Source organism: Halanaerobium sp. DL-01, from assembly GCF_003338615.1.
In the GTDB taxonomy this organism is placed as follows: Bacteria; Bacillota; Halanaerobiia; order Halanaerobiales; family Halanaerobiaceae; genus QPJE01.
The window spans coordinates 1-83,955 of sequence record NZ_QPJN01000007.1; the positions used below are offsets into that span (position 1 = coordinate 1).

The window sequence follows — 83,955 nt, forward strand, 5'->3', positions numbered from 1 at the left end:
TAACTACTTCATAAGCTCTTTTAGCTTTCCTTTTTGATTTCGTCATTACCACAAAATCATCAGCAAATCGCACCAGTTTATACCCTCTTTCTGTCATTACTTTATCGAACTCATGCAGAAAGATATTTGCCAGCAGTGGCGATATTACGCCACCCTATATTATCAGCCACGTTTTAGGTTATCACCAATCGCCCCCTCTGACATATTACTACTGAGGTTATGGTGTTTCTGACCTATCACCTTTGAGATTAGATTTCTCCCTCCGGCTATCAGCCTGACCCACTACTTTAAGCAGTGTTTAAACCATTAAAATCTGTCTACCACTCCTGTATTATCTTCAACTTCGACTGCGCTGGCTGTCCTTTGCTAAACTGGCTTTATCCTCCTGCAGGTCACCCTGTTATCTAAGGACCAGTCATCATAGCTACTATTGACGCCATCTGAACTCTGTATCTACTTTATCCTGGTTTTCCCGTTCAGGTTATGCCTCGACTTACTAAAACTAGTTTTAGTTTTAGACAAATACAGAACTCCTCCGGCCAATTATTCCATCTTGCTGTCATTCCAACCCTAATCACATCTGCAAATCCAGCCTAGATTGCATGGTTTTTATGCCGGCATTGAGCTTCTTCGATTTTTTGGCGAATCGCCATTTACAGATGCCACCTCTGGTTCACATAATGTTTTGGACTAACAGCACGTCTCAGACTCTTCAGATTCCACCTCACGGTGAACACCCTGTCACTGTTGACTTCTACATGATACATGCCACAACATAGATAGGACTTTCACCTATTATCAGAATAATTTACGGAGCACACAAAAAATTAGCCCGGCGGTAATGCCGGGCAATAAAACATCCTTAAAATTGTCCTTTTCGTCAATATTTATTTTTTAAATCTAAATTATTCAATATCTATTGTGCGGGATTTAACTGATGTTTTTTCTTTTTTAGGAAGATGAACTTTCAAAATTCCATCATCATATTCGGCTTTTATCTCATCTTCATTTACATTATCCAGATAGAAACTGCGGGAATAAGTTCCTCTTCTTCTTTCGCGCCGGATATATTTATCTCCTTTTTCTTCTTTACTTTCTTCATTGCTTGCAGTAATTGTCAGATAATCTTCATTTATTTCTAAATTGATATTATCTTTCTTTATACCAGGCATTTCTGCTTCAATTAAAAATTCATCATCGTTTTCCTTGATATCTGCTCTAAATCCGCGATCCGCAAAATCCATCACATCACCAAAAAAGTCAGAGACAATACGATTAAATGGATCATCCTCGCGATCGATTAAATCTCTTCGATTGCGGTTTCTAAAAGGTACAAGATCAAACATAAAACCACCTCCGAATTTTTCTTTTAAATTATTTTTCTTTTAACTTTCTATTATTATTATAGTCAAATAGTCAGAAAAGGTCAAATTATTAAAAATGCCGAAAATGACATTTATCTCTCTTTAAATCAAATTATCTCTCAAATACTCCTTTATTTTTATAAAATATTCCCTATTTAATTTATAAGGTTTTCCCCCGTATAAAAGTTTTTAGAACCTCAAATTTTTTATTTAGAAGAATTAGATCTGAAAAATAGTTTTTTTCTATTCTACCTGTTTGATGATCAATTCCAAGTTTTTTGGCAGGATTTAAAGTCACCATTCTAAAAATTTCAGGAATACTTAAATCGGTTATACTCATAACATTTCTGACAGCCTTATCCAGAGTGAGCACACTTCCTGCCAGCTGACCACTTTTTAGCCTGGCTGCTCCCTCCTTTACAAATACTTCCTGTCCACCAAGCTCATATTTTCCATCTTCCAGCCCTGCTGCTTCCATAGAATCTGAAACCAGAATAACTCTATCAGCACCTTTATATTTTATAGTAAGTCTATCAACTGCTTCATGATGGTGTATCAAATCGGCTATCAATTCTACTGTCAAATCTGAATCCAGTGCAGCCCCCACAAGACCAGGTCGGCGGTGGTGCAGTCCTGACATAGCATTATATAGATGTGTAAAATGATCCATTCCTGCCTCTCTGGCTGCCTGGAAATCTTCATAATTAGCTGCAGAATGCCCGGCTGCAGCAGTAATATTATTCTTTTTTAATTCCTTTATTAAAGTTAATGCTCCCTTTTTTTCTGGAGCCAGTGTAACTATCTTTATTACATCATAATAATCTCTAAGCAGATCAGGATCTGGATCAAGAATATAGCGGCTGTTTTGAGCACCAATATATTCTTCACTTATAAATGGACCTTCTACATGGGAACCTGCTATTACTGCTCCATCAGTACCTCTATCTGCTGCCTCTCTGACAGCAGATAATGCCCTTTTTATTTGGTCAGGGCTCATAGTCATTGTTGTCGGCAAAAATGCAGTAACACCATGTTTGGCAAGTGTTTTACTAATAGAATTTAATGCATTATAATCAGCTTCCATAGTATCTCGACCTGAAGCTCCGTGTGTGTGAATATCTATAAATCCTGCTGAAAGATATGCACCTTTACCATCAATAACTTCCAGATCAGAACTGTCCTCTAAAATATATGGGACAATTTTTTCTATTTTTTCTCCAAAAACAATTGATCCACCACAGATAATTTTATCGTTAGTTATAATATTTATATTTTTAATTAATTTTTTCCTCATTTTTTCAGCTCCTAAAGTTGATCCTTCTTAAGACAGACCCGTGATGTTTGTCAGCAGACTTTAACTTCTATCATTCTCTTCTAAAGATTCCTCAACTTCTGCATATTCTTTTAATACTGCTTTTACTTTTTTGTGCACTTCATCTGCCGGTGTATCCAGCATGATTTCCAGTGCCTGGTCTATCTTTTCAACACTGTACAGATGGAATTGATTATTTTTTACCGCATCTAAAACTTCATCATTTAACATCAGATTATCTATATTTCTCTCAGGAATCACAACACCCTGACTTCCGCTCAATCCCTTTGCCCTACATACTGCAAAAAAGCCTTCTACCTTTTCGTTGACTCCACCTATCGGCTGTACTACTCCCTTCTGGTTCATAGAACCTGTAATAGCAATATCCTGTCTAATAGGTATATCTGATAGTGAAGAAAGAAGTGCCACAACTTCAGCACAGGTAGCACTGTCACCATCAATACCACCATAGCTCTGTTCAAATGCTATGGATGCAGTTAAACTAAGTGGGTTTTCTTGAGCATATTGACCACCAAGATAGCCAGTTAAAATTAATACACCCTTACTGTGTATCTGCCCACTCATTTTAACCTCACGCTCTATATTTATAACACCTTCTTTTCCAAGGTATGTTCTGGCAGTTATTCTGGAAGGCCGTCCAAAAGCATAATTTCCCGCCTGATAGACGGAAAGTCCATTTATCTGACCAACTTCCCAGCCGCTTACATCTACCAGCAGTATATCTCTATCTATTCTTTCCTGCACTTTCTCCTCAAGCAGGTTGGAGCGCTTTTCTTTTTCTTCTATAGCTTTTAGTACAAACTCATCTGTCACATATGTGGAATTACTTCTTTCTGCCCATGCATCAGCCTCATAAAGAATATCTATCAGCTCATTAAATTTAGTAGATAATTTTTGTCTGTCCCCTGTTAGACGGGAACTAAAATCGACCATCTTTGCCACAGCTGAGGCTGTAAATGGTTTTAAATCATCTCTATCAATAACTGTAGAAATAAAAACAGAAAATCTATCTATATTATCAGAATTTCTGTCCATTTCAGTATCAAAATCTGCTTTAATTTTAAAAAGCTCAGAAAATTCTTCATCATAATTATATAATAAATAATAAATATAGGGGGAACCAATCATTATTATTTTTAAATCCAGCTCTACTGCCTCAGGCTTCAGTGTAATAATGGGAACACTTCTGTACTGCTCACCAATGTTTTCTACTGTAATTTCCCCATTGATCAGACTTCTTTTTAAAGTCTCCCAGGAAAATGGGTTTGTGAGCAGATCATGTGCATGTACAATTAAAAAGCCACCATTAGCTCTGTGAAGAGATCCGCTTCTTATCATTGTAAAATCTGTCGTAATAGTACCAAACTGACTTTTACCTTCTATCTTTCCAAACAAGTTATAATAAGTTGGATTAGTTTCGTAAACCACAGGAGCACCTTTTGTATCACTGTGATTAACAAACAAATTTATATGATAACGTTTAAAAAAACTGCCGTCTTCATCTATTTCAAACGGAAACATCTGTTTCTGATTATCATCACTGCTGCGAAAGCGGTTTATATTTTCCGCAATATCATCCTGAACTTTCTGCAGATAATTAACTATTTCAGGAACATCACCATATTTATCCTGGAGATGACAAATAATAGGCTGTACTACAGAAATACCTATTTTCTTTTCCAAACTTCCCAGCTCTTCCTGTGCTTCTTCTTTGATAGATCTTACCTGGCGCATAATCTGAGAGATTTCTGTCTGAATCTCCTGAATTTCTTCTCTAATTTCACTTTTTTCTTCTTCAGACAGCTGCTGATAATCTTCACGTGAAAGTGGTTCTCCATCTTCATCTAATGGAATAGGAACAAGTCCCTGAGGGGTATTCTGCAAAAGGAATCCCCGTTCTTTTACTTCTTTTTCAAATTCTTCCATCAATTTAGTGGATTTTGGCTGATACTGGTTTATTATTTCTTTTCTCTCTTCATCATATTCTTCTCCTTCAAAAGCACGCGGTATCTCTTCTTTGAGTTCTTCTATTATTTTTTCCATATCATTTTTTAAAGAAGCTCCCGTACCTGCCGGTACATACATTACCTTTGGTTTTTCGTATTCCGAAAAATTAAAAACATAAAGGATATCTTTTGGGCATTCCATATTTTCTGCTTTTTTTTCTGCCATTTTTTCAGCATAAGTTGATTTTCCTGTACCGGACTGTCCTGCCATAAATATATTATAGCCTGGTTTTTTTACATGCATGACAAAATCAACTGCTCTGGCAGCCCTATCCTGTCCTATTATCTCTCCTTCCATAGAATCAAGCTCATCTGTATTCTTAAAAGAAAAATTTTCGAAATCATATTTAAATTCAAGTTTTTCATCTGTTATTTTATATTTATCCATCAATATTCCTCCTCGATTATGTTATTCTTAAACAAAATTTTTTGCCTTAAATAGGCAGGTAACCCTCCCCATCTAAAACTTCAGAGTTCATTCCTTAATTATTATTTCTGTAAATCTTCTTTTTATCCTGCTTGATATAATTATTATAGTAAGATAAAATATAATTGAAGATTGTTATATTTTTTACAAACTATTAATTAAGGAGAATCTGTTATGGGAAAATCAACTGAAAAAATACCCGAAATTATTATAAACAGACTGCCTTTATATTATAATCACCTTAAAATGCTCCAGGATTCCAGCAAAGAATATATATCTTCAGAAGAACTCTCAGAACTCACCGGACTCAGCAGTTCTTTAATAAGAAAGGATTTAAGTTATTTTGGCACATTTGGCCGCAAAAGTTATGGATATGATATTGACTGTCTGTTTCAGCAGATAAGCATTATAATGGGGTTTAATTACACAAAAAAAATTATAATTGTTGGTGCAGGGTATCTGGGCCAGGCACTGGCTTACAATCGAGGTTATGAAGAAAGAGGTTATAAACTAACTGCAATTTTTGACAAAAATCCAAAATTGATTGACCTATATATTAATAATATAAAAACTCAGCCGATGGAAAATCTAGAAAAAGTTATTAAAAAAGAAAAAGTTGCTATTGCAGCACTCACAGTTCCAGAAGGAGCTGCCCAAAATATAACCGACCGCCTTGTCGCGGCCGGAATTAAAGGCATCTGGAATTTTGCTGAAATTCCTCTTAAAGTACCAGATAACGTATTTTTACAGGAACAGCATATCAATCAGGGACTGTGCAAATTATCCTGTTTTTTAAATCAGGAGATCAGTGATCCTCGCGAAAAAAATCTGAAGTGCTGGCAGGAATAAATTTTCCACTTCCTTTTTCTGCTGTTTTATTTTCAGCAAATATTATCTGACCTCTTCGCAGTGTCATATATACCGAGCCTTTTACCTCAAAATTTTTATATGGACTGTAACCAGCTGCAGAATGAAGATTTTCTGCAGTTAATTTTATGTTTTTTTCTGGATCAAAAACTGTTATATCAGCATCTGTTCCTTCCTGCAGTGACCCCTTTTGAGGATATAAACCAAAAATCCTGGCAGGATTATAAGCAAGCATTTTTATCATTTCATTTAAAGAAAACTTTCCACTTCTAACTCCAAAATGATGTATCAAAGCCAGCAGAGTCTCTGTACCTGGTATCCCGGGCAGGATATCAAGAGCTGATTGAGACCTAAATTTTTGACTGGGAGTAAATGAACAGTGGTCTGTAGCAATCACCTGAAAATCACCTTCTGCTGCACCGTTCCAGAGTATTTCATTATCATATTTTGTTCTAAGAGGGGGAGTCATTAAATAAAGCTGTGCTTCTTCCTGTCGAAGATAAGACTGATCCAGCAGAAGATAATGGGGTGCTGTCTCTGCTATAATTTCCGCACCTTTTTTCCTCAGTTTTTTAATTTCCTTTAGCCCATATTCGGAAGAAACATGAACAATATAGAGGGGAATATCTGCCCGCAATGCTTCTTCACCCATATCTTTAACTGCCAGTCCTTCTGCAACTGCAGGCCGAATGGAAGGATGCATGTCAGCAGATATTAAATTATGCTTTGAATATATTTTCTCTAAATCTTCAATAAGCTTATCTTCCTCAGCATGTACAGTAGGAAGCAGTTTGAGTTCTTTCAGTCTTTTTAGTACATCCCTCCATCTGCCGCGCTCTATCACATAGCCTTCTCGTCTATATGTTGTAAATAACTTAACACTTGCAATTCCAATTTCTTTTAAAATTTTTAATTTTTTAGATATTTCCTGATTAAAATCCTCAATTACCTGATGAAAATTGTAATCGATAATAGAATCAGCTGCTTTAAGACATCTTTTTTCAAAAGCACTTTTAAAATCAGCATCTGGAGGAAAATCAATATAATCAATTACAGTTGTTACCCCACCTGCTGCAGCAGAAATACTGCCTGAATAAAAATCATCTGCAGTAATTGTATTTCTGGATTTTAAATAATAATGTGTATGTGCATCTATAATACCGGGAAATATGTATTTACCATTCAGATTAATATTTTTTAAATTTTCAGCTTTTTCTACCTGAGAAAAACTGCCTGGTTTCCCGATAGAAGCAATTTTTTCTCCTTTTATAAGCACATCAGCTTTCTGAGATCTTTTTTCATCTATCAGCAGAGCATTTTTCAAAAGCAAATTTTCCATAGAAGAACCACTCCTCTTTTTATTAAGGGAAGTTTCCAAAAAATTATTTTTAGAGTTGAAAATGGGGAAACTCCTTATTATTAGTTCTTCATTATTAGTTCTTCATTAAAAGTCGATAATCCTGCTTTGAACTGTAATAATTATTATCATTCTGATAGTGCAGACCTTTAATCGGGCCGCTGTACTGTACAGATCCTTTTTTGAGTACAGTTATTTTTTCAGCCAGACTTCTTATCTGGTTTTTGTCATGTGTCACCATAACCACAGTCATTTCCTCTGTTACAAGTTCTGCAAAATGTGAATTAAAAAATTCTATACTTTCTTCATCAAGGTTGGTAGTTGGTTCATCAACAAAGACAATTTCCGGTTCAGTTATTAATGCTCTCGCTATAGATACTTTTTGCTTTTCTCCTCCTGAAAGGGTTGCAGCTGACTGTTCAAGCAGATTTTCTATTTCAAGTCTTTTAGCTATTTCTTCCGTTTTTTTGAGATATTGATTTTTATTTAGACCACGCAGTCTGAGGGGAAGGCTTATATTATAAATTACACTACCTCGGTAAAAATATGGATTCTGCCAGATTACAGAAAATCTTCTTCTGAGCTTAACTTTATCAGTTTTAGGACCAATAGTCTGATTTTTATATATCAGATCACCACTAAAATCATCATCTACAAGAGATAATATATTTAATAATGTTGTCTTTCCACTTCCATTATGCCCGATAATAAAATTAAACTGACCCTCATAAACATTAAACTCCCGCAGATTCAGTATATTTTTCCCTTTTATATTTTTTTTTATATTTAAAGCCTTTAAAATAATTTTATCGCTGCTCATATTCTTTCCCCTCCTGCAGAGAATATACACCAATATTGATTATAAAAGCAAGAAGAAGCAGTATCAGCCCCAGGGCAAGCCCAAATCCAAAACGACCTTTATTTGTTTCAAGAGCCATTGCAGTAGTAATTGTTCTGGTAACTCCTTTAATATTTCCACCCAGCATCATAGAAATTCCGACCTCACCTAATACACGGCCAAAACCTGTAATAACAGCCCCCATAATTCCATATCGGGCTTCCAGTAATAAAAGTTTAAACTGCTGAATTTTTGTTGCTCCAAGAGAAAGAGCTGTTTTGTAGAGCTTTTCATCAAGTGAATAAATAGCATTTCTTATTAAAGCAGTTATCAGTGGGACAATTAAAATTATCTGACCAATAATGATACCTCTAAAAGAAAATAGCATCTCATATTCTCCCAGAATTCCTCTTCTAGAAATAAGGGAATACACAAATATTCCCACAACCACAGTCGGCAGGCCCAGAAGAGTATTTAATATTATATTTACTATTTTTTTACGTCCAAAATTAGTCCTGCCGATAAATATACCGGCAGGAATTCCTATAATAGAGGCAAAGAAAGTTGATGTAATAGAAAGACGCAGTGATGTTGAAACCACATTAAAAAGTTCTCTATCAAATCCAATGATTAAATACCATGCTTCCTGAAATGCTTCTATTATATAGTTCATCTTTCTTCACCTCTATCTATAATAACATAATACTACTATATTATTTATTTTGGAGAAAATATCTTTAGTTAAAATTTTCCGGTGTTATTGCAGATGGATTAAACAATCTTTCACCATATTTAGTATAATTATAAATCATCTGCTGACCTTCCTGAGAAGTTATATATCCTACTAAGGCCATTGCTTTCTGATAATTAACATGTGTATGGTAGGCTGGATTTACAGGAATTATTCCATATGGGTTAAACAGCAGCGGATCCCCACTTACAAGTAGTTCAAGATCTATATCTCCACTGTAAGCTAAAAATGTACCTCGATCGGCCAGAATATATCCTTCTTTTTCATTGGCTACATTGATGCTTGCCCCCATACCCTGTCCTGTTTCCATATACCAGCTGCCAGATGGTTTAACTGATGCTTTTTCCCAGAGGCTTAACTCTTTTTTGTGTGTTCCTGAGTCATCACCACGAGAAATAAAATTACTTTCCGAATTAGCAATTTTTTCAAGTGCTGCTACAGCTGATTCCATACCCTTAACTCCTGCAGGATCATCTGCTGGACCTAAAATAACAAAATCATTATACATAACATCTCTTCTGTTAACACCATAACCAGCTTCTACAAAAGCATCTTCTGCTGCTCTTGCATGTACAAGTATAATATCTGCATCTCCATTTTCTGCAAGACTAATGGCTCTACCTGTACCAACTGCAATAACATCTACTCTAACATCAAATTTTTCTTCAAATGTAGGCAGTATTTCATCGAGAAGTCCGGAATTTTCTGTGCTTGTTGTTGTTGCCAGAATTAATCTGTCCTGAGCCAGCGCCATACCACTAAACACCAGAGTAATCATTAAAATAATTAGAAAAATTGATAATTTTTTGTTCATAAGAAACCCCCCTTTATATTCTGAATATTGTTAAAAATATAAATAATCTTAACAATAAAAAAAACAATAAAAAAACCTTCCGTATAAATAATTTACCGGAAGGTAAAAGGTGGGTCTACACCATTAAATTCAAACAAAATCATCACTCCTTTCCAATCCGGGAGGTCAGAATGTTTCCCTACTGACCCTATCGGTATTTTCTCCATAGATATATATTCTATACATCCTTAGGAACAAAATACTCGGAGTTATATAATTTTTATCTCATAATTATTTTACCTAATTTTTTATTTAATGTCAAATAAAAACCGGAGCCTTACAGCTCCGGTAAATAAAACATCATTTTACAATTGATTCTTTTTTAATAACCACCATTCATGTAATAATCAACTAAAGCTTTGCTTTTAAGTTTATCATATCCTCTGGCGTCAATTTCTTTTGTCTTAACATCATTTTGAAGTTGCTTATACTTAAAGATTGTCATTTTAAATGCCCCTCCCTTTAATTTTGGATTTTGGTAAGGGAACATTCTCGCTACACGTCTACTTTGTTCCTTTTTAGTAAACAAAACGACCACATAAACAAACTAAGTTTCTCTCTCTGTTGGTTCAATTATATTATACTATATGAGTCTTAATTTAACAAGAAAATATATTATAGAGTTTTCAGAAAATTATTTTTAGAGCTGCAAAAAAAAGATTTTGTCATAAATAAATTTTTTACATTAGCAGTTTAACTGAATAAATTTTATCCTATTCGATTTTTCTGACAATTCCACTTCCGTCAACTTGGAAATATTCTGTTCCTGCACATGATCTGCACAAAATTCTACCACCATTTTTCACTGATTTGGAAGCCATAATTTTTTCTCCACATTTTTCACAAAATTGATCTTCAAAAATGGGTGCATATTCTGGAATATCTATTTCTATATTCTGATAAATGTTAAAAACATTTTCTGCTTCTTTTTCTATAATCTCAAAAGCTATAGTTTTCCATACCTCTTTGAGCCTTTCTGCTTCAGTATCTGTACCATCTCTGCGGGTAATTACCTTATTGAAAAGTTCTTTTGCCTCTGGATAATTATCCTTTATAAAATCTTTCTCATCTTTTAAAATATATCTGATATTACCTCCATTTCTTTTTGCAAATGTAACAGCAGTTTTACCCAGATCCCTATATATAAGCCCATTGTTTCCAAAAGTTGAACCACTGATATACTGGATTCCATCACTAAAACAGCTGTTGGTCTCAACCACTGCCAGCATTTTTTCCATACCATCATTTGTTACATCTAATTTACGCACTCCATCAACAGCTGCCACAACTCCTAAAGCAAGATAGGGGCAGAAATGTCCATGAAGTTCTCCTGCCTTAAGCAGCAGCTCATTCATATTTTTATATTTAATCATCTTATCAATTTCATAGCGTGGGTTTTCTTTCTGCATTGACAGTGCCGGGGTATCCATAAATGGTGTATAGGGCTTAATATCTATTACAGGTGTCATATCTATTGCATCAAGTCCATAAACATGAATTTTATTGTCCTCTATTTTTAATATTTCTACTGTAGTCATTCCTATTGAATTGGGGCGGCGCGGACTCCGAGACGCAAAAACACCCCGTTTGGGCCCCATTCTTCTTCTGCTTACCAGATCAAAACCTTCTGACTTATGGAGGTAAAATAAAACCTGAATATAATCATATTCATCCAGCTTATCAAGCCCCTGTTGATACTCCTCTTTTACTTCAATTATACTTCTTGCTTTTTTCATTTTATCAGGTCCAACCGGTTTTTTATATTTGCTTTTTACATATCCTATCTCTATTAATTCCAATAATATCACTCTCTCTATTATTATTCTCTATCCTCCAAAGCCTTTATGTTGACAACAGTCAATTCCCCATGTTTAACTCCCTTGAGTGCAATAAGTCTTCTTGTAACCTCATTCAGCTTTTTCATCTTACCTTCAACAACAATTACTTCCAGACAGTAATCATAATTTAAATGAATATGAAGATTGCTCTTAAACATACAGTGATAATCATGCTGCAGCTGATTCATTTTATCGGTTAAAGCGAATTTATGGTGGTCATAAATAAGTGTTAAAGTTCCCACTACGATTGATTCATCTGTCTTATTTTCTTCTTCTATTATTTTTTCTCTAATCAGATCTCTTATTGCTTCAGACCTGTTATTATATACTCCTTCATTAATTTTATCAAAATGCTCAAGAAGTTCCTCATCTATTGAAACGCCAAAACGCTTTAAACTGGACACAAAAACACCTCCTCCTTTATATAGTAGCACGAAAATGCAATTCGTGCTACTATATAATACTATTCTGTATTTAATTAAAAAAACCTTTTAAAAAAGAAAAAAGTGCCTGTTAGATGAAAAAACCAGGCACTCAGCACTTATTTTGTTTTTATATGCTTTGATGTGTCCACAAAAAGGGTATTTGCGGAACATTAGGCATTTTTCGTTAATCAATCTTAATGAGTTAGAGACGCAAATATCCTTTTTGTGGGAGAACCATGCTTTTTATTTGTTAAAACCATTATTCAGCTTCTCTTTTAATCAAATCATAAACATCTTTAAGTGGAATATCATTTTCTTGTGCCAGCTTTCTGCAGTCTTCATATTCTGGAGCAGATTTAATTTTCTCCCCATCCAGATAAGCAGATTTAATTTTTACTTTTCCGAGAGAAGAATCAAATATAAACTGTTCTCTCTTCAGAGAGCTTCTTTCAACAAAATATCTCCTTATACCTAAAGTTGTTGTTTCATTAAAGATAATTTTTTCCAGTTTTTCTCGTTTTTCTTCTGTACAGAGAACACTAAGTTTCTGGGCAGGACGATTTTTCTTCATATATATATTTGTTAAATAAACATCCAGAGCTCCGGCGGTAAACAATTCTGGAAATAAATAAGAATAAATCTCCCCACTCATATCGTCAATATTTGTTTCTAGAATCAGCAGTTTTTCACTTTTTTTTTAGATTTTTCAGCCAGATAAAGCCTCAGCATATTTGTTATTTCCAGATCTTTTTTTCCTGCACCATAGGCAATTTTCTTAATCTTGACCTCAGGCAGAGGGCAGAACTCTTCTGCCAGAGTTTTTATAATAGCAGCACCGGTTGGAGTTACAAGTTCACTTTTAATACCAGACGCATATACAGGTACATCCTTAAGAATTTCTATAGTTGCCGGAGCCGGTACTGGTATATTCCCATGGGCCACATTTACAAAACCAGAACCAATTGGAACTGCTGAAGAATAAATATAGTCAGCATCAAGCATATCTATCAGTATTGCAGTACCTACAATATCTACAATAGAATCAACTGCTCCGACTTCATGAAAGTGAACTTCATTTAAAGGCTTACTGTGCACTTTTGCCTCTGCTTCGGCTACATAGCTAAAAATCTTTTTGCTCAATTCTTTTATGTTTTCATTTAACTCACTTTCATCGATCAGTTTCTCTATATCACCGAGATTGCGGTGATGATGTTCTCCACTGCCCGGATGATGATGGCCTTTATCTTCTTTATGAACATGATTGTGATTTTTTTTATCATAATTATGGCTGTGCTGGTCATCATTGTGATTATGGTCATGATAGTGTTCGTGATCATGATGACTGTGCTCATGATCACGACTATCTTCATAAATATGGTCAGGATGTGCTGTGTTGTTCAAAAGCACTTTAAAATCAGTTCCTGTAATTCCATTTTTCTGTGTTTTCTTTATCTCTATTTTATAACCGGATAAATTAAGTTTTTTAAGCTTATTTAAAAATTCCTCCTGATCCAGACCTAAATCCAGCAGTGCAGCAATTGTCATATCACCACTAATTCCTGAACTGCATTCAAAATATAGTATTTTTTCCATTTTACCTTCCCTCTTTTCCTGCATTTTCTATCTGCATATTAATTGTAGCCGCCAGATAGGCAGCTCCAAATCCATTATCAATATTTACAACCCCAACACCACTTGCACAGCTGTTGAGCATAGTAAGCAGAGCCGAAACACCACCAAAATTGGTCCCATAACCAACACTTGTAGGTACAGCTATTACCGGTTTATCCACCAGACCTCCAACAACACTGGCAAGTGCCCCTTCCATTCCAGCAACTGTTATAATCACACTGGCTTCATTAAGCTTATCCATATTTAATAAAAGACGGTGGATTCCAGCCACTCCAACATCATAAAGTCTTTCCACACTGTTGCCGAGCACTTCTGCTGTAATTGCTGCTTCTTCAGCAACTGCTAAATCTGATGTGCCACCTGTAACTACAATAATTTTATTCTCTGTTTTTTTCAATTCTCTTTTCTTAATAAATATAATTTTTGCTCTTTCATAATATTCTGCTTCCGGCTCAATATCTTTTATTCGGTTGTAGACTTCTCGGTTTGCCCTTGTTGCAAGAATATTATTTCTTTTTTTCATCATTTCCTTAATAATACCTTCTACCTCATCAAGTGATTTGTTCTCACAGTAAATAACTTCCGGAAATCCATTGCGAAGACTTCTGTGATTATCAATTTTGGCATAACCCAGATCCTTGAAGGGAAGATCTTTAAGTTCATCCATTGCAGCATCAATTTCTATTTCTCCACTTTTTACCTTTGTTAAAACAGATTTTATATCTTCTTTATTCATCAGTACCTCCTTTAAGCATCCGATTCATACTGCCCGATCTATATCCAGCTAAATCAAATGTGACATATTCAAATCCCAGTTTCTTAAAATATGCCTCAACAGCATCTATTAGTTCTATATCCATAAATTTCTCTCTTTCATCAGCACCAACTTCAATTCTGGCCAGATTATTATGATCTCTCACTCTAAGCTGTTCAAAACCCCTTTCCATAAGAAATCCTTCTGCCGCTTCTATTTTATTCAATTTTTCTTTGGAAATTTTGTCTCCATAGATAATTCGGGTGGCCAGACAGGAAAGTGAAGGTTTATCCCAGGTAGGAAGTCCCAGGCTGTATGACAATTCTCTAATTTCTTTTTTACTGAGATCTACCTCTAATAGTGGACTCCTAATTTTAAGTTCTTTTAAAGCTTTCAACCCGGGTCTATAATCACCTATATCATCAGTATTGGAGCCTTCAACAATAATTCTTCCCCCGGCAAATTTTTTAATCTCTCCAAATATTTTTTTCTTACAGTAATAACATCTTTCCGGCGAGTTTTCCACAGCCTCCCCCAGTTCCTCCAGCTTTAACTCAATTTCTTTATGATTTAATGATAGTTTTTCTACAAGTTCTTCAAGCTCCTCGATTTCCTTTTGGGGAACAAATGGTGTTTTTACTGTAAGTGCAGTAAAATCAGCACCTGCATCCTGAGCTGCTGCTGCAAGAAATGTACTGTCCACACCACCCGAAAAAGCAACTACAAAATTGCCCAGTTCACTCAGTATATTTTTTAGTTTTTCGTATTTTTTTTCAGTCTTCATAGATACACACTCCTGTATTTAAATTTTTTTTATATCTTTTTTGTATTAATTTATATACTTAAATTAGCACATAAAGTACTGCAGCTTATTTCCCATCCCCAGTCTGTTTTAAAAAATTATACCTTTTTGTGGGAGAACCATACCTTATTTAAAAAATAAAAATATTTTAAGAACTGGAGCTGGGTTTTATAAGAGCTTTTTTATCATAGCCGATCAAATCTTCCCTGCCGGCTCTTTTTAACGCCTTTTTTACAGTCTGATAATTGCTTTTTTTATGATACTGCAGCAGTGCTCTCTGCATTTTTTTCTCTTTTTGACTTTTTGCCACATATATTTTTTCCATTGTTCTTGGATCATAACCACTATAATACATAGCAGTTGACATAGTACCAGGTGTAGGATAAAAGTCCTGAACCTGTTCTGGATGATGATTAATATCCCGCAGATATTCTGCCAGACTGACAGCATCTTCAAGTCTGCTGCCTGGATGACTTGATATAAAATAGGGAATAATATACTGTTCTTTATCGATTTCATCATTTATCTCATAAAATCTTTTTCTAAATTTTTCGAATACATCTATTTTTGGTTTACCCATTCTGTAGAGCACTTCTTCTGAAACATGTTCTGGAGCTACTTTCAGCTGACCGCTTACATGATGTCTGCACATTTCTCTAAAAAATTCCTCATTATTATCTTCCAGCAGATAATCAAATCTAATCCCTGATCTTATAAATACTTTTTTTACACCTTTAAGATTCCTCAGCTCCTTTAAAAGCTCCAAATATTCAGCATGATCAACCTCCAGTTTACTGCAGGGTTTAGGAAACAGACATTCTTTTCCTTTACACATACCTCGCGAAAGTTGATCTGTACAGGAAGGCTGTCTGAAGTTAGCAGTAGGTCCACCTACATCATGTATATACCCCTTAAAATCCGGCATATTAATAAGTTTTTGAGCTTCTTCTACCAGTGAATCTCTGCTGCGTGAGGTTATCATCTTTCCCTGATGAAATGCAAGTGCACAAAATGAACATGATCCAAAACAACCACGTGAACTAATAAGACTAAATTTCACTTCTTTTATGGCAGGAACACCACCCAGATCCTCATATACAGGGTGATAATCTCTCTGATATGGCAGTGAATAAATGTGATCCAGCTCTTCCCTGTTTAAGGGGTCTACCGGTGGATTCTGCACAAGAAATTTATCTTTATGCTGCTGGACAAGAACTTCTCCTCTAATAGGATCCTGTTCTTCATATTGAAGTTTAAATGAATAAGCATATTTCTTTTTATCTGTTCTTACCTCATCATAAGTCGGAAGCAGCTTATAATTATAAAGATTATCCAAACTGTCAGCAATAAACACAGTTCCAGGAATATGAGTTATATATTTAATATCAAGTCCTGAAGCCATATTTTCGGCAATTTCCAGAATCTGATGTTCTCCCATTCCATAAACAAGCAGATCTGCACGTGTATCAAACAGTATTGATCTCCGCACTTTGTTATCCCAGTAATCATAATAGGCAAATCTGCGCAGACTGGCTTCAATACCTCCTAATATGACAGGTATACTTCCATACACTTCTCTAATTTTATTTGTATATACTATTGTAGCTCTATCTGGACGCAAATTACTTTTTCCACCTGGTGAATAATTATCATACCTGCGCCTATTGCGACCTACAGTGTAATGATTAACCATGGAATCCATATTCCCTGCAGTCACTAAAAAAGCATATTTAGGTTTCCCCAGTTTTTTAAAATCCGATGTATCTCTCCAGTCTGGCTGGGCAATAATCCCGACTCTAAAACCTGCATCTTCCAGTACTCTGGCAATTATTGCAGTTCCAAAAGATGGATGATCTACATAAGCATCTCCACTTACAATAATATAATCAAGCTTTTCCCAGCCCCGTTTTTCCATATCATCCCGACATATCACCATAAACTGATCTCGAGAATTATCAACTTTCTGCTCACTATTTTTATTAGAATTCTGTTTTGAACTTTCCATTTAATTTATCAGTAACTCCTTTTTTTGTTCTGTTTACAATTCCATATTTGTTTCTTTAAATTTATTAATCTATTCATTATTATAGCAGAAAAACCTCACTAAATCGAATCTAAGCACAAATCATTATTTTCACAACCTTTAAAATCGAAAAAACCCCTATCACTTCAGCAGAAATCACTCTCTGCTGAAGTTTACAGGGGTTAAAGCAGTACAAAAGCTTTATCTAAGATGCTAGATTGGCAAAGAGAAAAATACTTGCCATATAAAAAAGATAAAAAGCAGAAGCCGCTACTGCTATTTTGTTAAAGGTCTTTATTTTGCTGCCTTCTGTATTTCCTGCCTCAATTTCTTCTACTGTAGGCATTACTTCCGGAAGACCTTTTCTACCTGCATCATATTTATTAAACAGAACTGACATAACAATTGTCAGCCCAAAAGCAGTAATAAGTAAAATAACTACAGAATCTATTCCCAGAGCATATAAGATTAATGTCATCACTGTAGCTCCAGCTGCTGTTAATGCATAAGGAATCTGTGAACTTACATGATCAATATGATCAGACCCAGCAAAAATTGATGACATTACTGTCGTATCAGAAATAGGTGAAACATGATCTCCAAAAATAGCTCCGCCAAATAAAATACCCATTAAAACAGGTACAATACTGAATCCAACCAGCTCATAACCTGTAGAAACAGCAATTGGAGTTAGAATTGCCATCGTACCCCAGGAAGTACCTGTGGTAAAGGAAATAAACATAGCAGCCAGAAAAATAATTATCGGCAGTGCTCTACCCGGCAGACCCATATTCATCAGAATATTTACTACATATTCTGCTGTACCAACCTGATCAGTTGCATGACCAATTGTCCAGGCTAAAATAATAATCGCAGCAGCAATAATCATTGTTTTAAATCCATCAATAATTGCATCACTGGCTTCACTTAAGGACATCGTTTTATAAGCCAGAGCTCCGACAAGAGCAAAAAAGACAAAGGCAAAGGAACCATAAAGCAGTGCCAGTGCTATATCAGTCTCCTGAAAAGCCTGAGCAATACTAACTCCGGCCTGATAGCCGTCACCAAGCCACCACATAGAAAAAACACTTACAGCAAGCAGAGAGAATATAGGCAAAAAGAAATTGATCAGCTTCGGATTTTTACTGCTCTGTTCACCTACATCAGTACTTATATCTGACAGTGCCTCTGCTCCATCCCTCATTAACTTACCTTCCTTACGAGATCTCCATTCTGCATCAAGCATCGGACCATAATACCGCTGACTTATTGTTATAAAACCAACTGTAAAAAATGCCAGCAGGCAGTAAAAATTCCATGGAATAGAGCGCAAAAATACTGCATATGGAGTAACTCCAATCTGTTCTGCAGTGATTCCTGCTGCAGCAAATCCAGCAGCAATCATCGAAACCTGATAACCAATCCAGTTTGAAACCGGGCCAAAGGTTGTCACCGGAGCTGTTGTGGAGTCTAATATATAGGAATGTGCTTCTCTGGATGTTTTATTTTTGATACTCACATCCCGGGTTGCATTTCCAGTTACAATTGTACTGGTATAAGAGTCGATAAAGATAAACATCCCAATCATCCAGGTTAAAATCTGTGAATCCCTTGAAGTTCTAACGGCACTGCCCATCCAATTTTCCAGGGCCAGCACACTTCCCGATTTGTAAATTAAGGCAGCTCCAGCTCCCATCAACATAATCAAAATTAAAAATTTAGCATTCCAGGGATCATTAACAGTATTAACGATCCAGCGCAGAGATAATGAAGTCGCAGAAATTGGATTCCAGCGACTAATAATTAATGCAGCAGACCAGACACCTGCAAATAATGATATAAGAACTTCTCTTGTGTACATGGCAAGCAAAATAGCCAGTATCGGCGGTATAATAGATAAAAATCCAACAGTTTCTCCAGTAATTTTAATTACCTCCTTTTAGTAATTTAACTAATTAAATTATAAATTAATTTTATCCAATTTTTTTGATATTGTAAAGTATACCCCTTACAAAAGAAGTTTCCTCAAATTCTTTTTAGAATTTACTCGACTGTTATTCTGCCTTCCAGTTTAGGTGCTACCGGTGATCTATTTTCTAAATACTCCATAACTACTTCTTCCAGTCCACCGGCTTCTTTTACTATTGGAGCATCAGTAAACATAGTATATCCATCTCCACCTGCAGCCATAAAGTCATTTGTAGCAATAACGTAATCTCTGGCTGGGTCCAGCTTTTCACCTTTAACCCATACTTCCTGAATTCTTTCTCCAGGATTTTTATCAGGTTCAAAGGTAAACTTTATTCCAGAGACCTGTGGAAAAAGACCTTCTTCAGCAGGGTATTTGGAAACACCATGTTCTAAAGCAGCCCTCAGATCAGAACCTTTAACTCTAATCGCCATTGCTGTATTTCCAAAAGGAAGAACTGTAATCACCTCTCCTTTTGTTATTTCTCCTTTATTAATTGAAGCTCTGATACCACCTCCATTTGTAACAGCAGCATCTGCATCAAGTTTAATTTTTATTGCATCAGCAATCATATTACCGAGATTGCTCTCTCCAGTACGCACAACTGCTCGGTCACCCTCAAGTTCTATCAGAGCAGCACCTACAACCTGAGAAGTAATCTTCTCATTGGCTGCATTCATACTATCAACGACCATTGAGATTATTTTATCGGGTTTAACATCTTCTGCCATCTCTTTACTTATCAGAGATGCTTTTTTGGATTTTAGATTACCATTCTCAACCACCAGATCAATCACACCCAGATATTTATCATATTCACCTGCCATTGTAATCAATGTGTCATTAACCATCATACCTTTTTCCAGTGTGTGGTGGCTGTGTCCATCAACTATTACATCTATCCCATCAACCTGTTGTGCTACCATTTTACTTGTATAATTACTTTCCTCACTTAATCCCAAATGAAAAAGGCCAATAATTACATCAGTTTTTCCTTCCAATTCTTCAACCATATCTCTAGCTGATTTAACCGGATCTGCAAATACAAGTCCTTCTATATTTTTAGGATGAGTTTTATAAGCTGTTTCTGGAGTTGCAAGGCCAAAGATTCCAACTTTAACTCCATCATATTCTTTAATAACATAATCATCTGCCAATGGAGAATCTGTTCCATCTTCTTCTTTTAGATTGGCAGCCAGCAGTGGAAAGTCACTTATTTCTTTCAGCTCTCTGAGGCGCTGCTGTCCATAATTAAAATCATGATTTCCAAGTGTCATTACATCAAGGTCCATGATGTTAAATATATAGGCTATTGCTTCCCCTTCATTCACATTTGCTATCACCTGGCCGTGAAATGCATCACCAGCATCAAGATAAAGAACATTATCCATTTTTTTTCTGCCTTCTTTAACCAGAGCGGCAATTTTAGCAAAACCCATACCTGCATAACTGCCTTCTTCTACTCTCGCATGTGTGTCATTATGGTGATAAATACGAATATTGACCTCTTCAGCAGCTGCCACCACAGTTAATCCCATTACCAGCACTAAAATCAGAAAACCAGCAAATAATCTTTTAGTTATCAATAAATCCACCTCCATATTTTTTATATATAACCATATATATTAAATATTAAATATATATTATTATTTTCCTTCCTATCAGACAAAAAAGCCTTTCCTTATTTTTCAAATTAAGCTGTAAAAATTATTTTGGGGAAACTCTATTCAGATAAAAATATTTGAGGTTTACTTTACCTGCTGGTAAATAATTGCGAAAAATATGTATCAGGAAGGAACAGGCAGTTTGAAAAAGAAGTAAAATACAATAGAAATTAAATAAAGTATAAAACTTAAGCAAAATGAAGGGGAGATAATATGAATAATGATATTACAGCTGTAGATGGAATAAAGGTAGGAAATGCAGAAAACATAGAAGGAGGAACTGGCTGTACAGTTATCATCTGCGGCAATAATTTTTCTGCTGGCGCTGAAGTAAGAGGTGGTGCCCCAGGCACACGAGAAAGTGCTCTTCTAGCTTCAGAAGCAGTAATACAGAATATAAATGCAGTTTTGCTGACAGGTGGAAGTGCTTTTGGACTTGATGCTGCTGCAGGTGTTATGGATTATCTGGAAGAACAGGGTACAGGTTTCCAGACCGGTAGTGGATATGTGCCAATAGTTCCTGCTGCAGTGATATATGATCTGGAATATAAAAGTTCTAAAATCAGACCTGATAAAAAAATGGCCTATCAAGCCTGCAGAAATGCTGATAATTCCCCACTTGAAAATAAAAGCATTGGTGCTGCTGCCGGAGCAACCTGTGGAAAAATAAATGGCATGAAATATGCCCACAAAACAAAATTAGGCCATGCAGCCATAAAAATAGGAAAACTGATAGTTGCAGCTCTGGTGGTGGTAAATGCATTTGGAGATATCAAAGATTATAAAACAGGAAAAATAGCTGCAGGGGCTAAAGATGAAAATGGAAATTTTATTGATACTGAATCAATTTTTTTAAATAAACCTGAGCTTAATACTGGTCTTAAAAGAGAAAACACAACTTTAGCAGTGATAGCTACCAATGCCCGTTTAAACAAAAGTGAAGCAAATCGTGTATCAATAATGGCACAGGATGGACTTGCCCGCACTATTTATCCTGTCCATACAATGCTTGATGGGGATACTGTTTTTACTCTTGCTTCAAATAAAATAAATGCAGACATAAATCAGGTAGGTACTGCAGCTGCAGCTGTGGCTGCAGAAGCTGTCTGTTCTTCTGTGTAAATCTCCTCCCTCTATAAATTACAATCAGGATTTACACAAAATTTAAAAAACTTTAAACATTAACAAAACTCTATATCAAAAACTAAACTATAAACAATAAAAGGGCCGGCTGGCCCTTTTATCTTCTATAAGTGAGCATCTCCCGTAAATCAAAATAAAAATTTAGGGAAATTTTTTTAACATTTTTAATAAAATTATTTTTAATATTTAACTCTTTTACCAGTGATTAAAAAAATAGTTTCTTCACCAATATTTGTGGCGTGATCTCCTACTCTTTCCAGGGATTTGGCAAGATTTAAATATTTAACAACCTGCTGAATATTTAGCTGTTTTTCATTCTTACTCAAAAGTTTTATACCTTTATCATAAACCTGATCATACATGTTGTCCGCTTTTTCGTCCATTCTACAGGCTGCCTCAGCAAGGTCTGCATTTTTTGTTGCAAAAGATTCCAGTACAACATCCAGCATGTCGGTAACAATATCTGCAAGTTCCGGTATCATCACGATAGGAGTAAGTCTTTTTTCATTTTTTAATTCAAGCAAAATCTCCGCAATATTAGTTGCATGGTCTCCTATTCTTTCTAAATCGGAAGCTATCTTTACCATTGCAATGGCAAACCATGTATCACTTGTTAACGGCTGTTCCATGGTAAGTAAACGTGAAACTTCTTCTTCTATTGTTATCTTATAATTATCAAGTACATCATCTCTGTTAATAATATCTCTGGCTGTATCTACATCCATTTTATCCAGGGCTTTAATAATTTTTTGCAGCATATCTTCTGCAACTTCACTCATATCACTGAGATCATTCAGCAGCTGTTCACGTTTTTCCACATACACTTGTTCCATTTGGAATTTCACTCTCCCTTTTTGATTTTAAACTCACATAAAGTTATAATAAATATTCTTGACATACCTCCAAAATCCTGCCTTAATTTAAAATATTTGTGATTCTACAGTCCAGTTGGCTAGTCCTGTTATTGATAATTCTTCATAACCCGGCAGATATGTTTTTAGTTTTCCTGAAAATGGATCTATCCATTTTTTTGTTATTGTTTTTGGATCCATAACAGCAATTATAGATCCAACCTCACCGGCATTGCAGTCCACATCCAGACCACAGCCTGCCAGTATTCGCACAGCCCTATCAAAGCTATTATCACAATAATACAGGGCTGTCACCACTGCTGCCATATTTGGATATGTATGAATCCAGTTATACTTTTTAAACTCATGCTTGATTTTGTTCCAGCTTTCTTTTGCACTATTATTATTTTCACAGGCTTTTAAAACTAGTTTAAAATAGTGGTAAAACTCACTTCCTACAGGAATATAATCTTTGGACCTGTAAATTATTTCTCTGGTATTATTATAATTGAAGGCAAGTGATGTCATTACAGCACTGTGTATACCCCCATAAATTCCATTTTTCTCATGAGAAACACTGCTGTCCAAATATGCATAATAAGCTGCCTTTAATGGATCAGCAGGAGCAGTAAAACCACAAATCATTGTCCTCATTTGAGCACCTATCCATTCAGAGAAAAAATTATTAAAGCTGCCTGATAACGGAGGATATAAACCTCTTTTTAAATTTTCAAGGGCAAAATATTCGGCAGACCAGCCAAAAGGAATTAATTCCAACCATTTATCTGCTATATGATCTGATTCCAGTTTTGAACCATTTTCTGAAAGTGCTTTTAAAAAAGCAATTTGAAATGTAATATCATCATTATAAGTATCAGGTTCACTTACATAATAGTTGAGCTTATCTCCATAATGTTTTTCCAGAGTTTCCCCTGTATATCCTTCCAGAGCAGTTCCATATGCACCTCCGGCAATCTGGCCCTGCCAGCCGGCAAGTATTTTTTCCTCCAGCTTTTCTCCTGCAATTTCAATTTTTTCCGGATCACCTTCAGCCTTCATAGCTTCTCTGATTCCAGCCCAGCTGGTAGGATTTTCATAACGCCAGTAAGAATGATCATCATCAACTGGAGCTTCACACAGTTCTTTCATAATTCTGGCAGAAATAATTTCCAGTTCCCTCATTCTGCCTTCAGCAAGTGCATTAAGACCATCTTCAATATATTTTTCAGCTTCTGATACGTCATAACCTCTATTGGACCACGCCTGTATCATTTCTATAAAAAGCGCTTCTGGAGCCTTCGACCCAGGAACCTGACTCTGCCAGAACATTGCCAGCAAATTTTCCCTCTGCTCCATCATTTCTGCAAATCCAAACCAGCTTTCTTCAGCATCAGTTAATGGCACAGGCTCAGCTTCTTTTCTTTTTTCAAACTCATACTGCCATGCTTTCATTTTTACTTTCCCCCTTAGACTTCTTTTTTTCTCGTGAGTAAAAAAACAGTGCAGCCAGTGTGGCCAGATATGGAACCATCTGAGTAAACTGTGAAGGAATAAAAGTATTTTGAAGTGCTAGACCTAATCCATCAAAAAAGCCGAATAAAAGCGCCATAAAAAGCAGTCCCAGAGGTCTACCTCTTGTCAAAATAATAACTGCAAGTGAAATCCATCCTCTACCATTTGACATGTTTTCTGCAAATAAATTAACATAACCTAAAGATAAAAACACACCGGCCAGACCACAGTAAAATCCGGAAAGCAAAATAGCTTTGCTTTTTATTATATCCGATTTGATACCAACAGAATCTACTGCTGCATCATCTTCCCCTGTAGCCCGAAGCCTGAGTCCAAACTTTGTTTTAAAAATATGTATTTCAACCAGAACAGCGATTAGAAATGTTATATAAACTAAGAAAGGATAACCACTTAATAGTTCACCCAGTACAGGTATGTTTTCTATAATAGGTATATTCCAGTCAGGTAGTGGAATTATTTTGGAAGAAGTAAAAGCTCCTTTGACAGAAAATATCTGCCTTAAAAAATATGTGGTTCCTCCCAGAGCAAATAAATTGAGTGCAATTCCGGTTACAAATTCATCTGTTTTGAGATAAACAGCAAATACTGTAAAAATTAAAGCAGTAAACAAACCACCTGCAATACCACTTAAAATACCAATCACCCAGGAACCGCTGAAAAAACTTCCCAGCACAGCAGTAAATGCACCAATAAGCATCATACCCTCCATAGCTATATTAAAAATATCAGCATAATAAGTATAGGTTCCACCCAGACTGGCAAGTAATATTGGAACAGCGGCCAGAAAAGTTGAACGAATTAGTTCAATCAATAAATTCATCTTCTTTTATTCCACCCCCTGATTTAATATTCTTCATCCTTAATAAAATATTAATTCTATTTAACAGCAGATGTGCAGATTTCCTGCTGGCAACCACAAATAAAACTGTTATTGACTGTAAAATTAAAACAAATTCTGATGGAACAGAAGTTTCAAGTTCCATCCCCATGGCTCCAGTTTGAATCATAGCAAAAAAGAAGCTGTAAAAAGCAGTCCCAATAATACTGCTGTCTGCAACTACTGCTATCATTACCCCATCCCAGCCATAATTTGCACCAATACCTTTAAGAAAACGGTGCTGTACTCCACCCATAACAAGCATAGCACCTGCCATGCCTGCCAGTGCACCACTTATTAGCATAATTTTAAGATAATTCTTGTCTATATTTGCTCCACCAGCTTTTGCAAACATCTCATTACTTCCCATAACCTTCCACTCATAACCAGCTTTGGTATGATGCCAGATAAAATAAATTATTATTAACAGTATGATGCTTATAATAATTGTACTATCAAGACCGCCGAGATCAGGTAGCCACCCACTTTTATTTATAGGTCTGGTCATCGGTGAAAACAATTCTTTATCAAGCAGTGGACCACTAATAAGATACATTGTAAAATACTGGGCTACAAAATTAAGCATTAAAGTAGTGATAAATTCATCCATATTAAATTTAAGTCTTAACCAGGCAGCAATTCCAGAATATAATGCCCCTGATAATAAAGCAATAAATATAAGCAGTGGAATCATAACTACAGGTGGAAGATCTATATATAATCCTGCTGCAGTAACACTAATACCACCAATTAAAAATTGACCAACCTGACCTAAATTAACAGCATTACTGCCAAAAGCTACTGCTGCTGATAATCCTGTTAGAATTAAAGGAGCTGTTTTGGCAAGTGTGCTGAAAAAAGAAAACTTTGAAAAAAGGCTGTAATTAAAAAGCTGATAATAGCTATCAAAAGCAGGATATCCCTGAACAGCCATAATTATTAATCCAACCAGCAGAGCAGTTATGATACCAACTGCGGATGTTAAAATTTGCCTTTTCATCTGTAATCACCTGCCTCTGCTCCGAGCATATATGCCCCTATTTCTTCTTTGTTTGTTTTTGTGGGATCTTTATCAGCTATAATTTTACCTTCATGTATTACCAGCAGACGGTCAGAAAGTCCAAACAGCTCATCTAAATCAGCTGAAATCAGCAAAACTGCTGCACCCTGATCACGTTTTTTTATGATCTCCAGCTGGATAAATTCTATAGAACCAACATCCAGACCTCTTGTTGGATTATCCAGCAAAATAAAATTATCTGACAGCATAAATTCCCTTCCTACAATAAGGCGCTGCTGATTACCACCTGATAGTGATTTTATAGGCTGACTTTTACTTTCTGATATTACTTCAAATTTATTTATCAGTTTATCTGTTAAATCTCTGGCACCTCTGCGGGACAAAATATAATCTCTTGCACCACTCAGATTCTTATTTATTCTGTGGTGTGTCATGATACTATTGTCTACCAGACTGAGTTCCTGTGCACTCCCTGTATTTTTTCTATCCTGTGGTACATAAGCCATTTCTTTTCTTCTGTCTAGAATATTCAATTTATCTATTCGCTTATCATTAATTTTAATTTCCCCACTGTCTGGAGTTAAAAGACCGATGATCGATCTTACTAATTCATATTGACCATTACCTTCTATACCAGCAACTCCCACTATTTCACCTGCTCTGACTTCCAGACTGATATTATCCAGTAATTTTATACCCTGCTCATTTTTATATTTTAAATTTGAAACAGAAAAAACCACATCTTTTGGTGAAGCTTTATCTTTTTTAACAGTAAACACAACATCGCGTCCTATCATGGCACGTGCCAGATCTGCCTTTGACAAATTTTTGTTTTCTAAAGTTGTAATTTTTTTACCCTTTCTCATAACCGTTATAATATCAGATAAATCCAGAACTTCATCAAGCTTATGGCTGATAAAAATAATAGTTCTACCTTCATCTCTCAATTTCTTTAGACGCATAAATAGGTCCTCTATTTCCTGAGGAGTTAATACAGCTGTTGGTTCATCTAAAATTAATACATTAACATCTCTATACAGGAGTTTCAGTATCTCTACTTTCTGCTGAGCTGCAACAGATATATTATTTATAATTGAATCAAGCTGTAAATTTAAATTATACTCCTCAATAAGCTGTCTGACCTTTTTTCTTGACTGTTCTTTTTTCAGTATATTAAATCTGCCTACTGGTTCAGTGCCAAGTATTACATTTTCATATACAGTGTAGTTCGGTATCAACATAAACTCCTGATGAACCATTCCTATACCTGCATTTACAGCTTCCTGAGGGTTACTGAAATGAGTTTTTTTGTTATTTATATAAATCTCTCCATCAGTTTTGGCAGTAAGTCCATATATTACTTTCATTAAAGTTGATTTGCCGGCTCCATTTTCTCCAATAACTGCATGAATTTGACCGGAATTAATAACTAAATCAACCCCATCAACAGCTACTGTTGATGGTGGATATATTTTCAAAAGAGATTTTATAGAAATAATTGGATCTGCCAACAGTTACACCTCTTTTCGTTAAATTTATAAAAGAAGAGAGGGTTTATCCCTCTCCTTAACCTTTTCTCTGTTTAAATAAATTTCAGCAGTTAAGCTAAATTATATATTTACTGATATCTCTCAATAACAATTTCTCCTGCAGATACTTTTTCATTAATAGACTTTATCCTCTCAATCTGTTCTGCAGATAGAATATCCTCAGTATATTTGTCTATTGCCAGTCCAACTCCACCTTCTTTTAATCCATATTCCAGAACTTCACCCTGTTCAAACTCATCATTAACAATAGTTTCGAAAACAGAGTAAATAGCATCTCCAACATTTTTTAAATCAGATGTAACCACATGGCCTGGCTGAATTCCATTTTGATTTGAGTCAACACCTATTGCATATTTTCCATTTTCAGCTGCCGCTTCCAGTACTCCACTTCCAGTTAAAGAAGCAATCTGGAACACAATATCTGCTCCTTGAGAATACAGCTGATTAGCAGCCTGTTTACCTTTAACAGGATCTGTCCATGTGCCTGCATACACCGTTTTAACCTCTATTTCCTCATCAATATAGTGAGCTCCCTGCTCATATCCAAAAATAAATGAATTTACAACCGGATCTTCATCACCACCAACAGCGCCAATTATTTTTTCTTCATTTACTCCTTCTAATGAAGTATCTTTTGTTACAATTCCAGCAGTAACTCCTGCCATAAATGCACCTTCTTCTTCAATAAAATCAATACTGGTAATTGTATTTTTATCATTTTGAACAACTGTATCAATATTAACAAAAATTTTATTCGGATATCTATCTGCATACTGTTTCAATAGATCTTCAAATCCATAAGAAATGATAAAAATTACATCTGCATTCCACTGTACTGCTGACTGAAGTGACTGCTGATATTTTGCTGTGTCAAAATTACATTCAATTGTAGTGGTCTTGATCCCATACTCTTCTTCAATTCTGTCAATACCTCTCTGCCCAGAATCATAAAAAGACTGATCACCAAGTCCACCGTTGATAATATAAGCTACTCTCTGTGGAGTAACTGCTCCTGCAGAAAACGCCAGCAAAAATATCAAACCAACAGTTAAAAATAAAATGAATCCCTTTTTCATGAACCTAACCCCTCCTTTTTTATTTTCATAATCCTAAACTTTTCTGACTTACAATCTTCAATTGCAATATCTGCATCATCTTAAATCTATTTATGCAGTCGAGGATCCAGTGCATCTCTTAATCCATCACCAACTAAATTAAATCCAAGTACCAGCAGTGCAATTGCTACCCCCGGAAAAGTTGCAATCCAGGGTGCATTACGCAGAAAATCCTGCCCATTACTCAGCATTGCACCCCATTCTGGTGTTGGAGGCTGGGCACCCAGACCGAGGAAACTTAATCCTGCTGCATTAATTATTGCACGACCTATACTTAGTGTAGTCTGAATAATAATAGGAGCCATTGAATTTAAAAGTACATGTTTTAAGATAATTCGGCTGTCATTTGCACCTAACGCTCTTGCTGCAATTACATATTCTTTCTTTTTAATAGAAAGAACAGAACTGCGAACTATGCGAGCATATTGAGGTACATATACAATCCCAATAGCAATCATAGCATTATATATACCCGGCCCCAAAATAGACATTATTACCAGGGCCAGCAGTATGTACGGAAAAGAAAGCATCAAATCCATAATCCGCATAATCCCCATATCTATCCAGCCGCCATAATAACCGGCAATAAGTCCCAAAGCAACACCAACAATTAAAGCTATAAACACAGCAATAAATCCAATCTGAAGTGATATCCTGGCCCCATAAATAATGCGGCTGAAAATATCTCTTCCAAATTCATCAGTTCCTAAAAAGTGCTCAGATGAAGGTGCGCGAAATGATTTGATAAAATTCTGATTAAATGGATCATATGGTGCAATATAGGGAGCCAGTACAGCAATTAAAGTAAAAACTATAATTATTATTATTCCTGCAATTGCAGTTTTATTTTTACGGAGTCTTTTAAAAGAAATACTCCATAAACTTTCACTTTTTACTTCATTTTCTTCTGGATTTTTTTCCAAATTATTCAAATTTCACACCTCCATTTTAAGAATAATGTATGCGTGGATCCAGATAGGAATATAATAAATCCACTATTAAATTAATAAATACAAAAAATGTTGCAATAAAGAGCACTGCTCCCTGTATTACCGGAAAATCTCGCCCTAAAATACCATTAATCAGCAGCCGGCCAACACCGGCTCTGGCAAAAACAGTTTCTGTTAAAACTGCACCACCAAGAAAACTTCCAAACTGAAGGCCGATAATTGTCACCACAGGAATAAGTGAATTTTTCAGAACATGTTTTGTAATTACAATTTTTTCTGGTAAACCTTTTGCACGAGCAGTTCGTATATAATCCTGATTCAAAACCTCTAATGTGGTAGATCTTGTCATTCTTGCAATCATAGCCACCGGTATTGTTGCAAGTGTAAGTGCCGGCAGAATAAGATGTGATATAGTGCTTTTAAAAGCTGCCCAATTACTTGTAATTATACTATCTATAATATAAAAATTAGTTATTACATTAAGATCTGCCATTCTGGATATTCGTCCTGAAATAGGCAGCCAGCCCAGCCTCGAAGCAAAAATCAGCATCAGCATCATCCCAACCCAGAAAACTGGCATAGAAATACCCAGCAGAGCTGCAACCATAGTGACATTATCTATTAAGGAGTACTGTTTTATGGCAGATATTATTCCGGCTATAACACCAATAACGCTGGCAACAATCATACTCAGTATTGTTAATTCAATTGTTGCTGGAAAAGAAGTCCCGATTTCATTAATAACCGGATTTCTATTTCTAATAGATCTTCCTAAATCTCCTTTTAGCAGATTAGATAAAAACTTAAAATACTGTACATGTAGAGGTTTGTCAAGTCCCAGTTCTGTTCTCAATCTGGCAGCATCTTCTGCTGTTCCTTTATCTCCAAGCATAATCTGCACAGGGTCACCTGGTATTAAATGAATCATAAAAAAAACTACAATTGAAATTGCCAGTAATAATGGAATTAAAAATAGTAGTCTTCTAAGAATATAATTTAGCATATTTATTCACCTCAAAGCATTTTAAAGGGGCGGTGAAATACCACCCCTGATTACTGTTTGTATTATTGATCCAGCCATACTTTATGGAAATATTTGTTGTTAGTTGGATATAAAACATAATTTTTTACATTACTTCTTATCGGAATCTGCATTTTCATATGATTTAAGAATACAAATGGGGCATCATCAACAATAATACCCTGTACCTCTTTATATATTCTTTCTCTCTTATCTTCATCAGTAATCTGCTGTGCCTGTTTTAATAATTTATCTACTTTTGGATTGCTATAAAAAGCCCGGTTTGTTGAACCCTGATTGGCAGAGTTAAAAAATACATTTAAGAAGTTATCCGGGTCACCATTGTCAGCAATCCAGCCAAAAAATGCAGCTGTATGTTTACCTGCTTTACCTTCTTCTATATAGGTACCCCATTCCAGCTGTTCTATATTTGCCTTAATTCCTACTTCACTTAGATACTGCTGTACAGCTGTAGCAAGTCTTGATCCAACTGGATTATAGGCTCTTGGTGCCGAATAGGTGCGGAGAGTAAATTCAAAACCATCACCATATCCTGCTCCTTTCAGCAGAGTCTTTGCTTTTTCTGGATTATATGGATAACCTTCAAGGCTGTCATCATAGGCCCAGATTGTTGGCGGTAGAGGTCCTTTTGCAGGTGTAGCCTGACCACCCATCAGATACTTACATATTTCCTCTTTGTTTATTGCATAGTTCATAGCTTTTCTGACCATTTTATTATCAAATGGTTTTTTTTCATTATGAAGAGCTATATAACCAATATTAAGGCCTGGGGCTTCCAGCAGATCCAGATTGTCATTTTCTATTACCCTCTCAACATCGGTAGGATTTAAACCTTCCATAACATGAATATTACCCTCTTCAAGTTCAAGTAAACGTGTCTGGTTATTTGGAATTACCGTAAAGATCAGTTCATCCAGATAAGGACGTCCATCCCAGTAATCTTCATTTGCTTCCAGAGTAATATGGTCATCTCTTACCCATTCCACAAACTTAAATGGTCCGGTTCCTACAGGGTGCTTAAAGATATCCTCACCGTATTTTTTTACTGCTTCTGGACTGGCTATCATAGTAGCAAACATGGCCAGATTTTTTAGAAATGGCGCATATGGATTTTCCAGAGTGAATTTAACAGTATATTCGTCCACTGCTTCCACTTTCTCAATCATTCCAAGTGAAAATCCAGCATATGGATAAGCACCTTCCAGATAATATGGATGGTCTGAATTAAGCTGTCTTTCAATATCAAATACTACAGCCTCTGCATTAAACGGAGTTCCATCATGAAATTTTACCCCTTTGCGTAAATGGAAAACATACTCTAAACCATCATCAGATACTTCCCAGTCAGTAGCCAGGGCAGGTTCGATTTCTGTAGTGCCGGGCTTAAAGCGGACCAGGCCATCAAAAACATTGACTATTACATCTGCAGAGTTACCTAAAGTTGTCATATGTGGATCCAGTGCATCGGCATCTGCTCCCTGTGCATATATAAGAGTACCTCCATATTCAGGATCCCCGTCTTGAGCCAGTACTAAACCTGCAGTTCCTAAAACCAATGTCACAACCAATAAAACTGTTAAAAATCTTCTCAAAATTATCCCTCCTCTTATTTTGTATCAAATATACCTACTATTAAGTACACTCTTCTTAAAAAATCCTAATAATATACATAACCTAATAATATACATAATTAGGGAGCTATATTATATTATATTCTTTATAAAAGACTTAAATCCTGCCTGCACAATATTATTGTTTGAATATTAAGCAAACATTTGTGAAGCAGTTTTTTCTATAGTTTTAACTGCATATCTGATCTGATCCCTATCAACATCAAGATGTGTTACTGCCCTCAGCAGTCCCTCCATCCTGCTCACCCTGACACCTTCTTCTAAAAGTCGATCTGCAAACTCATCTGCTCTACCATCTGCCACAGAAAATAATACAATATTTGTATCTACACCTTCCAGATCAATATCAAGACCGGGTTGTTCCTTAATGGTTTCTGCAAGCATTCTGGCATGTTCATGATCTTCTGCAAGTCTTTCTATATTATTTTCGAGAGCATAAATTCCACCTGCAGCTATAATTCCTGCCTGCCTCATTGCTCCACCCAGGCGCTGTTTCCAGAATCTTGCTTTTTCAATAAATTCTGCTGAACCTGCCAGAACAGAGCCAACCGGGGCTCCAAGGCCTTTACTCAGATCAATCCATATTGAATCAAAATACTGTCCATAATCAGCCGGATCAACTCCTGCAGCTACTGCAGCATTAAGCATCCGGGCTCCATCCATATGCATTTTTATACCGTGTTGTGCTGCCACTTCAGCAATCTCTTTAATTCTCTCTAAAGGCCAGATTCTGCCTCCACCAAGATTAGTTGTCTGCTCAATAGAAACAACACTAGTCTGAGGGCTGTGATAATCGTTATCTCTAATGGCACCTTCAAAATCTTCTGCAGTAAATATTCCACCTTCTCCGTCCAGCATTTTTATAGATGCTCCGGCAATAACTGCCGCAGCACCACTTTCAAAATGAATAGGATGTGCAGTTTTGTGCATCACAATCTCGTCACCTTTCTGACAGTGTACTGCATAAGAAATCTGATTTGCCATCAAACCAGAAGGCAGATAAACTGCATCATCTTTATCCAGTATTTCTGCAACCATTCTGCAGAGTCTATTTACACTTGGATCTTCTCCTAACTGCTCATCTCCTACTTCTGCTTCAGCCATAAATTTACGCATTTCTCTTGAAGGTCTTGTACCTGTATCACTAAAAAGATCAACTTTCAATTCCATTTTCTCTCACTCCTTGTATTGTGTTATTTTATAATTTAAAATTGATTAAAATTAATTTTCCCCTTAAATGTGAACCTCTCCACCTGAAGCAAAAATAAGATTTAGATGGAGTTTCCTTGGCTGTTTTAGATAAATTAAAGAAATTTTTTAATATACTTTTTTATATAATTATAGAGTTAATAGACAGCAGATTATATTAAACTTTGAAAAAATAAATAAGAAAAAAATCCACCTATAACTGTTAAAAAAATATTTTTCGTTTTTACGGCAATAAAAATTGTCGGAAAAAAGGCCAGCAGAGAAATATTTTTAACAGATAAAAATAATTCTCCATCCTTAAGTAAAATACCTGGAGCCAGCAGTGCTGAAAGTACAGCTACAGGTATATAGCTTAGCCAGCGCACAATTCCTGAAGAAAGGTCCCTACGGCTGAGAAGAATAAGAGGCAAAAAACGCGGCAAATATGTAACAAAAACCATCCCAGCTATTAATATAAAGTAATTATTCTCCTCCATCCATATACACCCCCAGCAGAGCAGCTAATCCAGCTGCCAGGATTATATTCCAGCTTCCACCAATACCAACAGCAAAAAATAGTGAAAGTACTGCTGCGGTAAATGCTACAAAAAGATCTTTTCTGCCCGATATCTGAATTAAAAGCAGTACTATAAACATTGCCGGCAAAACAAAATCTAGTGCTCCTCCAGATTTAAAATTTATAAATTCACTTAAAAAAGCACCAAATGCTGAACTAAATACCCAGCCCAGGTAAGAAAATATTCCCAGAGCCAGATAATATTCCTTTTTGTGGTCAACATTATCAAATTCTGCCATGGCAACAGCAAATGCTTCATCCGTTATAAAAAAGCCAAGTATCGGATACCAAAAAGAAGGTAAATTTTTCAGATGAAGACTCAAAGAAGCTGATAGCAGAACATGGCGCAAATTGACCAGAAAAGTCATTGCAACTATTGCCAGAATTGCTGCATTTGATGCAATCATTTCGAGAGCAACAAGCTGAGATGAGCCAGCAAATACAAAAACCGACATAAATACAGCATATACAGGCTTAATTCCCTTGTTTACTGCAAGTATTCCATATGCAGTACCAATCGGCAAATATCCCAGTATTATCGGAAGAGCACTTTTTATACCAAATTTGAAGTCTTTAATTCTACTTTCTCGGCTGCTTTCAAACATCAAATTATCATCCTTTTCTTTTTTAATCAAGCTGTCTGGGATCAAGCGCATCTCTCAGAGCATCCCCCAGCAGGTTAAAACTTAACACTGTAATAATAATTGCCAGACCTGGAAAAATAGACATCCAGGGTGCTGAAGTTAAAAATTCCTGTCCCCGATTTAACATTGTTCCCCAGCTTGGAGTAGGCGGCTGTATCCCAAGCCCAAGAAAACTCAAACCTGCCACAACTAATATAGAGATACCTATCCTGAGAGTTCCCAGTACAATTAGTGAAGAAATTGAATTGGGAAGAATATGTTTATATAGAATTCTTATATCAGAACTCCCAAGTGCTTTAGCAGCAGCAATATATTCTTTTTCTTTTATCTGAAGAACAATCGACCTGGTCAGTCGAGAAAAATTAATCAGACCGGTTACACCAACTGCTATAATTAAGTTTAACATCCCTTTGCCAAGTGCCGCAATAATAGCCAGAGCCAGCAAAATAAAGGGAATAGAATTCCATATTTCTACTAATCTCATAATTATCATATCTGTTTTCCCACCATAATAACCTGCTAGAAGTCCAAGTGTAATACCAAGTAGCGCATTTAAAAAAACTGCTGAAAAACCTATTCCTAAAGCTATTCTGGTTCCATAAAGCACCCGCGAAAATATATCTCTACCAAAATCATCAGTGCCAAACCAGTGGGCAGCAGATGGTGGAGAATAGTTCATATTGCTGTAATCAATCTCAAGAGGAGAATATGGTGCAATAAATGGAGCCATAAATGCTGCATAAAAAATACATAACAGCATCACTGCAGCAATCTTTCCACCCAGATTTTTATTAAATTCCTTCCAGGTTTTTTGAAAAAGATCATTCTCTTTTACTGAGGAGAATAGGTCTGATTTAAATATTATTAACATCAGCAGTAATATAACAAATACTGAAAATAAAGTAGCTGCTTTTAGCTCAAGACTGTTCCAAATCTTATTTTTGACTATCCAGTTCTGATAGTTTATATACAGCTGTATAATTAAAAAAATAGAAGATATAACTTTCTTTTTCATTCTCACACCTCAATTCCTTAATCTACCTGTCTAATTATATGTTATTTTGGGATTTATAAATCCATAAAGAAGATCAACCAGTAAATTTACTAAAACATATATAAAAGATAGTATTAAAATCGAACCAAATACAAGCGGCTGATCTCTAAATTCGACTGCTTTTACTGCTAGTCTTCCCACTCCAGGCCATGCAAAAACAGATTCGATCAAAATAGCTCCTCCAAACATCATGGCAAGCTGGTTCCCTATATTTGTTATAATTGGAATCAGAGCATTTCTAAAAGCATGTTTTAAAATTACTGTTTTCTCTTTTACCCCTTTAGATCGAGCTGTGACCAGATAGTCTTCTTTCATTATATCAAGCATCGCTGAACGAGTTAAGCGGCTGGTGCTGGCTATCATAACAGTACTTAAGGCAAAAGCCGGCAGTATAAGATGCGATATACCCTCTGCTGTCCAGAATGGACCTCCATAACCTGAGGATGGAAAAATTTTAAAATATACAGAAAATAAATAAATGAATATAATACCAGTAAAAAAGGCAGGCACAGAAATTCCTATTGTTGCAATAAACATACTTATTAAGTCAAACACAGAATTTTTCTTTACTGCGGCAATAACTCCTGTCGGGATTGCAATAATTACAGCAATTATAAGTGAAAGTGTGCCCAGCTCAATTGTTGCATAAAGTCTATTACCTATAATATTAATCACCTGATCTTTATAATAAATCGATTCTAATTCACCATTCAAAAAATTCTTGAGCATTAAAAAATACCTTATATGAAATGGTTCATTAAAACCAAATTTCGCATTTAATGCTTTAACCGCTTCAGGTGTAATATTTGTTCCCAGCATTATAGACGCTGGATCACCCGGAACAAGCTGCATAATTCCAAATAAAATTAAAGAAACTCCAATCAAAACTGGAATTATCCAGAGTAATCTTTTAATAATATATGCAAACAATAAATTCACCTCTTTCTAAAAAGAGTATGCAAGCAGACTTTTCTGCTTGCATACCATAATCTAAATTTTTAGTAATAACTAAAGTTATTTAGAATTCATCTTTATTTTAGAAGACCATATTTTAATCTTCAAAATATGATCATTTTATTTTTTATAAACATTTGCAGTTGGAGTAACAAGAGGAATTAATAGAGAGTTTCCTGGCTCCAGTTCCATAACATTATCCTTCATTACATAAATCTGATTAGAATGTGCAAATGGATAAAATACAATATCTTTAGTTAAAACCTTTCTCAGTACATTTACATAAAGTTCTGCTCTTTTTTCCTGATCAGAAACAACTCTTGCCTCTTCCAGCCACTGATCTACCTCTTCATCTTCATAAAAAGCTCTGTTTAGAGAACCATCAGATTTAAAGAATCTATATAACCAGTAATCAGGATCGGGATCAGAAACAAATCTCAAGAAGAACATTCCGATTTCACCCCGGCCCAGCATATCCCACATTGTGCCAAATTCCATAGCATTAACTTCTGCAGTTAAACCCGCCTGGTTTAATGCAGTTACCATTGCTTCTGCTGTCTTAACCTGAGAAGGCCGGCTATTGGAAACATATATTTCGGCAGTAAAATCTTTAGGGATAACTCCATTTTCTTTTAGTTCAGCAAATTTCTTTCTGGCTGCTGCGGGATTAAATTTAACTGTATTTTCTTTTAAGTATTCTCTATCATCTGGCCATAAAGTTGGTGGCAGCATAGAATAAGCATTTTGACCCAACATTCCAAATATTTGTGGAACCATTTCTTTAAATGGTACTGCCTGTATAACAGCCTTTCTAAATTCCAGATTATTATATGGAGCTATATCAAAGTTAAAACCCATAAAGTTTATTCCGGCACCTGGTGCTGACTTAACTTTAAAGTTCTCATTATCAGCAAAGGACTGCAGTTGTCCAACATCAAGGTTAACAGCAAAGTCTATTCCTCCACTGCGGAGTTCCATAGCTTGAGTGGAAGATTCTGCTATAGGCCTGATAATAACAGTCTTTAATTTAGGAACCTTATTCCAGTGATCTTCAAAAGCTGATAACTCTATTTCATTTCCAACTTCCCAGTTTTCCAGTTTAAAAGGGCCAGCTCCGATCGGATTTCTCGAAAGAACATCTTCTCCATTTTCTTTTACATAATCTTCTGGAACAATGCCAAATGTCATTGCCAGTATAAAAGGAGAATATGGTTTTTTTAACTTAAATTTAATCTTATAATCATTTAAAACTTCTATGCTTTCTATACTTTCTATCTTGGCTCTTAAACCAGAACCTGCTTCAGGATCAAGAATCCTTTCATATGTGAATTTAACGTCATCTGCTGTTAATTCACTTCCATCATGAAATTTTACACCTTTACTGATTGTAAATGTGTATTCTGTTCCATCTTCGCTAATAGTCCATTCTTTTGCTATACCAGGAACTATTTTATTTTTTTCTCCATATTCCACAAGTCCATCAAAAATAAGTGAGGCAACTCTCTCATTAACAGATATTGTAGTAAACCCGGGATCAAGATTGCTTACTTCATCTTCAATTCCCATAACAAAAGTTTCTTTATCCTGGGCCTGTACAGAACCCAACAGAGAAATAGTCAAAATTGAAGTTAAAATCAAAATAAATAGTGTTCTCTTCATAATTTTTCCTCCTCTTTATTTCTTATTTTTATTACTATCAGCAAAGTTAATAAAATCTTCAAATATTCTGAGCTGCAGCGAATCACGAGCAGACATCATCTCAGGATGCCACTGTACACCAAAAAGGTAAGGATAGTTTTGATCTTCCACAGCTTCCACAATACCATCAGGAGCAACTGCATTAACAGTAAGACCTTTTCCTACTTTTTCTATTGCCTGGTGATGATAACTATTAACAGCAATTTTTTCCTCTTTTTCTATTATTTTTGCCAATCTTGTGTTTTTCCTGATTTCAATAGAATGTGTCTTATAATATTTGGGAACCATCAAGGCCATATGTGGTATCTCACTATCAACATTATTTCCACATACATCAACTTTAAGTCTTCCACCATAATATATATTTATTAATTGAAATCCGCGACAGATTCCCAAAATAGGTTTTTTCAATTTTTTTGCTATTTCTAAAATTTTAAGTTCCCATCTATCTCTTTCTGGGTAAATCTGGCCCAGATTTTTTTGCGGATAAGAATTGTATAAAGCCGGATCAATATCACTCCCACCAGGAAGAATTATTCCATCAAATCCACTGATAAGTTCCTCAATATATTCTTCATCACTCTCTTTTGCTGCAATATAGGGAAGAATAAAAGGATAACCACCTGCTGCAGTTACAGAATCAGAATAATCCTGAGTTAAAAGACTAAAGTCTACTCCACCTAATCTGTACTGTTCACTCATCTTTTCTGTCGGCATCTTAAATGATGCAATCAGAATTTTAGGTCCCATTTTCACCCTCCAACTGTTCTAAAATTTTGTTAATTATATCAGAAAATTTGTTTAAAGTCAAAACTAACATATATCTGACATCACTGCCAGATAGTCTAAAACGTTAAATTAATTGAATAAAAATTTCAACATTACCCCCACAGACCCAGCCTATTTCTGCGGCTTCTTTTCTTGTTAAAGAAATCTCTACCTTGCTGGATTTTCTGCAGTCTTCCGAAAAAAGCTGAAGTGCTTTATCTATAATAATTTTTTCGTCTTTCCCTCCACCTATTGTTGAAAATGTTTTTCCATCAGAAAAAATCAGCATTTCATTACCTACATTTCTTGGTGAAGAGCTTTTGGAATCTATTACAAAAGCTCTGGCTATTTTATTTTTATCATCTTTTACTTCTAATATCTTTTCTACAATTGATTTACGCACTCTTATCCCTCCTGACAGAAATTAGTTCAGCAGCAATTGCTACAGCTATTTCCTCCGGTGTTTCACTATTAATTTTTAAGCCAATAGGAGAATGTACTCTGGACAACTCCTTATCAGAAACCTTATCCTTTTCTCTCAATTTTGTGTAAACTTCATTTATTTTTTTGGAACTTCCTATCATACCAATGTATTTTACATCTTCTCTGATTAATTCTTTTAAAACTTCATAATCAAACTGATGACCCCTTGTTACTATTACTATATAATCATTTTGTCTGGCCTTAAAGTTTTCGAAGTAATCTTTATAAGGCAGACAGATTAAACTATCAGCACTGGGAAAATTATCATAATTTAAAAACTCCTCCCGGTCATCAATTACAGTAATCTCAAAATCCATCAAACTTGATATTTTTACAAGTGGTGATGCGATATGACCAGCACCAAAAACCAAAAGCCTCGGATTGTCTAACACAGGTTCTATAAATAGTTCTATCTTATTATCTTTATTAAGCTCAATGCTTTTTAATTCAGCTTCTTTTGTGTTAGTTAAATTCAAAATCTCCCTTTTCATCTCTTCTTCCAAAATATATTTTCTAATCTCTTTTTCCATTTTCTCAGATGAATATTCAATTCCACCATCTTCATCAACCATCATCATCTCACCAATTAAATTTTCATCTATTTCGCTGGATTCAAGATCAGTTAATACCGCAGTTATTACTTTATTAGAACTATTAAACTGCTCAGAAATTTTTCTAAAAAAGTTTTTCAACCTTATCACTCTCCCCATATATATAGTTGTAGTTGCGTCAAATTTTATAAATTAGCGTTATGTGTAACCTCATATAACCCTGATATTATATTAGAAAATAATATATTGGAAAATTTTGATAAAAAAAAGCGCTAAACATTATTTTACCCCTTTGGAACCCAGATGGAATAACCTTCTCCTGCACTCCCTTTAACCATAAATTCTCCACTGCCATTTTCATCAGTTTTAACTGTATCTTTAATATTTCCACTAAAATCATAATATTCTGTACTGGCTTTAGCAGAATTAATTATTTTCCTTATTATTTCTCCACTATCATGTTGAGTTATCATCATAATAAGACCACTTCCGGGATGTTCTTTATCACCTGTCCTTATATAAGAATAGGTGTTTTCATCATTTGAATCACTTTCTAATCCATCTCCATAGGCAAATTTCTTTCGGGCTTCAATTATCTTGTCCAGCTTATCTTTCATTCCTCTGTTATAATAATCTTTCCAGAAAATAACTGGAATACCCTCTCTGCGCATTAAAATATATGTATATGCCTGATATTTCCTGCTGCTAATTGAGCTTGTTCCATATTCATTATCAGCATCTCTATCTGTATCATGATTGTCCACAAAGGTAACTGCATAAGAACTATAATCATCTGTATTGACAAGACCTCTGTCACCAAACCAGCGCATATCTAAATTTCCATGCATCATTTCCACAAAAGCCTGCCTTAATGGAAAATCAAAAACATGAAGCTTTTTATTGTCAATTTTAGTTATATAATTTTTTAAAGATTCAGTATCATTTACCCATGACTCCCCAATAAAAAAAAGTTCTTTATTAGAAGCTTCATCAGTTTCATTTATAAAGTTCGCTAAAAATTTATCATCAACATGTTTGCTTGCATCAAATCTAAAACCATCAAATCCAATTTCATTAATAATCCAGATTCCCCAGTTGATTATGTCTTCTCTTACAGCCTGGTTTTCATAATCCAGGTCTGCACCCATAAGGTAATCATCTTCAAAAGAATTGTCCCAGTTTTTATGTTTAAAAAGAAATTCTCCTTCTTCATCACTTCTTTCATTCCAATCCACACCATCAAAATTGGTCCAGTCAAGGCGCAGACTGCTGTATTTACCCTTTCTGCCGGGAAAATTAAACTTTGTCCAGACCTCTGCTTTTTTTCCATCTTTTAAAATAACACTTTCTTTTTCGTCAGCACCCATACGGTGATTTAATACTGCATCATAAAGAGTTCTAATACCATTATCATGCAATTTTTTTAAGGCATTTTCCAGTTCTTCCTTTTTCCCATATTTTGTTCTGATATTACCTTTTTGTTCAAATTCTCCTAAATCCCAGAGGTCATATGTTCCATAACCTACATCCAGTGCTCCGGCAGCTCCTTTGTTAGCAGGTGGAAACCATAAAAAATCAAAACCCGTTTCTTTAAATTCTGCTGCTCGGTCTGCAAGCAGATTCCACAGCCCTGATTCTTCGGGAAATTCATCTGCATATCTGCCTGTATTCATTTCCCAGTAAAATGCCTGCATTATTATTGGATTTTCCATACTGATCCCTCAACTTTTCTATTTCATTATTTTTAGCCTGTTGTGCAAAACTATTAAACAATATGAACCATTCTCTCAACACAGCAGCTTTTAAAACTTCTGTCTGTTTCAAAGAGCAGAGACAATAATTTAAAAAAATTCCCAAATCGACACAAATAGACAGACATTTTAGCTGAATAAACTACCTACTTTGAACGTATTAGATTTGTTTTAGGAGTTTCCCCATTTTTTAATTATACTGCAGCGAAAAATTTACGGGAAACTCCCTATTGTTTTTTAATTTAAGAAAAAGTATAAAACAAACACAATACCGAGAACATATACCAGCCAGTGTACATCTTTACCTTTTCCGGTAAATAGTTTAACCAGTGGATATACTATAAAACCCAGTGCAATACCATTTGATATTGAATAGGTAAGCGGCATGGTGATCATTGTTACAAAGGCAGGCAGTATCTCTGTAAAATCATCCCAATTCAGATTTGTAATATTTGTCATCATCATCGTACCTACTATAATAAGTGCAGGTGCAGTTGCAGCTGCCGGCACTATACCAATTAGTGGCTTAAAAAATAACGATAAGAAAAACAGTATTGAAACAACTACACCTGTTAATCCTGTACGTCCACCTTCAGCAACACCAGAAGCAGACTCTACATATGTTGTAACAGTGGTAGTACCAAACAGTGCTCCTCCTGTTGTACCAATGGCATCTGCTAAAAGTGCCCTGCTGGCTTTGGGCAGATCTCCATTTTCATCTAAATATCCGGCCTGCTGGCTAACTCCTACTAAAGTGCCTGCTGTATCAAACATATCTACAAATAGGAATGAAAGCAGTACTCCAACCATACCAAAACTTAAGGCAGAACCAATATCAAGCTGTAGTAATACTTCTGACCAGTCAGACATATGTGGTACTGCAATTACTCCTTCAAGTTTGGGAGTAACCCCATTAATCCAGCCAAATGCTGTCGAAGCTAAAATCCCCCACAGGAGGGAACCTTTTATATTCTTAGCATGTAAAATACCTGTAACAACTAATCCAAATATCGCAACAAGTCCTGTTCCTTTGAACACAGAACCCATGGCAACCAGAGTAGCCTGATCAGCTACAACTATACCGGCATTCTGCAGTCCAATAAAAGCAATAAATAAACCAATACCAGTACTGATACCAGTTTTTAATGCCATTGGAATACTATTAACTATCATTTCTCTAACAGGTGTTACACTTAAAATAATAAATAATATACCTTCAATAAAAACTATCCCTAATGCTGTCTGCCAGGGAACCCCCATTCCAATAACAACAGAATAGGCAAAAAATGCATTAAGACCCATTCCAGATGCAAGTGCAAATGGGTAATTGGAAAGTAACGCCATCGTAAGTGTACCTAAAATTGCACCAGCAATAGTAGCAATAAATACTCCATCAAATGGCATCCCGGCTGCTTCCAGTATTGATGGATTAACAAAAATAATATATGCCATAGTCATAAATGTTGTTATCCCTGCAATTGTTTCTGTCTTCACATTAGTATTATTCTGCTTTAATTTAAATACATTATCCAGAAATCCCTGTTCTTCCATTATAATTTTACCTCCTTTTGTATTAAACGCTTAACAACAGCACAACTTATCTCTTATCCCCACCTCCTATTTTTAAATATTTTTAACCAGAGGGACATTTTCAAATTTAGAAACTGAAAAAAGTCCCTGATCTGTTAATTTAAGTTCTGGTATTACTGAAAGTGCCATAAAAGATAAAGTCATAAATGGCCCATCTCTTGTAATACCTAAAGAAGATGCCAATTTGCGCAGTTTTGTCAGCTTTTCCGCAACATCTTTTAGAGATCGGACAGCCATTAAACCTGCAACAGGCAGAGGAAGACTATCAACCAATTTCCCATTAGCTACAATAACTATTCCTCCCTTTATTTTTTGCAGTTCTTTAACAGCAGTATACATGTCATTTTTTTTAAGACCAGCCACAATAATATTATGGGCATCATGACCAATAGAAGTTGCAACAGCTCCTTCTCTGAGTCCAAAACCTCTTAAAAGCCCTATTCCAACATTACCACTTTTATGATGTCTTTCTACTACAGCTAACTTAACAAGATTATGACCAATCAATTCTGTTATTGGAGGTTCTCCATTATAGTCTGCTTCAGTTATATATTCACCTTCACGAGTTACGATCTTATCTTTTAATAATTCTATAACCCGGTAAATTTTACCTGCAGGAAGCGCAAAATCTTCTTCTTTTAAATCAGCTATCTTGATAGAATTAAAAATTTTATCTTCAATTTCTGGATTAATATCTTTTTTGTAATCTAAATTTTTATCATGATTTTCTTCTTTGTTTTTTATTAATGTACCATTTTCAGCAATTAAACACCCGTCTTTGTAAACAGCTTTTATATTAAAATCAATTAAATTATCTATTAGCAGTAAATCAGCCTTATAACCTGGAGCAATTGCACCAAGATCTTTAAAACCCAGAGCCTGAGCAGCATTAATTGTAGCCATCCTTATAGAACGCAGTGGAGACAATCCATACTGAACTGCTTTTTTTACGGCGAAATTTATATGTCCCTCTTCTATTAAATCACCTGGGTGACGGTCATCTGTAGCAAAAAAGAAGCGGCTGCAGTTGCTGTCATTTACTGCAGGAAGTAAGTTAACTAAATCTCTAGTTACAGAACCTTCCCGAATCATAATGTACATACCTTTAGAAACTTTCTCTAAAGCTTCTTCAGCAGTAGTTGCTTCATGATCTGCTTTTATACCAGCCAGCAAATAAGCATTTAGATCTTTCCCCAGTAAACCAGGAGCATGTCCATCGATAAAGCGGTCTTCCGATATTTTTATCTTTTCCCATATTTTTTTATCTCCATTAATTACTGAAGGATAATCCATTACTTCTCCCAGACCAAAAATTCCTTTTTCTTTATAAAGAGGAGATAAATCTTCAGCAGATAATTCTGCACCAGAATTTTCGAACTTACTTGCCGGTACACATGAGGGTAACATCAAATTAAAGTTCCATGGCTGTTTTAATCCCTGTTTTAACATATATTTAATACCTGGAACTCCAGCTACATTGGCAATTTCATGTGGATCTGCAACAACTGTGGTTGTCCCTCTAGGTATGACTACACGGGCAAATTCTCCTACATCTGTCATAGCACTTTCAAGATGAAGGTGGGCATCAATAAAACCAGGTGTTACTATCTTTCCTCCGAGATCTATCTCTTTAACCCCTTCATATTCACCTGTACCTATAATTATACCAGAGGAAATTGCCAGATCACTTCTAATTAATCTTTCATTAAAAACATCCAGTATCAGGCCGTTCTTTAAAACAACTTCTGCCCTGATGTCTCCTCTAGCCTGTTTTAATAATTCACGCTTATGCAAAAAATTCCCCCCTCTCCTTAAAATTTTTATTTTGTATATTTTTAGTCAACAACTGGATATCTATTTCGATTTAGTAAATTTTATTTTAAAGAAAAGCTATTAAAGCTTTAATGCATCAAAATTACATCTTGTAACACAAAGACCACACCCTGCACACCTGTCTTTTTCGATAACAATAACATTTTCATCATCAAGATAATTTGCATCATAGACACAGCTTGTAATACAGAGTCTGCAGCCAGTACATTTTTCTCTAATTATTTGTGGAACTTTTGTTTCGAAATTTGCCTTATTAGTTATTTTTTCCTGGGCCAGCCCTCTTATTTCTTCCAGACTGTTATACCCATGTTTATCAAGATATTCTTCAATCTCAGCAGCAATCTTTCCATACACACCAGGCCCTCTTATAATAGCAGCAGTACAAACCTGAACAGCCTCTGCACCAGCCATAATCATTTTGACTGCATCTTCTCCTTTAGATATACCTCCAACAGCCAGAACAGGAATATCCACAGCATTAACTGCTTCATAAACAGCTCTTAAAGCTAGAGGAAAGATTGCTTCTCCGGAAAGCCAGCCATATCCGTTTTCACTTCCCATAAGAGGTCTGCCTGTTTCAATATCAAAATCCATAGTTGGCCCAAATGAGTTGATCAGCACAAGACCATCAGCTCCTGCCTTTTCGGCAGCTTTTGCAAATTTTGGAATATCAATCTGTGGGCTTAATTTAACCATTACAGGCAGATCGGTAGCTCCCTTTGCCGCTTTTATACTTTCTATAACTGGAGAAGTGTCACTACCTAAATAATGTGTAGAAAGCTCCAGAGCATCAGCATATTCTTCAACTTCTACAGATAATTTTTCTATCTCATCTGCTGTATAACCAAGACCAACAATAACAGGTAGTTTTGTCTTTCTAACTGCAGGATATTCATCTTTAAGCCATTTTTCAGGTGGAAGTTCGGACCAGAGTTCTGTATTCATAAACCCACCTCTTACCTGCGCCATATTAGGACGTGGTACCTGAGCCGCTTTTGTCGAAATTGTTTTAGTTACAATAGCACCAGCACCACCTTCTGCAGCTGCAGCAGCAGCCTTACCATCTTTGACCGGTGGCCCAGCAGCAGGCATAACTGGATTTTTCATCTCCATTCCAAATAATTTAACACTAATATCAGCCATAATTTAACACCTCTTTTAGTTTTTTTAAGAATTTTGTAAAAACTTCATCTCTATTTTCTTTTTCAACTCTTAATATTTTAATATTATCTAATTGTCTTATTTTATTTAAAAATCCATTTTCCTCATTTTTAATTACCCCAATAGTAACTTTTTCACTTTTTAGAATCTTAATTATTCTGTTTCTGAATTTTTTTGCTTTTAATTCAAACCTGCCCAGCTCATCCATTAAAACAGGTTCTTTACAGTTTTCCAGCAGTTCTAATCCATATGTTTCGAAAATTTCTGGTCTGATTATAAAATTAGAATCTGCATCTTTTCTAAAAGCAAAAGTATTATTTTCATTTTTATTTTTTATATCAATTTCTACAAACTTTCGTCCAGATAGTAGGAAAAAAGCGGTACAGTTTCCTGCAGCTCTTTTTTCCCTCCCGACAGTAAAACCGCCGGGAGTTATCTTTAATTTTAATAAAGCATTTTTTATAATAGTACTTTTACCTGTGCCTTTTTCTCCTGTTAAAAATATATTATTTATTTTCTTCATTTTTCTCTTTTAAAGCTTTTTTTATTTTGGAGGGAGTTATCGGCAATTCATAAAAGCGAACTCCAATTGCATCATAAACAGCATTTGCAATAGCTGGAGAGGCAGCAATCAAAGTAGGTTCCCCCACTCCTTTTGCCCCAAAAGGTCCTTCAGAATCTTCATCTTCTATAAAGGAGTGCTCAAATTTGGGGATATCTACACTTGTTGGAACCAAATAATCTGTCATACCAGCATTGAGGGTTTTACCCTCTTTAATAATCTGATCTTCCATAACAGCCATACCCATTCCCTGTACAGTTCCACCTTCAATCTGGCCTTCTACATTTTTAGGATTGATGGCTTTGCCGAGGTCCAGACCAGAGTAAACATTAAGCACCTCTATTATACCGGTATCTGTATCTACTTCTATTTCAAAAACCTGTGTCAAAAATGTATAAGCAACATAAACTTTATCTGCCTGACCTGTCTTTTCATCCGGTTCATAAGTTACCGGGAAAAAACTTGCTTCAGCCTCTAATCTGTTTCCTGATTCTTTTACTCTTCTGGCCAGCTCCCAGTAAGTTATATAATCATCGGGGTCATCATACAGAAATATCCTGCCATTTTCTACACCTAATTCAGGATGATTGCTTCTGAATTCAATACTGCCATAATGGTAGATGTTGGCCAGAAGCTCTTCAGCAGCCTTTTTAACAGCACTTCCAGTAAAATATGTCTGCCTTGTAGCTGAACTTGATCCAGAGTTTTTAGTTTTATGAGTATCTCCCTGAATTACCTCAAAGTTTTCAGGATTGATTCTGAGTATTTCTGCAGCTATCTGAATAACTGTTGTAATTACACCCTGCCCAACATCTGCAGCTGCAGTTTTAATCTGTATTCTTTCATCCTCCATTATTTCTATAGAGGCAATAGAATGGTCTGGAAAACCCTCTCCATATCCAAAGCCAAACATTATTGATGCCATTCCTTTTCCATATTTTTTCATTTACTATTACCTCCCTTCCAGCCGCTCAACTCTACTGCTGATTCTATTGTCTCTCTGGCATTTACACTGTGGTTTAGCTGCTGTCCATTAGGAGTTGTAGACCCAATCTCGTATATATTTTGTTTTCTGAATTCTGCCGGATCCATCCCCAGTTTATGTGCAATAATATCGATCTGTGATTCATAAGCAAAAGCAGCCTGTGTTGTTCCAAATCCTCTCATTGCACCACAAAAGGTATTGTTTGTGTATACAGCATGAGAAACACCTCGCACATTCTCACAGTTATATGGACCGGTGCAGTGGTACATTCCTTTGTGTACGACAGCTGGCCCACTTGAAGCATATGCTCCTGTATCTCCAATAAACTTTGTCTCCCAGGCCTGAAGATAACCATCTTTACTTACACCTGTCTTCGCATAAATTGTAATTGGATGCCTCTTAGACTGTGTAATCATTGATTCTTCTCTTGTATAGGTAAACTTAACCGGCCGACCGGTTCTAATGGCAGCAATAGCAAGGTGAATATGAACAGATACATCCTCTTTTTTGCCAAATGCTCCACCAATTGTAGGCTGGATAATCCTAACTTGATTTTTAGCCAGCCTTAAAGATTGTGCTACATCTGCCTGAATATCATGGAGCCACTGAGTTGAAGCCCAGATATTTACAACTCCTTTTCTCTCATCATAAAAAGCTGCACCTGACTCATTCTGCATGGGAAGCTGATCGATAAACTGAGTCTGATATTTATTTTCGACAATTATATCAGAATTAGCAAATCCTTTTTCTACATCACCTTTATCCAAATGATGTGTAATTAATATATTTCCATCTGGATGAATCGAAGGGGCATCATCTTCCATAGCTCTAAAAGGATCTGTAATAACCTCAAGTTCTTCAACCTTTACTTTAATTAAATCCCTTGCTTTTTTAGCAGCCTCTTTACTCTCAGCAACTACCACTGCAAGAGCATCACCTAAATACCTCATTTTTTCTCCTACTCCAACAAGTACAGGCTGATCGCGAACAATTAATCCATACTGCCTTACTTCAGGTATATCTTCTGCAGTAATAATATCTACTACACCGGAAACCTTAAGTGCTTTACTAATATCAATATTTTTTAAAACTGCATGAGGATGAACCGCTCTTTTAACTTTTATATGCAGCATATCATCAAAGCTAATATCATCTGGATAAACCGCATCACCTGTTACTTTATCCCATGCATCTGCCTTTAAAACATTGTGGCCGACAAAACGTTTACTCTTCTTTCTTCCTTCTGTTGAACACCTTGTTGTATGTTTACAGTAATAATCTTTTACATTATATTTTTTACCCATCCTGATCACTCTCCCTGCCATCCATTTTTTCGGCAGCCATCATTACTGCATCAATTATTTTTGCATATCCTGTACAGCGGCATATATTTCCCGAAAGGCCAAGTCGAATTTCCTCTTCAGCAGGATGTGGATTTTCATCCAGCAGTTTCTTGCTGGCCAGAATCATACCGGGAATGCAGAAACCACACTGAACTGCACCTGTTTCAACAAATGATTCCTGTATAGGATGAAGATTATCTCTACTGCCCAGTCCTTCGATTGTCAGTACTTCTGATCCATCTGCCTGTGGTGCAGGCACAAGACATGATGCCACAAGCTCACCGTCCATAATTACTGTACAGGCACCACATTCTCCTTTTCCACACCCTTCTTTTGTGCCGGTTAAACCAAGATCTTCCCGCAAAAGATCAAGCAGGCGTGTATAAGGTGTTATTTCAACCTCTCTCAGCTGTCCATTAACTGTTAAAGATATCTTCACTACCCACTCACCCTTTCTTTCTCTATTTTTTCCAGTGCATTTACCATAATATCTGCTGCCACATCTTCCCTGTATTCTTTTGTTCCTCTCAGATCATCTATTGGAGAAATTCTATTTTTTACTTCTTCAGCTATCTTCTTATAATCAAGCTGAGATAATTTTTTCCCAAGCATTTTTTCTTCTATTTTCTTCAGCCTTACTGGTACAGGTGCAGCTGAACCCACTGCCAGACCTGCTCTTTTTATTAAATCATTTTCAAATTCTAAAACAAGGTTTAAAGTCAGAGTTGAAATAACAAGTGCTTTTCTTCTGCCAATCTTTTTCCAGAAAGAATAAACTTCAGCATCAGAAATAGGAATTTCTATTCCTGTCAGCAGCTCACTATCTTTTAAAATATTCTTTTTTGGACCTGTAAAAAATTCATCAGACTCAACAATTCTGCTTTTCTTTCGAGAAGACAGATGAAATTTAGCTTCATAAGCAAGCAGTGGCGGCAGAAGATCACCAGCAGGAGAGGAAGTACATATATTACCACCTATAGTACCCCTGCTTCTTATCTGTGGTGAACCCACCTCTAAAGCTGCTGCACTGAGTGCTGAAAAATGTTTGTTAATTAAATCCGATTTTATAATTTCAAGATGTGTCACCAGTGGACCTATAAAAATACTTTTTTCCTTTTTCTCTATCTTTTTTAAATCCTCAATCCTACTTATATCAAGCCAGTTTTCTACCTCATGCAGTTTTTCGTTATATTGAACAAAAATATCTGTTGCACCAGCCACTAACTTAACTTCAGACCTATATTTATCCCTAATCTCCAGTGCCTCTTTTAAAGAACTTGGCTGAAAATAATTTTTAAAATCTGTTCCAGAAATCGGCTGATTGTTTTCTTGTTTCATAAGCGATTTTCTCATAATCAAGTATCTTCACCTCCTGATTTTCCATCAAAAACTTACCTCCAACAATTGTAGTATCTACCATTCCTCCATTAATTCCAAATAATATATGTGCAAAACTGTTATCTGAATTAATTTCTGTAGGAGGGTCATAATTTACAGCAATAACATCTGCTGCTGCTCCTTCTTTTAAAACACCAAGTTTTTGTTTAAAAGTTTTTTCTGCTATTAGAGCATTATTCTTGAATACCATTTCAGGTATTTCAGACCAGCCTGGTCGTGGATCACTATTGCCGTGCTTAATTAGTAAATCGGCAACTTTTAAACTTTCAAACATATCTGTGGTATAGCCATCTGTACCTAACCCAACTATCAGACCTTTTTCTAAAGCTTCTTTAACTGGTGCTAGTCCTACAGCATTATTCATATTAGATTCTGGATTGTGGATTAGATATGATCCACTGTCTTTTAAAATCTCCATCTCTTCTTCCTGAAGATGAACTCCATGTACTGCAATTGTTCCACTCCGCCATATATTATATTTATCAAGTCTTTTAACAACACCATTAAAACCTCTAAAACGGCTGTCTTCCAAATCTGCCCTGCCTTCAGCAGCATGGATATGGAACGATGAATTATATTTATCTGCTATATCTCTCACCTTTGTCAAAGTTTTATCTTCAAGTGTAAACGATGCATGTAAACCAATTCTGGACGATAGATAGGAATCTTTTTCTACTTCTTTTAAAAATCTTTCACTTTCTTTTAAAGATTCAACGGATTTTTTACTTCCATTTCTATCAGAAATTTCGAAAGCTAAATCTGCTCTAATACCACTTTCCCTTACAGCATCAGCAATTATACTCAAACTCTGACCAATCTTTCCATAACTTGCATGATGATCAAAAATAGTAGTTGTCCCCTGCTTGATTCCACACAAAATTGCATAAATTGCACTATAATATATATCATCCTTGTTCATCGAATTATCCAGACGCCACCAGAGCTTTTCCAGTATTTCTAAAAAGTGGCGTGGAGATCTGTCAGTTTTAAGATCCATCCCCCTTGCAAATGTACTGTAAAAGTGCATATGTGTGTTTATCATTCCCGGCATTATTATTTTTCCTGAGTAATCTTTAAAAACAGCATCCGGATATTTTTTTTTCAATTCTCTGGTCTTTCCCAGCTCTTTAATTCTTTCTCCATCTATCAACAATCCGCCGTCTTTAATAACTCGATTTTTTTCGTCATGGGTTATTAAAGTACCTCCACCAATTATATACAACGATTTTAACCTCCCTTTAGCAGTGATTACTTTTAGTAGTAATTATCTCTAAAATTACATTGAATTATAAAAATTTAACTGCCGGCAATCATTTTTTTGGATATTTCATTTGTCCTGCTGATAATTTCTTTCTCATCAACATTTGTTAATTTTCCATTTTCGACCACTATTTCCCCATTGACAATTGTATAATCGACTTCCTGGCTGTCACCTGTATTTATAATTGCTGAAACAGGATCATAAAGTCCACCAGCAAAGCCGAGTCTTTCTGAACTAATCATAAACATATCTGCTGCTTTTCCTTCTTCCAGACTGCCTATTACTGGTTGATTTAAGATATCTCTTCCTCCATTTGTGGCAAGTGAGAGTACACCTTCTGCTGTAATAGAGTTCATGCCATGAATAAGCCTGTGCATTAAAAATGCAGCCTTCATCTCTAAAATCATATTTGAAGAATCATTACTTGCACTACCATCTACTGCAAGTCCTACTGGAACTCCTAGAGAAATCATTTCTGGCACTTCTGCTGCACCAGAAGAGAGCTTCATATTTGACACAGGGCAGTGTGCTACACCAGTTTTTGTTTCAGCCAATTTTTTAATCTCTTTGCTGTTTAGATGTACACCATGGGCATACCATACATCTTCTCCAATCCAGCCCAGTTTTTCCATATATGCAAGTGGTCTCATGCCAAATCTATCCTGCACATATTTTTCTTCATCTTTTGTTTCAGCCAGATGGGTATGACACTGAACTCCATATTCGCGGGCCAGCTTTATCGACTCTATCATTAAATCCTCAGTTACAGAAAACGGAGAACATGGTGCAAGTACAATCCGCTTCATGGCAAAAGGACTACTGTCATGATATTTTTCTATCAGCCTTAAAGAATCATCTATTATTTCCTTATCTGTCTGAACAACATTATCGGGAGGCAGACCGCCATCCTTTTCACTCAGAGACATACTTCCTCGACAGGCATGTAATCTAATACCAATATCTTCTGCTGCATCAAACTGATAATCAAGCAAATTATCAGGCTGATTTTTAGGAAAAACATAGAATTGATCACTTGCAGTTGTACATCCAGTTTTTAATAATTCTGCAGAGGCAAGAAGTGTACTGTAATATACCGCTTCTGGAGATAGGTTGGCCCAGATAGGGTATAAATATTTTAACCATTCAAAAAGTTCTGCCTGCTGTGCATCAGGCAGGTTTCTTGTAAGTGTCTGATAAAAATGATGATGTGTGTTTATGAGACCGGGAAAAAGATAATATTTGCTCCCATCAATTACCTTATCAACATTTTTTTCCTCTATGTTTTTGGCAATTTTAACAATCTTATTATCTTTTATCAGCAGACTGCTGTCTTTTAGCCGCTCTCTATTATCATTCATAGTTATTATCTCTTTTAAATTTTTGATTAAAATTTTGCTCATCCTAGTTCCCCCATTCAGCTGCTGCAGCTTCTACTGCATCAATAATCTGCTGATATCCCGTACAGCGGCATAAATTCCCTTCTAATGCAGTTTTTATTTCTTCTTTACTTGGATCTGGATTTTCATTAAGCAGAGCAAGAGCTGACATCAGCATACCCGGTGTACAGAATCCACACTGTACAGCCTGATTGTCTATAAAAGCTTTCTGCAGAGGATGTAATCCTCTTTTACTCTCAAGCCCTTCCACAGTTATAATCTTACTTCCATCCACCTGAGCAGTTAAAACCATACATGAATTAACAGCTTTATCATCAACTATAACTGTACAGGCACCACACTCTCCTACACTGCACCCTTCCTTTGTACCGGTCAGTTTAAGCTGTTTTCTTAAAGTATCTAATAGCCGTTCTTTAGCTGTAACCTCAACTTCGTATTTTTCCCCATTTACAGTTAGTTCAACATTTACTTTATCCATCATAACCAGCCTCCTCCTTAACACAGCTCAGTGCTCTTTCCGCCAATTTACTCAGGGCAGGTCTTTTATATGGTGTTGACCATCTTTCTCCTGTTATTTCTACCATTGCATCTGCTGCCATTTTTCCTGTTTCAGCTGGATCTATCTCTGCCAGAAGCTTTCCTTCCAGATAATCATCAATTTTCTTAAAAGGAGTAGGATATGGTGTAGCAGCTCCAGGTACTAAATGAGCTTTTTTTATTACACCATCTTCTATAACAGTCAGAAAAGCCAAACATAACCGAGAAATATTTAATGCTTTTCTGCGGCCTATCTTCTGAAAATTACAGTAATATTCTCCTGCTGGAATTTTAAACACAACTTTTTCCAGCAGTTCATCATTTCTAATATGTGTTTTATATGGTCCTTTTATAAAATCTGTTATTTTTAAATTTCTTTTCCCTTTTTGTGATCTCAATACTACTTCTGACTCAAGTGCCAGCAGAGGTGCAAAAAGATCGGCTGCAGGAGATGCATTACAAACATTTCCACCTACAGTACCTCTATTTCTGATCTGAGTTGACCCAATATCTTTAGCTGCCGCAGTTAAAAACGGAATATTTTCAGCAAAAAATTTATTTTTGAGAAGCCGGCTGTGTGTAACAAGACTCCCAATTTCCACTTTGTCTTCAGCTATTTTTATCTCCTTTAATTCTTCTATTCCAGAGATATCCAGCAGATAGTCAATCATTTCTAAGTCTCTGCTTTCTTTGTGCAGTTCTACCAGAACATCGGTGCCACCAGCAATGATTTTAACATTATTTTTATCTGCCAGTATTTTAAGTGCTTCTGCAGCCGTATTTGCTTTAATAAACTGATAATCTATCACAATTACTTACCTCCTTTGTGGAGAGCTCTACCTATTAAAACTCTTTCTAAATTAAGCGGCAGTGATCTAATTCTCCTGCCTGATGCCTGAGCCACCGCATTTGCAATTGCTGCACTTCCCAACTCCAGAGTTGGTTCTCCTATTGATTTTGCACCAAATGGCCCAACTGGATCCGGATTTTCTACAATAATCGGTTCTATCTCCGGCATATCTTTTATAGTTGGAATCAGATATTCATCTAAATTGGTATTTTTAATTTTTCCTTTATTAACTTCAACCTCTTCCATTATTCCATAGCCAAGACCCATCACTACTCCACCATATACCTGGCCTTTAACATTGGCCGGATTGATTGCTCTCCCTACATCATGTGCAGCTGTCATATTTGTTACCGATAACTCGCCTGTTCCTGTATCAACTTCTACTTCGGCAATCTGGCAGCCGTAAACATATGTGAAATAGGGATTACCAGTTCCTTTTTCTTCATCCCAGGAAATTGCAGGCCCTTTGTACCAGCCATATGCTGATAGCATAATACCCTGATTTCCCATTTCGCCCACAATATCTTCAAATGTGGCGAGGCGGTTTCCTTTTCCATCATAGATAAATCCTTCTCTTATATCAACATCATCTAAATCTAAATCAAATTTATCAGCACAAAATGCATCTATTGTGGCTCTCAACTTTTGTGCTGCATCTTTAATTGAATTTCCTCCTACTAAAGTTGCCCTTGAAGCAACTGTTGAACCACTGTCAGGAGTAAAGGTGGTATCAATTTCCATATAATCTATATTTTTCATTGTTATTCCTAATACTTCAGCTGTTATCTGAGAAAAAATAGTTTTTAATCCTTGCCCATTTTCGGCAAGTCCACTGTAAACCGCTACACTTCCATCTTTATTTATCTGTATTAGAGAAGCTGCTGCATCAATAGCTTCAGCACCAAGACTGCAGCCTCTAAAACTTACTGCAAGACCTATACCTTTCTTTATATCACCCTTCTGTTCTTTACTGTATTCCAAATATTTTTCTTTATAATTTGATTTCTCCACTGCTTTTTTTATTACTTCTTCTAAACTAACTGTATGTGTGTCAAGCTTTTGCCCACTGGCTGTAATTGAATTTTGTCGATAGATATTTTTTAATCTCAATTCTAAAGGGCTGATATCTAATTCTTTAGCAAGTTCATCCATTAGTGATTCCTGAGCAAAAATAACCTGAGGAGAACCATAACCCCTCATTGCTCCTGTATAGGGATTATTGGTATAATATCCATAGACATCAGTTTTAACATTTTCTAACTCATATGGTCCTGTAGCCTGCACCACAGAACGCCAGGTTACAAATGGTGTCTGACATGCATATCCACCACTATCGGCAACTGCTTCTATTTCCATCGCTGTTAGTTTACCATCTTTTGTTGCCCCAACTTTATATTTAAGCTGATATGGGTGACGTTTATAACTTTCAGTAATAGATTCTTCACGGCTATTTACCATCTTTACCGGCTTTTTTAAATCAAGTGCCATTACTGCTGCTCTGGCAGCCATTGCAGAAACTACTTCATCTTTCCCACCAAAAGATCCACCAATATGATTCTGTATAACTCTAACTTTACTTAAATTAGTATTTAAAACTACAGCAACAGCAGTCCTTGTTGCATATGGGTTCTGGATTGAACCATAAATTGAAATAAGATGATTTTGATCTTCTGGAACAGCAACAACGGCTTCTGGCTCTATATAGCTGTGTTCTATAAACTGTGTTTTATATTCCCTTTCTAAAATTATATCAGCTTTTTCAAAACCATTTTTTACATCACCTTTCCTTAATGGATGATGTATTACCTGATTATCTTCCTTGTTCTCATGTAATTTTTGTACACCTTCTGCTCTTGCATCCACTGGATCAAAAATCCCTGGAAGTTCTTTATATTCAACCTCAATCTTCTTTAATGCTTCTGCCGCCTGCTCTTCAGTTTCTGCAGCCACCATTGCAACCCCATCACCAGCAAGTACTACCCTGTCTTTTGCCAGCACCTGCTGGTCCTGAACAATTACGCCAAATAAATTATTGGGAATGTCATCGGCTGTATATACTCCTTCAACACCCGGCATTTTCTCAGCTTTAGAAACATCTATTGCTTTAATCTCCGCATGTGGATATTCTGATCTCAATACTTTAGCATAGACCATGTCTGCAAATTCTAAATCTGCACCAAACTTTGCTTTTCCTGTGACCTTTTCATATGCATCCACTCTTTTTACACCTTTATTAACATACTCAAATGCCATTACTGCACCTCCATAATTAAATAATTTCCAAAGTTAATCCTGAACAAAACTTTCAATATTTCTCTTCAAATTCAAACTTTTTTCTTTATCTAAATTTTTATCCACATTATTAAACAGAAGAACTTTCTCCATTTTTGCCTCAAGACGAGGCATTTATCTCAATTACAGTTGAGAGAAATGTTAAAATGGAAAAAGTCCATACATTAAAAATTTACTATATTCAATTCTCTATTATTTATTATATAACAAAATATTTTTAATTAACAGATTTTTAGTATAATTTTTTCCACCTGCCAGCTGCTAGCAGATTCTTTCCTCATCCTTCTGAGGCAGCAGTAAGTTTAAGACAATTGCAATTATTGCTCCCACTGTAATTCCAGAGGATAAAACTGTAGAGATAACTTCTGGCAGCTGAGCCACAACATCAGGTCTAAAGGTTACACCAAGGCCGAAACTTAAAGCAATAGAAAGAATAAATATTTTTCTATCTGTCAGTCCTCCTCGAATTACTATTTTCATACCTGATGTTGCAACCATACCAAATAATGCAATTGTTGCACCACCTAAAACTGGAGAAGGCATAACACTTACCAGTGCACCAATTTTAGGAATAAATCCAAGTAAAAATAAAATTCCTGCTACAGCAACACCAACTACTCTACTTCCCACTTTGGTAATCTGTATAACTCCAATATTCTGACTGAATGTTGAATTAGGCAGAGAATTGAATATTGAAGCAATTGCACTACCTACTCCATCTGCAAGAATCCCACCGCTGAGCCTTTCAGTATGAATTTCTCCTTCTACTGGTTCACCTGAAACCTCTGCAACTGCAGTCAAATCTCCAATAGATTCAACTGTTGTTATTATATAGGCCATAACCCAGGGAAGAAGATGACCCCAGCTAAATGACATTCCATATTTAAATGGCATTGGAATTGTTATCCAGCCTGATTCAGCTACCTGTGTTAAATCCACCAGACCCAGTGGAATAGAAACTATATAACCTGCAATTAAACCTATTGCTACAGCTCCAACTTTTATCAAACCTTTTCCAAATCTATTTGCTATAATTATAATCACTAAAACAAAAGAACCTAAAAGTAAATTCTGAACAGCTCCATAGTTTTCTGCTCCTGCTCCACCACCAAAATCTGTAATTCCTACTTCCATAAGCCCCAATCCTATAAGCATAACAACTGTTCCTGTGACTACAGGTGGAAATAATTTTTTTGTCTGCTTGATAAATCTACTTAAAATCATTTCAACTGGAGAAGTTGCAAGTGTCATACCTAAAACAAGTGGTAATCCACCAGCATTGGCAGCAGAAATGGCCATTGGTACAAATGTAAAACTTGTTCCATGTACACCTAAAAGGCCTGACCCCACTGGCCCAATTTTGGTTGTCTGAATATATGTTGTAACCCCTGACACCATAAGGGCCATACTTACAAAAAAACCTGTCTCTGCAGAGCTTAATCCTGCTACACCTGCAATAATTAAAGGAGGTGTTATAATTCCTACAAACATGGCCAGCATGTGCTGAAGTCCAAGTAAAAGAGTTTCAATAAGTGGTGGGTTATCCTCTAATCTGTAGACGGTTTCTTCTTCTACTATCTCTTTACTCATATCTTTATTATTCTGCAAATTTAACCATCTCCCTCTAGTTTTTTAAATATTCAGATTAAACGGGATTAAAAAGGTCGACCTACTTCTATTATCGACCTTTTCAATAAAGTAAAGTACTTACTAAATTTATAAATTTATATTAAAAGTAAAATAACATATCTACTATTTCTTACCCACTGTAATTATTTGCCTCCCATTGTTACTGTCATAACCGCTTTTGCAGTATGTAGTCTATTTTCTGCTTCTGTATAAACTATCGAGTGCGGGCCATCTATTACAGAATCTTCCACTTCATTACCTCTATCAGCAGGCAGTGCATGCATATACATAACATCTTCATCAGCTAAAGCCATCATCTCTTCCGTACACTTCCAGTGCCTGTTTGCTTCCAGCAGATCATCTATTACAGCATCATCCTGATTTGTAACCCAGCTTCCCCAGTTTTTAGGAATTACTATATCAGCATCTTTGTATGCCTGCTCCTGGTTATGAGTTATTGTTAATGTTCCATTATGTTTTTTAGCATTTTCTTTTGCCTGTTCAATTACCCATTCCGGCAGTTCATATCCTTCTGGATAGGCAAGTGTGACATCCATACCATAGCGTGGAAAGAGCAGTACCTGGGTTAAAGGAACAGAAATAGGTTTTTTATGGCTTGTTGCATAAGCCCAGATCACCGAAACTTTTAAATTTCTTGTATCTTTTTTCTTTTCGACGATTGTCATCAAATCAGCTAAACCCTGCATTGGGTGGTAAAGGTCACACTGTAAATTCATTACTGGTACTTTAGCCCATTTTGCCAGACTGCGCAAATATTTATTACCTATCTCCCAGAAACAGTTGCGGCAGGCTATTGCATGACCATAGCTGCCAAGAATAATACCTGTATCTTTTGCCACTTCACCGTGAGATACCTGCATAGTACTTGTATCAAGATAGTTGCCGTGTCCACCTAATTGAGCTATACCTGCTTCCATTGAATTTCTGGTTCTTGTTGACTGTTCAAAAAACATTAAAAATGCTGTTTTGCCAGTTAAATATGGAGTAGGTACCCCCATCGCAAATTTTCTTTTCAAATCAAATGATACATCCAGTAGAGTATCAATTTCGTCTTTTGTCCATTCCTGAAGTGTAATAAAGTCTTTACCAGTTAATTGAGTTTCCATCAATAAATTCCTCCTTGGATTATTTTTGTGTACCGGGTACAAAATATGTCTCTCGTACCTGGTCCAAAAAAAGGGTTTTTGTACCAGGTACCGACTCTACAATTCTAGTCTAAAAGATTTTCTGTTGTTTCCGGCATTTTATCTGCATATTTATCAATATAAATTCCAGGAATCGCCGCATATACAGCTGCAGCTTTTACAAGCTCTGATTTCCATGTTTTTTCATTAGGTGCATGTGCCTGATCTTCATGTCCTGGACCAAAACCGATACAGGGGATACCATGTCTACCCATTATAGAGACACCATTTGTAGAAAAAGTCCATTTGTCAACAAGCGGCTCTTCATTAAATAATTTTTTATATGCATCAACTGCAGTCTGACACACCGGATGATCTTCTTCTATTAACCAGGTCGGAAAATAAGAGTCTATTGGATAGACTAAACCTGTGTAGGAAGGCCTTTCATAAGTATACATTTCAACTTCTGCATCTGCTGCCTGAACTGATGGGAGGTTTTTGATCTGCTGCAGTGCAAATTCCCAGCTTTCTCCAGCAGTTAACCTGCGGTCAATAGAAATACTGCATCCATCTGCTACTGCACAGCGTGATGGTGAGCTGAAGAAAATTTCCGAAACAGTTAAACTACCTTTTCCAAGAAATTCATGTTGAGTGAGGTTTGGATGCAGAGCTTTAAGTTCATTGATTATAGGTGCCATTTTGTAAATTGCATTTTCTCCTCTTTCGGGAGCAGAACCATGACAGCTAACTCCATGTGTGGTAACTTTAATTTCCATTCTTCCTCTGTGGCCCCTGTATATATTGCAGGAACTTGGCTCTGTTATAACAACAAATTCTGGTTTAATCCCATCTTCTTCCAAAATATAATGCCAGCATAAACCATCACAGTCTTCTTCCTGAACAGTACCTGTAATTACAAGTGTATAATCATCTTCAAGGCCTAAATCTTTAATGATTTTACCGGCATAGACCATAGAAGCCATTCCACCTTCCTGGTCACTAGCCCCTCGTCCAATAATTATTTCATCATCTTCATAACCTTCAAATGGATCATAATCCCATAGAGATTTATCTCCTACACCGACAGTATCAATATGTGCATCCATAGCTATTACATGGCTGCCGCTGCCAATATAACCAAGTACATTTCCCATCGGATCGATTTCTACTTTATCAAAACCCACTTTCTCCATTTCTTCTTTTATACGCTCAATAACTTTTTCTTCTCCACAGCTTTCACTGGGAAGTCTTATCATATCCCGCAGAAAAGAACTGATATCATCTCTATACTCTTCTGCTTTTTTAAGTATTTCTGCAAATTCCATTTTTGTAGGCACCTCCAAATTTGATTTACTCTAAATTCAAAACACCGGAGCTTAAGAAACTATTATAGACCAAATATCCTAAATATTATTTAATTAATATCTTTCTAACTTCCTGTAATAAAAATGTACAGAAAACATTTTTTTATCTGCATTCCTGACGATAATTTCTAAAAATTTGGTGGAGTTATGGCCGAGATAAATACCAGATCATTTTCTCCTACACTGGTTATTTTATGAGGAAGACTTGCTTTATAATATATACTGTCTCCTCTGTTTAGTTCGTATTCTTTATCACCAATTTTTATATGCATTTTCCCCTGAATAACTACAGTACATTCTTCTCCAGTATGAGAAAGCGGGTCATCTGAAGTTTCTGCCCCAGGTTCAAGTCTGGCTTCGATTACCTCCATATCTCGCTTCAAGTCTGGAGACAGAAGTTCAAAAGTAAGGTGTGAACCAGGAAAATTGAGTACTCTTCTTTCTTCCTTTTTTACAACAGAATTGTGAACTTCATCTTCTATCAGAAAGTAGAATATTGGCACGTCAAGTGCTTTAGCTATCTCTCTTAAAGCAGTAATTGAGGGTTCTGCAAGACCTCTTTCAACCTGACTTAAATAACTGGATGTTTTGCTTATCATATCTGCCAGCTGAGCCAGACTTAGACCTCTTGCAAGTCTCTTTTTTCTTATTTTTTGTCCCAGTCTTTTGTTTTCTGACTTCATACTGTCACCCCATTTTGCTTAAAAATTTCAGCCAATTTCTTAATATCAGCATCTACTACAATAGGGGCACCGGCAGCTTTTTTTCCATTTTCTACATCTTTTAGCCCATTGCCAGTTATAATAGCAGCAGCTCTCTCATTAGATTTTATAATATTGTTTTTTACTGCCTTTTTGAGACCTGCCAGTCCTGCAACTCCTGCTGGTTCTCCAAATACACCTGTTTTCCTTCCAGCAGTTCTCATCATCGCAAGAATATCTTCATCACTTACATTTATCATATCACCTTTAGAAGCTTTAACTGCACTGACTGCTTTAATCCAGTTGCGGGGCTTCCCAACAGCAATACTATCTGCCAGGGTATTTTCTTTTTCTACTGCAAGTTTGTTACCTGTTTTAAAAGATTTTGTTATGGGGGCACATCCTTCTGCCTGTACACCAAGCAGCCTAGGTATTTTATCAATAAAACCAATTTCCTTTAAATCGTAAAGTCCTTTATATGCCCCAGCTATAGTGCATCCATCTCCAACCGAAAAAATAAGCCAGTCCGGCATATCCCAATTTAACTGTTCAGCTAATTCTAAAGAAACTGTTTTTTTACCTTCAACCAGATAGGGATTGATTGCTGCATTTCTGTTATACCAGCCCCATTTTTTTATTGCTTTATCAGAGAGATAAAACGTTTCTTCATATGAACCTTTAACTGAAACAACTTCAGCACCATAAATTAATAATTGAACAAGCTTTCCACCTGGAGCTCTATCTGGAACAAAAATAACCGCTTTCATTCTTCCACCCATTGAAGCAATATTGCCGGCAAGAGAAGAAGCTGCATTGCCTGTTGATGAACAGGAAACCGTTTTAACTCCTGCTTCCTGAGCTTTAACTACTGCCAGTGCTGAAGCTCTGTCTTTCAGTGAACCTGTTGGATTTAATCCATCATCTTTTATAATGAGTTCTTCTATACCAATCTCTTCAGCAAGAGCAGGAACATTATAGATTGGAGTATTACCAACACTGAGTTTTGGCTTTTCTGTATCTGGCTCGATAGGAAGTAGTGGTTCATAACGCCATATTCTCTTATCTATGTTTTTTGACAATTCATTTTTACTCCACTCTGCTTTTATCATTTCATAATCATATTGAACATCCAAAATACCATCTTCTCCACAATCATCACACATGTATCGGTCCGGGTCTGCCTTATATGTTTTTCCACAGTTTATACAGACAAGATTATCAACATACTTCATTGGTTACACCTCATATAATATAAGTTATAGATAATAAAATTTAATTTTATAATTCTTTTAAAAGCCCTGTTCTATCATTAAACTCTTTAATCAATTCATCAATTTCTGCAGCCTGTTTGTGTAATTTGCCCCAGTAATTATCATAATCATACCACTGAGCATTTAATTCTTCTGAACTTTTGCCCTGCTGTTCTACCCAGGTATAATATTTAAGATTGTGGACTCTCATTCTTTCCTGATAACCCATCTCTAAAGTATTTTCTGTATTAATACCTTTTAGGTATTGATGATAATCTTTAATGGCATCTTCTCTTGTATATTCTCCCATTTCTTCATTCATCTCTTCTAGTCTGGATGTATATAATTCTAGAGAATCTGTTAAAACAGTAATCAACATATCATTAGCATCAAGCTCATAATATTTTGCCATCTTTATAGCTCCAACTAAATTTGCAATTCCAGAAATACCTAAAAGTTCAAGTTTAGAAATGAATTCTTCTGGAATACCCTTTTCTATTAAATAATCTCTACCTGCTTTTTCGTTAAATAATCTCAAAAGTGCCATAGTTCTATTATCATCTACTGCAACAGCCATATCTGTATTCTTAACATTATGAATCCATGGTATGTGTTTATCTCCAATACCTTCAATTCTATGTGCACCAAATCCATTGCTCAGAATTGTCGGACACTGAAGTGCTTCCCCAACTGCAAGCTTACTTGTAGGGAATACATCTTTTAGATAATCTCCAGCACCTAAGGTCCCAGCAGAACCACTTGTTGCAAAAAAGCCAAAATATCTATCATCTTCACCCATCTCATTGTTTATTACTTCTTCCATTGCAGAACCTGTAACCTCATAATGCCAGAGGTGGTTGCCCAATTCTTCAAATTGATTAAAAACAGTAATATTTTCTCTTGTTTTTCTTAGTTCCCAGACTTTATCGAAAATTTCTTTTACATTACTTTCTGTACCGGGAGTCGGTATTACTTCTCCTGCAACTTTTTTTAGCCAGTCAAATCGTTCTTTACTCATGCCTTCAGGTAAAATAGCTATAGAATCACATGCTAAAAGCTGAGAATTATATGCTCCTCCACGGCAGTAATTTCCCGTTGAAGGCCAGACTGCCTTACTGGAAGTTGGATCAAACTGTCCGGTAACTAACTGTGGAGCTAAACAGCCGTAAGTTGCCCCTACTTTATGTGCACCTGTAGGAAACCATTTTCCAACAATTGCAAAAATTCTGCTTTCTACTCCAGTTAATTCCGGGGGAAATTCTATATAATTAACTCCATCATAAAGACCACCATCTTTTACTGGCTCATTTTTCCAGGTAATTCTAAAAAGATTGTAGCTGTTTATATCCCATAGACCTATATTTTTTAATTTTTCTTTTATTTTTTTAGGTATAAGTTCGGGATTTTTCATCTGTTCAAATGTAGGCAGAATTATATTGTTCTCTCTAGCCCTTTTTATCACCTTTTTTAGCTTTTCCTCATTGATATTAAGATTTATCATCTAACTTTTCTCCTCCTCACATTAATTGTGAATTATTGTAAAATTATAAAAATTATTAAATGAAACTTAACTCTTATAATATATATTCAATGTTATTTAATAATTTCCTGCAGGAATATTTATTTTTTTTAAAAATTGAGCAGGAGAGAAATAATTAGTTTATTTCCTGACCTCACACATAACTACAGCATACCGTTTGATACAGGACGGTTCATTCCTTTAATTGTTATGCTTTAATTTTTTCACCACAATGAACACCCCTCTCTTCAGCCAGTGGTTGGCACTGCCCTTATTACCCCCCCTGCATCAGGCTTTTACTAATCAAGCCAATATTCATGCCAGCAAACAACATAAAAACCCGGTTTTAACCGGGTTGAAAGTTAAATATTTTCTATTTCATAGCTTGAAGTAATCTCGGCATTTAAAGAACTTCTTGCTGAGCAATATTTTTCCTCTGACAATTTAATGGCTCTTTCAACTTTTTTTTCATCAAGATCTTTACCTTTTAACTTATAAGTAATATGAATTTTGGTAAATCTTTTTGGGGGCTCCGCTGCTCTTTCACCATCAATATCCATCGAAAAAGATTCTATTTTCTGCTTCATTTTATCGAGAATCATAACTATATCAATTCCAGTACATCCACCCAGACCTGTTAAAAGCATTTCCATCGGCCGCGGTCCTTTATTGTGACCTCCACTATCTGGAGATGCATCCAGAGTAATACTGTGTCCGGACGGTAAACTGCTCAAAAACTCCATATCTCCCTGCCAGTCAACATTAATTTTCATTTAAATATCCCCTTTCTTCTTTTTCATTAAGCATTTTTGAATTTTTTAGATAATCTTTTTGTGGGAAAACCATATTTTAATTTTTGCAAAAAAACATATTGTTTTTATAATACTATATTTGTTCATAATCTTAAGTTATCTGGTTAACAGCTGTATTAAATAAACACCAGTAAATTTAATTCTATATGATAATTAATGTTGTTTTACAAAAAACTAAATATTAATTCTAATACCTTAAAATAAAAAAGGGTTTTCTTAAGAATTATAGAATATATTATTTGAGATAAAATAATATATAAATTTAAATTACAGGAGGCGAATTTTTATGCCATTAGCAAAATTTTCAGTTACTTCAAAAAGTGAAAATTCAACTAAAGTTGTAGCAGAAACAAGAACAGGTTTTAAAATTATTGTTGATGAACCAAAAAATCAGGGTGGCACAAATGATGGACCAAATCCAGTAGAATATGTCCTTGCTGCTTTGAGTGGATGTCTAAATGTAGTAGGACATCTTGTGGCAAAAGAAATGGGTATTGAAATGAAAGGAATAGAGTTTGAAATCAGTGGGAAACTGGATCCAGCTAAATTTATGGGCCAGTCAGAAGAAAAAAGAGCAGGATATCAGGAAATAAATGCAACTGTAAAGCCTGACTGTGATGCAGATGAGGCAGCTCTAGAAAAATGGATTAAAGCCGTAGAAGAAAGATGCCCTGTAAGTGATAATCTTACAAATGAAACACCTGTTAATATAAGTCTTTAAGCTGTAAACAAAAAGTAATCAATTCGGCAGACTATTTCTATTTTTCTTTCTGCTGTTAATAATTATACTTTAAATTTCAATGAAAAATAATAAAGACTTTCCTCTTTTTTGCAGCTCTAAAGATAATTTTGGGAAAAGTCTATAAAATAATTTATTGCTGAAAAATCCTCTAACTAAAAAAGTTAGAGGATTTTCTTTAATGTCCAGGAAATTACACCAGATGGTTTATTGTGGATAAAATTTATGCATTCATAATTTCCGACATCAACAAAATTTAACCTTACTGTAATAAAGAAATTCGAAGGACATTTTGTTCATTCTATGATAGAAATCTACCTCCACCAGTATAACTTTCATTAGGGAATATAATTCTCACCTGATAGGGAAGCTTTTCTCCAGTCATGGTATCTATATACTGTTTTTTAATCAGAATAACCTGAAATTTTACAGCAGGACTATCTATATAATATATTTTGTCATCTCCAGCCGGCCCAATCCACACATCATTAACTCGAGCCTGGATCTCAGTTTTTCCATAATCACCTACAAATTTCACTTCTGCATCATCTCTAATCTCAACATGCCATCCAGGTTCATTACCCACTGCCCGAAAATCAACTCCATTTTCTGCTGCTATTTGCCAGGAGTCATAGATTTTTTCATCAGAAAAAGATACCAGTTTTCCCCTTATTTCCAGCAGTCCATCATTTCCTTTAGACCAGAACATAAGGTCATCTTTTTCGTATTTAGCTCCTGAAGCAGAAACTGCAGAATCCAGAGCTATCTCCTGATCACCATTATTTATTATTAATTTTCCGTCTACATACAAAAGCTCCAGATCTATTAGATCATTTCTAAAAAGATATCTCTCTGAAGCCTGTATTCCACCTGCTAAAACAAGCATTAAAAACAAAGTTAAAATAAAAACCGAAAAAATTTTTTTCACTTATTAAACCTCCCATTAATTAATTATAATATTATATTACAGAAAACAAGTTCATGTTCATGTAAATTAAAAAATTAAATCTATTAAACACTAATTAATAAAATAGAAGCAGCTGTAGAGATGCCCCACAATTTAAAAATATAATTATTTAGATGTGTAAATTTATAGGTGATATGGTTCATTATTATTTATTTTAAATGCTCTATAAATCTGCTCCAGTATAATTAGCCTTATCATCTGATGTGTAAATGTCATGGGTGACAGCGAAAGTCTGTAATCAGCTTTATTCAGCAAATTTTTACTCAACCCGGTAGCGCCTCCAATAATAAAGGTAAAGCTGCTGCAGCCCCTAAGTTGAAGATTGTGCAGTGATTTTGCAAAACCTTTAGATGTCATTGGTTTCCCCCTTACATCAAGTGCAAATACATAACTTCTTTCAGGTATTTTATCTAAAATTCTTGCAGCTTCCTTTTTGCGTATATTTATTAAATCCTTTTCAGAAAGATTACTCCCTAAATTTTCATTTTTTACTTCAATAATCTTCAGGTCACAAAACCGCTGCAGCCTTTTTTTGAATTCTGAAATCCCATAATTTAAATAATCTTCTTTTACACTTCCCACTCCAACAATATTAATATTCATCAGCTGTATACCTTTTGTCAAGATCAAACAATTCTGTAGGTTTGTTCTGGACAGCACATTCTAAATTAAGATCTCTACCAACCTTTAGCCCAGATTTCTGTAAATTGTTATTAACAGTAATATATGCAATTTTAGGATTATTGTTTTTCTGACTCAAATGGGCAAGTACTACTGTTGGAAAGTTGCTGCCGATCAAATCTGGTAAAATATCTGCTGCAGCATCATTGGAAAGATGTCCAAACTCACTTTTAATTCTATTTTTTAGATAATGGGGGTATTTACCTGTCATAAGCATTTCCAAATCATGATTGGACTCCAGAATGAGAAAATCTGAACCGCTCAGCTTTTTTGCCGCTTCATCTGTCAGCACTCCTGTATCTGTCGCAACTGCGATTTTCTTTCCATCAGCCTGACATATATATCCTACCGGGTCAGCTGCATCATGAGAAATACTGTAAGGTGTAAAAGCAAGATCTCCAATCATAAAATCTTCGGAAAAAATATTGCAGTTTTCATTTTTTATTTTACCTAATTTTTGCTTTCCTTCTGCCCACGTTCCCTGATTAGCATAAATAGGAATATTATAGCGTCGTGACAGAATTCCTGCTCCTTTAATATGGTCATTATGTTCATGAGTTATCAGAACAGCTGAAAGGTTTTCTGGATTGAGATTCAACTTCTTCATTCTCTTCTCAATTTCTCTTCCACTCAGCCCCACATCAATAAGCACAGAATATTTTCCAGAACTTATATAAACTGCATTACCACTGCTTCCACTAGCCAGGACAGCTACTTCAGTTTTCAATTCTTACACATCCATTTCTTCCTGCCAGCTCAAATGATAGATTAAACTTACAATTCCAACGGCAAGATCTTCATTACGAACAACAATATTTTCAGGAATATACAGTCTGGTGGGTGCAAAATTCCAGATTGCCTTAATCCCTGCTGCTATCATTTCATCTGCTACTTCCTGAGCAGAATCGGCAGGAACAGAGATAATTCCTAATTTTATATCTCTCCCCTGCAGAGTTTCTTTAATAGATTGAATACTTTTAACTTCAATACCATTAATCTGGTTTCCTATTTTGCTTAAATCATTATCAAAAACTTCTACTATTTCCAAACCCATCATTTCAAAACTGCCATAATTAACAAGTGCACGCCCAAGATTACCTGCACCAACTATAACAGCCGGCCAGAGCTTATCAACTCCCAATATCTTACCAACAGATCTTTTTAATTCCTGAACATTGTAGCCAACTCCACGTCTGCCAAATTCTCCATAATAAGAAAGATCTTTCCTAACCTGTGTGGAAGGTATCCCAAGACGCCCTCCCAGATCTTTAGAAGAAACCACCTCTACTTCTTCAAAAGTAGAAAGTTTATCTAAACATCTGTAATAAAGTGGAAGTCTTTCTATAGTTGCTTTAGGTATATTATTTCTCTCTTTCACCAGTAATTCCTCCTCCGATAATTCCTCCTATTGATAGTGAAGTGAATAACTAATCCATATTATAATATTACTATACAAACTACAAAAATCCTTTTTTAACTCAAAATCAAATTAGGCCGTCAGCTTTAGACGGCCCTTATATTCAATTTATTTTACCTGACTGCCGTTTGCAATATCTGCACTAACAGTAGATAAAACCATATTACCTTCCGGATCAGATGCAGCCAAAATCATACCTTCAGATTTGACGCCAAATATCTCTGCAGGTTCCAAATTGGCAACTATCAAAATCTTTTTACCGACAACATCTTCAGCAGAATAGTGTTTAGCAATACCGGCAACAAGCTGCCTTTCTTCCAATCCAATATCTACTTTAAGTTTAATAAGCTTATTACTGTCTTCTATTCTTTCTGCCTCCACTATTTCCGCAACTCTAATATCAGTCTTCATAAATTCGTTAAATGAAATTCTATCTTTTATATTCTCCAGCTCCAAGTCATCTACCTGTTTTTCCTTTTTGACTGCAGTTCTTGCTTCAACCTTCTCAAAATATTCTTCTATATCTATCCTTGGGAAAATAGGGTCACCGTTGATAACCTTTCTACCCGGAATTAAGCCACCCCAGACAGCGTCTTTCCACACAGCAGTTTTAATTTCATTTAAATGGCCTAATTGTTCTGCTATTTTATATGGTGTTTCTGTCAGAAATGGTTTTAACATTACCGCAGTTATACGCAGTGATTCCAGCAGATTATATATCACTGTTGACAGCCTGTCTTTCTGGGCGTCATCTTTCCCTAAGATCCAGGGAGTAGTCTGATCTATGTATTTGTTTGTTCTGCGGACAAAGTTCCACAGCTCTTCAAGTGCTGCAGTATAGTGAAGTTCTTCCATCTCTTCCTCAACAATAGATTTAGTCTTTTCTGCTTTTGCAATTAAATCTTTATCAACTTCTTCTACAGTTTTTACTTCCGGAATAATACCAGCAAAATATTTTTCAACCATGGCAACAGTTCTATTGAGCAAATTCCCTAAATCGTTGGCCAGATCGGAATTTATCCTCTGAATCAAAGCTTCTGTCGAATAAATTCCATCTGAACCAAAAGCAACTTCTCTTAATAAATAATATCTAATCGCATCTCTGCCGAAATCATCAATCAGTACAACTGGATCAACAACATTTCCCCTTGATTTGGACATTTTTCCTGATTTGGTTAAAAGCCATCCATGGCCAAAAACTTGTTTGGGAAGTTCCAGATCCAATGCCATTAAAATTATCGGCCAGATAATTGTATGAAAACGAAGTATATCCTTGCCGACAATATGAAGGTCTGCAGGCCAGTAATGTTCAAATGTTTCGGGATCAGTTTTATATCCAATTGCAGTTATATAGTTGCTGAGTGCATCAATCCAGACATAAATTACATGATCTTCATCAATGGGGACAGGGATCCCCCAGTCAAATGTTGTACGAGATACACTTAAGTCATCCAGCCCCTGTTCAATAAAATTAATCATCTCATTTTTCCTGCTTTCAGGCTGAATAAAGTCCGGGTTTTCTTTAATGTGAGCTAAAAGTTTATCGGCATATTTACTCATTTTGAAAAAATAGCTCTCTTCTTCCACCCATTCCACAGGACGGTGGCAGTCAGGACAGACTTTTTCTCCATTTTTTTCTTCAAGCTGCCTTTCTGCCCAGAATGCCTCACATGGTGTACAGTACCATCCCTTATATTTATCTTTATAAATATCACCTTTATCATAAAGCTGTTTAAATATCTTCTGGACTACCTTTTCATGTCTTTTTTCAGTTGTTCTGATAAAATAATCATAGTCTATATCTAATTTTTCCCATAAATTTTTAAAAGTGGCTACTATCTCATCCACATACTGTTTTGTATCTTTACCTGACTCTTTGGCTTTACGTTCAATCTTCTGTCCGTGCTCATCAGAACCAGTTAAAAACATGGTATCATAACCCTGCATCTTCTTAAAGCGTGCTATTGTATCTGCCGCTACTGTTGTATATGCATGACCTATATGTAATTTGTCACTCGGATAATAAATTGGGGTGGTTACATAATATGTTTCTTTACTCAAATCTGATCATCTCCCACTTATAATATTTTACTGCTTATCTATTTTAATAGCCACCGCAACTCTGTAAACTTCGCTTTTTGGTAAATCCCGTAAATCGGCGACTTTTTTTATTGCTTCTTTTTTGCTAAATCCATTATTCATTAAAAGTTTTATATGCTCCAGTATACTAAGATTTTCCCACCCTTCTTCCTCTTCTTTTATTTTTTTTCTGCCGGAAACCACCACTACTACCTCACCCTTTATTTCTCTGCTATTTAATTTTTCAATTATTTCTATTGTATTACCATAAATTTTTTCTTCATGAATTTTGCTCAGCTCTCTTGCAACCATTATATCTCTTTCGGCAAGCTCTGAACTGTAATCAGCAAATTCTTTCAGAGTAGATAAAAGTCTGTAAGGAGATTCGTAAAATACAGCTGTTTTTTCTTCCAGCGATATTTCATCAATAAACCCATCTCTCTCTTTAGTTGACCTCGGGATAAAACCAAGAAAAACAAATCTGCTCAAATCAAAACCAGAAACAACCAGTGCAGAAACGAAAGCAGTTGGACCAGGCACAGGAATTACTTCAATTCCATTTTTAACTGCCATTTTAGTAATTATCTGGCCGGGATCAGATATGCCCGGCATACCGGCATCACTTACTAGAGCTATATTTTCCCCACTCTGAAGTCTTCCCAGTATTTCTTCTGCTCTCCTTTTTTCATTGTGTTCATGATAACTGATCATCCTATTTTTTATGTCAAAATAATTCAAAAGCTGTCCGGTTCGTCTTGTATCTTCTGCCGCAATTATATCAGCTTTTTTTAAAGTTTTTAATACTCTTTTAGATATATCTTCCAGATTACCCATCGGAGTACCACAGATAAATAACTTTCCTTTTTCCAAACTAACAGTCCTCTCCATAAATTTCTTTTACCTCATCAGTATAAAGATTACTCTTTTCTTTGTATATAAATAAAGCAGGATCAACACGTAAACCAGGGCTAGCTCCCTTTTTAGCCTTCATTAAAAATATATCAGACTCTTTTTGAGGCCGAGAATGCACAAATCGCATTTTCTTTGCCTGAAAATTATATCGGCTCAAAAGCTCTATAACTTCAGTCAGCCGCCAGCTTCTATAAACAAGGTAAAAATTCCCACCAAATTTAATTACACGCGATGCAGCTTTTATCACATCTTTTATGTCTGCATGAATTTCATGTCTGGCAGCTGCTATAAATTTATTCTCTTTTGTTTCTCCAGATTGAACTGGTAAATAGGGCGGATTGGAAATTACAGCATCTGCAGAACCGGCAGCAAAAACATCTTCAAGTGAACACAAATCTGCTTCTATTATATTCACACGCTCCTTAAGATTGTTAATCTCCACATTTCGGCGGGCCAGCTCAACCAGTGGTGACTGAATTTCCACACCACTGACTTTTATTCCACTGTTTTTGTATGCCAGAAGCAGAGGTATTACACCTGATCCGGTTCCCAGATCCACTACTTTATCACCAGGTCTAAACTCAGCAAAATTTGCCAGTAATACTGAATCAGTTCCAAACTTAAAATATTTATCATTTTGAATAATTTTTAGCTCATTTTCAATCAAATAGTGAGTCTCTTCCATCGCTTTATTTCTCCTTACCCTGATTTTCCAGCAGATTAAGGCAGAAAAGACAGTTTCCCTTTCTTTTTTCTCCAAAACTGAGCGGACAGACATGATACCCTTCATCATAAATATGAATTAAGTTTATATAGCCCTGCCTTTCAGCCGGTATTTCATCTTCAGCTTCATATTTGAAGATGAGATTCTTTAATTCATCATTTTCTGTACGCAGTTCTTCATTTTCCTGATAAAGCTGATAAGTTATATCTTTTAATTTGTGAAATCTAAGAGAAAGGGCTTCTATCTGCTCCTGGAAGTGGGCAAGGGCACTGAGAACTTCTTGATCCATCAGTTTTCCCTTCCTTTCAGTCAAAATCGTATTCATCCAAATCTTCAACCTCAACTTCTATATAATCTTCTCCACCTATATCAACTTTAATTGTTTTCTTGACAAGATTGCGGTCCACAATTTCCCCTTCACCGATTTCTAAATCTACAGTTTCTCCAACTTTGGGCATTATTTCTTTGAGTTTTTTATATGTTTTTGACTCATATTCCAGACAGCACATAAGTCTGCCACATAGTCCTGATATTTTAGCAGGATTAAGTGAAAGGTCCTGTTTTTTGGCCATTTTAATTGAAATTGGCTGAAAATCTCTCAAAAAAGTAGCACAACAAATTGGACGACCACATGGTCCCAGTCCACCCACCATTTTTGCCTCATCTCGAACACCAATCTGGCGCAGCTCAATTCGTGTTTTAAACACACGAGCTAAATCCTTAACAAGTTCTCTAAAATCAACTCTTCCATCAGCTGTAAAATAAAATATTATTTTATTGTGATCAAAAGTGTACTCAACATCTATCAGCTTCATAGGAAGCCCGTGTTTATCTATCTTTTTAAGGCAGATATCATAAGCCTCTTTTTCTAAACGCTGGTTTTCCTCATGTTTTTCTTTATCTTTTAAAGTTGCTTTCCGCATGACATCTTTTAAAGGAGCAACTATCTCTTCTTCAGTCACTTCTTTTTTTCCTACAACAACTTTACCATATTCAATTCCTCTTGCTGTTTCTACAATAACAAAATCACCGGCTTCAAGTTCTATATTACCAGGATCAAAATAATAGATCTTGCCGGTTTTTTTGAAGCTAACTCCTACTACAGTATACATTCAATTACACACCTCAATTTATTTTTATATCTACTTTTGCTCTAATTGGCGCAGTTTAAAAAGCAATACTTCCAAAGCTAAATCCTTGCGTACATTGCTGTCAATATATTTTTTAGCAAGTTCAATATATTCAAGTTTATCCATAATATTTTTTTCTGTGTATTTATCAGTACTCTTCTTTATTAAGTCAAGATAGTCAATGTTTTTGACTCCCTGCTCATAATTCTGTTTGAACATAATTATATCGCGATACCAGTTTGATAGCAAATAAAAGAAAGGAAAATCATTATTAATTAATTTATTAAATTGATCTGCCGCAGAAAATATTTCCACAGTAGTTTTTTTATCAATAGCTGCTATAAAATTATATATACTTTTTCTTTTTTCAAAAAAAGACTCATTTTCTGCAAATTTAACAGCTCTACCCGGACTTCCTTCTGCAAGATAGGATAATATTTCCGCCTTATCCTGTGGCAGATCTTTTTTTAATAAAATATCTTTTATCAGTTCAGCTGAAACATCAGTTAATTTCACTTTCTGACAGCGTGATACTATTGTCGGTAGGAGTTTTCCTTCATCTTCAACAAGGAGTATTATAGTAGCAAATTCAGGAGGTTCTTCCAGTGTCTTAAGCAGGCTGTTTGCTGCCTCTTTAGTCATTAAGTCAGCATCTTCAATAATATATATTTTTCTATCACTTTCATATGGTTTATATGTTATTTCCTTTTTCAATTCTCTAATCTGATCTATTGATATTGCAGATTTATCTTCAGCTTTAACTATAGTCTTTAAATCCGGATGATTACTGTGATCAACTTTGCGGCAGCTTATACAGCTGTCACAGCTGTCCAGTTTTTTATTGCTGCAGAAAACTGCTTTGGCAAATTCCAGCGCCAGCTTCTTTTTTCCCAGCCCACCCTGTCCAGAAAACAGATATGCATGGCTGATACGTCCATTTTTAATTTCATCTTTCAATATTTCTACAGCTTTATCCTGACCACTTACCGAAGAAAAACTCATTTTTGAATTACTCCTTTTTTATTTAAACTTTGATAAATTTTTCAACATTGATAATAAATATTGTTGCTCCTCCAATTTCGACCTCCATAGGGAAGGAATAATAGCCCTCAAGAGAATTGGCAACAGGTGACATAGGTGCTACAGTTTTTTTGCGTGATTTGCAGTTTTCTCTAATTATCTCTATTACTTTATCTATATGTTCTTCATCAGAACCTATCATAAAAGTTGTATTTCCTTCTCTTAAAAAACCACCTGTAGAAGCCATTTTGGTGGCCTGAAAACCTTCTGTAGTTAGTGCCTCTAAAAGATCGGCTGCATCATGATCATGTACTACTGCTATTATCATCTTGACCGTTTTAGCCATGTTAGCTTTTTTTTCCATTATAATAACCTCCTGGAAATAATTTTTTTAATCTGAGCATGTACATTTTCCGTTTCTCCACCAGCATCAACTACTACAAATCTATCTTCTTCTGCCATCTTGAGATAACCTTTTCTAACACGCTGATGAAAATAATCTCCTTCTCTTTCCAGGCGATCTCCTGTCTGATCATTACTAATTGAACGAGCTCTCATAAGTCCCTGTTTGATTTCTATATCCAGGATAAAAGTGAGATCAGGCCAGTACGGATCTACAACCCATTTATTGATAGAATAAACTGTTTTATAGTCCAAGCCCCTGCCATAAGCCTGATAGGCTAAATTGGAATCAACAAATCTATCTGAAAGTATTATTTTACCTTCTTTTAAAGCTGGAATAATATTTTCTTTCATATCCTGTGCTCTATCAGCTGCATATAAAAGTATTTCTGCTTTATAATCCATAATATCATAGTGGGGATCAAGCAGGATTTCTCTTATTTTTCTGCCAATTTCTGTTCCACCAGGTTCCCTGGTATATTCTACTTCTCTTCCCTTTTCTGTGAGAAATTTATACAGCAGTTTAATCTGTGTAGTTTTTCCGGATCCTTCTATTCCTTCAAATGTTATAAAATATCCTTGAGCCAAAGAGTCCAGCTCCTCTCCTTACTTTATTCTATTTGTCTCATTATATAATAATCATCTTTTTTTTGCAATATACGAAAAGCTGCCCTATATTCCTGTATTCTCTAATACAACAGGAAAATTAAGGCAGCTTAAATTACCTTGAGGGTAATATATTTCAATGATCAATTTTTAATTTTTATTGTCTAAATACTTGCCAGCCTGAATTGCTGCTTTTGCTCCAGAAGCAGCAGCAATAATAACCTGCCTGTATTCAGGATCCTGAACATCACCAGCAGCATAGACACCTTTAATACTGGTCTGCTGTTTTTCATCTGTAATAATATATCCCTGCTCATCCAGTTTGATTATATCTTTAAAAAGTTTGGTCCTTGGTGTATGACCAACTGCTATAAACAGTCCGGAAACTCCCAGATCTTTTTCTTCTCTATTTTTGTTATTAAAAATTTTAATTCCCTGCAGTTTATTTTCCCCTAGAAGTTCTTTTACTTCTGTATTCCAGAGAACTTCTATTTTTTCGTTATTCTTTACTCTATCACCAAGTATTTTTGTTCCTCTAAACTTATCTCTCCTGTGCAGTACATATACTTTACTGGCAAACTTAGTTAGAAATGTTGCTTCCCATAAAGCAGTATCTCCACCGCCGACAATGGCAATATCCTGATCTCTAAAAAATGCCGCATCACAGGTAGCACAGTAGGAAATTCCATTACCACGGAATTTATCTTCTTTTTCTAAACCCAGCTGACGCGGTTCTGCACCGGTGGCAATTATTACAGATTCAGCAATATATTCTTCCATATCAGTTTTTATAATATAGCTGTCACCAGAAAAATTGACAGATTCTACAATTTCATAAACTAGACGTGCATCAAAACTCTCTGCCTGTTCTGTTATCTTCTGCATCAATTCAAATCCACCAATACCGCCGGGAAAACCTGGATAATTTTCTAATTCTGAAGTAGTTGTAATCTGACCACCTGGCTCAGGTCCGTTTATTACTAAAGGGTCAAGACCTCCACGGGCAGCGTAAATTGCTGCAGAAAGCCCGGCCGGCCCCCCTCCAATAATGATTAATTTTTCTTCTTTTCTATTTTCTTCAGACATGATAAGCCCTCCTGTTATGGACTATTATTTATTTAATTCACAGCTTATATTATTACTTTTTTATAATTTTGTCTGTAAAACCGGCAACAGCTAATCCACACTGTAGTTGGGCGCCTCTTTGGTTATTGTTATATCATGTGGATGGCTTTCTCTTAGTCCGGCAGGAGAAATCCTTATAAACTGTCCATTTTCACGCAGATCTTCTATATTTTTTGTCCCACAGTATCCCATTCCTGATTTTAATCCACCTACCAGCTGATAGATAGTTTCATATAGTGTACCTTTATAGGGAACACGCCCCTCTATTCCTTCTGGAACAAATTTTTCCGGTTCTTCTTGATCTTCCTGAAAATACCGATCCTTACTTCCCTGTTTCATAGCACCAACAGATCCCATTCCTCTGTAAACTTTATAGCTTCTACCCTTGTAAATTTCCAGTTCACCAGGACTTTCTTCTGTACCGGCAAGTAAACTTCCAATCATTACAGTGTGTGCTCCAGCTGCAAGTGCTTTTACTATATCACCGGAATATTTAATACCACCATCAGCTATAACTGTTTTTCCGTATTCAGCAGCCTTTTTAGCTGAATCATAAATTGCGGTTATCTGGGGTACTCCCACACCTGCAACAACTCTTGTGGTACAGATAGAACCGGGTCCAATACCCACTTTAACCACGTCTGCACCAGCCTTTATTAATTCTTCAGTTGCTTCTGCTGTAGCTACATTTCCAGCTATAATGGGAAGATCCGGAAATTCACTTTTTATTTTCTTTACTATTTCAATAACTCCCAGTGAATGTCCATGAGCAGTATCAACAACCAGGATATCTACATCAGCTTCATAAAGTGCTTTAACTCTTTCCATTGTATCTGTTCCTGTTCCAACTGCTGCACCTGCAAGAAGCCTTCCCTGTTTGTCTTTAGAAGCATATGGAAACTGTCTTGCTTTTTCTATATCTTTAATTGTAATAAGTCCCCGCAAAATACCATTATCATCTACAATGGGCAATTTTTCTATTTTATGCTTCTGCAGGGCATCTTTTGCATCATCAAGTGTAGTTCCAACAGGAGCTGTTACGAGCCCTTCATCTGTCATAACTTCTGAAATTGGACGGTCATAATTTTGAACAAAGCGGAGGTCTCTATTGGTAAGGATTCCAACAAGAATTTTTTCTTCATTTACAATTGGAACTCCAGAAATATGATATTTTGACATCAGTGCTTCAGCTTCATTGATGGTGGCATCTGGCTGAAGGTAAAACGGATCAACAATAACTCCACTTTCAGATCTCTTAACTTTATCTACTTCAGATGCCTGCTGTCTGATGGACATATTTTTATGGATAATACCAAGTCCACCTTCTCTTGCCATAGCAATTGCCATATCACCCTCTGTAACTGTATCCATACCAGCACTAATGATTGGAATATTTAAACTAATTTCATCTGTCAGCTTTGTTCTGGTTTCAACTTCTTTAGGCACAACATCAGATCTGGCAGGAATTAACAAAATATCATCAAAAGTTAATCCTTCTTTAACAATTTTATCCATTTTTCCGCCTCCTATTTAAATTTTAAAATATTTTATAAAATTTCCACTGCAATTTAATGACTTTTTAAGGTATTAGATTCGCATATATTTAAGGTATTTTAACAAAGCCTGAGCACAATGTCAAGCTGCAGAAAATAGGAGTTTCCCCAAAATTTATTTTCAAGCTGCAAAAAGGGGGCTTTAGTCATCAACGAAATTTTTAGATTTATCTAAAACTCAATTCGGGTGTGAAATAGGGCACACTAATCAATGAGTCCTCCTGACTCATGATTAGCTCACTCCATCCTGCAGTTCAACCCTATTTCTTCCTTCATTTCGTTAAGATTCATTGACTAAAAATTTCAATATTCCTGCATCTCCCTTTTTTGCAGCAGTATATAAAAAATGGGGAAAGTCTATGCAGAAAATTTATCAGCAGCAGTGAAATAATAAAGTTTCCCCAAAATTATTTTTAGAACTGCAGAAAAGGGGAAAATCTTAGGTGTAAAATCTTAATGAGCGAAAAGTGTAAAATATTATTTGACATTCATAACTTGTTATATCCTGAAATTTATCATATAATTAAAAATAAGTTTTAATACATTAAATAATTCAACAAGGAGGAATATTATGTCATCAAAAGTATATATAGCTGACATGAAGTCAACAACCAACAGTGAAAGTCTTGTTAAAAAGTTGAGCAAATTATTTTATAAGGCTGGATTCAATGAATTTATAGATAAAGATGATCTGGTGGCTGTTAAACAACACTTTGGAGAACCCGGAAATACTGCTTTTATAAGACCTGTTTTTACCAGACAGCTGGTAAGTGATATAAAAAAATGGGCGGCAAACCTTTTTTAACAGATGCAAATACACTTTATGTAGGTGGAAGGGCCAATTCTGTTGATCACCTCAACAGTGCCATAGCCAATGGATTTGGTTATGCATCTATTCAGGCTCCAATAATTATTGCTGATGGTTTAAAAGGCAAGAATACTATGGAAGTTGAAGTGAATCTAAAGCACTTCAAAAACATAAAAGTTGGTTCTGAAGTAATGCATGCTGATTCCTTGATAAGTCTGGCCCACTTTAAGGGACATCAGCTGACCGGTTTTGGCGGAACATTTAAAAATATAGGAATGGGACTGGGCAGCCGTGCAGGAAAACAGATGATGCATTCGGCAGTTTTACCAGAAATTGAAGAAGAACACTGTATTAAATGCAAACAGTGTGTAAAATACTGTCCGGAAGATTGTATTACAATTAATGAAGAAAAAAGCTTTATTAATCATGATATATGTATTGGCTGTGGAGAATGTGTTGTAACTTGCCCAACAGAAGCAATTACAATAGAATGGGAAGCAACAAGTGAAGGAGTGGAAGAAAGACTGGTAGAATTCACATATGGAATTGTAAAAGAGAAAAAAGATAAAACAGCATATATAAATTTCATTACAAATGTTTCTCCAGACTGTGACTGTTCAGGATGGAATGACCGACCAATAGTTCGCGATATAGGTATTTTAGCTTCTAAAGATCCTGTTGCTTTGGAACAGGCTTCTCTGGACCTGGTTAATAAAGAAGAAAAATGTTTTGGAATGCTTGTTGATAAAGATATTAAGCCTGGAGAAAATAAATTCAAACATGTACATCCCAGTACTGATGGTGGTTTAAGACAGATAGAATATGCAGAAGAAATTGGTCTGGGAAGCAGAGATTATGAGCTAATTGAACTGTAACATCCAGCTTGGTTAATGGAAATTTACAATATCTACAATTTCCATTAAAATAATTCAAAAGATATTCATAAAATTAATAAAACCCTGTCTTTAGAAAGAAATTCTCTGGACAGGGTTTTATTATTAGCAAATTTTAATTTATAATTCACGGCGTCCTTCCAGTGCTTTCGAAAGTGTTACTTCATCAGCATATTCCAGGTCTCCACCCACCGGTACACCATGAGCAATTCTGGTAACTTTAACTCCAAGTGGTTTTATAAGTTTTGCCAGATACATCGCTGTTGCATCTCCCTCAGCATTGGGATCTGTTGCAATTATTACTTCTTCAACTCCGTTTTCCAGTCTGGGAATCAAACTGCGAATTTTTATTTCATCAGGACCAATTCCATCCATGGGAGAAATAGCTCCATGCAGCACATGGTAAAGTCCATTATATTCTCCAGTTTTCTCCATAACCACTATATCACGGGGACTTTCGACAACACATATCATAGATTGATCTCTACTTTCTGAACTGCAGAATGAACATTTATCATTTTCAGTTAAATGATTGCATACAGAACAGTAATTAATTTTTTCGCGAGCCTCCAATAGAGCATCCGCGAGCTCCTTTACTTCATTTTTGCTGCGTTCCAGAATATAAAATGATAGTCTGCGAGCAGTTTTAGGCCCAATACCGGGTAATTTACTCAATTCACCAATAAGTTTACCCATTGGTCTTGGATATGGATCCATTAAAACATCCCTGGAATATTCATTCCACCGGTAATTTTACCCATTTCTTCATTTACCATGTCCTGTACTTTGCGCATACCTTCATTAACTGCTGCCAAAATAAGATCTTCCAGCATTTCTACATCTTCAGGATCAACTGCATCTTCATCGATCTGCAGATCTACTACCTCCTGTTTACCATTAACAACAACTTTAACAACTCCACCACCTGCAGTGGTTTCTATTGTCTTTTCTTCCAGTTCTTCCTGCATTTTTGCCATTTTGGCCTGCATTTTCTGTGCCTGCTTCATCAAATTATTCATCTTCATTTTAATCTCCTCCTCTTTTTTCCAGAATGTTTTTGTCTACACTTATAATTTCACCTTCAAATAAATCTGCTAATTTTTTTAAATCTTCAAAAGTGTTTTCTTCATTATATTTTTTTTCTTTTTCTACTTTTTTCTCTTTCCTATCATTATTATCAGTATTATCACTTATTTTTTTTTTAAGATTATTTTTTTCTGAAGCACTGCTGTAAATTAAGAATTCAACTTCTACCGGCTGGCCCAGTACATTCCTGACAACTTTATTGATCATTGAACTATTGGACAGTGCTCCCTTGTAATGAAATTTCTTTCCTTCAGGAAAAGCCACTGTAATTGTTTTACCATTTACCTTAACAGGCGTTCCTTCCCTCAGAAGGGCCTGAACTGATATATCAGTTTTTCTTATATTATTGAGCACTTTCCCCCATATTTTTTTAATATCATCCAGTTTTAAATCAGTATTTTTCTTCTGTTTTTGGGGTGCAGCCTCTTCAATATTCCTTTCTGAAGCTCCATCATTTACCTCATCTTTATCTGCAAAATCTTTATCATCGGCTGAATTAATCTTTTTATCTACATTCTTAACGGTTTTATTAATATGGTGTGGCTTATTAACATCATCTTTTGTCTTCTTTAATTCCTCTGTCTTATCTGAAGAAGATGCAGCTAAAGAGTTTTTTAAATGAGAAAGCTGAAATTCAAGTTCTTCAATCCTTTCAGCAAGCATTAAAGGATCATTATTATCGCTGCTGCACAATTTAATAACTGCAATTTCCAGCTGAAGTTTAGGCTGATTACTGTATTTTAACTTCTGATTCAATTCCGAAAAAAGATCTATTATTTCAGTTAACTGTCTGCTGCTCAACTGTGAGGCTTCTTCTGAAAGATCATTTAAATAGCTTTTGGAATACTCCAGTATTCCGGATTCAACTCCACATTCCTTAATAAGCAGAAGTTCGCGACAATATTCTATTAATTCTTCTGAAAATCTTTCTATACCCAGCCCCATAGCGATAATTTTAGAAACCAATTTTAAGGCCTGATCACTGTGCTTTAAACTAACTGCATCCAGAAATTTTTTCAGTTCTTTTTTTTCCACTCTGCCCAACATTTTAGCTACACCATCTGCAGTTAATTTACCATCAGTAAAAGAAATAGCCTGATCAAGCAGACTAATCCCATCTCTCATGCCCCCTCGAGCATTTCTGGCAAGAATATCCAGCGTTTCAGCTTCAACTGAAAATTCTTCCTGCTGACAGATAAATTTTAGCCTCTTTTTAATATCCGAAAGTGATAAAAGCGAAAAATCGAAGCGCTGACATCTCGACATAATTGTTGTAATAACTTTATGTGGTTCTGTTGTTGCCAGTATAAAAACAACACTTTCTGGAGGTTCTTCCAGTGTTTTTAATAATGCATTAAAAGCTCCTTTGGTGAGCATATGTACCTCATCAATAATATATACTTTATATTTCCCCTCACCTGGATAAAATTTAACCTTTTCTCTCAGATCCCTTATTTCATCAATACCTCTGTTTGAAGCTGCATCAATTTCTATAACATCAAGTGAATTCCCTTTTTCTATTCTCTGACAAGAATTGCATTCTCCACAGGGCTCAAAATCCTCTGCAGGCTGGGCACAGTTTAATGCTCTGGCAAATACCTTTGCAGTGGAAGTTTTCCCTGTACCACGAGGACCTGCAAAAAGATATGCATGGGCAACTCTATCATTCTTTATTGCATTTTTTAATGTTTTTACCACATGGTCCTGTCCAATTAAGTCTTTAAATTTGGTCGGCCTGTATTTTCTATAAAGTGAGAGAAAAGACATTAAATTCACCTCTATTTATTTTTATATTTTTATTATATGATTGTAACACAAAAACATTAAGCATATTCAATCTAAACTAAGCTTTTAAATCTAAAAATTAGTTCTCAACAACAAAAAAATTGAATATCACAGA

76 protein-coding genes, 2 pseudogenes and 1 riboswitch are annotated in these 83,955 nt (G+C 35.7%); of the genes and pseudogenes, 5 read left to right on the forward strand and 73 right to left on the reverse strand.

What is annotated here, in order from left to right; all coding sequences use genetic code 11:
- From DER71_RS12480 to DER71_RS03790, 4 genes and pseudogenes are all read right to left on the reverse strand, one after another.
- A pseudogene (locus DER71_RS12480) lies at nucleotides 1-154 on the reverse strand (reverse transcriptase domain-containing protein); the annotation flags it as partial.
- Nucleotides 155-905: 751 nt separating this feature from the next.
- Nucleotides 906-1,346, reverse strand: coding sequence for an Hsp20/alpha crystallin family protein (locus DER71_RS03780; protein WP_114457034.1), 441 nt, complete (start codon nucleotides 1,344-1,346; stop codon nucleotides 906-908).
- A 178-nt stretch (nucleotides 1,347-1,524) separates the two neighbouring features.
- On the reverse strand, nucleotides 1,525-2,658 hold the full coding sequence (nagA, locus tag DER71_RS03785; protein WP_114457035.1) for an N-acetylglucosamine-6-phosphate deacetylase: 1,134 nt from the start codon (nucleotides 2,656-2,658) through the stop codon (nucleotides 1,525-1,527).
- A 60-nt stretch (nucleotides 2,659-2,718) separates the two neighbouring features.
- Nucleotides 2,719-5,091 (reverse strand): Lon protease family protein, encoded by a 2,373-nt coding sequence (locus DER71_RS03790; protein ID WP_114474331.1) that lies wholly within the window; start codon nucleotides 5,089-5,091, stop codon nucleotides 2,719-2,721.
- Nucleotides 5,092-5,304: 213 nt separating this feature from the next.
- Here DER71_RS03790 and DER71_RS03795 point away from each other — a divergent pair, with 213 nt between their 5' ends.
- Nucleotides 5,305-5,979: a redox-sensing transcriptional repressor Rex gene (locus DER71_RS03795; protein ID WP_114457037.1), complete on the forward strand. Its 675-nt coding sequence runs from the start codon at nucleotides 5,305-5,307 to the stop codon at nucleotides 5,977-5,979.
- Here DER71_RS03795 and DER71_RS03800 read toward each other — a convergent pair.
- The 13 genes and pseudogenes from DER71_RS03800 to DER71_RS03860 form a co-directional block, all read right to left on the reverse strand.
- Nucleotides 5,936-7,336 (reverse strand): amidohydrolase family protein, encoded by a 1,401-nt coding sequence (locus tag DER71_RS03800; RefSeq protein WP_114457038.1) that lies wholly within the window; start codon nucleotides 7,334-7,336, stop codon nucleotides 5,936-5,938. The genes DER71_RS03795 and DER71_RS03800 overlap by 44 nt on opposite strands.
- Before the next feature lie 94 nt (nucleotides 7,337-7,430).
- Nucleotides 7,431-8,174, reverse strand: coding sequence for an ABC transporter ATP-binding protein (locus DER71_RS03805; RefSeq protein WP_114457039.1), 744 nt, complete (start codon nucleotides 8,172-8,174; stop codon nucleotides 7,431-7,433).
- Nucleotides 8,161-8,865 carry an ABC transporter permease gene (locus DER71_RS03810; RefSeq protein ID WP_114457040.1) on the reverse strand — a complete coding sequence of 235 codons (705 nt, stop codon included), beginning with the start codon at nucleotides 8,863-8,865 and terminating at the stop codon, nucleotides 8,161-8,163. Before DER71_RS03810 ends, DER71_RS03805 begins: the two co-directional genes overlap by 14 nt.
- Before the next feature lie 64 nt (nucleotides 8,866-8,929).
- Entirely contained in the window at nucleotides 8,930-9,757 is an 828-nt protein-coding gene (locus tag DER71_RS03815; protein WP_114457041.1) for a substrate-binding domain-containing protein, read from the reverse strand.
- A gap of 129 nt (nucleotides 9,758-9,886) precedes the next feature.
- Nucleotides 9,887-10,017, reverse strand: a riboswitch (molybdenum cofactor riboswitch).
- A gap of 101 nt (nucleotides 10,018-10,118) precedes the next feature.
- Nucleotides 10,119-10,241, reverse strand: coding sequence for a hypothetical protein (locus tag DER71_RS12365; protein ID WP_255416507.1), 123 nt, complete (start codon nucleotides 10,239-10,241; stop codon nucleotides 10,119-10,121).
- 268 nt (nucleotides 10,242-10,509) lie between these two features.
- Nucleotides 10,510-11,595: a tRNA (N6-threonylcarbamoyladenosine(37)-N6)-methyltransferase TrmO gene (tsaA, locus tag DER71_RS03825; RefSeq protein ID WP_114457043.1), complete on the reverse strand. Its 1,086-nt coding sequence runs from the start codon at nucleotides 11,593-11,595 to the stop codon at nucleotides 10,510-10,512.
- A gap of 20 nt (nucleotides 11,596-11,615) precedes the next feature.
- The gene (gene nikR, locus DER71_RS03830; protein WP_114457044.1) at nucleotides 11,616-12,038 is read right to left on the reverse strand and encodes a nickel-responsive transcriptional regulator NikR; all 423 of its coding nucleotides are present in this window, start codon (nucleotides 12,036-12,038) and stop codon (nucleotides 11,616-11,618) included.
- Between the two features lie 280 nt (nucleotides 12,039-12,318).
- A pseudogene (gene larC / locus DER71_RS03835) lies at nucleotides 12,319-13,652 on the reverse strand (nickel pincer cofactor biosynthesis protein LarC).
- Between the two features lies 1 nt (nucleotide 13,653).
- On the reverse strand, nucleotides 13,654-14,427 hold the full coding sequence (gene larB, locus DER71_RS03840; protein ID WP_114457045.1) for a nickel pincer cofactor biosynthesis protein LarB: 774 nt from the start codon (nucleotides 14,425-14,427) through the stop codon (nucleotides 13,654-13,656).
- On the reverse strand, nucleotides 14,420-15,229 hold the full coding sequence (gene larE, locus DER71_RS03845) for an ATP-dependent sacrificial sulfur transferase LarE (RefSeq protein WP_114457046.1): 810 nt from the start codon (nucleotides 15,227-15,229) through the stop codon (nucleotides 14,420-14,422). Before larE ends, larB begins: the two co-directional genes overlap by 8 nt.
- A gap of 166 nt (nucleotides 15,230-15,395) precedes the next feature.
- Complete coding sequence (locus DER71_RS03850; protein ID WP_114457047.1) at nucleotides 15,396-17,252, reverse strand: YgiQ family radical SAM protein; 1,857 nt, start codon at nucleotides 17,250-17,252, stop codon at nucleotides 15,396-15,398.
- A gap of 223 nt (nucleotides 17,253-17,475) precedes the next feature.
- Nucleotides 17,476-19,131, reverse strand: a complete 1,656-nt coding sequence (locus tag DER71_RS03855) for a Na+/H+ antiporter NhaC family protein (RefSeq protein ID WP_114457166.1) — start codon at nucleotides 19,129-19,131, stop codon at nucleotides 17,476-17,478.
- A 182-nt stretch (nucleotides 19,132-19,313) separates the two neighbouring features.
- A complete protein-coding gene (locus DER71_RS03860; RefSeq protein ID WP_233486934.1) occupies nucleotides 19,314-20,825 on the reverse strand; it encodes a bifunctional UDP-sugar hydrolase/5'-nucleotidase in 1,512 nt (503 codons plus the stop codon).
- Nucleotides 20,826-21,116: 291 nt separating this feature from the next.
- Between DER71_RS03860 and DER71_RS03865 the strand changes: the two genes are divergently transcribed.
- Complete coding sequence (locus DER71_RS03865; protein ID WP_114457049.1) at nucleotides 21,117-22,025, forward strand: P1 family peptidase; 909 nt, start codon at nucleotides 21,117-21,119, stop codon at nucleotides 22,023-22,025.
- Nucleotides 22,026-22,225: 200 nt separating this feature from the next.
- On the opposite strand, the gene phoU is transcribed toward DER71_RS03865, so the two are convergent.
- The 39 genes from phoU to DER71_RS04060 all read right to left on the reverse strand — a co-directional run bounded on the left by phoU (nucleotide 22,226) and on the right by DER71_RS04060 (nucleotide 65,874).
- Entirely contained in the window at nucleotides 22,226-22,879 is a 654-nt protein-coding gene (gene phoU, locus DER71_RS03870; RefSeq protein ID WP_114457050.1) for a phosphate signaling complex protein PhoU, read from the reverse strand.
- Between the two features lie 87 nt (nucleotides 22,880-22,966).
- Nucleotides 22,967-24,349 (reverse strand): ADP-ribosylglycohydrolase family protein, encoded by a 1,383-nt coding sequence (locus tag DER71_RS03875; protein WP_114457051.1) that lies wholly within the window; start codon nucleotides 24,347-24,349, stop codon nucleotides 22,967-22,969.
- The gene (locus DER71_RS03880) at nucleotides 24,330-25,250 is read right to left on the reverse strand and encodes an ABC transporter permease (protein WP_114457052.1); all 921 of its coding nucleotides are present in this window, start codon (nucleotides 25,248-25,250) and stop codon (nucleotides 24,330-24,332) included. Before DER71_RS03880 ends, DER71_RS03875 begins: the two co-directional genes overlap by 20 nt.
- On the reverse strand, nucleotides 25,234-26,307 hold the full coding sequence (locus tag DER71_RS03885) for an ABC transporter permease (protein ID WP_114457053.1): 1,074 nt from the start codon (nucleotides 26,305-26,307) through the stop codon (nucleotides 25,234-25,236). The genes DER71_RS03880 and DER71_RS03885 overlap by 17 nt, the downstream gene beginning before the upstream one ends.
- Nucleotides 26,304-27,839 carry an ABC transporter ATP-binding protein gene (locus DER71_RS03890; protein ID WP_199505523.1) on the reverse strand — a complete coding sequence of 512 codons (1,536 nt, stop codon included), beginning with the start codon at nucleotides 27,837-27,839 and terminating at the stop codon, nucleotides 26,304-26,306. Before DER71_RS03890 ends, DER71_RS03885 begins: the two co-directional genes overlap by 4 nt.
- 107 nt (nucleotides 27,840-27,946) lie before the next feature.
- Nucleotides 27,947-28,954 (reverse strand): BMP family ABC transporter substrate-binding protein, encoded by a 1,008-nt coding sequence (locus DER71_RS03895; RefSeq protein ID WP_114457054.1) that lies wholly within the window; start codon nucleotides 28,952-28,954, stop codon nucleotides 27,947-27,949.
- A gap of 86 nt (nucleotides 28,955-29,040) precedes the next feature.
- Nucleotides 29,041-29,925, reverse strand: coding sequence for a nickel transporter permease (nikC, locus tag DER71_RS03900; RefSeq protein ID WP_114457055.1), 885 nt, complete (start codon nucleotides 29,923-29,925; stop codon nucleotides 29,041-29,043).
- 16 nt (nucleotides 29,926-29,941) lie between these two features.
- Nucleotides 29,942-30,946 (reverse strand): ABC transporter permease, encoded by a 1,005-nt coding sequence (locus DER71_RS03905; RefSeq protein WP_114457056.1) that lies wholly within the window; start codon nucleotides 30,944-30,946, stop codon nucleotides 29,942-29,944.
- Between the two features lie 62 nt (nucleotides 30,947-31,008).
- Nucleotides 31,009-32,577, reverse strand: coding sequence for an ABC transporter substrate-binding protein (locus DER71_RS03910; RefSeq protein ID WP_114457057.1), 1,569 nt, complete (start codon nucleotides 32,575-32,577; stop codon nucleotides 31,009-31,011).
- Between the two features lie 171 nt (nucleotides 32,578-32,748).
- Entirely contained in the window at nucleotides 32,749-33,786 is a 1,038-nt protein-coding gene (locus DER71_RS03915; RefSeq protein ID WP_114457058.1) for a low specificity L-threonine aldolase, read from the reverse strand.
- Between the two features lie 191 nt (nucleotides 33,787-33,977).
- Nucleotides 33,978-34,301, reverse strand: a complete 324-nt coding sequence (locus DER71_RS03920; RefSeq protein ID WP_114457059.1) for an AzlD domain-containing protein — start codon at nucleotides 34,299-34,301, stop codon at nucleotides 33,978-33,980.
- Nucleotides 34,288-35,037, reverse strand: a complete 750-nt coding sequence (locus DER71_RS03925; RefSeq protein WP_233487369.1) for an AzlC family ABC transporter permease — start codon at nucleotides 35,035-35,037, stop codon at nucleotides 34,288-34,290. Before DER71_RS03925 ends, DER71_RS03920 begins: the two co-directional genes overlap by 14 nt.
- A complete protein-coding gene (locus DER71_RS03930) occupies nucleotides 35,009-36,040 on the reverse strand; it encodes an ABC transporter permease (RefSeq protein WP_114457060.1) in 1,032 nt (343 codons plus the stop codon). The genes DER71_RS03925 and DER71_RS03930 overlap by 29 nt, the downstream gene beginning before the upstream one ends.
- 30 nt (nucleotides 36,041-36,070) lie before the next feature.
- A complete protein-coding gene (locus DER71_RS03935) occupies nucleotides 36,071-37,009 on the reverse strand; it encodes an ABC transporter permease (protein ID WP_114457061.1) in 939 nt (312 codons plus the stop codon).
- A gap of 144 nt (nucleotides 37,010-37,153) precedes the next feature.
- Entirely contained in the window at nucleotides 37,154-38,692 is a 1,539-nt protein-coding gene (locus tag DER71_RS03940; RefSeq protein ID WP_114457062.1) for an ABC transporter substrate-binding protein, read from the reverse strand.
- Nucleotides 38,693-38,707: 15 nt separating this feature from the next.
- Nucleotides 38,708-39,481 carry a gamma-glutamyl-gamma-aminobutyrate hydrolase family protein gene (locus DER71_RS03945; protein WP_114457063.1) on the reverse strand — a complete coding sequence of 258 codons (774 nt, stop codon included), beginning with the start codon at nucleotides 39,479-39,481 and terminating at the stop codon, nucleotides 38,708-38,710.
- A 103-nt stretch (nucleotides 39,482-39,584) separates the two neighbouring features.
- Nucleotides 39,585-39,902: an XdhC family protein gene (locus DER71_RS03950; protein WP_158531685.1), complete on the reverse strand. Its 318-nt coding sequence runs from the start codon at nucleotides 39,900-39,902 to the stop codon at nucleotides 39,585-39,587.
- The gene (locus DER71_RS03955; protein WP_158531789.1) at nucleotides 39,895-40,674 is read right to left on the reverse strand and encodes an XdhC family protein; all 780 of its coding nucleotides are present in this window, start codon (nucleotides 40,672-40,674) and stop codon (nucleotides 39,895-39,897) included. The genes DER71_RS03950 and DER71_RS03955 overlap by 8 nt, the downstream gene beginning before the upstream one ends.
- A 143-nt stretch (nucleotides 40,675-40,817) precedes the next feature.
- The gene (locus tag DER71_RS03960) at nucleotides 40,818-42,245 is read right to left on the reverse strand and encodes an alpha-amylase (RefSeq protein ID WP_114474333.1); all 1,428 of its coding nucleotides are present in this window, start codon (nucleotides 42,243-42,245) and stop codon (nucleotides 40,818-40,820) included.
- Nucleotides 42,246-42,521: 276 nt separating this feature from the next.
- Nucleotides 42,522-43,835: an NCS2 family permease gene (locus DER71_RS03965; RefSeq protein ID WP_114474334.1), complete on the reverse strand. Its 1,314-nt coding sequence runs from the start codon at nucleotides 43,833-43,835 to the stop codon at nucleotides 42,522-42,524.
- Between the two features lie 72 nt (nucleotides 43,836-43,907).
- Nucleotides 43,908-45,668 (reverse strand): adenine deaminase, encoded by a 1,761-nt coding sequence (gene ade / locus DER71_RS03970; protein WP_114457068.1) that lies wholly within the window; start codon nucleotides 45,666-45,668, stop codon nucleotides 43,908-43,910.
- Nucleotides 45,669-45,767: 99 nt separating this feature from the next.
- Entirely contained in the window at nucleotides 45,768-46,850 is a 1,083-nt protein-coding gene (locus DER71_RS03975; protein ID WP_114474335.1) for a 4Fe-4S dicluster domain-containing protein, read from the reverse strand.
- Nucleotides 46,843-47,391, reverse strand: a complete 549-nt coding sequence (locus DER71_RS03980) for a nucleoside-triphosphatase (RefSeq protein ID WP_114457070.1) — start codon at nucleotides 47,389-47,391, stop codon at nucleotides 46,843-46,845. The genes DER71_RS03975 and DER71_RS03980 overlap by 8 nt, the downstream gene beginning before the upstream one ends.
- Complete coding sequence (locus tag DER71_RS12375) at nucleotides 47,375-48,376, reverse strand: xanthine dehydrogenase family protein molybdopterin-binding subunit (RefSeq protein ID WP_114457071.1); 1,002 nt, start codon at nucleotides 48,374-48,376, stop codon at nucleotides 47,375-47,377. Before DER71_RS12375 ends, DER71_RS03980 begins: the two co-directional genes overlap by 17 nt.
- A complete protein-coding gene (locus DER71_RS12380) occupies nucleotides 48,373-49,719 on the reverse strand; it encodes a xanthine dehydrogenase family protein molybdopterin-binding subunit (RefSeq protein ID WP_114457072.1) in 1,347 nt (448 codons plus the stop codon). Before DER71_RS12380 ends, DER71_RS12375 begins: the two co-directional genes overlap by 4 nt.
- Nucleotides 49,712-50,197 (reverse strand): (2Fe-2S)-binding protein, encoded by a 486-nt coding sequence (locus tag DER71_RS03995; protein WP_114457073.1) that lies wholly within the window; start codon nucleotides 50,195-50,197, stop codon nucleotides 49,712-49,714. Before DER71_RS03995 ends, DER71_RS12380 begins: the two co-directional genes overlap by 8 nt.
- Nucleotides 50,197-51,111 carry a xanthine dehydrogenase family protein subunit M gene (locus DER71_RS04000; protein WP_114457169.1) on the reverse strand — a complete coding sequence of 305 codons (915 nt, stop codon included), beginning with the start codon at nucleotides 51,109-51,111 and terminating at the stop codon, nucleotides 50,197-50,199. Before DER71_RS04000 ends, DER71_RS03995 begins: the two co-directional genes overlap by 1 nt.
- Nucleotides 51,053-52,378: a putative aminohydrolase SsnA gene (gene ssnA, locus DER71_RS04005; RefSeq protein ID WP_114474336.1), complete on the reverse strand. Its 1,326-nt coding sequence runs from the start codon at nucleotides 52,376-52,378 to the stop codon at nucleotides 51,053-51,055. Before ssnA ends, DER71_RS04000 begins: the two co-directional genes overlap by 59 nt.
- A 74-nt stretch (nucleotides 52,379-52,452) precedes the next feature.
- Nucleotides 52,453-53,817 (reverse strand): 8-oxoguanine deaminase, encoded by a 1,365-nt coding sequence (locus DER71_RS04010; protein ID WP_114457075.1) that lies wholly within the window; start codon nucleotides 53,815-53,817, stop codon nucleotides 52,453-52,455.
- A gap of 1 nt (nucleotide 53,818) precedes the next feature.
- The gene (locus DER71_RS04015) at nucleotides 53,819-54,292 is read right to left on the reverse strand and encodes a (2Fe-2S)-binding protein (protein WP_114457170.1); all 474 of its coding nucleotides are present in this window, start codon (nucleotides 54,290-54,292) and stop codon (nucleotides 53,819-53,821) included.
- The gene (locus DER71_RS04020) at nucleotides 54,285-55,160 is read right to left on the reverse strand and encodes a xanthine dehydrogenase family protein subunit M (protein ID WP_114457076.1); all 876 of its coding nucleotides are present in this window, start codon (nucleotides 55,158-55,160) and stop codon (nucleotides 54,285-54,287) included. The genes DER71_RS04015 and DER71_RS04020 overlap by 8 nt, the downstream gene beginning before the upstream one ends.
- A gap of 2 nt (nucleotides 55,161-55,162) precedes the next feature.
- Nucleotides 55,163-57,454 (reverse strand): xanthine dehydrogenase family protein molybdopterin-binding subunit, encoded by a 2,292-nt coding sequence (locus tag DER71_RS04025; RefSeq protein WP_114474337.1) that lies wholly within the window; start codon nucleotides 57,452-57,454, stop codon nucleotides 55,163-55,165.
- A 300-nt stretch (nucleotides 57,455-57,754) separates the two neighbouring features.
- On the reverse strand, nucleotides 57,755-59,101 hold the full coding sequence (locus tag DER71_RS04030) for a uracil-xanthine permease family protein (RefSeq protein ID WP_233486936.1): 1,347 nt from the start codon (nucleotides 59,099-59,101) through the stop codon (nucleotides 57,755-57,757).
- Between the two features lie 164 nt (nucleotides 59,102-59,265).
- Nucleotides 59,266-60,249, reverse strand: coding sequence for an ornithine carbamoyltransferase (locus tag DER71_RS04035; protein WP_114457078.1), 984 nt, complete (start codon nucleotides 60,247-60,249; stop codon nucleotides 59,266-59,268).
- A 104-nt stretch (nucleotides 60,250-60,353) separates the two neighbouring features.
- The gene (locus DER71_RS04040) at nucleotides 60,354-61,592 is read right to left on the reverse strand and encodes a YgeY family selenium metabolism-linked hydrolase (protein ID WP_114457079.1); all 1,239 of its coding nucleotides are present in this window, start codon (nucleotides 61,590-61,592) and stop codon (nucleotides 60,354-60,356) included.
- Between the two features lie 167 nt (nucleotides 61,593-61,759).
- On the reverse strand, nucleotides 61,760-62,314 hold the full coding sequence (locus tag DER71_RS04045) for a helix-turn-helix domain-containing protein (RefSeq protein WP_114457080.1): 555 nt from the start codon (nucleotides 62,312-62,314) through the stop codon (nucleotides 61,760-61,762).
- Nucleotides 62,311-63,564 carry a threonine synthase gene (locus DER71_RS04050; RefSeq protein WP_114457081.1) on the reverse strand — a complete coding sequence of 418 codons (1,254 nt, stop codon included), beginning with the start codon at nucleotides 63,562-63,564 and terminating at the stop codon, nucleotides 62,311-62,313. The genes DER71_RS04045 and DER71_RS04050 overlap by 4 nt, the downstream gene beginning before the upstream one ends.
- A 46-nt stretch (nucleotides 63,565-63,610) precedes the next feature.
- The gene (locus DER71_RS04055; protein WP_114457082.1) at nucleotides 63,611-65,083 is read right to left on the reverse strand and encodes a pyridoxal-phosphate dependent enzyme; all 1,473 of its coding nucleotides are present in this window, start codon (nucleotides 65,081-65,083) and stop codon (nucleotides 63,611-63,613) included.
- Between the two features lie 380 nt (nucleotides 65,084-65,463).
- Nucleotides 65,464-65,874 carry an OsmC family protein gene (locus DER71_RS04060; protein ID WP_114457083.1) on the reverse strand — a complete coding sequence of 137 codons (411 nt, stop codon included), beginning with the start codon at nucleotides 65,872-65,874 and terminating at the stop codon, nucleotides 65,464-65,466.
- A 325-nt stretch (nucleotides 65,875-66,199) separates the two neighbouring features.
- Between DER71_RS04060 and DER71_RS04065 the strand changes: the two genes are divergently transcribed.
- A complete protein-coding gene (locus DER71_RS04065; protein WP_114457084.1) occupies nucleotides 66,200-66,634 on the forward strand; it encodes an OsmC family protein in 435 nt (144 codons plus the stop codon).
- 319 nt (nucleotides 66,635-66,953) lie between these two features.
- Here DER71_RS04065 and DER71_RS04070 read toward each other — a convergent pair whose 3' ends face one another.
- From DER71_RS04070 to guaB, 14 genes are all read right to left on the reverse strand, one after another.
- Entirely contained in the window at nucleotides 66,954-67,580 is a 627-nt protein-coding gene (locus tag DER71_RS04070; RefSeq protein WP_114457085.1) for an MliC family protein, read from the reverse strand.
- A gap of 162 nt (nucleotides 67,581-67,742) precedes the next feature.
- Entirely contained in the window at nucleotides 67,743-68,222 is a 480-nt protein-coding gene (gene rlmH, locus DER71_RS04075) for a 23S rRNA (pseudouridine(1915)-N(3))-methyltransferase RlmH (protein ID WP_114457086.1), read from the reverse strand.
- Nucleotides 68,212-69,027: an MBL fold metallo-hydrolase gene (locus DER71_RS04080; RefSeq protein WP_114457087.1), complete on the reverse strand. Its 816-nt coding sequence runs from the start codon at nucleotides 69,025-69,027 to the stop codon at nucleotides 68,212-68,214. Before DER71_RS04080 ends, rlmH begins: the two co-directional genes overlap by 11 nt.
- Nucleotides 69,028-69,030: 3 nt before the next feature.
- Nucleotides 69,031-69,678 (reverse strand): redox-sensing transcriptional repressor Rex, encoded by a 648-nt coding sequence (locus DER71_RS04085; RefSeq protein WP_114457088.1) that lies wholly within the window; start codon nucleotides 69,676-69,678, stop codon nucleotides 69,031-69,033.
- A 147-nt stretch (nucleotides 69,679-69,825) separates the two neighbouring features.
- Nucleotides 69,826-71,778 (reverse strand): methionine--tRNA ligase, encoded by a 1,953-nt coding sequence (metG, locus tag DER71_RS04090; protein ID WP_114457089.1) that lies wholly within the window; start codon nucleotides 71,776-71,778, stop codon nucleotides 69,826-69,828.
- 27 nt (nucleotides 71,779-71,805) lie between these two features.
- Complete coding sequence (gene rsmI / locus DER71_RS04095; RefSeq protein WP_114457090.1) at nucleotides 71,806-72,666, reverse strand: 16S rRNA (cytidine(1402)-2'-O)-methyltransferase; 861 nt, start codon at nucleotides 72,664-72,666, stop codon at nucleotides 71,806-71,808.
- Nucleotide 72,667: 1 nt separating this feature from the next.
- On the reverse strand, nucleotides 72,668-73,393 hold the full coding sequence (locus DER71_RS04100; protein WP_114457091.1) for a tRNA1(Val) (adenine(37)-N6)-methyltransferase: 726 nt from the start codon (nucleotides 73,391-73,393) through the stop codon (nucleotides 72,668-72,670).
- A 4-nt stretch (nucleotides 73,394-73,397) separates the two neighbouring features.
- A complete protein-coding gene (locus tag DER71_RS04105) occupies nucleotides 73,398-73,721 on the reverse strand; it encodes an initiation control protein YabA (protein ID WP_114457172.1) in 324 nt (107 codons plus the stop codon).
- A 16-nt stretch (nucleotides 73,722-73,737) separates the two neighbouring features.
- Entirely contained in the window at nucleotides 73,738-74,544 is an 807-nt protein-coding gene (locus DER71_RS04110; RefSeq protein ID WP_114457092.1) for a stage 0 sporulation family protein, read from the reverse strand.
- 30 nt (nucleotides 74,545-74,574) lie between these two features.
- Complete coding sequence (gene holB, locus DER71_RS04115; RefSeq protein WP_114457093.1) at nucleotides 74,575-75,564, reverse strand: DNA polymerase III subunit delta'; 990 nt, start codon at nucleotides 75,562-75,564, stop codon at nucleotides 74,575-74,577.
- Between the two features lie 22 nt (nucleotides 75,565-75,586).
- Nucleotides 75,587-75,946: a cyclic-di-AMP receptor gene (locus DER71_RS04120; protein WP_114457094.1), complete on the reverse strand. Its 360-nt coding sequence runs from the start codon at nucleotides 75,944-75,946 to the stop codon at nucleotides 75,587-75,589.
- Entirely contained in the window at nucleotides 75,946-76,572 is a 627-nt protein-coding gene (gene tmk, locus DER71_RS04125) for a dTMP kinase (protein ID WP_114457095.1), read from the reverse strand. The genes DER71_RS04120 and tmk overlap by 1 nt, the downstream gene beginning before the upstream one ends.
- Nucleotides 76,573-76,740: 168 nt before the next feature.
- Nucleotides 76,741-77,676: a thioredoxin-disulfide reductase gene (gene trxB, locus DER71_RS04130; protein ID WP_114457096.1), complete on the reverse strand. Its 936-nt coding sequence runs from the start codon at nucleotides 77,674-77,676 to the stop codon at nucleotides 76,741-76,743.
- Nucleotides 77,677-77,766: 90 nt separating this feature from the next.
- Nucleotides 77,767-79,230 (reverse strand): IMP dehydrogenase, encoded by a 1,464-nt coding sequence (guaB, locus tag DER71_RS04135; RefSeq protein WP_114457097.1) that lies wholly within the window; start codon nucleotides 79,228-79,230, stop codon nucleotides 77,767-77,769.
- 609 nt (nucleotides 79,231-79,839) lie between these two features.
- On the opposite strand from guaB, the gene DER71_RS12185 reads away from it, so the two are divergent.
- Together DER71_RS12185 and DER71_RS04140 are read left to right on the forward strand one after the other, a co-directional pair.
- Nucleotides 79,840-80,073, forward strand: a complete 234-nt coding sequence (locus DER71_RS12185) for a hypothetical protein (RefSeq protein ID WP_233487370.1) — start codon at nucleotides 79,840-79,842, stop codon at nucleotides 80,071-80,073.
- Nucleotides 80,052-80,951: a DUF362 domain-containing protein gene (locus DER71_RS04140; RefSeq protein WP_233487371.1), complete on the forward strand. Its 900-nt coding sequence runs from the start codon at nucleotides 80,052-80,054 to the stop codon at nucleotides 80,949-80,951. The genes DER71_RS12185 and DER71_RS04140 overlap by 22 nt, the downstream gene beginning before the upstream one ends.
- Before the next feature lie 138 nt (nucleotides 80,952-81,089).
- On the opposite strand, the gene recR is transcribed toward DER71_RS04140, so the two are convergent.
- Genes recR through dnaX form a run of 3 tightly spaced genes read right to left on the reverse strand, consistent with a single transcriptional unit; the run spans nucleotide 81,090 to nucleotide 83,822 of the window.
- A complete protein-coding gene (gene recR, locus DER71_RS04145; protein WP_114457099.1) occupies nucleotides 81,090-81,686 on the reverse strand; it encodes a recombination mediator RecR in 597 nt (198 codons plus the stop codon).
- Complete coding sequence (locus tag DER71_RS04150) at nucleotides 81,686-81,994, reverse strand: YbaB/EbfC family nucleoid-associated protein (protein ID WP_114457100.1); 309 nt, start codon at nucleotides 81,992-81,994, stop codon at nucleotides 81,686-81,688. Before DER71_RS04150 ends, recR begins: the two co-directional genes overlap by 1 nt.
- Before the next feature lies 1 nt (nucleotide 81,995).
- Nucleotides 81,996-83,822 (reverse strand): DNA polymerase III subunit gamma/tau, encoded by a 1,827-nt coding sequence (gene dnaX, locus DER71_RS04155; protein WP_114457101.1) that lies wholly within the window; start codon nucleotides 83,820-83,822, stop codon nucleotides 81,996-81,998.
- Nucleotides 83,823-83,955: the final 133 nt, after the last annotated feature.

What these genes read in the sequence shown, in the direction of transcription:
- larB (WP_114457045.1), bottom strand. Translation starts at nt 14,427, where the DNA reads ATGAATAAAGAAGATATAAAATCTGTTTTAACAAAGGTAAAAAGTGGA.
- DER71_RS04010 (WP_114457075.1), bottom strand. Translation starts at nt 53,817, where the DNA reads ATGAGCAAAATTTTAATCAAAAATTTAAAAGAGATAATAACTATGAAT.
- DER71_RS04050 (WP_114457081.1), bottom strand. Translation starts at nt 63,564, where the DNA reads ATGAAGTATGTTGATAATCTTGTCTGTATAAACTGTGGAAAAACATAT.
- DER71_RS04060 (WP_114457083.1), bottom strand. Translation starts at nt 65,874, where the DNA reads ATGAAAATTAATGTTGACTGGCAGGGAGATATGGAGTTTTTGAGCAGT.
- larE (WP_114457046.1), bottom strand. Translation starts at nt 15,229, where the DNA reads ATGAAGACTGAAAAAAAATACGAAAAACTAAAAAATATACTGAGTGAA.
- trxB (WP_114457096.1), bottom strand. Translation starts at nt 77,676, where the DNA reads ATGTCTGAAGAAAATAGAAAAGAAGAAAAATTAATCATTATTGGAGGG.
- DER71_RS03805 (WP_114457039.1), bottom strand. Translation starts at nt 8,174, where the DNA reads ATGAGCAGCGATAAAATTATTTTAAAGGCTTTAAATATAAAAAAAAAT.
- DER71_RS04015 (WP_114457170.1), bottom strand. Translation starts at nt 54,292, where the DNA reads ATGGATAAAGTAAATGTTGAACTAACTGTAAATGGGGAAAAATACGAA.
- DER71_RS03895 (WP_114457054.1), bottom strand. Translation starts at nt 28,954, where the DNA reads ATGAAAAAGGGATTCATTTTATTTTTAACTGTTGGTTTGATATTTTTG.
- guaB (WP_114457097.1), bottom strand. Translation starts at nt 79,230, where the DNA reads ATGGATAAAATTGTTAAAGAAGGATTAACTTTTGATGATATTTTGTTA.
- DER71_RS03975 (WP_114474335.1), bottom strand. Translation starts at nt 46,850, where the DNA reads ATGGCTGATATTAGTGTTAAATTATTTGGAATGGAGATGAAAAATCCA.
- DER71_RS03980 (WP_114457070.1), bottom strand. Translation starts at nt 47,391, where the DNA reads ATGAAGAAAATAAATAATATATTTTTAACAGGAGAAAAAGGCACAGGT.
- DER71_RS04055 (WP_114457082.1), bottom strand. Translation starts at nt 65,083, where the DNA reads ATGATAAATCTTAATATCAATGAGGAAAAGCTAAAAAAGGTGATAAAA.
- DER71_RS03945 (WP_114457063.1), bottom strand. Translation starts at nt 39,481, where the DNA reads ATGGGACCTAAAATTCTGATTGCATCATTTAAGATGCCGACAGAAAAG.
- phoU (WP_114457050.1), bottom strand. Translation starts at nt 22,879, where the DNA reads ATGGAACAAGTGTATGTGGAAAAACGTGAACAGCTGCTGAATGATCTC.
- DER71_RS03880 (WP_114457052.1), bottom strand. Translation starts at nt 25,250, where the DNA reads ATGAATTTATTGATTGAACTAATTCGTTCAACTTTTCTGGCCGCTGTT.
- DER71_RS04140 (WP_233487371.1), top strand. Translation starts at nt 80,052, where the DNA reads ATGGGCGGCAAACCTTTTTTAACAGATGCAAATACACTTTATGTAGGT.
- rlmH (WP_114457086.1), bottom strand. Translation starts at nt 68,222, where the DNA reads ATGAATATTAATATTGTTGGAGTGGGAAGTGTAAAAGAAGATTATTTA.
- recR (WP_114457099.1), bottom strand. Translation starts at nt 81,686, where the DNA reads ATGGATCCATATCCAAGACCAATGGGTAAACTTATTGGTGAATTGAGT.
- dnaX (WP_114457101.1), bottom strand. Translation starts at nt 83,822, where the DNA reads ATGTCTTTTCTCTCACTTTATAGAAAATACAGGCCGACCAAATTTAAA.
- DER71_RS03855 (WP_114457166.1), bottom strand. Translation starts at nt 19,131, where the DNA reads ATGTACACAAGAGAAGTTCTTATATCATTATTTGCAGGTGTCTGGTCT.
- DER71_RS04065 (WP_114457084.1), top strand. Translation starts at nt 66,200, where the DNA reads ATGCCATTAGCAAAATTTTCAGTTACTTCAAAAAGTGAAAATTCAACT.
- DER71_RS03920 (WP_114457059.1), bottom strand. Translation starts at nt 34,301, where the DNA reads ATGGAGGAGAATAATTACTTTATATTAATAGCTGGGATGGTTTTTGTT.
- DER71_RS03850 (WP_114457047.1), bottom strand. Translation starts at nt 17,252, where the DNA reads ATGGAAAGTTCAAAACAGAATTCTAATAAAAATAGTGAGCAGAAAGTT.
- DER71_RS04025 (WP_114474337.1), bottom strand. Translation starts at nt 57,454, where the DNA reads ATGGCATTTGAGTATGTTAATAAAGGTGTAAAAAGAGTGGATGCATAT.
- DER71_RS03800 (WP_114457038.1), bottom strand. Translation starts at nt 7,336, where the DNA reads ATGGAAAATTTGCTTTTGAAAAATGCTCTGCTGATAGATGAAAAAAGA.
- DER71_RS04110 (WP_114457092.1), bottom strand. Translation starts at nt 74,544, where the DNA reads ATGTATACTGTAGTAGGAGTTAGCTTCAAAAAAACCGGCAAGATCTAT.
- DER71_RS12365 (WP_255416507.1), bottom strand. Translation starts at nt 10,241, where the DNA reads ATGACAATCTTTAAGTATAAGCAACTTCAAAATGATGTTAAGACAAAA.
- nagA (WP_114457035.1), bottom strand. Translation starts at nt 2,658, where the DNA reads ATGAGGAAAAAATTAATTAAAAATATAAATATTATAACTAACGATAAA.
- DER71_RS03905 (WP_114457056.1), bottom strand. Translation starts at nt 30,946, where the DNA reads ATGCTAAATTATATTCTTAGAAGACTACTATTTTTAATTCCATTATTA.
- DER71_RS04035 (WP_114457078.1), bottom strand. Translation starts at nt 60,249, where the DNA reads ATGGAAACTCAATTAACTGGTAAAGACTTTATTACACTTCAGGAATGG.
- DER71_RS12375 (WP_114457071.1), bottom strand. Translation starts at nt 48,376, where the DNA reads ATGAAAAAATATGGAAAAGGAATGGCATCAATAATGTTTGGCTTTGGA.
- DER71_RS03965 (WP_114474334.1), bottom strand. Translation starts at nt 43,835, where the DNA reads ATGGAAGAACAGGGATTTCTGGATAATGTATTTAAATTAAAGCAGAAT.
- DER71_RS03930 (WP_114457060.1), bottom strand. Translation starts at nt 36,040, where the DNA reads ATGAAAAAGAAAGTTATATCTTCTATTTTTTTAATTATACAGCTGTAT.
- DER71_RS03815 (WP_114457041.1), bottom strand. Translation starts at nt 9,757, where the DNA reads ATGAACAAAAAATTATCAATTTTTCTAATTATTTTAATGATTACTCTG.
- DER71_RS03865 (WP_114457049.1), top strand. Translation starts at nt 21,117, where the DNA reads ATGAATAATGATATTACAGCTGTAGATGGAATAAAGGTAGGAAATGCA.
- DER71_RS04105 (WP_114457172.1), bottom strand. Translation starts at nt 73,721, where the DNA reads ATGGATCAAGAAGTTCTCAGTGCCCTTGCCCACTTCCAGGAGCAGATA.
- DER71_RS04040 (WP_114457079.1), bottom strand. Translation starts at nt 61,592, where the DNA reads ATGGAATTTGCAGAAATACTTAAAAAAGCAGAAGAGTATAGAGATGAT.
- DER71_RS03885 (WP_114457053.1), bottom strand. Translation starts at nt 26,307, where the DNA reads ATGAAAAGGCAAATTTTAACATCCGCAGTTGGTATCATAACTGCTCTG.
- DER71_RS03915 (WP_114457058.1), bottom strand. Translation starts at nt 33,786, where the DNA reads ATGGAATTGAAAGTTGATCTTTTTAGTGATACAGGTACAAGACCTTCA.
- DER71_RS03875 (WP_114457051.1), bottom strand. Translation starts at nt 24,349, where the DNA reads ATGAAAGCATGGCAGTATGAGTTTGAAAAAAGAAAAGAAGCTGAGCCT.
- DER71_RS04000 (WP_114457169.1), bottom strand. Translation starts at nt 51,111, where the DNA reads ATGAGAAAATCGCTTATGAAACAAGAAAACAATCAGCCGATTTCTGGA.
- DER71_RS03790 (WP_114474331.1), bottom strand. Translation starts at nt 5,091, where the DNA reads ATGGATAAATATAAAATAACAGATGAAAAACTTGAATTTAAATATGAT.
- DER71_RS12185 (WP_233487370.1), top strand. Translation starts at nt 79,840, where the DNA reads ATGTCATCAAAAGTATATATAGCTGACATGAAGTCAACAACCAACAGT.
- DER71_RS04120 (WP_114457094.1), bottom strand. Translation starts at nt 75,946, where the DNA reads ATGGAAAAAAAAGCTAACATGGCTAAAACGGTCAAGATGATAATAGCA.
- DER71_RS04150 (WP_114457100.1), bottom strand. Translation starts at nt 81,994, where the DNA reads ATGAAGATGAATAATTTGATGAAGCAGGCACAGAAAATGCAGGCCAAA.
- DER71_RS04100 (WP_114457091.1), bottom strand. Translation starts at nt 73,393, where the DNA reads ATGGAAGAGACTCACTATTTGATTGAAAATGAGCTAAAAATTATTCAA.
- holB (WP_114457093.1), bottom strand. Translation starts at nt 75,564, where the DNA reads ATGAGTTTTTCTTCGGTAAGTGGTCAGGATAAAGCTGTAGAAATATTG.
- DER71_RS03810 (WP_114457040.1), bottom strand. Translation starts at nt 8,865, where the DNA reads ATGAACTATATAATAGAAGCATTTCAGGAAGCATGGTATTTAATCATT.
- DER71_RS03795 (WP_114457037.1), top strand. Translation starts at nt 5,305, where the DNA reads ATGGGAAAATCAACTGAAAAAATACCCGAAATTATTATAAACAGACTG.
- DER71_RS03960 (WP_114474333.1), bottom strand. Translation starts at nt 42,245, where the DNA reads ATGGAAAATCCAATAATAATGCAGGCATTTTACTGGGAAATGAATACA.
- DER71_RS12380 (WP_114457072.1), bottom strand. Translation starts at nt 49,719, where the DNA reads ATGGGTAAAAAATATAATGTAAAAGATTATTACTGTAAACATACAACA.
- DER71_RS03940 (WP_114457062.1), bottom strand. Translation starts at nt 38,692, where the DNA reads ATGAAGAGAACACTATTTATTTTGATTTTAACTTCAATTTTGACTATT.
- DER71_RS04045 (WP_114457080.1), bottom strand. Translation starts at nt 62,314, where the DNA reads ATGAAGTCAGAAAACAAAAGACTGGGACAAAAAATAAGAAAAAAGAGA.
- DER71_RS03925 (WP_233487369.1), bottom strand. Translation starts at nt 35,037, where the DNA reads ATGCGCTTGATCCCAGACAGCTTGATTAAAAAAGAAAAGGATGATAAT.
- DER71_RS03780 (WP_114457034.1), bottom strand. Translation starts at nt 1,346, where the DNA reads ATGTTTGATCTTGTACCTTTTAGAAACCGCAATCGAAGAGATTTAATC.